Annotated in this window: 97 protein-coding genes, 2 pseudogenes, 4 riboswitches and 1 other annotated feature (2 of these 104 running past the window's edge); of the genes and pseudogenes, 80 read left to right on the top strand and 19 right to left on the bottom strand. The window is 28.7% G+C overall.

The window, feature by feature from the left end:
- Window positions 1–76, top strand: the 3' portion of a protein-coding gene (locus tag IC758_RS17675; RefSeq protein WP_227435736.1) for a 4Fe-4S dicluster domain-containing protein. It extends 440 nt beyond the left edge of the window; only the last 76 of its 516 coding nucleotides appear in the window; its start codon lies beyond the left edge, outside the window; its stop codon occupies window positions 74–76.
- An 83-nt stretch (window positions 77–159) separates the two neighbouring features.
- On the opposite strand, the gene IC758_RS17670 is transcribed toward IC758_RS17675, so the two are convergent.
- Window positions 160–1,443, bottom strand: coding sequence for a conjugated bile salt MFS transporter (locus IC758_RS17670; RefSeq protein ID WP_227435738.1), 1,284 nt, complete (start codon window positions 1,441–1,443; stop codon window positions 160–162).
- 193 nt (window positions 1,444–1,636) lie between these two features.
- Between IC758_RS17670 and IC758_RS17665 the strand changes: the two genes are divergently transcribed.
- The 8 genes from IC758_RS17665 (at window position 1,637) to clpX (ending at window position 10,777) form a co-directional block, all read left to right on the top strand.
- Window positions 1,637–2,059 (top strand): DUF3783 domain-containing protein, encoded by a 423-nt coding sequence (locus tag IC758_RS17665; protein ID WP_227481839.1) that lies wholly within the window; start codon window positions 1,637–1,639, stop codon window positions 2,057–2,059.
- A 107-nt stretch (window positions 2,060–2,166) separates the two neighbouring features.
- Window positions 2,167–3,105 (top strand): phosphoglycerate dehydrogenase, encoded by a 939-nt coding sequence (locus tag IC758_RS17660; RefSeq protein WP_227435742.1) that lies wholly within the window; start codon window positions 2,167–2,169, stop codon window positions 3,103–3,105.
- 186 nt (window positions 3,106–3,291) lie between these two features.
- Complete coding sequence (gene ligA / locus IC758_RS17655) at window positions 3,292–5,316, top strand: NAD-dependent DNA ligase LigA (protein WP_227860646.1); 2,025 nt, start codon at window positions 3,292–3,294, stop codon at window positions 5,314–5,316.
- Window positions 5,317–5,473: 157 nt separating this feature from the next.
- The gene (rph, locus tag IC758_RS17650; protein WP_227481841.1) at window positions 5,474–6,823 is read left to right on the top strand and encodes a ribonuclease PH; all 1,350 of its coding nucleotides are present in this window, start codon (window positions 5,474–5,476) and stop codon (window positions 6,821–6,823) included.
- Window positions 6,823–7,293, top strand: a complete 471-nt coding sequence (locus IC758_RS17645) for a metallophosphoesterase family protein (RefSeq protein WP_227435747.1) — start codon at window positions 6,823–6,825, stop codon at window positions 7,291–7,293. Before rph ends, IC758_RS17645 begins: the two co-directional genes overlap by 1 nt.
- Window positions 7,294–7,486: 193 nt before the next feature.
- Window positions 7,487–8,773 carry a trigger factor gene (gene tig / locus IC758_RS17640; RefSeq protein WP_227481842.1) on the top strand — a complete coding sequence of 429 codons (1,287 nt, stop codon included), beginning with the start codon at window positions 7,487–7,489 and terminating at the stop codon, window positions 8,771–8,773.
- A gap of 150 nt (window positions 8,774–8,923) precedes the next feature.
- Entirely contained in the window at window positions 8,924–9,508 is a 585-nt protein-coding gene (gene clpP / locus IC758_RS17635) for an ATP-dependent Clp endopeptidase proteolytic subunit ClpP (protein ID WP_227435751.1), read from the top strand.
- An 18-nt stretch (window positions 9,509–9,526) separates the two neighbouring features.
- Window positions 9,527–10,777: an ATP-dependent Clp protease ATP-binding subunit ClpX gene (gene clpX, locus IC758_RS17630; protein ID WP_227435752.1), complete on the top strand. Its 1,251-nt coding sequence runs from the start codon at window positions 9,527–9,529 to the stop codon at window positions 10,775–10,777.
- 60 nt (window positions 10,778–10,837) lie between these two features.
- Here clpX and IC758_RS17625 read toward each other — a convergent pair whose 3' ends face one another.
- Together IC758_RS17625 and IC758_RS17620 are read right to left on the bottom strand one after the other, a co-directional pair.
- Window positions 10,838–11,368: a chromate transporter gene (locus tag IC758_RS17625; RefSeq protein ID WP_227435754.1), complete on the bottom strand. Its 531-nt coding sequence runs from the start codon at window positions 11,366–11,368 to the stop codon at window positions 10,838–10,840.
- The gene (locus tag IC758_RS17620; RefSeq protein ID WP_227435756.1) at window positions 11,356–11,868 is read right to left on the bottom strand and encodes a chromate transporter; all 513 of its coding nucleotides are present in this window, start codon (window positions 11,866–11,868) and stop codon (window positions 11,356–11,358) included. The genes IC758_RS17625 and IC758_RS17620 overlap by 13 nt, the downstream gene beginning before the upstream one ends.
- 171 nt (window positions 11,869–12,039) lie before the next feature.
- Between IC758_RS17620 and lon the strand changes: the two genes are divergently transcribed.
- Both lon and yihA read left to right on the top strand, forming a co-directional pair.
- The gene (gene lon / locus IC758_RS17615) at window positions 12,040–14,403 is read left to right on the top strand and encodes an endopeptidase La (RefSeq protein ID WP_227435758.1); all 2,364 of its coding nucleotides are present in this window, start codon (window positions 12,040–12,042) and stop codon (window positions 14,401–14,403) included.
- Complete coding sequence (gene yihA / locus IC758_RS17610) at window positions 14,393–15,004, top strand: ribosome biogenesis GTP-binding protein YihA/YsxC (protein ID WP_227435760.1); 612 nt, start codon at window positions 14,393–14,395, stop codon at window positions 15,002–15,004. The genes lon and yihA overlap by 11 nt, the downstream gene beginning before the upstream one ends.
- A gap of 196 nt (window positions 15,005–15,200) precedes the next feature.
- On the opposite strand, the gene IC758_RS17605 is transcribed toward yihA, so the two are convergent.
- A complete protein-coding gene (locus IC758_RS17605; protein WP_227860645.1) occupies window positions 15,201–16,571 on the bottom strand; it encodes an MFS transporter in 1,371 nt (456 codons plus the stop codon).
- Window positions 16,572–16,757: 186 nt separating this feature from the next.
- Window positions 16,758–16,873: riboswitch (FMN riboswitch) on the bottom strand.
- A 276-nt stretch (window positions 16,874–17,149) separates the two neighbouring features.
- Between IC758_RS17605 and IC758_RS17600 the strand changes: the two genes are divergently transcribed.
- The 15 genes from IC758_RS17600 to IC758_RS17530 all read left to right on the top strand — a co-directional run bounded on the left by IC758_RS17600 (window position 17,150) and on the right by IC758_RS17530 (window position 31,455).
- The gene (locus IC758_RS17600; protein ID WP_227481844.1) at window positions 17,150–18,229 is read left to right on the top strand and encodes an ATP-binding protein; all 1,080 of its coding nucleotides are present in this window, start codon (window positions 17,150–17,152) and stop codon (window positions 18,227–18,229) included.
- 169 nt (window positions 18,230–18,398) lie between these two features.
- Window positions 18,399–19,286: an AraC family transcriptional regulator gene (locus tag IC758_RS17595; protein WP_227481845.1), complete on the top strand. Its 888-nt coding sequence runs from the start codon at window positions 18,399–18,401 to the stop codon at window positions 19,284–19,286.
- Window positions 19,283–19,699 carry an SRPBCC family protein gene (locus IC758_RS17590; RefSeq protein WP_227860644.1) on the top strand — a complete coding sequence of 139 codons (417 nt, stop codon included), beginning with the start codon at window positions 19,283–19,285 and terminating at the stop codon, window positions 19,697–19,699. The genes IC758_RS17595 and IC758_RS17590 overlap by 4 nt, the downstream gene beginning before the upstream one ends.
- Before the next feature lie 421 nt (window positions 19,700–20,120).
- Window positions 20,121–20,801 carry a DUF881 domain-containing protein gene (locus IC758_RS17585; protein WP_227836297.1) on the top strand — a complete coding sequence of 227 codons (681 nt, stop codon included), beginning with the start codon at window positions 20,121–20,123 and terminating at the stop codon, window positions 20,799–20,801.
- A 28-nt stretch (window positions 20,802–20,829) separates the two neighbouring features.
- Window positions 20,830–22,173 carry a GspE/PulE family protein gene (locus tag IC758_RS17580; protein WP_227860643.1) on the top strand — a complete coding sequence of 448 codons (1,344 nt, stop codon included), beginning with the start codon at window positions 20,830–20,832 and terminating at the stop codon, window positions 22,171–22,173.
- A gap of 151 nt (window positions 22,174–22,324) precedes the next feature.
- Window positions 22,325–23,410, top strand: a complete 1,086-nt coding sequence (locus IC758_RS17575) for a type II secretion system F family protein (RefSeq protein ID WP_227831915.1) — start codon at window positions 22,325–22,327, stop codon at window positions 23,408–23,410.
- Between the two features lie 52 nt (window positions 23,411–23,462).
- Complete coding sequence (locus IC758_RS17570; protein WP_227435800.1) at window positions 23,463–23,813, top strand: type II secretion system protein; 351 nt, start codon at window positions 23,463–23,465, stop codon at window positions 23,811–23,813.
- Window positions 23,814–24,074: 261 nt separating this feature from the next.
- Window positions 24,075–24,947 (top strand): pilus assembly protein PilM, encoded by an 873-nt coding sequence (locus tag IC758_RS17565; RefSeq protein WP_227435807.1) that lies wholly within the window; start codon window positions 24,075–24,077, stop codon window positions 24,945–24,947.
- Window positions 24,948–25,391, top strand: coding sequence for a hypothetical protein (locus IC758_RS17560; protein ID WP_227824498.1), 444 nt, complete (start codon window positions 24,948–24,950; stop codon window positions 25,389–25,391).
- Window positions 25,392–25,405: 14 nt separating this feature from the next.
- A complete protein-coding gene (locus tag IC758_RS17555; RefSeq protein ID WP_227481851.1) occupies window positions 25,406–25,990 on the top strand; it encodes a hypothetical protein in 585 nt (194 codons plus the stop codon).
- 252 nt (window positions 25,991–26,242) lie between these two features.
- A complete protein-coding gene (locus IC758_RS17550) occupies window positions 26,243–27,283 on the top strand; it encodes a YecA family protein (RefSeq protein WP_227435821.1) in 1,041 nt (346 codons plus the stop codon).
- Between the two features lie 80 nt (window positions 27,284–27,363).
- The gene (locus IC758_RS17545) at window positions 27,364–27,729 is read left to right on the top strand and encodes a hypothetical protein (protein WP_227435824.1); all 366 of its coding nucleotides are present in this window, start codon (window positions 27,364–27,366) and stop codon (window positions 27,727–27,729) included.
- Between the two features lie 4 nt (window positions 27,730–27,733).
- Complete coding sequence (locus tag IC758_RS17540; protein ID WP_227435827.1) at window positions 27,734–28,051, top strand: hypothetical protein; 318 nt, start codon at window positions 27,734–27,736, stop codon at window positions 28,049–28,051.
- A gap of 47 nt (window positions 28,052–28,098) precedes the next feature.
- Window positions 28,099–29,703, top strand: coding sequence for an NAD(P)/FAD-dependent oxidoreductase (locus IC758_RS17535; RefSeq protein ID WP_227860642.1), 1,605 nt, complete (start codon window positions 28,099–28,101; stop codon window positions 29,701–29,703).
- A gap of 123 nt (window positions 29,704–29,826) precedes the next feature.
- Complete coding sequence (locus IC758_RS17530; RefSeq protein WP_227435832.1) at window positions 29,827–31,455, top strand: Na/Pi cotransporter family protein; 1,629 nt, start codon at window positions 29,827–29,829, stop codon at window positions 31,453–31,455.
- Between the two features lie 214 nt (window positions 31,456–31,669).
- Here the strand turns inward: IC758_RS17530 and IC758_RS17525 are convergent, their stop codons facing one another.
- Window positions 31,670–34,714 carry a serine hydrolase gene (locus IC758_RS17525; RefSeq protein WP_227860641.1) on the bottom strand — a complete coding sequence of 1,015 codons (3,045 nt, stop codon included), beginning with the start codon at window positions 34,712–34,714 and terminating at the stop codon, window positions 31,670–31,672.
- Between the two features lie 330 nt (window positions 34,715–35,044).
- Between IC758_RS17525 and IC758_RS17520 the strand changes: the two genes are divergently transcribed.
- From IC758_RS17520 to IC758_RS17485, 8 genes are all read left to right on the top strand, one after another.
- Window positions 35,045–36,394: a glucose-6-phosphate isomerase gene (locus tag IC758_RS17520; protein ID WP_227433670.1), complete on the top strand. Its 1,350-nt coding sequence runs from the start codon at window positions 35,045–35,047 to the stop codon at window positions 36,392–36,394.
- 154 nt (window positions 36,395–36,548) lie between these two features.
- Complete coding sequence (gene htrA, locus IC758_RS17515; RefSeq protein WP_227481856.1) at window positions 36,549–37,628, top strand: serine protease HtrA; 1,080 nt, start codon at window positions 36,549–36,551, stop codon at window positions 37,626–37,628.
- Between the two features lie 345 nt (window positions 37,629–37,973).
- Window positions 37,974–38,882 (top strand): trans-4-hydroxy-L-proline dehydratase activase, encoded by a 909-nt coding sequence (locus tag IC758_RS17510; protein WP_227835074.1) that lies wholly within the window; start codon window positions 37,974–37,976, stop codon window positions 38,880–38,882.
- A 4-nt stretch (window positions 38,883–38,886) separates the two neighbouring features.
- A complete protein-coding gene (gene hypD / locus IC758_RS17505) occupies window positions 38,887–41,256 on the top strand; it encodes a trans-4-hydroxy-L-proline dehydratase (protein ID WP_227433673.1) in 2,370 nt (789 codons plus the stop codon).
- A gap of 303 nt (window positions 41,257–41,559) precedes the next feature.
- Window positions 41,560–42,363, top strand: coding sequence for a pyrroline-5-carboxylate reductase (proC, locus tag IC758_RS17500; RefSeq protein ID WP_227433674.1), 804 nt, complete (start codon window positions 41,560–41,562; stop codon window positions 42,361–42,363).
- Between the two features lie 593 nt (window positions 42,364–42,956).
- Window positions 42,957–43,718, top strand: coding sequence for a LytR/AlgR family response regulator transcription factor (locus tag IC758_RS17495; RefSeq protein WP_227835075.1), 762 nt, complete (start codon window positions 42,957–42,959; stop codon window positions 43,716–43,718).
- A gap of 402 nt (window positions 43,719–44,120) precedes the next feature.
- Entirely contained in the window at window positions 44,121–45,503 is a 1,383-nt protein-coding gene (locus tag IC758_RS17490; RefSeq protein WP_227835076.1) for an ADP-ribosyltransferase, read from the top strand.
- Window positions 45,504–45,551: 48 nt separating this feature from the next.
- A complete protein-coding gene (locus tag IC758_RS17485; protein WP_227835077.1) occupies window positions 45,552–48,197 on the top strand; it encodes a binary toxin-like calcium binding domain-containing protein in 2,646 nt (881 codons plus the stop codon).
- 147 nt (window positions 48,198–48,344) lie between these two features.
- On the opposite strand, the gene IC758_RS17480 is transcribed toward IC758_RS17485, so the two are convergent.
- The 3 genes from IC758_RS17480 to IC758_RS17470 all read right to left on the bottom strand — a co-directional run bounded on the left by IC758_RS17480 (window position 48,345) and on the right by IC758_RS17470 (window position 51,498).
- Window positions 48,345–48,857 carry a nitroreductase family protein gene (locus IC758_RS17480; RefSeq protein ID WP_227860640.1) on the bottom strand — a complete coding sequence of 171 codons (513 nt, stop codon included), beginning with the start codon at window positions 48,855–48,857 and terminating at the stop codon, window positions 48,345–48,347.
- 458 nt (window positions 48,858–49,315) lie between these two features.
- Entirely contained in the window at window positions 49,316–51,262 is a 1,947-nt protein-coding gene (gene feoB / locus IC758_RS17475) for a ferrous iron transport protein B (RefSeq protein WP_227860639.1), read from the bottom strand.
- Between the two features lie 17 nt (window positions 51,263–51,279).
- Window positions 51,280–51,498: a FeoA family protein gene (locus IC758_RS17470; protein ID WP_227433680.1), complete on the bottom strand. Its 219-nt coding sequence runs from the start codon at window positions 51,496–51,498 to the stop codon at window positions 51,280–51,282.
- Window positions 51,499–51,704: 206 nt separating this feature from the next.
- Here IC758_RS17470 and IC758_RS17465 point away from each other — a divergent pair, with 206 nt between their 5' ends.
- From IC758_RS17465 to rgaR, 17 genes are all read left to right on the top strand, one after another.
- Window positions 51,705–52,214 (top strand): Gx transporter family protein, encoded by a 510-nt coding sequence (locus tag IC758_RS17465; protein ID WP_227433681.1) that lies wholly within the window; start codon window positions 51,705–51,707, stop codon window positions 52,212–52,214.
- Window positions 52,215–52,291: 77 nt separating this feature from the next.
- Window positions 52,292–52,453 carry an aspartyl-phosphate phosphatase Spo0E family protein gene (locus tag IC758_RS17460; RefSeq protein WP_009891746.1) on the top strand — a complete coding sequence of 54 codons (162 nt, stop codon included), beginning with the start codon at window positions 52,292–52,294 and terminating at the stop codon, window positions 52,451–52,453.
- A 174-nt stretch (window positions 52,454–52,627) separates the two neighbouring features.
- Entirely contained in the window at window positions 52,628–53,293 is a 666-nt protein-coding gene (locus IC758_RS17455) for an MgtC/SapB family protein (RefSeq protein ID WP_227860638.1), read from the top strand.
- 66 nt (window positions 53,294–53,359) lie between these two features.
- Window positions 53,360–55,144 (top strand): oligoendopeptidase F, encoded by a 1,785-nt coding sequence (gene pepF / locus IC758_RS17450; protein WP_227433683.1) that lies wholly within the window; start codon window positions 53,360–53,362, stop codon window positions 55,142–55,144.
- A gap of 256 nt (window positions 55,145–55,400) precedes the next feature.
- Entirely contained in the window at window positions 55,401–56,234 is an 834-nt protein-coding gene (locus tag IC758_RS17445; protein ID WP_227433684.1) for a phosphate ABC transporter substrate-binding protein, read from the top strand.
- Between the two features lie 254 nt (window positions 56,235–56,488).
- Window positions 56,489–56,572: riboswitch (cyclic di-GMP riboswitch) on the top strand.
- 577 nt (window positions 56,573–57,149) lie between these two features.
- A complete protein-coding gene (locus tag IC758_RS17440) occupies window positions 57,150–57,827 on the top strand; it encodes a response regulator transcription factor (RefSeq protein WP_227433685.1) in 678 nt (225 codons plus the stop codon).
- Between the two features lie 78 nt (window positions 57,828–57,905).
- Complete coding sequence (locus tag IC758_RS17435) at window positions 57,906–59,921, top strand: sensor histidine kinase (protein WP_227860637.1); 2,016 nt, start codon at window positions 57,906–57,908, stop codon at window positions 59,919–59,921.
- 49 nt (window positions 59,922–59,970) lie between these two features.
- Window positions 59,971–60,651: a response regulator transcription factor gene (locus IC758_RS17430; RefSeq protein ID WP_227433687.1), complete on the top strand. Its 681-nt coding sequence runs from the start codon at window positions 59,971–59,973 to the stop codon at window positions 60,649–60,651.
- Window positions 60,652–60,990: 339 nt separating this feature from the next.
- Window positions 60,991–61,908, top strand: a complete 918-nt coding sequence (pstC, locus tag IC758_RS17425; RefSeq protein WP_227433688.1) for a phosphate ABC transporter permease subunit PstC — start codon at window positions 60,991–60,993, stop codon at window positions 61,906–61,908.
- Window position 61,909: 1 nt separating this feature from the next.
- On the top strand, window positions 61,910–62,734 hold the full coding sequence (pstA, locus tag IC758_RS17420; RefSeq protein WP_227433689.1) for a phosphate ABC transporter permease PstA: 825 nt from the start codon (window positions 61,910–61,912) through the stop codon (window positions 62,732–62,734).
- 18 nt (window positions 62,735–62,752) lie between these two features.
- Window positions 62,753–63,517: a phosphate ABC transporter ATP-binding protein PstB gene (gene pstB, locus IC758_RS17415; protein ID WP_227851298.1), complete on the top strand. Its 765-nt coding sequence runs from the start codon at window positions 62,753–62,755 to the stop codon at window positions 63,515–63,517.
- Between the two features lie 27 nt (window positions 63,518–63,544).
- Window positions 63,545–64,198 (top strand): phosphate signaling complex protein PhoU, encoded by a 654-nt coding sequence (phoU, locus tag IC758_RS17410; protein ID WP_227433691.1) that lies wholly within the window; start codon window positions 63,545–63,547, stop codon window positions 64,196–64,198.
- Window positions 64,199–64,354: 156 nt separating this feature from the next.
- Window positions 64,355–65,227, top strand: coding sequence for an FUSC family protein (locus IC758_RS17405; protein ID WP_227433692.1), 873 nt, complete (start codon window positions 64,355–64,357; stop codon window positions 65,225–65,227).
- 83 nt (window positions 65,228–65,310) lie between these two features.
- Complete coding sequence (locus IC758_RS17400; RefSeq protein WP_227433693.1) at window positions 65,311–66,747, top strand: [Fe-Fe] hydrogenase large subunit C-terminal domain-containing protein; 1,437 nt, start codon at window positions 65,311–65,313, stop codon at window positions 66,745–66,747.
- Window positions 66,748–66,794: 47 nt separating this feature from the next.
- Window positions 66,795–67,622: a polysaccharide deacetylase family protein gene (locus IC758_RS17395; RefSeq protein WP_227433694.1), complete on the top strand. Its 828-nt coding sequence runs from the start codon at window positions 66,795–66,797 to the stop codon at window positions 67,620–67,622.
- 320 nt (window positions 67,623–67,942) lie between these two features.
- Window positions 67,943–68,207 (top strand) — a binding site (T-box leader).
- Window positions 68,208–68,283: 76 nt separating this feature from the next.
- Window positions 68,284–70,950: a valine--tRNA ligase gene (locus tag IC758_RS17390; RefSeq protein ID WP_227824486.1), complete on the top strand. Its 2,667-nt coding sequence runs from the start codon at window positions 68,284–68,286 to the stop codon at window positions 70,948–70,950.
- A 419-nt stretch (window positions 70,951–71,369) separates the two neighbouring features.
- Entirely contained in the window at window positions 71,370–72,080 is a 711-nt protein-coding gene (gene rgaR / locus IC758_RS17385; protein WP_227433696.1) for a two-component system response regulator RgaR, read from the top strand.
- 256 nt (window positions 72,081–72,336) lie between these two features.
- Here rgaR and IC758_RS17380 read toward each other — a convergent pair whose 3' ends face one another.
- Both IC758_RS17380 and IC758_RS17375 read right to left on the bottom strand, forming a co-directional pair.
- The gene (locus IC758_RS17380; protein WP_227481865.1) at window positions 72,337–72,660 is read right to left on the bottom strand and encodes an AzlD domain-containing protein; all 324 of its coding nucleotides are present in this window, start codon (window positions 72,658–72,660) and stop codon (window positions 72,337–72,339) included.
- Window positions 72,653–73,366, bottom strand: coding sequence for an AzlC family ABC transporter permease (locus IC758_RS17375; protein WP_227481866.1), 714 nt, complete (start codon window positions 73,364–73,366; stop codon window positions 72,653–72,655). The genes IC758_RS17380 and IC758_RS17375 overlap by 8 nt, the downstream gene beginning before the upstream one ends.
- Window positions 73,367–74,104: 738 nt before the next feature.
- On the opposite strand from IC758_RS17375, the gene IC758_RS17370 reads away from it, so the two are divergent.
- Together IC758_RS17370 and IC758_RS17365 are read left to right on the top strand one after the other, a co-directional pair.
- Entirely contained in the window at window positions 74,105–75,127 is a 1,023-nt protein-coding gene (locus tag IC758_RS17370; protein WP_227831780.1) for a S8 family peptidase, read from the top strand.
- Between the two features lie 129 nt (window positions 75,128–75,256).
- Window positions 75,257–76,555 (top strand): bifunctional folylpolyglutamate synthase/dihydrofolate synthase, encoded by a 1,299-nt coding sequence (locus tag IC758_RS17365; RefSeq protein WP_227481868.1) that lies wholly within the window; start codon window positions 75,257–75,259, stop codon window positions 76,553–76,555.
- A 140-nt stretch (window positions 76,556–76,695) separates the two neighbouring features.
- Here the strand turns inward: IC758_RS17365 and IC758_RS17360 are convergent, their stop codons facing one another.
- A complete protein-coding gene (locus tag IC758_RS17360; protein ID WP_227433701.1) occupies window positions 76,696–76,941 on the bottom strand; it encodes a TIGR03905 family TSCPD domain-containing protein in 246 nt (81 codons plus the stop codon).
- 148 nt (window positions 76,942–77,089) lie between these two features.
- Here IC758_RS17360 and IC758_RS17355 point away from each other — a divergent pair, with 148 nt between their 5' ends.
- Window positions 77,090–77,956, top strand: a complete 867-nt coding sequence (locus tag IC758_RS17355) for a YncE family protein (RefSeq protein ID WP_227433702.1) — start codon at window positions 77,090–77,092, stop codon at window positions 77,954–77,956.
- Between the two features lie 3 nt (window positions 77,957–77,959).
- On the opposite strand, the gene IC758_RS17350 is transcribed toward IC758_RS17355, so the two are convergent.
- Together IC758_RS17350 and IC758_RS17345 are read right to left on the bottom strand one after the other, a co-directional pair.
- On the bottom strand, window positions 77,960–78,496 hold the full coding sequence (locus IC758_RS17350; RefSeq protein ID WP_009891708.1) for a DUF4364 family protein: 537 nt from the start codon (window positions 78,494–78,496) through the stop codon (window positions 77,960–77,962).
- A gap of 190 nt (window positions 78,497–78,686) precedes the next feature.
- A complete protein-coding gene (locus tag IC758_RS17345; RefSeq protein WP_003422115.1) occupies window positions 78,687–78,890 on the bottom strand; it encodes an alpha/beta-type small acid-soluble spore protein in 204 nt (67 codons plus the stop codon).
- A 290-nt stretch (window positions 78,891–79,180) separates the two neighbouring features.
- Between IC758_RS17345 and IC758_RS17340 the strand changes: the two genes are divergently transcribed.
- From IC758_RS17340 to IC758_RS17240, 22 genes and pseudogenes are all read left to right on the top strand, one after another.
- Window positions 79,181–79,945, top strand: a complete 765-nt coding sequence (locus IC758_RS17340; protein ID WP_227481869.1) for a polysaccharide deacetylase family protein — start codon at window positions 79,181–79,183, stop codon at window positions 79,943–79,945.
- Window positions 79,946–80,335: 390 nt separating this feature from the next.
- On the top strand, window positions 80,336–81,649 hold the full coding sequence (gene prdC, locus IC758_RS17335) for a proline reductase-associated electron transfer protein PrdC (RefSeq protein ID WP_227433704.1): 1,314 nt from the start codon (window positions 80,336–80,338) through the stop codon (window positions 81,647–81,649).
- A 474-nt stretch (window positions 81,650–82,123) separates the two neighbouring features.
- A riboswitch (cyclic di-GMP riboswitch) is annotated at window positions 82,124–82,209 on the top strand.
- 589 nt (window positions 82,210–82,798) lie between these two features.
- Window positions 82,799–84,925 carry a Cys-Gln thioester bond-forming surface protein gene (locus IC758_RS17330; protein WP_227860636.1) on the top strand — a complete coding sequence of 709 codons (2,127 nt, stop codon included), beginning with the start codon at window positions 82,799–82,801 and terminating at the stop codon, window positions 84,923–84,925.
- A gap of 355 nt (window positions 84,926–85,280) precedes the next feature.
- A complete protein-coding gene (gene prdR / locus IC758_RS17325; RefSeq protein ID WP_227433706.1) occupies window positions 85,281–87,041 on the top strand; it encodes a sigma-54 dependent transcriptional regulator PrdR in 1,761 nt (586 codons plus the stop codon).
- A gap of 442 nt (window positions 87,042–87,483) precedes the next feature.
- A pseudogene (locus IC758_RS21275) lies at window positions 87,484–87,745 on the top strand (D-proline reductase (dithiol) proprotein PrdA); the annotation flags it as partial.
- Between the two features lie 310 nt (window positions 87,746–88,055).
- Window positions 88,056–89,936: a D-proline reductase (dithiol) proprotein PrdA gene (gene prdA, locus IC758_RS17315; protein ID WP_227433708.1), complete on the top strand. Its 1,881-nt coding sequence runs from the start codon at window positions 88,056–88,058 to the stop codon at window positions 89,934–89,936.
- Window positions 89,937–90,017: 81 nt separating this feature from the next.
- Window positions 90,018–90,311, top strand: coding sequence for a CBO2463/CBO2479 domain-containing protein (locus IC758_RS17310; protein ID WP_227433709.1), 294 nt, complete (start codon window positions 90,018–90,020; stop codon window positions 90,309–90,311).
- Window positions 90,312–90,351: 40 nt separating this feature from the next.
- Complete coding sequence (prdB, locus tag IC758_RS17305; protein WP_079739805.1) at window positions 90,352–91,077, top strand: D-proline reductase (dithiol) protein PrdB; 726 nt, start codon at window positions 90,352–90,354, stop codon at window positions 91,075–91,077.
- Window positions 91,078–91,156: 79 nt separating this feature from the next.
- The gene (gene prdD, locus IC758_RS21080) at window positions 91,157–91,915 is read left to right on the top strand and encodes a proline reductase cluster protein PrdD (RefSeq protein ID WP_255287823.1); all 759 of its coding nucleotides are present in this window, start codon (window positions 91,157–91,159) and stop codon (window positions 91,913–91,915) included.
- Between the two features lie 14 nt (window positions 91,916–91,929).
- The gene (locus tag IC758_RS21075) at window positions 91,930–92,397 is read left to right on the top strand and encodes a glycine/sarcosine/betaine reductase component B subunit (RefSeq protein WP_003422094.1); all 468 of its coding nucleotides are present in this window, start codon (window positions 91,930–91,932) and stop codon (window positions 92,395–92,397) included.
- 26 nt (window positions 92,398–92,423) lie between these two features.
- Window positions 92,424–92,897, top strand: a complete 474-nt coding sequence (locus IC758_RS17295; RefSeq protein WP_255606343.1) for a glycine/sarcosine/betaine reductase component B subunit — start codon at window positions 92,424–92,426, stop codon at window positions 92,895–92,897.
- Between the two features lie 19 nt (window positions 92,898–92,916).
- Entirely contained in the window at window positions 92,917–93,924 is a 1,008-nt protein-coding gene (locus IC758_RS17290; protein ID WP_021386243.1) for a proline racemase, read from the top strand.
- Window positions 93,925–94,042: 118 nt separating this feature from the next.
- A complete protein-coding gene (locus tag IC758_RS17285; protein ID WP_227433711.1) occupies window positions 94,043–94,924 on the top strand; it encodes a TSUP family transporter in 882 nt (293 codons plus the stop codon).
- Window positions 94,925–95,568: 644 nt separating this feature from the next.
- The gene (locus IC758_RS17280) at window positions 95,569–96,204 is read left to right on the top strand and encodes a single-stranded DNA-binding protein (RefSeq protein WP_227433712.1); all 636 of its coding nucleotides are present in this window, start codon (window positions 95,569–95,571) and stop codon (window positions 96,202–96,204) included.
- Window positions 96,205–96,387: 183 nt separating this feature from the next.
- The gene (locus tag IC758_RS17275) at window positions 96,388–96,957 is read left to right on the top strand and encodes a class I SAM-dependent methyltransferase (protein WP_227433713.1); all 570 of its coding nucleotides are present in this window, start codon (window positions 96,388–96,390) and stop codon (window positions 96,955–96,957) included.
- A gap of 77 nt (window positions 96,958–97,034) precedes the next feature.
- Entirely contained in the window at window positions 97,035–97,172 is a 138-nt protein-coding gene (locus IC758_RS17270; protein WP_167639843.1) for a hypothetical protein, read from the top strand.
- Window positions 97,169–98,944 (top strand): sigma-54 interaction domain-containing protein, encoded by a 1,776-nt coding sequence (locus tag IC758_RS17265; RefSeq protein WP_227433714.1) that lies wholly within the window; start codon window positions 97,169–97,171, stop codon window positions 98,942–98,944. The genes IC758_RS17270 and IC758_RS17265 overlap by 4 nt, the downstream gene beginning before the upstream one ends.
- A 409-nt stretch (window positions 98,945–99,353) precedes the next feature.
- Entirely contained in the window at window positions 99,354–100,661 is a 1,308-nt protein-coding gene (locus IC758_RS17260) for a serine dehydratase subunit alpha family protein (protein WP_227433715.1), read from the top strand.
- 315 nt (window positions 100,662–100,976) lie between these two features.
- A complete protein-coding gene (gene hpt / locus IC758_RS17255) occupies window positions 100,977–101,516 on the top strand; it encodes a hypoxanthine phosphoribosyltransferase (RefSeq protein ID WP_227433716.1) in 540 nt (179 codons plus the stop codon).
- A 257-nt stretch (window positions 101,517–101,773) separates the two neighbouring features.
- Entirely contained in the window at window positions 101,774–102,307 is a 534-nt protein-coding gene (locus IC758_RS17250; protein ID WP_227433717.1) for a sigma-70 family RNA polymerase sigma factor, read from the top strand.
- 56 nt (window positions 102,308–102,363) lie between these two features.
- Complete coding sequence (locus IC758_RS17245) at window positions 102,364–103,581, top strand: DUF4179 domain-containing protein (RefSeq protein WP_227433718.1); 1,218 nt, start codon at window positions 102,364–102,366, stop codon at window positions 103,579–103,581.
- A 148-nt stretch (window positions 103,582–103,729) separates the two neighbouring features.
- Window positions 103,730–104,641 (top strand): annotated as a pseudogene (locus IC758_RS17240) (exosporium protein); the annotation flags it as partial.
- Window positions 104,642–104,824: 183 nt separating this feature from the next.
- On the opposite strand, the gene dapB (IC758_RS17235) reads toward IC758_RS17240, so the two are convergent.
- Complete coding sequence (gene dapB, locus IC758_RS17235) at window positions 104,825–105,580, bottom strand: 4-hydroxy-tetrahydrodipicolinate reductase (protein ID WP_227860635.1); 756 nt, start codon at window positions 105,578–105,580, stop codon at window positions 104,825–104,827.
- A gap of 336 nt (window positions 105,581–105,916) precedes the next feature.
- Between dapB (IC758_RS17235) and IC758_RS17230 the strand changes: the two genes are divergently transcribed.
- Window positions 105,917–106,906 (top strand): SPFH domain-containing protein, encoded by a 990-nt coding sequence (locus IC758_RS17230; protein ID WP_227433721.1) that lies wholly within the window; start codon window positions 105,917–105,919, stop codon window positions 106,904–106,906.
- 265 nt (window positions 106,907–107,171) lie between these two features.
- Here the strand turns inward: IC758_RS17230 and dapD are convergent, their stop codons facing one another.
- From dapD to dapA (IC758_RS17205), 5 genes are all read right to left on the bottom strand, one after another.
- Window positions 107,172–107,888 carry a 2,3,4,5-tetrahydropyridine-2,6-dicarboxylate N-acetyltransferase gene (gene dapD / locus IC758_RS17225; RefSeq protein WP_227433722.1) on the bottom strand — a complete coding sequence of 239 codons (717 nt, stop codon included), beginning with the start codon at window positions 107,886–107,888 and terminating at the stop codon, window positions 107,172–107,174.
- Between the two features lie 195 nt (window positions 107,889–108,083).
- Window positions 108,084–108,833: a 4-hydroxy-tetrahydrodipicolinate reductase gene (gene dapB, locus IC758_RS17220; RefSeq protein ID WP_227433723.1), complete on the bottom strand. Its 750-nt coding sequence runs from the start codon at window positions 108,831–108,833 to the stop codon at window positions 108,084–108,086.
- Between the two features lie 67 nt (window positions 108,834–108,900).
- A complete protein-coding gene (gene dapA / locus IC758_RS17215) occupies window positions 108,901–109,788 on the bottom strand; it encodes a 4-hydroxy-tetrahydrodipicolinate synthase (protein ID WP_227433724.1) in 888 nt (295 codons plus the stop codon).
- Between the two features lie 115 nt (window positions 109,789–109,903).
- Window positions 109,904–110,905 (bottom strand): aspartate-semialdehyde dehydrogenase, encoded by a 1,002-nt coding sequence (locus IC758_RS17210; RefSeq protein WP_227433725.1) that lies wholly within the window; start codon window positions 110,903–110,905, stop codon window positions 109,904–109,906.
- A 173-nt stretch (window positions 110,906–111,078) separates the two neighbouring features.
- A riboswitch (Lysine riboswitch) is annotated at window positions 111,079–111,253 on the bottom strand.
- Window positions 111,254–111,330: 77 nt separating this feature from the next.
- Entirely contained in the window at window positions 111,331–112,212 is an 882-nt protein-coding gene (dapA, locus tag IC758_RS17205; protein WP_227481879.1) for a 4-hydroxy-tetrahydrodipicolinate synthase, read from the bottom strand.
- A 323-nt stretch (window positions 112,213–112,535) separates the two neighbouring features.
- On the opposite strand from dapA (IC758_RS17205), the gene IC758_RS17200 reads away from it, so the two are divergent.
- The 3 genes from IC758_RS17200 to IC758_RS17190 form a co-directional block, all read left to right on the top strand.
- Window positions 112,536–113,729 carry an L-serine ammonia-lyase gene (locus tag IC758_RS17200; protein ID WP_227433727.1) on the top strand — a complete coding sequence of 398 codons (1,194 nt, stop codon included), beginning with the start codon at window positions 112,536–112,538 and terminating at the stop codon, window positions 113,727–113,729.
- Window positions 113,730–113,935: 206 nt separating this feature from the next.
- Window positions 113,936–115,054: an N-acetyldiaminopimelate deacetylase gene (locus tag IC758_RS17195; protein ID WP_227835087.1), complete on the top strand. Its 1,119-nt coding sequence runs from the start codon at window positions 113,936–113,938 to the stop codon at window positions 115,052–115,054.
- 256 nt (window positions 115,055–115,310) lie between these two features.
- Window positions 115,311–115,343: the beginning of a small, acid-soluble spore protein, alpha/beta type gene (locus IC758_RS17190; RefSeq protein ID WP_227433989.1), read on the top strand. It continues 201 nt past the right edge of the window; the window shows 33 of its 234 coding nt (coding positions 1–33); its start codon is at window positions 115,311–115,313; its stop codon lies beyond the right edge, outside the window.

The following is a 115,343-nucleotide window of genomic DNA, read 5'->3' as shown; positions in this document are numbered from 1 at the left end:
AAAAGCATTTACTATAGTTAAAGATGAGGATATAGATAATACTGTTAAAAATAAAAGAAAGTTAGCTATATTATAATATAATTAATAAAAAGATGGAGTTCTAGTTGTTATTAGAGTCTCCATCTTTTTTGTATAATTTTTATAGGGATTAAGAATTAATTATTGTGCCAATTTATCTAACCTTTTCTTATTTAACTTTGTCATTCCCATAGAAGCTGTGATAAGTAAAGCATAGGCAACTATAACTGATAAAATTATAATAGACCAAGAGAATTTATAGCCAAAATTATCAACGAGTAATCCAAATAATGTTGAACCAAGTGCAAATCCAATTGCAAAAATTAACTGAACAATTCCAAAAATACTGCCAAACTCCTTTTGACCAAAAAAAGCACCAGTTAAATAAGCAGGTCCTATCATATAAGCAAATACAGAAAGACCCTTTAAAATAGCAAATACAAATGCAAGATTAGAAGATTTATCGACAAATAGTAATGATAAAGTAGCTATAAGTACAAATATAAAAGATATAATCAGTGGTTTTATTTGACCAAATTTATCAAACAATAATCCTCCAAATAAATTACCAATAAGAGCAAATAATGCAAAAGTGGAACCTACTGTTCCTATTAAAATTGGATTTATATAATTTCTAAGGTAGGTCGGATATTGTACAGATAATGATGAAACATATATACCTACAAAAGCAAATCCAATTGTCATAATCCAAAAATATTTATTCTTTTTAGCCTCTTTTAACGTATAACCCCATACTGAAGGGGATATTTTATTAGGTGTTTCATCATTTTTTATTTTAGAGTTTATTTTCTCATTAGTATCTTTAGGCATTTTAAGCATAAATAATGTCACAGGTATACCAACTATTAGTGCTACAATTCCAAATGTTAGATAAGAACGGCTATATCCTTGAGATGCTAATGAACGAACTACAAGTTGTTGTAGAAATATACTACCAATAGAGCCACCAGCAAAAGCAAAGCCCATAGCTTTTCCTTTACTTTTTTCATCAAACCAAGCACTTATTAAAATTGGTATTCCTATCGCAGATATAATTGTAGCTCCAATTTGTACAATGCATGATACTGTATAAAATTGCCATAGTTCAGTACATATAGAAAATGTAGCAAAACCAATGCTAGAAATTATACAGCCTAATAAATATAATATCTTAACATTGACCTTGGAAAATAATTTACCTATAAATGGTGAAGCAATTGCTGAAGCAATAGTACCAAAAGTAAATATTAGAGAAAAAGATGCTAATCTAAAACCTTCTCCTTCTACAACATAACTTATAAACTGAGGCTGTATACTTGCTACAATACTAAATGGTATAGCTTGTATCAACATGCAACCAAGTACTATAATCCAAGCAGATGAAAAGTTTTTAATGCTAAAATTTTTGTTTAGTAGTGTCTTCATGGTATGATATCTCTCCTTTAGATTATAATTTGTAAATATTAATCTAATTATTCTAAATTTATATATTAGTTTTGGATAGATGAATTAGTTGTATGTAATTTGGGGTATTAATATAAAAATTATCTGTAAAAATTGATTATTTTAAATAGATAGGGTAAATTAAAATATATAGATAAATGAAAGGATGGATAAAATGTCATTTGAAAAAATAAATAATAATAATCTAGATAAAATACACAGCAGGAAATGTATTATGTTTGTAAATTTTAATCAAAAAGAATTATCATTAATTAAAAATGTTAGTAATTTTGCTGGAATAAGAGACCATATCATTTTAAGTGATAAAAATGGTGAAAACATAGTAAGAGATATTTTGGATGGGAATATATCAAGTGAATGTGATAATGGAATTAAAAGTAAGTCTGTAATATTTAATAATATTTCCAGCACACAAGTAAATGCATTTTTAGAAGGATTGAAAAAAGTAAGAATAAATAGACCTTTTACAGCAATGGTAACAGAGACATCTATTGATTGGACATTAAATAATTTAATAGAAAATTTAGTTCAAGAACGCAATGCTATGTCTTCAGGAAAAACAATTGAGCATAAGTAAATTAGTTTTTAGAACCATCTTCTAATAAATTTAACTAATATGTGTTAAGTATCATATTATACTGTAAGATATAAAAATCTTAATATAAGTGGATGGAGGAAAGTAAAATGAAAGTATTATTTACAATAAATTATGGAGAAGAAAAATTTAAAAAAATAAATGAATTAGGATATGATGTTATACATTATTCTGAAGATAGTATAGAAAATAATGAAGATGTAAACACTGCAGATGTGCTAGTTACATATAATCCTTTTGACAGACTAGATATTTCCAAAATGGAAAATTTAAAATATATACAAACAACAAGTGTAGGTATAGACCAAATACCAAAAGAAGATGTGTTAAAAAGAGATATCAAAATAGCTAACAATAGAGGCGGGTATAGTATACCTATTGGTGAAAGCATTGTTATGTATATTTTAGAAATTTATAAAAATAGTGCAAAATTTTTTAAACAACAGAAAAATAAAGAATGGAAAATGGATTTTTCTGTATCAGAATTATATGGTCAAAGGGTTGGATTTCTTGGAACAGGAACTATATCATCAGAAGCAGCTAAAAGGTTAAAGGCCTTTGGTGTAGAAATATGGGGAGTCAATACTGATGGAAGTAATAAAAAATACTTTGACAAGTGTTTTTCTACTGAAGATATGGATGTTGTATTTAAGGAATGTGACATAATAGTCGTAGCAATGCCTTCTACAAAGAGTACAGACGGAATAGTAAATAAAGATATGTTTAATCTTATGAAAGAAGGTTCTGTATTTATTAATGTAGGTAGAGGAAACACCATTAATCAGAAAGATTTAGAAGATTGTGTAGAGAAGTTTAGAGGTGTAGCGTTAGATGTATTTGAAAGTGAGCCTTTAAGTAAAGATAATAAACTATGGGAGCTTGAAAATGTTATAGTAACTCCTCATAACTCTTGGGTGTCTGATAAAAATAAAGAGAGAACATTTAATATGGTCTATAATAATTTAAAACATTATATAATAGAAAATAAACCTGTAGATAATGTTGTAGATATATCAAAAGGTTATTAAATATATAAAAATTCTAATGAAAATAAAAAACTCTTATTGGTATTGTTAGAGATACTATAAGAGTTTTTTTTGTAATAAATTTAAAGTCAAAAAAGTGATATACTAAAAAATATATAAATAGGAAATAATTAATTATAGGGAAATTTTAAAATGATTCAATTTAAAAAATATGAAGAGGTGCTAAGAGTGAGCGTTAAAAATGAAATTAATAAACTTATAGAACAAATAAACTATCATAATGAAAGGTATTATAACCAAGATAGCCCAGAAATATCGGACTACGAATATGACAAGCTAATGAAAGAACTAATATCTTTGGAAGAACAAAATCCAGAACTAAAGAGAGTTGATTCTCCAACAAATAGAGTAGGAGGTAAGCCATTAGATAAATTTAATCAAATTGTACATAAAACTCCTATGCTAAGTTTATCAAATGCTTTTTCAGAACAAGATTTGAGAGATTTTGATAAGAGAGTTCAAGATTATGTGGGAGACAATGTTGAATACGTTGTTGAATTTAAAATAGATGGGCTTTCAGTAGGTCTTACCTATGATAATGGAGCGTTTGAAAAAGGAGCAACTAGAGGTGATGGGATTGTGGGAGAAGATATTTCTCAAAATTTAATGACGGTCAAAAGCATACCTCTTAAAATAGATGAAAAAAAAGAGTTAATAGTTAGAGGAGAAGTCTATATATCAAAAGATAACTTTAGAAAAGTGAATGAACAACAAGAAGAACAGGAACAACCACTATTTGCTAATCCAAGAAATCTTGCAGCAGGTTCATTAAGACAATTAGACTCAAAATTAACTGCAAAGAGACCACTAGATATATTTGTATTCAATATGGAAAATATAGAAGATTATGACTTAAAAAGTCACAGCGAATCCTTAGAATATTTAGAAAAGCTAGGCTTTTCAGTAAGTCAAAATTATAAAGTTTGTAAAAATATAGATGAAGTTATCGAACATATTGAACATTGGACAGAAAATAGAGGTAATTTAGAATACGAGATAGATGGAATGGTAATAAAAGTAAATAATATAAAACAAAGGGAAGAGATGGGATATACGGCAAAGAGCCCAAGATGGGCAATTGCATATAAATTTCCAGCAGAAAAGAAAAAAACTAAAATAGTAGATATAATAGTAGAAGTTGGAAGAACTGGTACAATAACACCATCAGCAGTACTTGGACCAATTAGACTTGCTGGTACTACTGTAAGTAGAGCAACACTTCATAATGAAGACTATATAAAAGAGAAGGACATAAAAATAAATGATACAGTATTGGTTCAAAAAGCAGGAGATATAATACCTCAAGTTTTAGAAGTTATAAAAGAAGCTCGTACTGGGGAGGAAGTAGATTTTAAAATGCCAGAAAAATGCCCTGTTTGTTCAGAACCAACAGTAAGATTAGAAGGAGAAGCTGCTGTAAAGTGTATAAATATGTCTTGTCCAGCTCAAATAAGAAGGGGAATTATACATTTTGTATCAAGAGACGCGATGAATATAGATGGTTTAGGAGAATCTATAATTACATTGTTGCTAAATGAAAAAATAATTCAAGATGTGTCTGATTTATATTATATAAAACAGGAAGATGTAGTTGATTTAGAAAGAATGGGTGAAAAATCTGCTGATAATTTAATAAATTCAATAGAAAAGTCAAAAGAAAATGATTTATGGAGACTTATAAATGGTTTAGGAATTAAATTTATAGGCGTTAAGGCAGCTAAGATACTTGCTTCAAAATTTAAAGATTTAGATGATGTGATTTCTGCAACAATTGAGCAATTAGAAGATTTAGAGGAATTTGGGAGTATAATGGCAAATAGTGTTGTTGAGTTTTTTAAGGAAGATAAAAATATAAATGTCATAGAAAAACTAAAAAGTGTAGGAGTAAATACAAAATCATTAGAAAATACAGGTGAAACAGTAGAAAGAATATTTGAAGGAATGAAAATAGTATTGACTGGTACACTTCCTACATTAAAAAGAAATGATGCAAAAGATATGATAGAAAAAAGAGGTGGAAAAGCTACATCTAGTGTAAGTAAATCGACAACTTTTGTTTTAGCTGGAGAAGAAGCTGGCTCTAAACTTACAAAAGCAAATGATTTAGGAATTAAAGTTATAGATGAAGAGAGATTTTTAGAATTATTAACTTTATTATCGAAAGATGAAGTAAAAGCTGTATTAGAGGGCTAAAAAGTCACTTAATTTAGTAGAAAACTACTATAATTAATGATAGAATAGTTCAGTAAGCTATCGAATTATGAAAAATGACATTATATGAGATTAATAAAATTAAAACTTATAAAAATAAATTTATAAAATATATAAGGATTAGGAAAGGATATAAAAAATGACCAGAAGTTATGATAGAACTAATGAACAGATAAGACCTGTAAAGATTACTAGAAATTATACAAAGTACGCAGAAGGTTCTGTTCTTATAGAAATGGGAGAGACAAAGGTTATATGTACTGCATCAGTGGAAGAAAAAGTACCTCCTTTTTTGAGAAATAGTGGTACTGGGTGGATAAATGCTGAATATTCAATGTTACCAAGGGCAACTCAACAGAGAAAAATAAGGGACGCATCTAGAGGAAAAATCGACGGAAGAACTCAAGAGATACAAAGGTTAATAGGAAGAGCGATAAGGTCTGTTATAGACTTAAATAAATTAGGAGAAAGAACTATTTGGGTAGATTGTGATGTGATTCAAGCTGATGGTGGAACTAGAACTGCATCTATAACTGGGGCGTTTGTAGCAGTTGCAGAAGCAATCTATAAATTATATAAAGCAAAAACATTAAAAGAAATGCCAATAACAAATTTTGTATCTGCAATTAGTGTCGGAATAGTAAATGAAACTCATATGCTAGATTTATGTTACGAAGAAGATTCTAAAGCACAAGTAGATATGAATATAATAATGACTGATAAGTGTGAGTTTGTAGAAGTACAGGGGACTGGTGAAGAGAAACCTTTTTCAAGAAAAGATTTAAATTTATTGTTAGAGTTAGGAGAAAAAGGGAATAAAGAACTAATAAGGCATCAAAGGGATGTTTTAGGTGAAATAGCAGATGATATATTAGGTATGGATTATGGCAATGAAGTTGTTATTGCTACTAATAATGCTCATAAGTTAGAAGAAATAGGTGCAATCTTAAAGGACTTTGAATATACTGTATATTCTCTAAAAGATGTTGATTTAGCAGGTATAGAAATAATAGAGGATGGAAAAACCTTTGAGCATAATGCATTGATAAAAGCTAGAACAATAGCTAGAAAAACTAAACTTATAGCTATAGCAGATGATTCTGGTTTAGAGGTAGATGCATTAGGCAAAAAACCAGGTGTTTATTCAGCTAGATATGCAGGAGAGCATGCTACAGATGAAGAAAATAGAGAAAAGCTATTAAAAGCCATGCAAAATGTGCCAATGAGTAAAAGAAATGCAAGATTTGTCTCTGCAATAGCAGTAGTTTTTCCAGATGGAAAAGAATTTGTAGTAAGAGGAATTTGTGAAGGAATGATAGGCTTTGAAGAAAAGGGCAAAAATGGCTTTGGATATGATAGCTTGTTTATAGTAAAGGGATATAATAAAACTTTTGGTGAAATACCTAGTGTTATAAAAAATTCAATCAGCCACAGAGCAAATGGACTAAAGATTATGAAACAAGAGTTTATGAAAAGGGTAGTGAAGTAATGAGAATAGGCATAATAAGTGATACACATATGATGATTAAAAATATGGAAAAGACAATACCATATTTAGAAGAATGTGACTTAATAATTCATGCAGGAGACAACTTTACAGACTCAAGATATCTTCATAATATGACTAAAGTGGGAATTATTGCAGTTAAAGGAAATTGTGATTTTGATGCTATAGAAGAAGAACTTGTCTTTGAAGTAGCAAATAAGACTATATTTTTATGCCATGGTGATAAGTATGGTGTAAAATATGGAACACAAATGTTAGAAAATAAAGCTACTGAAGTTAATGCCGACATAGTTATATTCGGTCATACTCATACTCCATTTAGAGAAATTAAAAATGGTGTGCTTTACATAAATCCTGGAAGTACTTCACTTCCAAGAGGAGTATCGTATAAGAGTTTTGTAATTATGGAGATAGAAGAAGATGATATAAATATAGAGGAAATACGCATATAAAGGTGTATTTATCTAAAAAAATAGCAAAAAACACTCAAAAAATTAAATTTTATCAAATAAGTACAACGATATTAATGGAACACTTGTAAATAAAAAAACTTATGTGATATAATTAAGTGGTTGAATTATAAATAGAATGAATTATGATACCATTATCGGGTATTACATAAATATCACTAGGAGGATTAGAAGGATGAAAGCAGAACTAATTAAAAAAGAGGGTAATAAAGTTACTTTAAAAATAACAGTAGATAACAATAAATTTGAAGCAGCAGTAAATAAGGCTTATAATAAAAGCAAAAGCAAATATAATATACCTGGATTCAGAAAAGGTAAAGCTCCAAGAATTGTTATAGAAACTCAATATGGAAAAGGTATCTTCTATAATGATGCTATAGAAGTGTTATTCCCAGAAGTTTATCCAGAAGCTATCAAGGAATTAGATATAGATCCAATAGACAATCCAGATTTAGATATAGAAGAAATAAGCAAAGACAATGGATTAGTTATGGTTCTTAATGTTGAAGTTAAACCAGAGTTTGAATTAGGAAACTATAAGGGTATAGAAGTAGCTAAGGTTGAGAATACTGTAAGTGATGAAAATGTTGAAGCTAAATTACAAGAAATGGTTGAAAAAAATGCTAGATTAGTAAGTGTTGAAGACAAAGCTTTAGAAGATGGAGATACAGCTATAATAGACTTTGAAGGTTTTGATAATGGTGTAGCTTTTGATGGTGGTAAAGGTGAAAATTATAACTTAGTTATAGGTTCAAACACATTTATACCAGGATTTGAAGAGCAATTAGTAGGTAAAAAAGCTGGTGAAGAAGTTGAAGTTAATGTTACTTTCCCAGAAGAATACCACTCAGAAGATTTAGCTGGAAAGCCAGTTGTATTTAATGTAAAAGTAAATGATGTAAAAGTAAAAGAATTATCTGTATTAGATGATGAATTTGCTAAAGATACTAGTGAATTTGATACTTTAGATGAATTAAAAGCAGATGTAAGAGCTAAATTAGAAGAAGAAGCTAAAAATAAAGCAGATGCAGAAATTAGAAATTCAGTAGTAGAAAAAGTTGCTGAAAATACAGAAATAGAAATACCAGAAGTTATGGTAGAACATCAAATAGATAATATGTTAAACGAACTTAATTACCAATTACAATATCAAGGATTTGGATTACAACAATTACTAGAGATGACTGGTAGAACTATGGAAGAATTAAGAGAAGAAAGAAAAGAAGATGCTAAAAAATTAGTTAAATCTTCTCTAGTATTGGAAGCAATAACTAAAGCTGAAGGAATTGAAGCAACAGAAGATGAATTTAAAGCTGAATTAGAAAAAATGGCTTCTGCTTACAATATGGAAGTAGAAAAAATAGAAACTACTTTAAGAGATGCTGATAAGGAAGATATAAAAGGACAAATAAAAATAAGAAAGACAATAGACTTATTAGTTGAAAGTGCAACAATAGCTTAATAAAATAACCGCTATAACTAATACAGTTGACGTTATAGAATGTTTAGTATATAATGTTGTGCAAATATAATTTAGTTAAATGCGTAAAATAATTTACAGTAGCTTAAAAAAGCTACTGTAAATTATATAGAATAAAGGGGGTATGAAACCATGGCATTAGTACCTGTAGTTGTTGAACAAACAGGAAGAGGAGAAAGATCTTATGACATCTTCTCTAGACTATTAAAGGACAGAATAATCTTCTTAGGAGATCAAGTTAATGATGCCACAGCAGGGCTTATAGTAGCACAGCTATTATTCTTAGAAGCTGAAGACCCAGACAAAGATATACATTTATATATAAATTCTCCAGGAGGAAGTATAACTTCTGGAATGGCTATATATGATACTATGCAATACATCAAACCAGATGTAAGTACTATATGTATAGGTATGGCTGCTTCTATGGGAGCATTCTTGTTGGCAGCAGGAGCAAAAGGAAAAAGACTAGCACTACCAAATAGTGAGATAATGATACATCAACCACTAGGTGGAGCTCAAGGTCAAGCAACAGATATAGAAATTCACGCAAAGAGAATTTTAAAAATAAAAGAAACTTTAAATGAAATATTATCTGAAAGAACTGGTCAGCCATTAGAGAAAATCAAAATGGATACTGAACGTGATAACTTCATGAGTGCATCAGAAGCTAAGGAATATGGCTTAATAGATGAAGTATTTACAAAGAGACCGTAGATAGAGAGAGGTGTTAATATGTCTAAATACGAAGAGAAACGACAATTAAAGTGTTCATTCTGCGGTAAAAATCAAGATCAAGTAAGAAGATTAATTGCAGGTCCAAATGTATACATTTGTGATGAGTGTGTTGAACTTTGTGACGAAATTATTCAAGAAGAAATAGAAGATACTATAGATGAAGATACTACATCTTTACCAAAACCAAAAGAAATGATGAATATCTTAAATGATTATGTAATAGGTCAAGAAAAAGCTAAAAAAGCTTTATCAGTTGCAGTTTACAATCATTACAAGAGAATATATAGTAAAAAGTCTAGTAGCAAGGATATAGAAATCCAAAAGAGTAATATACTTTTATTAGGGCCTACAGGTTCTGGTAAGACATTATTAGCACAGACTTTAGCTAGAACTTTAAATGTACCTTTTGCAATGGCAGATGCTACATCACTAACTGAGGCTGGATATGTTGGAGAAGATGTTGAAAATATACTTTTAAAACTTATTCAAGCTGCTGATTTTGATATAGAAAAAGCTGAAAGAGGTATAATATATATAGATGAGATAGATAAGATTGCAAGAAAATCTGAAAATCCATCTATAACTAGAGATGTTAGTGGAGAGGGTGTTCAACAAGCTCTTTTAAAAATATTAGAAGGTACTGTTGCAAATGTCCCACCACAAGGAGGAAGAAAACATCCTCATCAAGAATTTTTAAAGATAGATACTACAAATGTATTATTTATATTAGGTGGAGCTTTTGATGGGCTAGAAAAGATAATCCAAAAACGTGGTGGAGATAAGACACTAGGATTTGGAGCTAAGATAGAAAGTAAAAAAGAATTAGATTTAGGGAAGTTATATGAAAAAGTACTTCCAGAGGATTTATTAAAGTATGGTATAATACCTGAATTTATAGGAAGAATACCAGTTTTAGCTACTTTAGAATTGCTGGATGAAGATGCACTAATGCAAATACTACAACAACCTAAAAATGCTCTAGTAAAACAATATAAGAAATTATTAGAGTTAGATGATGTTGAACTAGAATTTGAAGATGATGCTCTTCGTGCAATAGCTAAAAAGGCTATAGAAAGAAATACAGGAGCTAGAGGACTTAGAAGTATAGTTGAAAGTGTAATGATGGAAACTATGTTTGAAGTACCATCTAGAGATAATATAAAGAAGGTTATAGTAACAGAGAAATCTGTGAACGAAGACTCAGTAAATCCTATCATAGTACTTAAGGATCAAGAGGAAAGTGCATAAGATGATGAAAAGGAGCTTTAAAAGGCTCCTTTTTTTATGCTAATATGAAATTAGGTATTATTATGATAAAAATGTGAGTAGAATACCTATAATACCAAAGACGAATACAATTGCAATAGAGCCAATTTTTCCCTTATATAGAAGATAGAATGATGCTGCAAATGCGATTATTCCATATAAGTCCCAATTAACTTCTTTTGCAGATGAAAAAGCGGCTGACAGTATAAAACCTAGAGTAATTGGTCTAAGTACCATTAATAAATTCTCTACCTTTTTATTATTTTTGAACTTAGCAAATAACTTTGATATAATGGTTAAACCTACTAATGCAAATACTGTAACACCGATAGTTGCAGATAAAGAACCAAAAAAACCAGCAGTCTTAAATCCAACAAATGTAGCACTATTTATTGCTACAGGACCTGGCGTAGATTGTGATATAGCAAGTAAATCTAAGAACTCTTGATTAGTTATAAGGTGGTATTTAGATATAAATTCTTGTTGAATAAATGGTAGCATAGCATAACCACCACCAAAACTAAAGGCTCCTATTTTAAGGAATATTAAGAAGAGTAGTGTTATTTCTGACATAGACTATATACACCTCCTCCAATTATTAAATAAATAGGACTTATATTGAATACACCAACAGATAAAACTGCTATAATTAATAGTAGTATGTTAGTTTTAGACTTTGGCAGTTTCTTAAACATGCTTGTAAAAGAATACAATATAAGAGCTATTACTACAGGCGCAACTCCTTTAAAAAATCCATCTAGAATTTTAGATGAGGAATTTTTAAAGTATAAATATGACAATACTAAGACTATACAAAATGACGGTAGAGCAGAGCCTAGGGTACATATAAGAACTCCTGGTATACCATAAAGCTTATATCCTAATAATACAGATATATTAATTGCTAGTACTCCAGGATAACTTTGAGCTATGGATAGATAATCGATAAATTCTTCCTGCTCTAAAAGTTTTTGTTTGTTTACAAGTTCATCTTGTATAAGAGGAACCATAGCGTATCCACCACCAAATGTAAACGCACCAATTTTTAAAAAGGTTAAAAACAATTTCAACATAATAGAAACCTCCAAATGATAAATAACATCTAAGTATACTAACATTAATATTATATCATAATAAAATAATAATATAATATGCCAAGAAGTTATTGTTAATGTTGAAAATTAACATGTGCAAATATATAATATAAAATGCAAAATAATTAAACTAGAAAAGGAGTAATGTTGATGGAACAAAATTATACTAAAATAGATCATGAATTACCATTAATCCCTTTGAGGGGATTAGCAATATTTCCATATATGATATTAAATTTTGATATAGGAAGAGAAATATCTCTTAAAGCTTTAGACCAAGCTATGATGGATGAAGAACTTATATTTTTAACATCTCAAAAAGAAGCAGATGTTGATGAACCAGGTGAAGAGGATTTTTATCATGTAGGAACAATTTGTAAAGTTAAACAAATGATAAAATTACCAGGAGATACAGTTCGCGTTTTGGTTGAGGGTGTATCAAGAGGTAGAGTTAAAAAAATAGAGCAAGAAGAAGGATACTTTAGAGCAGTAATAGAAGAAATTGTTTTTGATAGTGATAATTTAGATAGTGAAACAGAAGTTGAAATTGAAGCATTTGTAAGAAATGTATTTGATGCTTTTGAAGAGTATATAAATATTGGAAATAGAGTATCACCAGAAATATTGATATCTTTAGCTGATATAGAAGATGTAGATAGATTTATAGATACAATAGCTGCAAATATTTATCTAAAATCAAGTCAGAAACAAGAAATATTAGAAGAATTTGATATTAAGAAAAGACTTGAACTTATATATTCTATATTACTAGAAGAGATAGATATATTAAAAATAGAAAAAAAGATAACTTTAAGAGTTAAAAAACAAATGAATAAAGTTCAAAAAGAATACTATCTTAGAGAGCAATTAAAAGCTATACAAAAGGAATTAGGTGAGGAAGAAGATATAAATTCTGAAGCAGATGAGTATAGAGAAAAGCTTAAAAAAATAAAAGCACCTAAAACTACTAAAGAGAAAATAGAAAAAGAAATTGATAAATTTTCAAAGATATCTTCAATGTCTCCAGATGTATCTGTAAGTAGAAATTATTTGGATACTATATTCTCATTACCATGGAATAAAGAAACAAAGGATAAACTAGATATAGTTAAAGCACAAGCTATACTAGATGAGGACCATTACGGGCTGGAGAAGGTTAAAGAAAGAATATTAGAGTATTTAGCCATAAGAACTCTTGCTAAATCACTTAAAGGTCCTATAATATGTCTAGTTGGACCTCCAGGGACAGGGAAAACATCTATAGTCAAATCAATAGCAAGAGCATTAAATAGAAAATTTGTAAGAATATCTTTAGGTGGCGTTAGAGATGAAGCCGAAATAAGAGGACACAGAAGGACTTATGTAGGTTCTATTCCAGGAAGAATAATTAATGGAGTCAAAGAAGCTCAGACTAAAAATCCTGTGTTTTTATTTGATGAGATAGATAAAATGGCAGCAGATTATAAAGGTGACCCAGCTTCAGCTATGCTGGAAGTATTGGACCCAGAGCAAAATAAGGATTTTGTGGACCACTATTTAGAAATACCTTTTGATTTATCAAAGATACTATTTGTTACAACAGCAAACAGTTTAAGCAATATTCCAAGACCATTATTGGATAGAATGGAAGTAATAGAAGTATCTGGATATATAGAAGAAGAAAAGTTAAATATAGCAAAACAATACTTACTTCCAAAACAAATTAAAGAGCATGCTTTAAAAGAGAATTTTGTAAAAATGGATGATGAAACTTTAAGAAGCATAATAAATCATTATACAAGAGAAGCTGGAGTAAGAACATTAGAAAGAACTATTGGTAAAGTTTGTAGAAAAATTGCCAAAAAATATGTTGAGGACCCAACACTTGAAGAAGTTGTTGTAAATAAGTCTGACTTAGAAAAATATCTTGGAAAAGATATGTTTAAATACCAACTTGCAGAGCTTAATCCTCAAATAGGGCTTGTAAATGGACTTGCATGGACAGCAGTTGGTGGAGTTACCCTTGAAGTAGAGGTAAATGTGCTTAAAGGAAAGGGTGAAATTGTATTAACTGGAAAACTAGGAGATGTTATGAAAGAATCTGCTAAGACAGGTATTTCTTATATAAGATCAATAGTGGACAAGTTTGATATAGACCCTGATTTTTATAAAACTAATGATATTCATATACACATCCCAGAAGGTGCTGTTCCAAAAGATGGACCATCAGCTGGTATAACTATGGCACTTGCAGTGATTTCAGCACTTACTAAGAGACCTGTACCAGGTAATATAGCTATGACAGGAGAAATAACTTTAAGAGGTAGAGTGTTAGCTGTAGGAGGAGTTAAGGAAAAACTATTAGCAGCTCATAGAGCTGGCATAACAAAAGTTCTAATTCCTAAAGAGTGTGAAGCTGATTTAGATGAGATACCAGAAAATGTAAAAGAAAAGATGGAGTTTGTACTTGTAGAGCATATGGATGAAGTATTAGAACAAGCTTTATTAAAGAGTGGTGAAAAAAATGAAAATTAGAAGTTCAGAGATAACTATGAGTGCTGTGAATAAATCACAGTATCCAGCAGAAGGTATCCCAGAGATAGCTCTGGCTGGTAGGTCAAATGTTGGAAAATCATCAATAATAAATACATTACTTAATAGAAGAAACTTTGCTAGAACTAGTCAAACACCAGGAAAAACTAGAACTATAAATTTTTATCTTATAAATAACGAATTTTATTTTGTAGACCTTCCAGGATATGGGTATGCTAAAATAGCCAAATCTGAAAAAGAAAAATGGGGAGGTATAATGGAACGATATCTAGAAAGTAGACAAGAATTATGTTCTATATTCCTACTTGTAGATATTAGACATGAACCTACAGCAGACGATAAACTTATGTACGAATGGATAAAACATTTTGGATATAACTGTGTAGTTATTGCAACTAAGGCAGACAAAATATCTAGAGGACAATATCAAAAGCATATAAGTATTATAAGAAAGAAATTGCAAATGGAGAGTAGTGAAAAAGTAATTCCTGTTTCTTCGCTAAAAAAGACTGGTGTTGAAGAACTTTGGGAAGAAATTGTAAGTCAATACAATCAACATGGATATGAAATAACAGTAGATTAATTTTAAGTGTTTATATATATTAAAATCAAATAAAGGATGCCTCAAAATGTTTTTAAGGGAAATTTTGTGGCATCCTTGTTGTTTATAAGCAATAAATATCGGTAATTATTGTTAGAAATTAATAAAATTAATAAAATTAGTGTAAATTAGTTTGTTTAAAGATTTACTGACTTATATAATTAGTAATGAATTTTGACTAAGAAGTAGATTTTTCTGTCTTTCTCATAAAGCAAACGGTAAGTATGAGTCCTATAAAGCATACTGATGCTGCAATCCAGTAAGATTGATTACTAGCCGCAACATAAGCTAGTGTATGACTTGTAGACTTTTGATGATATGTAAGTCTTTGTGCAAAGAAACTACTGAAAAAGGCTGTTCCAAGAGCAAATGACAAATTACGAACAGTTGCAAGAAAACTTCCCCCATATCCTTGTTTTTGAGGAGGAACGTCTGCCAAGATACTACTATTGTTTGGTGAACTAAAAGAACCTAATCCAAAGCCAAAAATAATTAAGCATAGAATCAAAAGATATAATGGAGAATCAGCTTTTAAAAGTGCCATTCCAACCAGAGCAATAGTCATAAATGAAAAAGATACAGTCAGAATATTTTTTGCACCATGTTTGTCAGAAAGAGAACCGGAAATAGGTGCTATAAGTACCATAATAAGTGGATGAACAGTCATGACAGAACCAGCCATCATAGGAGATAAATTTTTTAGTTGTTCTAGATAAAAAGGAAGTAGAAAAGATACTGCCATTTGAGGAAAATAACAAGCTATTCCAATAATATTGCCTATAGTGAAATTTCTATTTTTAAACAAAGGTAAATCAATAAAACTTTGTTCAAATTTTACTTCTCTTAATACCAACATAAAAAATGCTATAATTGCTACTATTCCTAGATACCATTTTGTATTTCCTTCTCCATTCATTGCAAGTAAGATAAGTGTGGTACAAGATGAAAATAATAGAAGTCCTGGAATATCGAAACTTTTGTTTTGTTCATCTAAAATAGGTTTTGGTAGAAATTTTATTCCAAGAAAGACTGCTATAATACCAATAGGTATATTGATTATGAAGATAGAAGGCCATCCAAAGTGTTCTAAAAGTATTCCACCAATTACAGGACCACTCATATTCCCTATACCAACTACTGCTCCAGTAATTCCTATAGCCTTTCCCTTCTCATTTGCTGGAAATGCATTAGAAACTATACCAAGTCCAGTTGCCATTAAAATACTTGCTCCAATTGCTTGAAATATTCTTGATAAAATCAATGTTGTTAGGTTATTAGATATACTACATAGAAAGGAACCTATTGTAAATACAAAAAATCCTAACGTATATAGATAATTTGAACCCACCTTATCGCCAAGTTTCCCAAAAAACAACATAGTAGCTGTTACAACCAACATATAAGCTGTAACTACCCATTGGATTTGCGACATATTAATTTTAAAGTCGGCAGCAATTGTAGGATTTGCGATATTTAGTATACTTCCATCAAGAGTAGACATAAATACACCAATACAGATGATAATTAATACTATCCATTTTTGTTTCACTGATAACACCCCAATCTTTTACATAGTAGATTTTGTTTTATAAGTACAGTATAGTTACAAAATAAACAACAAAAAAGCACCTATGTTTTAGGTACCTTAGAATATGTTTATTTTCATGAATAAATGCGGTAGTTGAAGGATTTGTATAGATTACTCATGTAAAATTACATAAAGGTACTCGTATACTATTTTCTTCTACCATCCAGATTTTACTGTCGGCTTTGGAATTTGACCAAATTCTGCCATAAGGCTCGCGGGCTTTTACCGCCGATAGGGAATTTCACCCATTTCTGAAGAAAAACAGATGTATTTTTTAATTTTATTTTAACATAAAATAACAATCGAGACAATTAGATTTAAGCAATACAGACAGCTACACCACAATATAGAAGGTTTTATTATACTTTTGGACAAAACCTAAATTAGAGTATAATAATAGATTGAAATTAAGTAAAATAAGTTATTGTCATTGCTGAATGATAAGTTTTATATTTAGTAAAAGCATAAAGCTGTAACAAAACTCGTATAATATTAATATCTTAATTAAGAGGTATGGTAAATTATGAGGAGGCGCTAATATGGAAGGAAAGATAAAAAAGGCATTTCCAGGTGGAAACACATCACAAGGCTCATATTCTTTTTTTGACTATATAATTCCGGAAAATGTAAAAAGAGTTTTTTGTTTAAAGGGTGGACCTGGAGTAGGAAAATCCTCACTAATGAAAAAAATTTATAAAGAGTTTTTGCATAGAGGATATGATATTGAATTATATCATTGCCCTTCTGACCCAAGTTCGTTGGATGGTGTAGTTATAAAGAAACTAGGCGTGGTACTTATGGATGCAACTGCTCCACATACTGTAGACCCTAAACTCCCAGGTGCTTTGGACGAGATAATTAATTTAGGAGATTACTGGAATACAGAGGAGTTAGAAAAAAATAGACAAGAAATTTCAAACTATGATAAAGATATTAGTAATGCTTTTAAAAGAGCATTTAAATTTTTAAAATCAGCAGAGCCAATTTTTAGAGATATCGAGGAAAAATATTCTGACTGTATGGACTATGGAAAAGTAAATTTAGTTACAGAAGAATTTATAAAAAGATTATTTGATGGAGTAGATAGTACAGGAAAGTTAAAGAAAGAAAAGCATTTATTTGGCTCAGGGATAACTCCTGTAGGATGCTTAGATTATACAGAACATATTTTAAAGGATGTAGGGAAGGTTTATTATTTATCAGGGGAAATAGGCTCTGGGAAAACTACACTTTTGAGTAAAGTGTACAAAAAAGCAATTGAGAAAGGTTTGAATGTAGAAGTTTATCACTATCCGCTTATTCCTGAAAAAATTGAAACTATATTATTAACTGATTTAGATATAGGAATAACTATAAGCAGTACTTTTAAAGATGAAGATACAATTGATTTGAATCAATTTTTAAATAGAGAAAAATTACTTAAATACGAAGAAGATATTAAATTTGATGAGAAAGTTTTAGATGACTTAATTTGTTGGTCAATTTTAAATCTTAAGAGAGCTAAATCAAAACATGATATTATAGAAAGTTACTATAGTCCGAATATGAGATTTGATGAAGTAGGAAAATTGAGAGATGAATTAGTTAAGAGAATCTCAAAATATGAGGAAAATATATAAAGTATGTCTGTTTAAAATTAATATTAACTAGTATATATAATCAACAGCAAACTGCTATGGCTTTGAAGCTATGGCAGTTTGCTGTTTTTTGCTATAATTTAAACAGATAAATCTTTGCACAAAAAGACAAGAAAATTTAGAAAATTTATTATAAAATATGGGGGTACATATGAAATGGCTAGATGGATTACAACAATCTATTGATTATATTGAAGAAAATATTTTAGAAAAGTTAGATTATGAATATTTAGCAAGGTATACAAATATGTCAGTGTTTTATTATCAACGAATGTTTAGTGTATTAGTAGGTATATCTGTTGGTGAATATATTAGGAATAGACGATTAACACTAGCTGGGCTTGAATTAACTACTTCAAATAGTAAAATCATAGACATAGCTTTTAAATATGGTTACGAAACAGCAGAAAGCTTTACTAAAGCCTTTGTTAGATTTCATGGAATAACGCCATCTATTGCTAGAAAAGGAAATTCAAGCCTAAAATCATTTAGCAAGATAACATTAAAAATATCTTTAGATGGAGGAAATATTTTAGATTACAAAATTGTCGATGAGGGAGAATTTTCAGTAATTGCTTTAAAAAAACAATTTTCGAAAGATGAAGATGTATTTAGAAAACAAATACCAAGGTTTTGGCAAGACTTGTTTAAGAGTAGTTTGTATAGAGAACTAATTTCTTATGTAAAAGAAAACACTATTACAAAAGGTGGGATTTTAGGAATAGATGAAATGGCAGTTTCACAAAACAAACAATTATTTAATTATTATGCAGCTGTTGAGACAGATGAAAAACCTAAAAATGATAAATTTACCTTATTTAAAATACCTTCTCATAAGTGGGCTATTTTTAAGTGTACAGGTGCCATGCCAAATTCTATTCAAAACTTATGGGTAAAAATATATAGTGAGTTTTTCCAATGCTCTAGCTATGAACCAGTTGCTGATTTCAATTTTGAACTTTACCTTGAAGGAGATAGTAATAAAGATGATTATGTTAGTGAAATTTGGGTTCCAATAAAAAATAGGAGGAGTTTATGAAAAAATGTAGAGTATCTGAGATAACAGCTTATTTTAATGCAGATGTGGAAACAGTTTGGAATATAGTTACAGACAATCGTGATTATAAATGGAGAAGTGATATAAGTAAAATTGAAGTATTCGATGATGGAAGTACTTTTATTGAGTACAATAAGGATGGAAACAGTACAAAATTTACTGTTACAGAAAAAACTAAAAATAAGCTTTATAAATTTAACATGGAAAATAAATTTTTCTATGGTAATTGGCAAGGTGAATTTTTTGAAGAGAATGAAAAAACTAAAATAGTGTTTATAGAAAATATATATGTTAAAAATCCTATTATAAAAGTTTTATCTTATCTCTTTATGAATTTAAAAAAAATACAAATACAATATGTTAAAGACTTAAAAAGAAAATTAAATGAGATGTAAAATATTAATACTTTGTATACATATAGATTTATTATAATTAAATTATATTGGAGAAATATTTTAATTTATAAATAAAAAGGAAATGAACTAGTAAAAACTCATTTCCTTTTTCTATTTTAGATTTTAATAGATTTATATTTACAATTACATTTTCTAAAGCATTAATTTTATTATATTTAAAAATTGGAAATAGAAAAAACTATTTTTAAGGCGACTTAAGTTATTTTTTTCTTCTACAGCAAAATCCAATGTACCCATATATTCGATGTTAGTAGGGTAGGGGCATAAGTATAATGTATGATATTATATACTAAAGATGAATTTTAACATATAACTTTGATATAATAAGCATATGTAAATGTTTAATATTTAATTAAAGAAAATTATCATATAAAAATAAATTTGTAAGGAGTAATACAGTATGAAAAAACAATATGTGTTTATAATACTAGCAAGTACTATTTTAGGTATGCTTGTTGGAACCATATTTAGAGATTATAGCAATGAAGAAACAGTTTATACAAGTAAGGATAAGTCAATAAGAAAAGAAATAAGAATAACAAGAAAATCTATAAAAGAATTGGCAAAAGAGAAAGACAAATTAGATAAAGAAATTAATTCAATGAAGAAAAATCAAAAGAATTCTAATGAAATCTCTAACATAGAAAGTCTTAGGGAGAGTCTTTCATATTCAGATGTAAATGGTAGCGGAATAGTATTAAGTATAGATGCCATAGATGAAAAAACAGGAAACATTGCCAATAGCATAGACTACAATAAAATCCTTGTGAAAGTCATAAATGAATTAAAAGCAAATGGAGGAAAATACATAGAAATAAATGGTCAAAGAATTAATCAGTACTCAGAAGTTGTACTTGCAGGTAGCCATATAAATATAAATGGAGTTCCAGTGGCACAACCCTATGAAATAAAATGTATTGGTGATAAAGATAAACTATCTAGTTACGTAGATAAAGGTAGTAAATATTTAGATAGTATACAAAGTACTTATCCAATGAAAGTTAGTATAAAAGCTGAAGAAAATATCTCTATGAAAAAACTGAAAATACCTAATAAATTAAAGTATATAAAGGGTGATTAAGATTATATTAGAGGAAAGCAGTTTACCAATGTTAATACCAGAAAAGCTCGCAAAAAAGTATAATGTATTTCCAGTAGAATTTCAAGATGATAATCTAGTAGTAGAAATAGAAGATGAAGATATATATGCACTACAAGACTTGAGATTAGCAACGGGGAAAGAAATTATATTAAAAAAAGAAAGAAGAGAACTTATAAGTGAGAAGATAGAAAAATATTACAATAATTTTGAACTTGATGAAAATTATGCAAAAAGATTATTTGAAAATCTTATAGAGAAAGCTATAAAAGAGAACGCAAGTGATATACATATAGAACCATTTAAAGAACATTTGATAGTTAGAATGAGAGTTGATGGAGAGTTAAAAGAAATATCAAAGTTTTTAATAGATGTTTATCCAGCATTAGCTACAGTTGTTAAATTAAAAGCTTCAATGGACATAACAGAAAAAAGACTTCCTCAAGATGGAAGAGTAGACATAAAATTAGATGATAGCTTAATTGACATTAGAGTTTCATCAATCCCAACTGTATATGGTGAAAAAATTGTTTTGAGAATACTTAATAGAGATACTTTTTTAAAAGATAAATCAGAACTTGGATTTTCAGAAGAAGCGATAAACTCTATAAATCGTATAATAAGTAAAAGAGCTGGAATATTATTAGTAACAGGGCCTACAGGGAGTGGAAAGACTACTACAGTATATTCCTTATTAAATGATTTAAGAGGGATAAACAAAAATATAATGACTATAGAAAATCCAGTAGAATACAAGATGGATGGAATAAGTCAAATACAAGTAAATTCAAAAGTAGGATTGAGTTTTGATGTAGGTCTTAAAGCTATATTAAGACAAGACCCAGATATAATAATGGTTGGAGAAATAAGAGATGCAGAAACAGCTAAGATAGCAGTAAGAGCCGCTATAACAGGCCATTTAGTTATAAGCACTTTGCATACTAATGATGCAGTATCTTCTATAGCTAGACTATTGGAAATGCAAATCCCACCATATCTTTTAAATGCATCTCTTATAGGTGTAATATCTCAAAAGCTAGTTAGAAAGGTTTGTAATCATTGTAGCCATGAGATTATGATAAAAGATGATTTTAGTGGGGATGTAAATACTAAAGTAGCTGTGGGCTGTGAAAAATGCAATGACAAAGGTTATTTTGGTAGAACAGCAATTTATGAAATTCTAGAAATCAATGATGATATAAAAACATGTATAAGGGATATGAAGGATTCTAGTATTGTTAAAGAAGTAGCACAAAAAAATGGAATGATAACATTTGAAGATAGCTGTCAAAGGCTAATAAATGAAAAAATAACAACATTAGAAGAATGTTTAGTAGTAAACGAAATAATTTAATTAAACAGTGTAATCAAACTTCATACAATCGATTTTAATAAAAATTCTCGATTGTAAATCGTATCTAGATAAAATAAAATTAACATATTAAATTAGAAAATATCGAGATTATTTAATTGTAATTAATATAATTTGGAAGGAATTATAATACATGAAATTATCTAAAAATATATTTTATAATTTAGACAAGATTCATTTACTCTTAAACAAGATTCGTGATAAAGAGCTTAGAATAATTTGCAAAGAAATAGGTATTTTACTAGAATCTGGATGTGAAATTACAAAGATATTTCAAGTTATTGAAGGACAATCTAGTAAAAAGGTAAAAAGTTTGTTTAATACAGTATCAAATCATATTCAAAATGGGAATTCCATAGCAGAATCATTTCAAATCACAGGAACATTTTCTAAATTTTTTATAAGTATGATAAAAGCGGGTGAAACCAGCGGAAACTTAGATATAATAATGAGCGATTTATCTAATTATTACGATAAAGAATATAAATTAAAAACAAAAATAATAACTATTTTAATCTATCCAATAATACTTATCATATTATCTGTAATATCAATAGTATTTATCTTTATATTTGTGATACCAAATTTTCAGGTGGTTTTTGCCAGTAATGGAATTGAACCACCTTTCATAACTAAGGTTTTAATAGGAATTTCTATAATAGTTACAAATCATCTAGGTTATTTAATATTTAGTCTTATATTGATTTCAATAGTAACTATTTATTTTTTTATAATGAATAATAAACTAAAGAAATTAATTAATTTATTTAAGTTCAAAATACCTTTTTTAAAAGGAGTTAATCAATTAATAGCTACAACTAGATTTTCAAGGGCATTATCTATTTTACTTAGTAGTGGGATACAAATAGTGGATGCAATAGAGATGTCAGCAAGTGTCATAGATAATGAATTCATTTATGAAAGACTAAAGATTTCTAATAATTATATAAAAAAAGGAAATAGTATAGGTAAGTCTTTGAATCTAGCAAATATATTTCCTAAGTTATTTGTTTCAATGGCAAATACAGGTGAAGAAAGTGGAAAACTCGATAAGAGTCTAGATGTAATAAACAGATTTTATGAAAATGAATTAAATAATAAAATAGAGCAGATAATGAAATTTGTAGAGCCTGTAATAATTGTATTCATGGGATTGATTGTTGGAGTTTTTGTTTTATCAATGGTTATTCCAATGTTTGATGCAATTACTAGTTTCTAATATAAAAATAAATTTTACTAAATAAAACTTTTAAAAAGGAGCGAAAATTTAATTGATAAATAAAAAACGAAAAGGATTTACACTTGTTGAGATGATTGTAGTAGTAACAATTTTAGGCGTTATATCTAGTATAGCATTAGTTAAATATGGTAAGGTCCAAGAAAGTGCTAAGATAAATGCTGATTATACAAACGCAGCTAATATAGTAACCGCAGCGAGTATGGCTATTAATGATGATGAAAATATAGTTGAATCTCTAAGTGTAGAATCACTTAAAGAAAAAGGTTATCTAAGTACAGTTCCAGTTCCTCAAAGTACATCAGGTAAGTTTGAACTTGTTATAAGTGATAATGGTACAGATATAAGTGTAAATGTAAACTCAAAACAATTTTATCCGAGATAATATTTGTTTTTATACGTTTTTAGTGTCAAATTATAAAGATATTTTTAGTATTAAATTATAATGAATTGTAGATATATTAAGTTTAATTCAAAACATAATTAAATGATTTAAATAGGTATTGATTATTTAAAGTTAATATATGCATAAATAAAAGATTAAGTATTTATATAATTAAAATATGGCTATATAAATACTGTATAGGCTTTGTAAAAATCAAATATACTGTGTAAAATTTAAAAGCTATTATCACCTAAGGAGGAGATGGTTATAATTAAAAAATTTTTAACTTTAGAAATAAATGACGATTATATAAGGGTTGTACTTTTAAGAAAAAACTATAAAAAAATATTTATAGATAAATCTATTATAAAAGAAGTTAGCTTTAATATTAAAAGTGATATTGATGAGATTGAAAAAACTGGATATGTAGAAAATGTAGTAAAATTAGTAAAAGATGAAATAAATAATATAAAAAAATCATACAAAAATTTGTACTTTAATATTCAAACTCAAGACATAGTTATTAGAAATATTGAGATATTGAATACTAAGAAAAAAAGAGACATATTAAACATGATAGAATTTGAGATAACACAATATATTCCAATAAATATAAATAACTATTCAATAAAATATAAAATTATAAACTCTAGTAAGGATAAGTTAAATATACAAGTAATTCTTTTTCCTAAAAATATTATCAAAGTAATTAAAATCATTTCAGAAAGTCTAAATATGAACCCAAAAGCGATAAACATAAATTTTGATATACTACAAAAACTTATAAGTTTAAATTTAATAGATAATTTTATAGAAGATGGAGTGTTTATAGAATGCAAAAAAAATCAATTTATTATAAACATAACAAAAAATAAAAAAATAGAAGAAACATATCTATTATCAAAAGAAATAAAATCCTATGACTCAGTAAAAAAATTAATAAGTAGATTTAAATATGTTTATTATTATGGTATAGAAAATTGTTTTATAGAGGAGTATTTTAAAGATACAGAAAAAATTGCTGAAGTAAATCCATTGAGATTAAAAAATAAAGTAAGGGTGGAAAATAATTTTGATAAGGGTTTAAGAGATACTAGTATAACTTATATAAGCAGTATAGGGATGATTATTTAAATGAAAGCTTATAAAACAATAAATTTTTTAAATGGATTTAAAGAAACTAAGCGATATAATAAAATCTATAAAATAACGATAATATCAATTTTAATATGTGTTTCATTAAAAATGTTTATGTATATGAAATCTATAAATGAATTAGAAAATTATATAAGTCACAATAAACCCATAAATGAATCTAAATATACTGTACCAAATCTGGAAAAAACAAAAGAAAAGTTTTCTAGAATAAAGCTTGATGAAATTAAAAAAATATATGAAATAGTTGGAACAGATAACATTACTAAAATATCTATAGATAAAAACAAAATGGAGATGGAAGGAGTATGTGATAATCTAGATATTTTAGATAATTTAAGAAAAATAAATTACATAAAATATTACTATATAGACAGCATTATAAGAGATGGAGAATGTTATAAATTTAGAATAAAAAGTTAGAAAGGTGATTAATTTTGAAATTAAATAAGAGAGAAAAAAATCTGATGAAAATATTGCTAATATTAATTATTGTATTAGTAGTTAATGTAATGTCCAGACCTCTAGAAGAGAACCTAACTAATTTGAAGAAAGAAAAACAAAATATAGTGAATGAAATAAAACGACAAGATAATTACAAAATTAAAGGTAATGGGTACAAAGATGATAGATATGTAAAAAATGTTGAATTAGATAGTAATACAAAATTAAAAAATAATTTTAATAACTCATTTTTAGATAAAAAAACAAATAAAGATATAGTATTATTAGTAGAAAATGAATTGAGAGATATTGTAAATGTGGAATACATCAATCAAGAAAGTAGCTTAGACAACTACAGTAAAAAACAAACTAATTTAGAAGTAAAAGTTAATGGAGAACTTGAAAATGTGTTGAAACTTGAAGGTGTAATGAAGAACTTAAGGTTACATAATAAAATTGAAAAAATAGAAATTAATAAATTAAAAACAAGTAATCTTGAGGCCAAAAACATTTCAAACGAATATAAACAAGAAAAAAACAATCTTGTAGAATGTAAAATGACAATTAGAGTCACATAACAAAAAAGAATAGATAAAGTAAAAAACTATTATCAGTTCATAAAACTTTATAGAAGAATTAGTTTTACGATAATCCATTTCTGTAAGAGGGATTGTTAGTGATTTTATCGAAATCCTAATTAAAGTGAATATATTATACCAAAATATAAGTAAATTTGAGATAATATTTGCTTATACTATAGATTGATTGATAAAAAAATGGTATAATAACAAATTGTACTTTAATTTAATAATAAGGGAGTGGAAGTCATATTGTTAGGGAGAAATGAGCTATGCCCTTGTGGAAGTGGCAAAAAATACAAGAAATGTTGTTTAAATAAAGATATTGTTTCAGAAAGAGCAAGCAGAAAAACTGAACTTTCACAAAAGCAATATACAGATTTATATTCAAAATTATATGATTATTCAAGACAGGATAGATTCAAAGATGAATGTGAAAAAGCTAAAGAAATGTTTTATATAATGCAAAATGATACTGTAAATGAAAAGTTCGAAAGATTTTTTAATACGTATTTAATACAAGACCACATAATGGAAAATAAAAAGGTCATGACGGTTGGATTTCTTGAAGAGAATGGTGCAAACCTAAGTCAATCAGAAATTTCAATATTAAAAAGTTTGTTTGAATCCTATGTAAGCATTTACGAAGTAAAAGAAATTTCTACAGGAAAAATAGTTTTAAGAGATTGTTTAAGTGGGAAAGAACTTTACACAGAAGATGTAAAACTTCTAAGAAGCTTTAAAATCGGAAGCTGTATGATAGCTAGAATAATTGATGTTGAAGGAACTAATATATTAATAGATGTAACTATAAGTATATCAAATGAAGTTAAAGATATAATTTTAAATGATGTTATGAATTTATTTAATCAATATAAAGACCTATATAAAGATATGAAGACGTTCTTAATTTATCATACACATGTATTATATAAATATATACAACAGCTTTTAGACCCAAGTATAGCCGAATATTTAAAAAGAGAAAGAGATAAAAATGATAATAAAAAAGTTAATTTAGAAGGTGAATTAGCTGAAGTAGAATGTAAAGTTTTAGATACTCTTAAAGAAAATGTGGAAAAAGAAAATATAGATGCATGTATAGAGTTCTGGAATGAATATAAGAAAAGTCATGAAAATATAAAAGGAGCTGAAAGTGGTTGGGCAGCTGCTGTTGAGTACTATGTTAAGAAAGAAGCAGGACAACCTATAACTCAAGTGCAAATATCAAAAAAATATGATATAAGCTCTAGTACATTAGGAAAAAGATACAAAGATTTAAAAATATCTTAATTAATTATAAAAAGCTTTAAGTCATAGATAAAGAATCTATAGTATAATATATGTATAATGTGTAGAAAGAGGTATTAATAATGAGTCTTAGTTTAGGAAATGCAATTGCTGTATCAACAAACTTTATAAAATCTAACCCAGCAGTACCTGTATACGACGGAGAAGAAATATATGCAGTTATTTATCATATAGAAATAGGATATAATAATGGTGTATCACCTGATACTAAACAATATATAATAATAGACTATAAAGAGTTCGATTTATCTATGGATAGAAAAAATGAACTAGTAGAAGTTGCTAAGGAGTACTGCAAATCTAAAAATATTGTAGAAAATGAAAATCTTGAAATAAATCTTTTGGATAATGAAGAAGCAGAAAACTTCTTAGAAAAGGTATTTAATAACATGAAAGTTATAAGAGGCCTTATAACTAAAAGAGGATAAGTTAATGGAGTTTATTGGTATAGAAAATATAACACCATATGAAAACATATATGAATTTAGTGTATATAAATACGATGATGAAATCACTTTAGGTAGTGAAGATTTATATATATGTGAATTAAGGGTTATATTAATTAAAGTTAATTCTTTATACGTTGAAAGATTGAATAAATCAGTTGAAGCAATGGTTTTAGTAAAAAATCTAAAAAAAGATTTGGATAAAGAACTTATTGTAGACAAAATAAAGAAATTTGTGCTAGACGAAATTTGGGTAGAAAATCTAGTAAAAGAGAATATAGAAGTTATATTTGTAGAAAGCTAGGAGTAACCCTAGCTTTTTTATATTATAATCTAAGAGAGGAAAACAATATGTTAAGGGTATCTAATATAAAACTTGGAATCGATAAAGAAATATCTTTATTAAAAGATATTGTACTTAAGAAATTAAGAATAAAAGAAAAAAACTTAATAAAATATAGTATATATAAAGAATCTATAGATGCTAGAAAAAAAGGGAAGATGGAATTTGTTTATTCTGTAGATGTAGAAGTTAGAGATGAAAGTAAAATACTAAACTCAAAAATAAAAGATGTAACAAAAATAAAAGATATAAAATATGTGAATGTAGCTATGGGTCATAAAAAATTGAATAATAGACCTTTAGTAATTGGAAGTGGACCAGCTGGTCTATTTGCAGGGCTTATTTTGGCTCAAATGGGTTATGAACCAATTATACTTGAAAGAGGTCTTGATGTTGATAGTAGAACCAAGGATATAAGTAATTTTTGGACGACTAGAAAGTTTAAAAATAATTCAAATGTTCAATTTGGAGAAGGTGGAGCAGGAACTTTTTCAGATGGGAAACTCACAACTAGAATAAAAGATATACGATGTAGAAAAGTGCTAGAAGAATTAGTTCAGTTTGGAGCACCAGATGAAATATTATATTCACATAAGCCACATGTTGGTACAGATATATTAAAAAGTGTAGTTAAAAATATAAGAAATGAAATAATAAATCTAGGTGGACAAGTTAAATTTGATTCAAAAGTTACAGATATAGTTGTATTAAATAATTCTATACAATCTGTAATTGTAAATGATAGTGAAAAAATAGATACAGATGCAGTCATATTAGCTGTTGGGCATAGTGCAAGAGATACTTATGAGATGTTGCATTCAAGAGGTGTAAAAATAATTCAGAAACCATTTGCAATAGGAGCTAGAATTGAACATCCTCAAGACTTGATAAATAAAGCACAGTATAAGGAATTTTATAATCACCCTCGACTAGGAGCTGCTGATTATAGACTTATAGAACATGTCTCAAATGGAAGAACAGCATATACTTTTTGTATGTGTCCAGGAGGCAGTGTCATAGCATCTGCATCAAATGATTTTGAAATAGTTACAAATGGAATGAGTGAACATGCAAGAGATAAAACAAATGCTAATAGTGCATTTCTAGTAAATGTACTTCCAGAAGATTTTGATAGTGATAATCCACTAGCAGGGGTTCATTTTCAGCAAAAATATGAGAAATTAGCTTTTGAATTAGGTGGTAAAAATTACAATGCGCCAGTTCAACTTGTTGGAGATTTTATTAATAATAAGACTTCTGAAAATTTAGGAAGTGTTGAACCATCATACAAACCTGGATACAAGCTTACAAATTTGAATGAATGTTTGCCTAGTTTTGTGGTAGAAACTATGAGAGAAGCATTTATATCTCTTGATAAAAAATTAAATGGATTTGCAATGCATGATGCAGTTTTAACAGGTGTAGAAACTAGGTCATCATCACCAATAAGAATAGTAAGAGATGAAAACAGTTTGGAGTCAATAAGTATTAAAAATTTATATCCTTGTGGTGAAGGTGCTGGATATGCAGGTGGAATAGTCACAGCAGCAGTAGATGGTATAAAATGTTCAGAAAAAATAATACAAAAATATGCTAATAACACAAAAATTTAACAGAAACTTAATGAATTTTTAATATTTAACATGAATTTAACATTACTACTCCTATAATTTGATAAAATACAATAGGTTATAAAATTTTTAAATATAGTAATCTCTTTACAAGGAGGAAATAATTTGAACATTATAATAAGTCTAATGGGTGGATTAGGGCTGTTCTTATATGGTATGAACCTTATGGGAGAAGGTCTGCAAAAATCTGCTGGGACAAAATTAAAAAAGATAATAAAATTACTTACTAGTAATCTATTTATGGGAGTTTTAGTAGGTACAGGAGTTACAGCAGTAATACAAAGTTCAAGTGCTACTACTGTAATGGTTGTTGGTTTCGTAAATGCAGGCATAATGACTTTAAAACAAGCAATAGGGGTTATAATGGGTGCTAATATAGGTACTACTGTTACAGCCCAATTAGTATCTTTTGATTTAGCTGGAATGGCTCCAGTAGCATTAGGTATAGGTATTATACTTTATTTATTTGGAAATAAACCTAGAATAAAAAATATAGCCGAGATACTTATAGGTTTTGGGATATTATTTACAGGTATGGATTTTATGAAAATGGCAGTTGAACCATTAAAGGACTATCAAGGGTTCACGGATTTACTTGTTACATTTGGTAATTATCCGCTACTTGGACTATTATTAGGATTTGGTATTACAGCAATAATACAGAGTTCAAGTGCATCTATGGGTATGTTGGTTGCATTAGCAGCAGAAGGTTTAATACCACTAGCAGCAGCATTACCAATTCTTTATGGTCAAAACATTGGTACATGTGTAACTTCATTGCTATCAAGTATTGGTGCTAATAAAAATGCACGAAGAGCAGCTATGATGCATTTAATCTTCAATGTTTTGGGAACAGTAATATTCTTATTGTTGTTGAATAAACCAATTGTAAATTTAGTTACAAGTTGGGACCCAAGTAATGTTGCAAGACAAATAGCTAATACACACACATTGTTTAATATTATATCCGTCTTAATACTTCTACCATTTACAAAGGTTATCATAAAACTAGCCATTAAGCTTGTTCCTGATAAAGCTGGTGATGCAGATGAAGATGAAGCTAAGACTATTAAATATATAGATGATAGAATGATAGAAACTCCTTCCATAGCTCTTGCCAATACGATAAAAGAAGCACTTCGTATGGGAGAAAAAGCTAAGGAAAGCTTAAATGCATCTATGGAAGCGTTAGTAGAACATTCAACTGAAAAAATAGATAAGACATACAGACGTGAAAAACTAATAAATGATTTACAAAAAGCTATCTTAAATTACTTGCTTAAACTTTCAAAGGCGCCTTTAGATGATAATTCTAGAGAAGTTGTAGACACCTTATTTAATACAGTTAATGATATAGAAAGAATTGGTGACCATGCTAAAAATATAGCTGAATTATCTCAAGTTGCAATAGATTCAAATATTTCTTTCTCTGAAGAAGGACAAGCTGAACTTGATATTATGTACAATAAAGTTGTTTCAGCTTATACTTATGCTTTAGAGTCAATGAGAACTGATGATGTGGATTTAGCTTGTAAGGTTATAAAAATTGAAGAGCAAGTTGATATAATGGAGAAATCTTGTAGAGCTAATCATATGTATAGATTGAATAACAATTTATGTAGTATAGAAAATGGAGTTATTTATTTAGATGTAATAAGTAATCTAGAAAGAATATCTGACCACGCTGTTAATATAGCACAACAAGTTATAGCTAAGAGATTGGGAACTGATTAAAAATGGTAATTTAAAATAAAGTAAGAATTAAAATAGATAATGAACAAAAAAGAAGGAGTTGTCTTAAAATTGATTTTTTCTAATCAAATTTTAAGTTCAACTCCTTTAAAATTTAGGCTAATTATTCTTAATGAATCATCATAAAGAATAATTGTTTCAATGTCTAATGGCGATACCATTTGTTTATAACACTGTATATTTTATAATCAAAATGTTAAGCTATTTCTTTAATTTGTTTAAATGAATTTTCATTTCCATTTCCACCAATTTGTGTTACTGATTTAAATCTCATAGTTTTAAATAGTTCTTTTTGACTATAGTCTAGTAAATTTCCTACTAGTATTACAGGAGATTTAGTTTTTCCAGCTAAAACCCCAACAGATAAACCATCTATTAAATCATCTTGTTTATTGATTCCATTTTTAGCTACATATAGGTTATTTATATTAGAATCTTTGTAAAACTCTTTTATTACTTTTGCATTTGTTTCATTTCTAGTACTACCTGATATTCTTTGTGGATTTTTAAGTTTGTTTTCTATATTTTTAGAAACTGTATATTCTCCACCTATTATATAAGATTTATCTATTTTTTTATCTTTGAATAAATCATTTATTTCAGTTATATTACTATTTTCATTAGTAAGTATTATAGGCATATCATTTTGAGCTGATGCTGCACCAATACTTACTGCATCTGCTAATCCTTTTTCACCATTAACTACTGATATTTTTGATACATTACTAATTCCTTTTAATTCTTTAGCAAGATTTAGAGAAGTCTCATATCTATCATTTCCTGAAATTCTAGATACAGACATATTATCTGACTTTATAGTATCTAAAGATTTTTCGTTTACAGAAGCTTCACCACCGATTACATATACATTTTTAACTTTTAATCTCTTTAATTCAGCTAAAGTCTTCTCATTTATTTGAGAACTTCCAGTTAACAATATAGGAGCATCTTTTTTATATGCAAATGGTGTTGCAGCCAAAGCATCTGCAATTGCAGAATCATTTATTAAAACAGTATTTTCAGCATTTTCCCAACCTGCTTGGCTTATCTTAATAGAAGTTTCATATCTATCAGTTCCTGTTAATGCATTTGCATTTACTTCATCTTGGTATGTAACTTCAAATTTGGCATTTGGACTTCCTAAGAAAGCTATTACGCCTCCTTTTGGCAATCTAACTCTATTATTCTTTGTCACTAAAGAGTAATTTACAGGAGTTCCTTTATCATCATAAACTGCAAAAGATGAATTTTGAGGAAGATTAACTTCTATTTTTTTATTTGCTATATCATCGCCAATTTTGTACCATTTTGCATACCCTTTTGAATCTATTTGATATGTAAAAGATTTTTCTGATGATAAATTAGTTAGGGAATCTTCACTTACATATGTTTGTGTTGCAAATTTTAGGTATTCTGTACCATTTTCTTTATACAGTTTGATATCACTCAAATCACGACCCATTACACCAGGTATTTCTATAAAAGCATTTGAATTATTCTCATCTATTATTTTAGTATTAGCTAAAAAACCTGGAGTTTTATCAGAAACACCAAGCATTGCTTTAACAGAGCCAAACATATAGTATTGAGAAGTATATTTTTCATCTACTAGATAGTAACCTTTTTCACCTCTTTTTTCCCATGCTTCTTTGACACTATTTGATATATTATTGTCATCTACCTTTTGAGCTACATAGTATAAACTTGCTGTCTGACCTAATCCAGGAACATCATCATAAGAGCTCATATTTAAATATGTGATATTATTTTTTTCTTTTACAAATTTTAGGCAACTATTACCTTTTTCAGATACGAATCTATCTTGACCTATGTATACATATTTATCTTTAGGTCCATTTTCTATGTATGGAGAAGATACTGTTAGAGTACCATTATCATTAACATCAACTTTTAGCATATTTGAAGAAGCATAAAGTCCACTATTTTCTTTTAAGTAACTTGGCATTTTGACTTGTTGTGGCTTACTAAATGTTTTATCAGGTTTTATTTCTTTAATTTTACCTTTTTCTTTTAATGCAGATAGTAAAATTTCTTGTCCGATTACTTCGTTAAGTTGACTACTTCCACCAGAAGAAACAACTGCAACTGCCATATTTTCATCTGGAAGCACTGTAAGATTACTATGGAATAATAAAGAATCTCCACCTTTTGTAAGTGCTTTTAGATTATATTGATTAAATGGATAAGTGTTGACACAATCCCATCCTAAACCATATCCAAGGATAGAGTCTTCTCCCTCAGGCCATAGACCATTTAAATATTCTTTATTTTCCATAGCTTTTACTGAAGCAGGAGAAAGAATTCCATTTGATTTTTTCATAAATGTTTGTGCAAATGTACATAGATTTTCTGCACTTGAATATAAACCACCTGCACCTATAGTATTAAGGTTATCTTGTGGAACTGCATCTTCCCAATAAGGTACATAGGCTTTTGCAAGTTTTGAACTATCAAAGCTATTTTCTGGAGTTTTTGTGTTTTGTAAGTTAAGTGGATTGTTTATGTATTTATCAAGAAAATTAGTAAATGACATACCAGATACTCTTTCTACTAAAATTTCAGCTAAAGTAAATCCATCATTACAATAAACAGAAAAAGCTCCTGGCTTAGCTTTTAATCTTTGTTTCTTTAATTCTTCTAAGAAATTATCATGATTATAAGAATCATTGTCTCCCAATAAAAGGGCATTTTTAAAACTACTTCCCATTAGCCCTGATGAGTGATTTAATAACATTCTTGGAGTGATTTCTTTATATCTATCATCAGCCATTTTAAATTCAGGTATATATTTTACAACAGGAGTATCTAAATTTACTTTTCCCTGTTCAACCAATTTCATAACAGCTGTAGTAGTAAATACTTTACTGATAGATGCAATATTGTACATATTATCCTTAGTTAAATTTTTATTATCTTGTTTGCTGTATACTCCACCATTTCCAGAAATCTCAATTTTACCATTATCAATTAGAGCATATTGAGCGCTTACAGCTCCGTATTTAGATAGTAAAGTTTGAATTTTCTCTTTAGCAAGAGCTCTAGTTTTTGTGTAAGACTCCGAACCTTTACTATAATCATTTAACTCTATATCAGAGCTTTGATACTTATCGGAGATATTGTTTGTGTCATTATCAGCAAAAGCAATACTTGGAGTAGCTGTAAATAACATACTAAGTACCAATGTGCTAGATAATAACTTAAATAATCTTTGCTTAAACATATTAAATTACCTCTTTTCCCTTTTAATAATTACAATTAGCATAACATTCTTAATTATTTTAATCAACAGATTATTGTTAAGAAAAATACATTTATAATAAGTTACATTTTATATATATGAGAGAAATAAAAAGATAACATTTTGCTATTGGACTATTCATTTATTTAATTAAAATTTTATAATTGACAAATAGTTGTAATATTTAGAAGAATCGATTTCCTAATAATGCTTGAGGATATATGCATTATTTTGTGGCAAACTTTTTAAAAAAACACCTAGATTTTATGTTATAATCTCTGTAAAACGCATATGCTGAAAAGAGGGATTTAAATGGGAAAAATAAATTTTGATTATAGTAAAGCTACGGAATTTTTTTGCCAAAAAGAAATAGATGTCATGCAGCCGTATGTAGATGTGGCACATGATATGTTACATAATAAAACTGGTTTAGGAAATACTTTTTTAGGATGGATAGACCTTCCTAAAAATTATGATAAGGAAGAGTTTGCTAGAATAAAAAAATCTGCTGAGAAGATAAAATCTGATTCTGAGGTTCTTCTAGTAATCGGTATAGGAGGCTCTTATTTGGGTTCAAGAGCTGCGATAGACATGGTAAGTCATTCTTTTAGAAATGGGCTTAAAAAAGAGCAAAGAAATGCTCCTGAAGTATATTTTGTAGGTCATAACATAAGCTCAACATATATTATGGATTTACTAGATGTAATTGAAGGTAAAGATGTTTCTGTAAATGTAATATCTAAATCAGGTACTACTACAGAGCCAGCTCTTGCTTTTAGAATATTTAAAAATTATTTAGAAAAAAAATATGGAAAAGAAGAAGCTAGAAAGAGAATATATGCAACAACAGATTCAAGTAAAGGGGCGCTTAGACAATTAGCTACAGAAGAAGGATATGAGACTTTTGTAATACCAGATGATGTAGGTGGCCGTTTTTCTGTATTGACAGCTGTTGGATTACTTCCTATTGCAGCTGCAGGACTTGATATTGATGCCATAATGAATGGTGCAAATGATGCTCGTGAAGCATTTCAAAATTCTGACTTAAAAAATAATGACAGTTATAAATATGCTGTAGCTAGAACAATTTTACATAGAAAAGGAAAAGATGTAGAGTTATTGGTTAACTATGAACCTCAACTACATTATATGAGTGAGTGGTGGAAACAACTTTATGGAGAAAGTGAAGGAAAAGAAAATAAAGGATTATTTCCTGCTTCTGTAGATTTTTCAACAGACTTACATTCTATGGGACAATATATTCAAGATGGAAAAAGACTTTTATTTGAAACAGTACTTAATGTTGAAAGTTCTAAGAGAAATATAACTATAAATTCAGAAGAAGTAGATTTAGATGGTTTAAATTATTTAGCAGGCAAAACTGTAGATTTTGTAAATCATAAAGCTTTTGAAGGTACTCTATTAGCACATACTGATGGAAAAGTGCCTAACTTGGTAATAAATATACCTAAGTTAGATGAGTATAATTTTGGATATTTAGTGTATTTCTTTGAAAAAGCTTGTGGAATAAGTGGATATTTACTAGGAGTTAATCCATTTGACCAACCAGGAGTAGAAGCATACAAGAAAAATATGTTTGCTTTACTAGGAAAACCAGGTTATGAAAAAGAAAAAGAAGAATTAGAAAAAAGACTTAAATAATTTTAGATAGTTAAGGTTTAATTAAGATTAGAATAATATAATGAAATCATCGAAAGAGAGTTTACTCAAAATAGATGATTTCATTTTTTTATGGAAAATTGGGAAAAATATATTTTGATAATTTATATTATATTTAGATAGGGAGTGGTATGAGATGTCAAGAAGAAAGAAAGGTATAAGTTTAGTAATATTAGTCGCTATAATAAGTTCAATACTTAGTAGTTTGCTAACAATAATTTTAGTTAAAGATAATTTAGGAAGTAAATCTACAGGAAGTTCTACGCCCATAGTTGTAAATGATGATGGAAAGAGCCAAAACATTTACCAAGCAGTTGCAGAAAAGGCAACACCATCTGTTGTAGGTATTACGACAACTAGCGTCGATACTAGTAATATGTTTGCAATACCAACTGAAACACAAGGAGTAGGAACTGGGATTATAGTAGATTCAAATGGATATATACTTACTAATTCTCATGTTATATCAGATGGCCAAGCAACTAGTGTTAATGTTTTATTTAATGATGGTTCAACAACATCAGGTAAAGTGGTATGGTTTGACCAACAACTTGATTTGGCCATAGTTAAAGTTGATAAAACTGGATTAACACCAGCTGAATTTGCAGATAGTGATAAAGTAAAAGTTGGAGATATATCAATAGCAATAGGTAACCCACTTGGACTAGACTTCCAAAAGACAGTTACTCAAGGTATAATAAGTGGATTAGATAGAACTATACAAACAGAAAAAACTAATATGACAGGGTTATTACAAACTGATGCAAGTATAAATGCAGGAAATAGTGGAGGGCCATTGTTAAATCAAAAAGGTCAAGTAATTGGTATAAATACAGCAAAAGCTTCTCAAGCAGAAGGGTTAGGATTTGCGATACCAATCAATACAGCTAAAAGTATAGTTGAAGAAGTAATAAAAACTGGAAAATATGAAAAAGTAACTTTAGGTATAAAAGGAACAGATGTATCAAATTATGAAGCAGCTACAGGTACAAAATTAAGTACTGACAAAGGAGTATATGTTGCAGAAGTAATATCTGGTTCATCAGCAGAAAAAGCAGGAGTAAAAGTAGGGGATATTATAACTAAAGTAGGAGATGCAGATATAACTGGTATGAATGACCTTAATAAAAAGTTATATACTTTCTCAAAAGGTGCTAGCACAAAAATTACATTAAATAGAGGCGGAAAAGCAGTAACAATAAATGTAAAATTCTAAATGTTACTAGAGAAACAGAGACTACATGGTAAAGTGTAGTCTCTGTTTTTATTTAATTTTTATAGTATATATATCTAAATTAATTAAAATAACATATTGTTTATAGAGATTATCTATATTTACTTATAAAAATAAAATTAATAAATATTTAAATTTAATTTATAAAATCAATATAAATATCATAATAAAATAAAAATTTTTAATATTACTAAAAAAATATAGACAAAATAATAACGAATATAGTATTATGTAATTGTAGAAATGCTTTTCATAGAAATAACCTATGAAGATGAATTACATAAAGATGAAAAAAAGGAATGGATATTCTTTAGGGGTGAAAAAATTATGAATCCATTAGTTATAAATTTACAAAAATGTAGTATACATGATGGTCCAGGGATAAGAAGTACAGTTTTTTTTAAAGGATGCCCACTTGAATGTGTTTGGTGTCATAATCCAGAAAGTCAAACATATACAAAACAAGTTTTGTATAATGAAGAGAGATGTTCAAGATGTGAAGCATGTATAAATATATGTCCTCACAAAGCAATTTACAAAGGTAAAACAAAAATATGTCTAGACCAAGAAAAATGTGAGTTTTGTGAAACTTGTTTAGATTATTGTATAAACAATGCTAGAGAAATAGTAGGTCAAGAGTATTCTGTTAAAGAACTGGTTAAAGAGATAGAAAAAGATAGAATTTTCTATGAAGAATCAGGTGGAGGAGTAACTTTATCAGGTGGAGAAGTAATGGCTCAAGATATGGATTTTATTTGTGGAGTAATAAACATGTGTAAATCAAAGGGAATTCATGTGGCAATTGATACTTGTGGATATGCAAAGTCAGAAAATTACGAAAGAGTTGCTGAATGTGCAGATTTGTTCTTATACGATATTAAACTTATTGATGAGGAAAAACATATAAAATTTACAGGAAAATCAAATGATTTAATACTTAAAAATGTTAAACTTTTGAGTGAATCAGGAGCTAATATAAATATAAGAATACCATTAATTGTAGGCGTAAATGTAGATGATGAAAATTTAGAGGTTAAAAAAATGATAGAGTTTTTAAAGCCTTTGAATATAAAAGATGTAAGTCTTCTTCCATATCATAATATTGGTAAACATAAGTATGATAAAATTTATAAAAAGTATGAAGGAGAAGAGTTACAAAGACCTACTGAAGAAAAATTAGAAGAAATAAAAAGGCTGTTTGAAGCAAGTAATTTCAATACTAAGATTGGGGGGTAATAAAATGTTAAGAGGAACTTTTGAAAGAACTAAAAAATTAAGAGAAGAAAGTGTTAATGCAGAACCACACATATCTATTGAAAGAGCAGTACTTATGACAGAAGCTTATAAAAAATATGAAGGAAGTGTAGAAATTCCTGTACTTCGTGCTTTATCATTTAAACATTACATTGAAAACAGAACTCTTAGTATAAATGATGGAGAATTAATAGTAGGCGAAAAAGGAGATTCACCTAATGGAGCACCAACATATCCAGAAATTTGTTGTCATACAATGGAAGATTTAGAAGTAATGCATAATAGAGACATAATAAATTTTAGTGTGTCTGAAGAATCTAGAAAAATACATCAAGAGGAAATAATACCTTTCTGGAAGAAGAGACAAACCAGAGATAAGATAATAAATGCTATGACACCTGAATGGTTAGCAGCATATGAAGCAGGTATGTTTACAGAGTTTATGGAACAAAGAGCTCCAGGACACACAGTTTGTGGAGATACAATATATAAAAAAGGATTTTTAGATTTAAAGAAAGATATAGAAGCAAGACTAAAAGAATTAGATTTCCTTAATGACTTAGATGCATATAATAAAAAAGCTGATTTAGAAGCTATGGCAATAGCTTGTGATGCAATGGTTATATTAGGAAAGAGATATGCTGAAAAGGCAAGAAAAATGGCAGAAGAAGAAACTGATGAAGCTAAGAAAAAAGACTTATTGTTAATTGCTGAAACTTGTGATGTTGTACCAGCTCATAAACCAGAAACTTATCATCAAGCTATACAAATGTACTGGTTTGTTCATATAGGGGTTACTACTGAGCTTAATATATGGGATGCATTTACTCCAGGAAGACTAGACCAACATCTAAATCCTTTTTATGAAAGAGATGTAGAAAATGGAATATTAGATAGAGATAGAGCACAAGAATTACTTGAATGTTTATGGGTTAAATTTAACAATCAACCAGCACCACCAAAAGTTGGTATAACACTGAAAGAGAGTAGCACATATACAGACTTTGCAAATATAAATACTGGTGGAATAAATCCAGATGGTCAAGATGGTGTTAATGAAGTTAGTTATATAATACTTGATGTTATGGATGAAATGAAATTAATACAACCTAGTTCAAATGTTCAAATAAGTAAAAAGACTCCTCAAAAATTCTTAAAGAGAGCTTGTGAAATATCAAGAAAAGGATGGGGTCAACCAGCATTTTATAATACTGAAGCAATAGTTCAGGAGCTTATGGAAGCTGGTAAAACTATAGAAGATGCAAGACTTGGAGGAACTAGTGGTTGTGTTGAAACTGGATGTTTTGGTAAAGAAGCATATGTTTTAACTGGATATATGAATATTCCAAAAATACTTGAATTAACACTAAATAACGGTTATGACCCAATTGCGAAAAAGCAAATAGGTATTGAAACTGGAGACCCTAGAGATTTTAAATCTTATGAAGAATTATTTGACGCATTTAAAAAGCAGTTACATTATATGATTGATATAAAAATACAAGGAAATGCTGTAATAGAAAATATATGTGCAAAACATATGCCTTGCCCACTTATGTCTACAATAGTTGATGATTGTATAGCAAAAGGTAAAGACTATCAAAGAGGTGGAGCAAGATATAACACTAGATATATACAAGGTGTTGGTATAGGAACTATAACAGATAGTTTAACAGCAATAAAATATAATGTATTTGACAAGAAAAAATTTGATATGGATACATTACTTAAGGCACTTGATTCTAACTTTGAAGGATATGAAGCTATACTTAATATAGTTTCAAATAAAACTCCTAAGTATGGAAATGATGATGATTATGCTGATGGAATAATGGAAGAAATATTTAATGCATATTACAATGAAGTAACTGGTAGACCAACTGTTTGTGGTGGAGAATATAGAGTAGATATGTTGCCAACTACTTGCCATGTATACTTTGGAGAAATTATGGGAGCAAGTGCAAATGGTAGACTTTGTGCAAAGCCAGTTTCAGAAGGAATCTCTCCAGAAAAAGGTGGAGATACTAATGGACCTACAGCAGTTATAAAATCTTGTGCTAAGATGGACCATATAAAAACTGGTGGAACATTGTTAAATCAAAGATTTGCACCATCAGTAGTACAAGGTGAAAAAGGATTAGACAACATGGCTAATCTAGTAAGAGCATACTTTAATATGGATGGACATCATATACAATTCAATGTATTTGATAAAAATGTATTATTAGAGGCTCAAAAGAATCCTCAAGATTACAAAGACTTAATAGTTAGAGTTGCAGGATATAGTGACCATTTCAACAATTTAAGTAGAACATTACAAGATGAAATAATAGGTAGAACTGAGCAAACATTCTAGGATTGTTTGTAAATAAAACTTCTTACTATATAAAAATGTAACTGGTATAATAGTATATATTACCAGATACCATTTTAAAAAATTTTAGATTAATTCTGAGCTAACTTTCTGGATAGGAAGTTAGCTCGTTGAGTTTAATGAAAAAATCGTTAAATTTATATTTAATAAACTATATAAAGAAGTAATTTATAATAATCATAATAAAATTATATTTTATAATAACTAAGATAATTTTAAGCAGTTAAAATATTATAAATTTAGCTACTTTAAAATAAAAACTAATAGAAAAAGAGGAGATTTGATATGAAAACTTTAGGATTTATTGGTTCAGGAAATATGGGAAGTGCAATGATAGGTGGTATAGTAAAATCAGGATTAGTAAAAGCAGAAGATATAACTGTATCAGACTTAAGTCAAGTTGCTTTAGATAAAGTAAAAGAACAATTTGGAATAAATACTACAACTGATTCAAAGGTGGCTGTTGCAAATTCAGATGTAGTGATAGTAGCACTTAAGCCTAATATATGTGAAAAAGCTTTAGCTCCACTTAAAGAATTAATAGATGCAAGTAAAATAATAGTATCAATAGCAGCAGGAAAAACTATAGAAACTCTTGAAAGCATTATAGGTTCAGATAAAAAGATAGTAAGAGTAATGCCAAATACTCCAGCACTTGTTGGAGAAGGTATGTCAGCTCTTTGTAAAAATTCAAATGTTACTGATGAAGAATTGAATATGATTAAAGCTCTATTTGAATCATTCGGAGAAGCAGAAATAGTAGCAGAATATTTAATGGATACAGTTACAGGTATTAGCGGCTCTTCTCCTGCATATGTATTTATGTTTATAGAAGCTATTGCAGACGCAGCAGTACTAGCTGGTATGCCAAGACAGCAAGCTTATAAATTTGCATCTCAAGCTGTTATGGGCTCAGCTAAGATGGTTCTTGAAACTGGAAAACATCCAGGAGAATTAAAAGATATGGTTTGTTCTCCAGCAGGAACTACTATAGAAGCAGTTAAAGTGTTAGAAGAAGAAGGATTTAGATCAGCAGTTATAAAATCTATTGTCGCTTGCATAGATAAATCTAAAGATATGAGCAAATAATTGACTTTGGATATATATTTTTTGTCGTACCAACTTGAAGCAATAGGAATTCGGCTAGACGAAAATGAAAATGTTAGTCTAAATTAGCAAGAAGAATACAGCTTTCTAAAAAATTTCTAACTTTAAAATAAAAAGGGGTTGTCTCAGAATTGATTTTTTCTAATCAAATTTTAAGTTCAATTCCTTTTTTGTATTTTTATATGTTATTTTTTATTCCTTTTTTTAATTAATATCCTAAAATTTAATATTGAGGAAATTTGGGTACAAGTTCTCTCTTCTCCCTATACAGGATTTAAATCTCCCTCATCTTAAAAAAATAAAAATTTATATAGAATACATTTAGTCTATTAATTTTCTATATTTTCACAATTAAATATTTAATCTGATTTTTTCTATTAAAATACAATTTTACTATTGGAGATTGCCATTTTAAGAGCTATACTAAATTTAACTATCTTTTATAATATTCTTTATTTAAATTTAATTTTTTAACTACTTAAATTTAATTTCTTAATTATTTGAATATATTTTTTATATTAAATTCATTTTTCAGTTTATTTATTTTTGAAGTTTTAATATAGGGAGGCCTTAAAATGGATATATTATTGTTTGATAATGATGCTAGTTTTGGAATAAAATTAAAAGATAAGATAAACAATGTATTGTTAAAAGAGGGATTTGACAATGATATTGTAAAAACATATCGTAATGCAGAATTATTATTAAGAGATCTTGATGAAACAAATAAAGTAAGATTATTTTTTATTGGAATTAACTTCAAATATAATATTGATAACGACATATGTGATGGATTGTGGGTAGCACAACAAATCAGAGAACGTGATTATATAAGTCCTATTGTATTTCTTTCAAACTATGTAGAAATAGGTATTAGCCTTTTTAACTACAGACTTGAGGCTATGGATTTTATATTAAAAAATAGTATGGACTCAGCTGAAGGAAAAATAAAAGAATGCATTAAAACTGCTCATAAAAGATATTTTAGAGAAGTAGATTATCAAGAAAATTTTTTTACCATTTATAAAGATTTTGAACTTTGGAGAGTTTCATTTAATGATATAATTTACTTTGAAACATGTACTACACCTCATAAAATAAAAATTGTAACTATAAAAGAAGAAATTGAGATTTATAGAAGTTTAAAAGACATAGAAAACTTAGATATATGTTTATTTCGCATACATAAATCATTTGTGGTTAACAAACAACATATAATTTCTTTAAATATAAAAGAAAAGTGGTTAAAAATGAGTAATGGAGATAAATGTCCTATATCTGATAAATCTTTACAAGATGTAAAAAGACAACTTAAAATAAAAAAAGTACTAACTTAGAGATTTCGAAATAAAAGGAGATGTCTCAAAATGAACTTTTTAGTTCATGAGGCACTCTTTTTTGTATGAAATCAAATATATTTTTATCATTTCAACAATAAAAAAGAGGCTTATCTCTATTTTGAGATAGCCCCTTTTATTTTTGTAATAAAAATTAAAAGCTTTATGTTTATTAAATACAAAATTGTTTATTGTATTTAGTATAATATTTATTCCTAAAAAGTTGTTTATATTACATGAAAATGTTTATTTTATGCAAAAATAAGTATTTTTTATAGAATATAAACAACTTAAAGATAGTAGTAACACTAATTATGAAATCTAAGTAAATTTTCATATTTAAATTATATAATTTAAATATAGTTTAAAAACTATTTAAACTAATGCGAGGGGTGATTTTAAATGAAAAAAATTAGAAATTATATTTCTAGAGTATTAGTATTATGTCTTATTCTAACAAGTGTATTGTTTAGTGGTGGTACCTATGCTGAAAATTTATCTGGATATTCAACTCAAAAAGTGGCTACCACTAATTATAAAGCACCAATAGAAAGACCTGAAGATTTCCTAAAAGATAGAGAAAAAGCTAAGGAATGGGAAAGAACAGAGGCTGAGAGAGTAGAAAAGGGACTTGAAAAAGTAGAGAAAGCAGCCTTAACAGAATATAAAAAAGACCCAATAGAGATAAGTAAATATTCCAAAGAGAGAAATTATTTTTATGATTACGAAATAAAAGATAATCCTTTTGAAAAAGAATATAAAGACCTTAAAGGTGCAATATCAAAAAATAAACTAGATAAACCTATGTATGTTTATTATTTTGAATCTGCTGATAGATTTGCTTTCAATGGAGAACTTAGAAAGAATACAGAGAGTGAAATAAGTCTGGAGAAATTTAATGAATTTAAAGAAACAGTTCAAGATAGATTATTTAAACAAGATGGATTCAAAGATATATCTTTATACGAACCAAGTAAAGAAGATAGCAAACCCACTCCTTTATTTGTACATTTAAAACTACCAAAAGGCGCTGGAATGTTACCATATCAACAAAGCAATGAGTCTGTAAGTACACTAATAGAACAAGGGTATAGTGTAAAGGTTGATAAAACAGTTCGCGTAGTAATAAGTGGAAAACAGTACATAAAAGTTGAAGCATCTTTAGTAAGTACTCTTGACTTCAAAGATGAAGTAGGAAAAGGAGATGCTTGGGGAAAAGAAAATTATAGTGATTGGAGTAATAAATTAACTACTGATCAACTTGCTGATGTAAACGACTATATGCGTGGAGGATATACTGCAATTAATAGTTACTTAATATCAAATGGACCAGTAAATAACCCTGACACAGCATTAGACGCTAAAGTAAGTAATATTGAAAATGCATTGAAAAGCAAACCTATGCCATCTAATTTAACTGTATATAGACGAGCTGGTGCTCCTGAATTTGGATTAGAACTTTCATCACCTGGATATAATTTTAATTTAGAAGCAAATGTAAATGCTTTTAAAGAAAAATGGGAGGGACAAACATTAACATATCCAAACTTTGTTAGTACTAGTATAGGTAGTGTAAATATGAGTGCATTTGCAGCTAGAAAAATAGTATTACGCATCAATATACCAAAAGGTTCTCCTGGTGCTTATTTATCAGCAGTTCCTGGTTACGGTGGAGAATATGAAGTTCTTTTAAATCGTGGTAGTAAATTTAAGGTTAATAAAGTTGAAACTTATAAAGATAAATCTACTACAAAAGTAATTGTTGATGCAACATTAGTAAATTAATTTTTAATGGGTAATTCAAATATGTTTTTAATATAAGGGGGAGAAAAAATGAAAGTACAAATGAGAAACAAGAAGTTACTTAGTTTTTTAACACTTACAGCCATAGTTAGTCAAGCCTTAGCATATCCTGTATATGCACAAACTACTGTAAAACCTCAGCCTAATCAAAAAAGAGAGGTCGCAAGTGAAGAAACACTTCCAAGTAATGGACTAATGGGGTATTATTTTGCAGATGAACATTTCAAAGATTTGGAACTAATGGCTCCAATAAAAAATGGTAATTTAAAGTTTGAAGAAAAGAAAGTAGATAAACTTTTAGATAAGGATAAATCAGATGTAAAATCTATACGTTGGACAGGAAGAATAATTCCCTCTGAAGATGGTGAATATACATTGTCAACTGATAGAGATGATGTATTAATGCAAGTAGATGCTAAGGGAGATGTAGCAAACACACTTAAGGTTAATATGAAAAAAGGTAAGGAATATAAAGTTAGAATAGAATTACAAGATAAAAATATAGGGTCAATAGATAATCTATCATCACCTAAACTTTATTGGGAATCAAATGGTAATAAAACAGTTATACCTGAAGAAAACCTATTCTTAAGAGATTATTCTAAGATAGAAAAAAATGACCCATTTATTCCAAAAAATAATTTCTTTGATCCAAATTTAATGGCTGATTGGGAAGATGAGGACTTAGATACTGATAATGATAATATTCCAGATGCATATGAGAAAAATGGATATACTATTAAAGATTTAATTGCTGTTAAATGGGAAGACAGTTTTGCAGAGCAAGGATATAAAAAATATGTATCAAATTACTTAGAGCCAAATACTGCTGGAGACCCATATACAGATTATGAAAAATCTGCTGGTACATTTGATAGAGCAATAAGTAAAGAAGCAAGAGATCCATTAGTTGCTGCTTATCCAATAGTTGGAGTAGGTATGGAAAAATTAATATTATCTACAAATGATCATGTTTCTACTGACCAAGGTAAATCTGTTTCTAGATCTACTACAAACAGTAAAACTGATGCAAATACAGTTGGTGTATCTGTTACTGCTGGATATCAAAATGGATTTACAGGTAGTGTAACAGCAAATTATTCTCATACAACAGATACTTCGACTGCTGTACAAGATAGTAAAGGTGAATCTTGGAATACTGGATTACAAATAAGTAAAAGTGAATCAGCATATATAAATGCAAATGTGAGATATTATAACACAGGTACTGCACCTATGTATAAAGTAACACCAACAACAAACTTAGTGTTAGATGGAGATACATTATCAACTATTAAAGCACAAGAAAATCAAATTGGTAATAACTTGTCTCCTAATGCAACATACCCTAAAAAAGGTGTATCTCCTTTAGCACTTAATACAATGGATCAATTTAGCTCTAGATTAATACCAATAAATTATGAACAGCTTAAAAAATTAGATGCTGGAAAAGATATTAAACTAGAAACTACACAAGTAAGTGGAAATTTTGGCGTAAAAAATAGTCATGGACAAATTGTCACAGAAGGAAATAGTTGGTCAGATTATATCAGTCAAGTTGATAGCATTTCTGCATCTCTTATATTAGATACAGGAGATGGAACTTATGAAAGACGTGTTGCTGCTAAAGATTCATATGATCCTGAAGATAAAACTCCACAACTTACAGTTGGACAAGCAATTGAAAAAGCTTTTGGAGCTACTAAAAAAGATGGATTATTATATTTTAATAGAACACCAATTGATGAAAGTTGTGTTGAGCTTATATTTGATGATTACACAGCTGATACAATTAAAGAAAGATTAAAATCATTAGATGATAAAAAGATATATAATGTTAAACTTGAAAGAGGTATGAATATCCTTATAAAAACACCAACTTACTTTACTAATTTTGATGACTATAATAATTACCCTAATGCATTAAGTAATGTTGATACTAAGAATCAAGATGGCTTACAATATGCAGCAAATAAATTAAACGGAGAGACAAAAATCACAATACCTATGTCTAAATTAAAACCATATAAACGTTATGTTTTTAGTGGGTATTCAAAAGATCCTTCACTTTCTAATTCAATAACTGTGAAGGTAAAAGCAAAAGAACAACAAACAGATTATTTGGTACCAGAAAAAAATTATGAAAAATTTAGTTATGAATTTGAAACAACTGGAAAAGATTCTTCTGATGTAGAAATAACATTAACTGGAGGTGGTTCAGTATTTGTAGATAATTTATCTATTACAGAATTAAATAGTATTCCTGAAATACTTAAAGAACCAGAAGTTGAAGTTCCAACTGATCAAGAAATAATAAATGCACATAAAGAGTATGATGGAGTTATTGATACTAATATGGTCACTGGAAATGTTTTCATTAATGGACTTTATTTCAGACCTACTGATACTAATAAAGAAGCTCTTAATTATATTAATAGATATCATGTATATGCAACTCTTGAAGATTATTCTGGAAATGGAACTTATAAAGATATTGGTACTAGAGATAAAGAAATGCGTAATTATGGAGGTAATGAAAATCAACCTAAAACTAATTATATAAACTTTAGAGCTTATGATACAAATTTAGCAAATGTATTAACACATAAGCCAATGAAAATATATGCTGTAACTCCTGATAATAGAGAAATATTAGTTTATGACTTTAATAAATAAGTAGTTTTAGTTTAGTAAAATATAATCCCCAACATACAATATATATTTACCTTATAAAGTGTGATAATTAAAAAGCACCTTTATAAGGTATATTTTTAATTTTATTTTTGAGGTTTCTTAGAGAATGCATATAGATTTGTGTAAATATTATCTATTTTTATATACATTTTTATGTATTTTATTTTTATCAAACCTATCTATAAATTCATTCTTTTCTTTACTGTATCCTATAGAGATAAGGGCATAAGGTACCAGTTTTACTGGTAAGTCTAAAACTTGTCTAACTTTATTTACCACTTTATTTTTAGGAAAAACTCCTGCCCAGCAAGCAGCTAAACCTTGATTAGTAGCTTCTAATAATAAATTTTGTGTACAAGCGCCTAAGTCCTGCATCCATTTACCAGGTTTTAAGAATTTCTCTCTATTTCCAAGTACTACTATACATAGTGGTGCAAATTCTATATGCTTTGCTCTATGTTGTGATTTTGATAGTTCTTTTAGTAGTTTTTTATCATCTACTACAATAAATTCCCACGGTTGAGCGTTTTTTGATGAAGGTGCTTGCATAGCTGATTTTAATATTTCAGTTATTTTATCTTCTTCTACATTTTTATCTATATATGTTCTTATTGAACGTCTATTTTTTATAACTTCTAACATATAGACTCTCCTTTTAATAAAATTGTTTATACTTATATAATATCATTATTTTAAACTTCATTTATAAATTATATAAAAAATAAATTAGTTTCTAGCAAGTAAAGAATAAATTATAAACTTGAATAAGAAATAATGACAAAAGAAGATATTATAAATTTAAAATTATAGGTGAAAATAATTAGAAGAATGAAAATATAAATTAAGAAATAATGTATATTTTAGTTTATATATTAAGTTATTTTAAAAATGAAATAGAATTTAATATATTGAAAGCCTTTGTACTATCAATAAATATTGTGTATTTTGAACTTGAGATTTATTTTTTTATACAAAAAAGGGTGTAGCACTATTTTCTAGTGCGACAGCCCCTTAATTGTTCTAAATTTTTTTTAATAGTAACTATTATCTAGGAGATAGCTTCACAATATATTTATTTTTAAATATAAGATATCTATATGTTAATGTGTACTACTTTTTTTGTTATTATCTTCATCTTCTGAGCAAGAATTAGTACATGGACATCCAGAACAACCAGAACATCCACTACAGCCACTTCCATTTTTGGTAGATTTAAATTTATTAAACAAAATTAAAAATGCAAGAACTATGATTATTCCGCCGATTAAAGCCTCCATTATTGAATTTCCCATAAATAATACTCCGCCAATACTTTTAACTATAAAAGCCATTATCCATGCTAATATAAACTGATATGCAAATGATGTAAACATCATTTTATTTCCATATTCTTTTTTCATAGTTGCAAGAGCAGCTATACATGGAGTATATAGAGCTGTAAATATTAAGAATGTATATGCAGTAACACCATTAAATATTGTTGGTAATACAACAGTCAAATTACCATATAGTATATTCAAAGAGTTTACCACGATTTCTTTTGCTCCAAGACCACTTAAGATAGCAACTGAAGTTCTCCAGTCATCAAAACCAAGAGGTTTAAATATAGGAGATATAATATGACCTATAGTAGCTAAAAAGCTTACATTTATATCTTCTGTAAATCCAAATACATTAAATGAAGAAAGTCCCCAAATAACAACTGACATTGCAAACATTACAGTAACTACTCTTATTAAAAAACCTTTTGATTTATTCCAAGTATTTTTAATAAGTGCGTCTATAGTAGGTATTCTATATTCTGGTAACTCTAATATAAATGGTTCAGCCTCTGTCTTAAAAGCTGTTTTATTTAAAACTAGTGCAACCACAATTGCCATAATGATACCGACCAAGTATAATGATGTAGTTACTAAAGCAGCATTGTGTGGGAAAAATATAGCTACAAATAATGCATATATAGGTAGCTTTGCTCCACAAGTCATAAGTGGTGCAATAAGAGCTGTAACTCTTCTGTCTTTTTCACTTTCTAGTGTTCTAGTTGCCATTATAGCAGGAGAAGAACATCCCATACCCATAACTATGGGTATAAAAGCTTTACCAGATAGACCAACCTTTCTCATAACTTTATCCATCAAAAATGCTGTTCTTGACATATATCCACTATCTTCAAATAGAGATATACCAAAGAATAATGTAAATATTAAAGGGAAGAATGGTAAAGTACCACCAACACCTCCAATTATTCCATCAACAATAAGTGATTTAAACCATGGGCTAGAGTTAGCTAACATATCACTAACGGGTGTAGAGATATAAGCTTCTATAAGGCCTGCAAAGCCCTCTTGAAGTGGGCCTCCAACCCAATCAAAGGTGAACTTAAATAAAAGAAACAATACACCAATAAATATTGGATAGGCTAATATAGGATTTAAAACTATATTGTCTATTTTATCACTGATAGATTTTGTGTGTGTATATGTAGTCTTTGTACATCTTGATAAGATAGATTCTAACTTCTTATACGTTTCTGTTTCGCTTCCAAAGTCTGTTCGATATTTAAATGATTTTTTAGTAGCATCTTTAATTTCTGATTCTATTTTTTCTACGCCATCTTTCTTTTTTGCGATGATTGGAACAACAATTACTCCAAGTTCTTCACTTAATTTTTTATCATCTATATTAACACCCTTAGATTCTGCAATATCTAACATGTTAAGCAGTATAACGATAGGTTTATTAAATTGCATAAGTTGAGTTGTTAAGTAGAGATTTCTTGATAAGTTAGAAGCATCTACTACATTCACTATTACATCAACATCTTCATTTTCTAAATATGACTTAGAAACCTTTTCTTCATTTGAGAAAGTATCCATTGCATATATACCAGGTAAATCTACAACCTTTATTTCTTTCCCAATAAATCCTTCTTTTTTCTCAATAGTAACACCAGGCCAGTTACCAACATACTGATTTGAGCCTGTAAGTAGGTTGAAAACAGTAGTCTTACCAACATTCGGGTTTCCTAATAATGCTACATTAATCACAGGTAGCTCCTCCTCTATTATTGTAAAGAAATATTTTTAGCATCAGATTTTCTAATAGCTAAGTCAAATCCTCTAAATCTAATTATAATTGGGTCTCCAAATGGAGCAACTTTTTTAACTTCTATTTCAGTACTATTTATACATCCAAGTGCAAGTAATCTTTTAGATAATTTAATATCTCCATCTATATTATTAATAAGTCCTTTTTCTCCTATTTTCAAATCGTAAACAGTCATTATTAACACCTCCTAATGAAATTCATTATCATTAAAATTGTAACAAGTATGATACAAAAAGTCAAGGATTATAGGGGGAATTACAAGTTCAAATTGATGATATTTACTTTAAATATATTATAGAATATTTTAGTCTAAATTAGGTGTTTTTATATATTTTGTATTATAATGTAATATGATATATAAAATTTGGAGGAATTAACTTAATGAAAACTAGAAAAATGACATTTTTAGGTCTTATGATAGGATACAGTTTAGCCTTATATGTACTAGAGACATATATACCAAACCCTCTTATAATTATATTTCCAGGAGCAAAATTGGGTTTGAGTAATATTATAACTTTAATTTCATTAATGTTGTTAGGTGTCAGAGATACTGTTATAATTGTTACTATCAGGGTAATTTTGTCATCAATATTTGCAGGTCCTCTATCTTATCTTTTATTTAGCATAGGAGGAGCTTATTTGAGCCTTTTATTTATGTATTTAGCAAGTAAAATAAAGGGATTATCAATGATAGGAATAAGTATTTTAGGGGCAATAGGGCATAATATAGGTCAATTAATAGTTGCAAGTTTAATAATAGAAAATATACTTGCTATAGGATACTTGCCATTTATGTTAATGGCATCATTAGTAACGGGTATGTTTGTAGGATTAGTATCTAGGTATACGGTGCCCAAATTAAAGCATTTTTATAGTAAGTTTTATTGACATAATATTGACAAAATATAATATTGTTTGATAAAATGTATATAAAAATATACAAATTTGTAATAGTGGTGATTATTATGGCGAACAATGAATTAGAAGCGTTAAAAAATGAAATTGAAGCAGTTAGGGAAGAGATAAATACATACATAGAATATCCAGAAATATTTCAAGAAGAGCTCGTAGAATCAAGTAAGAAAATAGATATATTAATAAATAAATACATGTACTTAAGCAAATAGCCCACAGTTGTGGGTTTTTTTGTATTAAAAATTAACAGATATTACTATTTATCATATACTAATAATAATATTAAGGTATAAGATGTTATTTTTGATATAGAAATTATCTGTATGATATGATGTAGAAGTTATTTATATGATATAAATTATAATTGGGTCAGGAGGTTTTATATTATGGGTGATATAGGAACTAAGGAGATAGCAATAAGATTATTATTAGCATTAGTTATAGGAGGAATAATAGGACTAGAGAGAGAAAAGATAAGGCAATTTGCAGGATTTAGAACACATATATTAATAGCAATAGGTTCTTGTATTACCTCAATAACTTCAATCCAGTTATTGTCTGACTATAGTTTATATACAAATGCTGACCCAGCAAGAATGCCTGCTCAAGTGTTGTCTGGAATTGGTTTTTTAGGTGCAGGAGCAATTCTAAAGAACAAAGGTGGAGTGAAGGGGCTTACTACAGCCGCTGGTATGTGGGCAACTGCATGTATTGGTATAGCAGTTGGTTATGGTTATTATGAACTAGCAATTTTAGGATGGTTGTTTGTAATGATAGCATTATTTGTGCTTAGGATACTAAATACGTTTCTATTTAGTCAAGAAAAAAATGTATTGATATTAAAAATAAATAATTTAGATTCAATACATTTTTTATATGATAAATTTGAAAAAAATCAACTTATTGTAAGGAATATGGAAATAGAATGTCGTAGTGAAGAATATTGGAAAGTAAACTTTTTTATATCTTATGATAAGAGAATACACTTACATGATGTTATGAAAGAAATAAATATGATAGAAGGAGTAATAAATGTAGATTATTTGGACTAAAATATATACAATATATTTTGTAAAGTAAATAAAATATAAAAATGAATTAAAATAGAGGTGTATAATATGGGAACTGATAGAAGTACGATAGAAGAAAAATACAAATGGAAAATAGATAAGATGTACTCTACTAAAGAAGATATTGAAAAAGACATAAGTAAAGTAAAAAATCTTATTCAAGAAGTAAAAGAATACAAAGGTAAATTTTCTGAGAGTAAGGAAAATTTATACAAAGTATTAAGTATCTCTGAAAATGCATCTAGAATCATCCAGAATCTATATGTATATACTCATATGAAACAACATGAAGATACTAGAATCAATGATAATCAAGGAAGAGCCACTAAGACAGAAATGTTATCAACTGATTTAGGAGTGGCTACTTCTTATATAGTTCCAGAGATACTGTCCATAGAAGAAGACAGATTAAATGAATATTTGAAGGATGAGAAGTTATCATTTTATACAAAATATATAAAAGATATATTGAGAGATAAGCCTCATACTTTGAGTGAAAAAGAAGAAGAGATACTTGCAGCTACATCTGAATTATCAACAGTTCCAGAAAATGTATATGATATGTTAGCATATGCAGATATGGAATTTCCTGAGATAGAGGATGAAAAAGGTAATAAGGTTAAACTTTCTCATTCAAACTATTCTCTATTTATAAAAAGTAAAAATGGAAGAGTTAGAAAAGAAGCTTTTGAAGGAGAATTTTCTACTTATGGAAAATATAAAAACACATTTGCTTCAACACTTTATGGTGGAATAAAGTCAGAGATATTTTATGCAAAAACTAGAAAATATAATTCAGCAATAGAAGCATCGCTATTTTCAGATGATGTAAGCTTAGAGGTTTATAATAATCTTATATCAGCAATAGATGAAAGTATTCCTACTTTGAATAAGTATGTTGAACTTAAAAAGAAGTTCTTGGGATTAAATGAAATACACATGTATGACTTATATGTTCCTCTAACTGATAAATTTGATATGGATATACCTTATGAAAAAGCACAGAGCATTATATTAGAGGCACTTAAGCCTTTAGGAGAAGAATACTTAAAAGTTATAAAAAATGCATTTGAAGAAGGTTGGATTGATGTATATGATAATGAAGGTAAAAAAGGAGGAGCTTACTCTTGGGGAAGCTATGATTCACATCCTTATATATTAATGAGTTATAAAAATGACCTTAACTCTCTATTTACATTAATTCATGAATTAGGTCATTCTGTCCATAGCCATTATTCGAGAACAAGTCAGCCATTTTTATATTCAGATTATAAAATATTTGTTGCAGAAGTTGCATCTACATTAAATGAATTACTTCTTATAAATTATTTATTAGAAAATTCTAAGTCTAAAGATGAAACTATATATCTATTAAATTATTATTTAGAGCAATTTAGGACTACTGTTTATAGACAAACTATGTTTGCTGAATTTGAAAAAATTGTACATGAAAGAGTAGAAAGTGGAGAGCCACTTACTGCTGATGAATTTACTGATATATACTATAAATTAAATGAGAAGTATTATGGAAAATCTGCAATAGTAGATGAGCAAATAGGGATAGAGTGGGCAAGAATTCCACATTTTTATTCAAATTTCTATGTGTATAAGTATGCTACAGGATTTTCTGCTGCAAGTGCATTAAGTCAACAGATACTTTCAGAAGGTAGTAAAGCTGTAGATAGATATATAAACTTCTTAAAAAGTGGAGGGTCAGAGTATCCTTTAGAACAATTGAAATCTGCTGGTGTAGATATGACGAAAAAACAATCTATAGAAGAAGCTTTAAATGTGTTTGCTAGTTTGGTTAATAAATTAGAAAAAGAATTATAAAATATGATAAATTAATAGCTTAGATAAAAAATTATAAGAATATTATATGATGTATTATACTAGTGTTGATTGGAAAACACTTAAAAAAATTAATCTAATTTTAAATATACTATATAAAATTAAATTTTTACATGTATTTAACAATATTTACATTTACTTAACCTCGCTCTAATATTCACTTAACAAAAAATATGTATTATTAAAATATAGCAAATATGAAAACAAAAAAATTAAAATATAAGCGGGGGTAAGTAAAATGTTCAAAAAGAAAATAGGAGTTCTTTTAGCTAGTACAATGTTGGTTGGAGTCTTAGCAGTAGGATGTGGTTCTGACTCTGGAGGTTCAGGAGATTCAAATAAAGTTTCTGTTTCAGGTTCAACTTCAATAGGGCCTCTTATGGAAACTATTGGAGAGAAGTTTCAGGAAAAAAATCAAGGTGTTAGTGTAGAAGTACAACAAATTGGTTCTTCTGGAGGTATAAAAAATGCAATAGAAGGAACGTCTGAAATAGGTATGAGTTCAAGAGATTTAAAAGATGAAGAAAAAAGTGCTGGATTAAAGGAAACTAAGATAGCAATAGACGGTATAGCATTAATAACTAATAAAGACAACCCAGTAAAAAATCTTACAATGGACCAAATAAAAGGTATATACACAGGAAAGATAACTAACTGGAAAGAAGTTAACGGAAATGATGAACCAATAGTAATAGTATCAAGAGAAGAAGGTTCAGGAACTAGAGATGGATTCCAAGAAATTGTAGGATTCAAGTCAGAAGAATTGACTAAAGATGCACAAATAAGTGATGGTTCAGGAAATATAAAAACTACAGTTGAAGGAAATAAAAATGCTATAGGATATATATCATTTGGATATGTTGATGAGAAAGTAAATAGTTTAAAAGTAAATGATGTTGATGCAACTGATGCCAATGTAATAGCTAATAAATATCCAATATCAAGACCATTTATATTAGTTAATAAAGAAGATAAATTATCAGAAAAAGGTAAGGCTTTGATAGACTATATATTGAGTGATGAAGGACAAGCACTTGTTTCAGAAAAAGGATTCATTAAAGTTAATCAATAAGATAAAGCTAATTATTAAGATAAAAACTTAACATAAAAAAATATATGATACCCTGCAAAGTCAGCTTATAAAAATGCTACTATAACTTGCAGGGTATTGTCTATTATTGATGATAGAAATATAAACATTTTTAAATAAAAAATATATATAGTTAGTACATTATATTTAAAAAATATGTAAATATTGACAAGATAATATTACAATGTTAGAATAGAAATGAAATTTATCAGAACAATTTAAACAAGTTTAATGAAAATATTTTAGAAACTGAGAAGTATATCTTATTATTGGGCATCTAGAGGTATATGGAGTTAGTGGTGCAACCGGCTATGAATATAATTTTATATTACATAGCCTTTTTTTTGTTTTAAATTTAACATAGTTGATATGAAATTTGAAAATTATAAGCTTTAATAACTTTACTTATATATATAAATGGCTATATTTAGCCAAAGTAGCCCTTTGTTGGAAAAGGGAAATTTTTTAAAAAATATAATGCAATTATAACGAAGATATAATAATTTTATAATCAATTAAAATACATAATATAATTTTTTTATAACAATGTACTTACCAAAATAATACAATTTATTTTATATTATAACCATATAAATCGTATAAATCAATACTCAAACTGGCTAATGGACAAGTTTCTATAAATATCGTATATATATGAGATATAATGATTTTAAGTTCCATTTTCCAACAATCGGAGACTTTGATTAGTATTTAATAATGAATGCTTAATATTTAAGACAATGTTCAAGAATTATTCAAAAATACTTAAGTTTTATAGTCTAGTTTGTAAAGATATTATAAAATAATAATATTAGTTAGATAAGAGGTAAAACATTATAATTTGTAATACTTATAACTTTAGATTATGATTAAAATATTTTTGAATGGAGTGGTGTAATGTATAACTTATTAGTTGTAGATGATGATGTTGATATTTTAAACATAAATCAAATTTATTTTTCTAACATAGGTTTTAACGTATACACAGCAGAGACTGCTAAACGTGCAATGAAGATAGTAGAAAGTATAGTTTTAGACTGTATAATACTAGATATTGCACTACCAGATTCAGATGGATATAAAATATGTAATGCTATAAAAGAAAAGGTTAACATACCTATAATATTTTTATCTAATTACGAACATGAAGAGGAAAGAGTGCAAGGTTTTTTATCTGGAGGAGATGATTATATAACAAAGCCATATAGCTTAAAAGAACTTGAACTTAGAATCTATGCTCGGATGAGGCAATATAAAAACATTACATCAGTTCCTAATGTGTTAAAGTTTTCATCCCTAGTAATAAATGTAAATTCAAGAAAAGTAACCTTTGATGAAAAGGGTATTGACTTAACCACCATGGAGTTTGAAATACTATTATTTTTAGCTGAAAATAAAGAACAAGTATTTTCAAAAATAGAGATATATAATCAAGTTTGGAAAATGCCTGATGTTGGAGATCAACATACTGTACAAGTTCATATTGCACAGATGAGGAAAAAAATTAATTCTTTAAGCAGAGAGCATCAATATATTCAAACCGTGTGGGGTAAAGGATATAAGTTTGTACCATAAGCAAGATAATCTAAGCAATAAATAGTTCTTATTTTATCATTTAATATTACTACAAAAGAAAGAGATGTGGTTAATGCAATGAAAAAGTCTAATGTACTAAAAGGAACTCTCATTGTATTGATAGTCTCTCTGTTGGCAATAATAGGATTAAATTTTCTTTATAAATATGATAATAAATATACATATAAGTCTATTAGAGCAAGTAATGGAATTTTAACTATAGATGAGGATACTTTTTCTAAAAATAAACTTGTTTTTCTAATAGATGATTGGGAATTTTATAACCATAAGATATTTAAGCCAAAAGATTTTAGAGAGAAACATATAAAACCAGAATACATTTTCATAGGACAATATCCAGATTTTTCCATGAGAAAAGAAAAACAATCGCCATATGGAAATGCAACTTATCGCATGAGGATAAAAAATGAAGGTAAAGACAAAGTACTAAGCCTAGAACTTCCAGAAATCTTTTGTTCAAGTGAAGTTTGGATAAATGGTGAAATAGTCTCTAAGTTAGGAGATATAGGTACAGAAAGATATAGACCTAAAATTAAAAACACAGTAGTAAGTTTTGTTGCAAAGAAAGATACAGAAATTATAATCAATGTGTCCAATTTCTCACATTATTATAGCGGTTTGTATTATCCACCTGCATTAGGAAAAACAAAAGATGTAAGTAATATGATATTTTATAGATTAGTTTTTTATAGTGTTATTTGTTTTACAACTATTGCAATAGCTATATTTTCTCTAGCTGTTTGGGTACTTTCAAAACAAAGCAAGCTATATTTATACTTTGGATGTATGTGTATTTTTTTTGCTATACACGTGTCATATCCTTTTATACATTTAATGGGGCTTCCTTTAGTGAACTTTACATATGCAGTTGAAGATTCATCATACTTTATAGCAGTTTTATGTATTATTTGTATAAATGGAAATATATCCAAAATTGAAAGAAATAAAGTATATAGATTTTTAATTTTACCATTAGGAATTACTATGTGTATCATATCCATTGTGATACCAGTTATTCTTCTTCCATATGATATATACTTTGTTAATATCTATGGAAAATTAATAGACATATATAAATATGTTGTATTTATTTATATATTGATGTCTTCAATAGTTTCAATTTATAAAAAAACATACTTTGAGCAATTAAGCTCCTATATTTTAGTTTCAGCAAACATAGTGTTTGGTGTCAGTATATTATTTGATGTAGTGACTAGTAATAGGTTTGAACCTATATTTACAGGATGGCAAACAGAATACTGTGGTTTTTTAATAGTTATTTTATTTTCTATTATGATGATAAATAGAAATAGAATAATAATAAAAGAAAATGAAAAACTCACACAAAATCTTGAGCATGAAGTTGAAGTAAGAACTAATGAACTTACAACACTATTAAATGAACGTAAAAAATTCTTGGCAGATGTAGCACATGATTTAAAGGCACCTGTTTCAGCTATACAGGCATTTATAGATTTAATAAAGGTGGGGAATATTCATGTAGATGAGGAGACAAGAACCTATCTTTATGCAATAAACCAAAAATCAAATGAAGTTCAAAATAGAGTACGTAGTTTACAAGAATTTACATTACAAGATAAAAAAATTGGTCTTAGTGAAAAAATATGTCTGAATGATTTTATTAAAGAGGTATATGAAAATAATTTACCAGATACACAAGCATGTGGTGTAAATTTTGAAGTTTATATATTAGATAAAAAAATATATGCAAAAGTAAATAAAGAAAGATTGGCTAGAGCATTTGAAAATTTAATTTATAATGCTTTGAGCTTTACTTCATTTGATGGGAAAATAATTTTGTCAGTGAATAAAGAAGATGGATTTGCAATTATTAAAATTTCTGATAATGGTAAAGGTATACCAGCAGAAAATATACCAAAGATATTTGACCGATTCTTTACAGAAAGGGACAATAGTACTTCAAAAGGTCAAGGGTTAGGATTATATATTGTTAAATCCATTATAAGAGAGCATGATGGAGAGATTTTTGTAGATTCAGAGTTGGGAAAAGGAACTGTTTTTACAATAAAATTAAGTTTATGTTTTTTATAATAAATAGTTATTTAATATAAAAGAATAATGATATTTAGGAGTGATTATAATGCAAACTAAGATATTAATAATAGATGGAGACAAGAATAATTGCCAGGAATTAAAAAATTTCTTGGAGCAAAAAGGAATAAATGTAGATTTGGCGTATAACTGTGAAGAAGCTATTGGAAAAATATTTAGCAATAAATACGATTTGATATTTTTAGAAATAATCTTAACTGATGGTGATGGATGGACTTTATGTAAAAAGATTAGAAATGTAACTACGTGTCCGATTGTTTATATGACTTATATAAATGAAGACCAAAGTATTTTAAATGCTTTAAATTCTGGTGGTGATGATTATTTAATCAAACCTTTAAATTTGGAAATACTATATGCAAAGGTAAAAGCAATTTTAAGAAGAGTAAATTCATATATAAATAACAATGAAAGCAATACAAGATTAGAAGAATACAATAGAACAAGTGGAGTAATAAAATTAGAAGATAAAATAATAAAATTAACTCCAACAGAAAATAAGTTGTTGAACTATTTTATAGAGAATCCAGAAAAGACCTTAACTACCAAAGAGATATATGAACATGTATGGTTAAATGATTATCTAGAGGATAATTATAGTGTAGTAGTTGCAGTGAACGGACTGAGAAAGAAAATAGAGAAAGATTACAAAAATCCTCAAAAAATCATAACAATAAGAGGAGCAGGGTATTACTTTAATAAGGAATAATAAATATATAGATTATAAAAGGTTAAATCTAGTTAACAAATTTTAATAGCAGATATAAATAATAAATTACGTGTAGTACGTATTATTACTTATATCTGCTATTTTATTGTTGCCAAATATAGTTAAATTGTAAAGTAAATGTCAAATATAGTCCAAAAAGTAAAATTAATGTTAAAAAAGTGAATATAATTTTACACTTGTTTAACTTAAACCTAATATAGATTTAACTTAAAAAAAGTAGAATAAAAATATAGAAAATTTAATAATGACGAACTTATAAAAATTTAAATTTTAAATACAGAACGAAAATAAATAGGTATATTTTAATGGGAGGATATTATGATAGTAAAATCTAGGTTAGTAGGTTTAGAAAAAAATGACAATAATGGAAATAAGACTAAATATATAGTCGAAAAAGTAGCAAAAAATATATTTCTATTAAGTGCTTTAGTAGCAGTCGCAAGTTTACTTTTGATAATAGGATTTGTATTTTATAAAGGGTTAAGACCTTTTATATTTGAGGGATACTCATTTATAGATTTTTTAACAGGTGCGGATTGGGTTCCTTCAGCTAATAAGTTTGGAATATCATCTATGATAGCAGCATCAATAGTTGCTACAATTGGTGCACTTATAATAGGAGTACCAATTGGAATATTAACATCTATATTTATAGCAGAAGTAGCACCTAAAAGATTAGCAAAAATAATGTCACCAGCAGTTGAACTTCTGGCAGGTATACCTTCAGTACTATATGGGGTGTTTGGCCTTGCAGTAATAGTTCCAATGATACAAAGTATATTTAATCTTCCAAAAGGACAGAGTTTATTAGCAATAATAATAGTATTAGCAGTAATGATGCTTCCAACAATAATATCTGTATCAGAAACAGCTATAAGAGCAGTACCAAAAGCATATAAAGAGGGTTCATTAGCACTTGGTGCATCAAAAATAGAAACAATATTTAAAGTTGTATTACCAGCTGCAAAGTCTGGAGTATTAGCAGCAGTAGTACTAGGCGTAGGAAGAGCTTTAGGAGAGACAATGGCAGTAATACTTGTTGCAGGAAATTCACCAGTTATGCCAACTTCTATAACAGATAGTGTAAGACCACTTACAACTAATATAGCACTTGAAATGGGATATGCATTTGGGACACATCAAGAAATGTTATTTGCAACTGGAGTAGTATTGTTTACATTTATATTAATTTTAAACTTAGTTTTAAATAAACTTTCAAATAAGGCGGTAAATTAAGATGAGAAAGTTCAGAGAGAATATATTGAAATTATTAGTATATCTATCAGCATTATTTACAATAGTATCACTAGTAGTTATAGTAGGATTTATATTTATAAAGGGAATCGGAAATATGAATTTTAACTTCTTATTTAGTAATTATTCAGCATCAGGTGATGGTGGTATATTCCCAATGATAATTACAACATTATATACTGTATTGGTTTCTATAATTGTAGCAACACCAATAGGAATCTTAGCAGCTATATATTTACAAGAATATGCTAAAAAAGGAAAAGCAGTTACAGCTATAAGGTTTGCCACTGAAAGTTTATCAGGAATACCATCTATAGTTTATGGATTATTTGGAGGAATTTTCTTTGTAGTTACTTTAAAAATGGGATATTCAATAGTTGCAGGGTCACTTACAGTTGCAATAATAATATTACCAGTAATAATTCGTACAACAGAAGAAGCTTTAAAGACAGTTCCTCAATCATATAGGGAATCATCTCTAGCATTAGGAGCTACTAAATTTCAAACTTTATATAAAGTAGTACTTCCAAGTGCAGTACCAGGAATTTTGTCAGGAGTAATATTGTCAGTTGGTCGTATAATTGGAGAATCAGCTGCTATACTACTTACAGCAGGTACTGTAGCTAAGATGCCAGGAGGAATATTTGATAGTGCAAGAACACTAACTGTACACTCATACTTACTAACTAAAGAGAGTGGAGACATAGCAACAGCAGCTAGTATAGGTATTGTTTTAATAGTAATTGTATTAGTATTAAATATGTTAGCAAGATTTGTTGCTAAGAAGTTAAATAAGGCTAATTATTAAATTTAAGAGGTGTGAATGATGGAATTAATCAATAAAATAAAAATGAGTGTAAAAGATTTGGATTTATTTTATGGTGACAAACAAGCTCTAAATAAAATAAATATGGATATAAAAGAAAATAAAGTTACTGCCTTAATAGGTCCATCTGGATGTGGAAAATCTACTTTTATAAGAACATTAAATAGAATGAATGACCTAATAGAAAATGTAACAATTACAGGGACTATTTCCGTTGATGGAGAAGATATCTATACTTCAGATGATGTTATAAACCTTCGTACAAAAGTAGGAATGGTATTTCAAAAACCCAATCCATTTCCTATGAGTATATATGATAATGTTGCATATGGACCTCGTACGCATGGGTTAAGAGATAAAAAGCAACTAGACAAGATAGTAGAAGAAAGTTTGAAGGGAGCAGCTATTTGGGAGGAAGTTAAAGATAGGCTTAAATCATCTGCATTAGGATTATCTGGAGGACAACAACAACGTATATGTATAGCGAGAGCAATTGCTATGAGACCAGAAGTTATACTTATGGATGAACCTACATCTGCTTTAGACCCAATTTCAACATTAAAAGTAGAAGAACTTATAGAAGATTTGAAAAATGACTATACAATAGTCATAGTTACACATAATATGCAACAAGCTGCTCGTATATCAGATGAAACAGCTTTTTTCCTAAATGGAGAGGTTATAGAATTTAGTGATACAAAAACTATGTTTACTACTCCTGTGGATAAAAGAACAGAAGACTATATAACAGGTAGATTCGGTTAAAATATATAACTATAAAGGAGTTAGACAATGGTCAATAATAGTTTAGATATAAGTATTGATACTTTAAAAGAGCAGACAGTACTTATGATGGAAAAATGTGAAGAGGCAATAGAAAAGTCTGTAACTTGTATGATAGAAAAAGATTTAGAAGGTGCAAGAAAAGTAGTGGATGATGATGAAGAAATAAATAAATTGAGAGAAGAAATAAGAGATAAAAGTATAGAATTAATAGTGCTAAAACAGCCAATGGCGAGAGACTTAAGATTTATTTATTCTTTGGGAAACATATCAATAGAATTAGAACGAATTGGAGATTATGCAGCAAATATAGCTAGAGAAATGTTGAAAATAGGTGGAGAAGCTTATATAAAAGAGTTGATAGATATACCTAAAATGGCAAAGGAATGTAAGAATATGATGTCTCAAACTAGAGAGGCTTTAATATCATTTGATGCAAGTATAGCTTATAATGTTGGAAGTAAAGATGACATTGTAGATGATTTATATGAGCAAGTACAAATTGATTGTTTAAAAATAATGCATGAAAATTCAAATACAATAGATCAAGGTGTAAAACTTTTACTTATAGGAAGATACCTTGAACGAATTGGAGACCATATAACAAATGTATGTGAAAAAATAATCTTTGCAATTGAAGGTAAAATGGTAGAGATAGGATAAAAAACTGCTTTATAGCAGTTTTTTTATTGTCTAAATTAAAAAGCAATTGTTAAAAAAATGCGATTAATGGGTAAATTTAAAAAATTGTGATATACTAGGAACATATTAAATATGAGGATGCGTATTTTATATAAGGTGCTTTTAGGAGGTGGAAATTTGAAACTTCAAAAGATGGGTATGAGGACTATAAAGACAGGAATTAGTGTAACTTTATGTATGCTTCTTGGTAATTATTTAGTTGAGAATATGTTTTATTCTCTAGTAGCATGTATAATTTCTGTTCAGGACACAGTGAAAGGTTCTTTAAAGACAGGAATCAATAGAGTAGAAGGTACTATTTTGGGTGGTATAATAGGATTTTTATTTGCTATCACCAAAGCAGGAGACCCATTTTTATGTGGTCTTGGTGTAATGTGTTCAATATATCTATGTAATCTGTTTAAAATAAAGTCAGTAGTTGTTGCCTGTGTCACTTTTCTAGCCATACATCTAGGTGTAGGAAACAATGACCCCGTATACTATTCTTTACACAGGGTATTAGATACATCTGTAGGAGTTTTATTTGGTGTACTCGTTAATTATTATGTTGCTAGACCAAACTACCTAAATAGTGTTATAGATGAGTTTAAAAAAATAGAAGAACTTTCAATGTTGCTTATTGAAGAAAAAATACTTAGAAAAGAAAATCTAGATGTAGAAAAATTTGAAGAAGAAGTAGAAAAATTGGAAGAAATATATTCAAAACTTATCGACGAGCTAGACTATAGTTTAAGTGAAACCAATATAGAAAAAATAGAAAATGCCTTAAGGATATGTAGAGAAATCCACTTTCACATGCAATCTATAGAGTTACTAGAAAATAAACTCTATTTAAAAGAGCATACATATAAATACCTTAAGAAAACATATGGTGTGGATGAACTGGATTGGAATGTAGATGAAGAAAAAAGTCCAGTGTTTAACTATCATTTAATGAAAATAATGCTTGAAATAGAATTATTGAAAAAATTAAATAAGTCATATCAATAATAGTCAATAAATAATAAATAAAAAATAGTATCTTTGTAAATATTAAACATATATAAGTTTAATTTACGGAGGTACTATTTTTTATGAATACTATAAATGATAATTCTAAAATATTAGAAAGATACAAAATGAAGCTTTTTGGAGAACTTGTAAAGGCAGTATGGAATGAGGATACAGAAGATATTGAAAACTTGCCTGAAAAAATTTTAAGTGAAGAGTTAAACGAAAATTTAGATAGTCATTTTGATAATCAATTTGACAAAGATACTATGGTGAATTTAATCAGGGTAACTATGGGATTGGATGTAACAGGAGATACAGATAAAAACCTAAAAGATGCATTGCACGAAGCTGTAAATTTGGATGAAGTAAAAAGACCAATAATATCTATAATATCAGATGCTTGTAAATATTGTGATGAAAATAATAAAGAAGATGAGTCATGCAATATAAGAAATAAGCATATTAATTGTAATGAGGAAGATACATGTAGTGCCTGTGGTGATTGTGTGTCAAGATGTAAATTAGGTGCGATATCAGATAAGATTGAATTCATACCAATGATAAAGCTATTAAAAGATATAAAGAGTCCCGTATATGCAATAGTCGCACCAGCTTTTGTAGGTCAATTTGGAAAAGATGTAAGTCCTGGTAAGTTAAGAACTGCATTAAAAAAGATAGGATTTGAAGATATGATAGAAGTTGCTTTAGCAGCAGATATGCTTACTGCAAAAGAAGCATATGACTATTATGAGCATATGAAAAAGGACGAAGAAGGATGCTTTATAACTAGTTGCTGTTGCCCTATTTGGGTTAGCTTAATACAAAATAGTTTTCCTCAAATATTAGATAAGGTATCACCATCTGTGTCACCTATGATTGCTTGTGGTAGAGCTGTAAAGATTTTAAATCCAGAGGCTAAAGTTGTATTTATAGGCCCTTGTATGGCAAAGAAGAAAGAAGCAATGTTGGAAGATATAAAGGATGCAGTTGATTTTGTACTTACGTTTAAAGAATTACAGGAAATATTTGATGCATTAGAACTAAATCCAGCAGTAATGGATGAAAGTAATAGAGTAGAAGCATCTCTTTCAGGTAGAGTTTATGCTAGAACAGGGGGTGTAAGTAAAGCAGTCAAATTATCAGTTAGAAGAATTGATAAAAACATAAAGTTTAAAGAAAAAGCATTTGAAGGAACAAAAGAATGTATGGATGGTCTGAAGAAAGTTTTAAATAAAGAGATAGAGGCTACTTTCATAGAAGGAATGGGCTGCGTAGGAGGTTGTGTGGGAGGTCCTAAGCGTATTTTAAGTGTAGAAGAAGGTACTAAGAATGTTGATGAATACAGTGAAAGTACAAATATGGAAACACCATTTGATAATTTAAATGTTCTACAATTTTTAACTTCTATGGGAATAAAGAGAGTAGAATCATTGGGAGAAAAAGAAGAAGAACAAGTAAAGAAAATATTTAGCAGAGACATAAAAAGTAATAAGAAGGACAATAAATATAAAAAATAATTTTTTTAGTTTGAGTTTATGTTTTTATAAAAAGGGAGATATGGGGGATGAAAATTAAAGATAATAAAACTGTTTTTCATGTAATTATACGTGTATTTCTTGTAGCTGTTTTAATTTTAACTGGGACATTATTAGAAGAAAAAATTAACAATGTTCCAGTTGAAAATCTCAATACAAAAGATAAAACTACATTAGAATTACTTTCTCAAAATAACACTTTAGGAGAAATTATATATAAAACATCTCAAGAAGAGAGGAAAGGACCAGGAGCTACATCTGAAAAAGTTGCATACATAACAATAGATGATGGACCATCAAAATATACAAATGCATTGCTCGATATTTTAAAAGAAAATGATGTCAAAGCGACATTTTTCATGCTTAATCAAAATATGAAAAACCACAAAGAAGAGGTGAAGAGAGTCTTAGAAGAACAAAATTCGATAGGATTTCATAGTGTAAGTCATGATATACATAAGTTGTATAAGAGTCCAGAAGTAACAGTTGGAGAATTTGACACATGTAATAAAACGCTACAGGATATAACTGGTCAAAGCTCAAAGTTAATAAGACTACCATATGGAAGTAAGCCATATATGCCAGAAGGTTCATACGATAAGCTTATGGCAAATAATTACCTAATTTGGGATTGGAATTTAGATACACAAGACTGGAAATCGTCCACAAGTCAAATAGTTAGTAATATTTTATATTATGGAAGAAAAAGAGATGAATTAGTAGTATTAATTCATGAAAAAGAACAAAGTGTAAATGCTTTAAATAATATGATAAGAATTTTAAAAGAGAGAGGATATACTATATTGCCAATTACAGAGAATGTTATGCCTAAAAACTTCTGGCAAGAAAACCTATAGTGAACTTTAAAAAATATAAAATAAAGCATTTATAAAATATAATACATAACTTAATTACATTTGAAATATTATAGTTAAAATGTCATATAGGAAAATAACATATAAAGTGAAACTAACATAAAATTGATAAAATAGTAGTAAAAATGTCAATAAAGTAATAGAATAATTATTGACTATGTAAAACAAAATAATTTAAAAAAATAGTATAGATTATAATAATTAGCATAGAATATAAAAAATGATAATTGGGAAAATTCAGAAAAAATAAAATAAAAATAATTGACAAAGAGAATAATATTTGTATATAATAATATATAATATTAAAGACTAAGAAGAAGAGGAGTAAGTAAATACTACTAAAAGAGAGGAAAATTCACTGGCTGTAAGATTTTCTAAGTATAAGGTTTGCTGAATGTAGCTTTGGAGTTTCTAAACTGAACTATTAGTAAGTTTAGACGGTTAGAATCGTTAAATTCTTTGAGAGTCAAAGTTATTAAGATTGTCATTAACTATTAATTTAATTATGTGTTGATGAATTTTTAATCTTTGGAATTAAGGTGGTAACGCGAGCTTTTCGTCCTTTTAAAAGAGGATGAAAGGCTCTTTTTTATTCCCAAAAATATTTAAAAAATTTATTTATAAAAATATAGGAGGCAATACAATGGAAAATACGAACTTATCAAAAACTTATAACCCTAAAGATTTTGAGGCTAGGCTATATAAAAAATGGATGGATGAAGGGTATTTTAAATCTAAACCAAACCCAGATAAAAAACCATTTACAATAATGATGCCGCCTCCAAATATAACAGGTCAATTGCACATGGGACATGCTCTTGACCATACTCTTCAAGATATACTTATTAGATGGAAACGTATGGATGGATATGAAGCTTTTTGGCTTCCAGGAACTGACCATGCTTCTATAGCAACTGAAGTTAAAGTTGTTGAAAGAATAAAAAAAGAAGAAGGTAAGACTAAATACGAAATAGGAAGAGAAGAATTTTTGAAGAGAGCTTGGGCATGGAGAGACGAATTTGGAGGAAAAATAGTTAATCAGCTTAAACAATTAGGAGATTCTTGTGATTGGGATAAAGAAAGATTTACTATGGATGAAGGTTGTAATGAAGCAGTTATAGAGTTCTTTGTAAACCTATATGAAAAAGGACATATATATAGAGGGAATAGAATAATAAACTGGTGTCCAGACTGTAAAACTACTTTATCAGATGCAGAAGTTGAGCATGAAGAGCAGGATGGAAACTTTTATCATATAAAATATCCATTAAAAGATAGTGAAGACTTCTTGGAAATAGCTACTACTAGACCTGAAACAATGATAGGGGATACTGGTATAGCTGTGAATCCAGACGATGATAGATACAAACACTTAATAGGAAAAACAGCAATACTTCCATTAGTAGGAAGAGAACTTCCAATAGTTGCAGATAGTTATGTAGATTTAGAGTTTGGAACTGGTGCTGTTAAGATGACTCCAGCTCATGACCCTAACGATTTTGAAGTAGGTTTAAGACATAATCTTGAGCAATTAAATACAATGAATGAAGATGGAACTATGAACGAAGTTTGTGGAAAATATGAAGGTATGGATAGATTTGAGTGTAGAAAAGCCATCATAGCAGACTTAAAAGAACAAGGGTATCTAATCAAGATAAAAGAGCATAATCACAATGTAGGAACTTGTTATAGATGCCATACAGTAATTGAGCCTAGATTATCAGAGCAATGGTTTGTTAAGATGGAAGAACTTGCAAAACCAGCTATAGATATTCTTAAAAAAGGAGAATTAGAATTTGTTCCAGATAAATTTGATAAAACTTATTTACAATGGTTAGAAAATATAAGAGATTGGTGTATATCAAGACAATTATGGTGGGGTCATCAAATACCAGCTTACTATTGTCAAGAGTGTGGAGAAATAGTAGTTGCTAAAAAGATGCCAGATAAATGTCCTAAATGTGGAAGCACTCATTTTAAACAAGATGAAGACGCACTAGATACTTGGTTTAGTTCTGCATTATGGCCTTTCTCTACCCTAGGATGGCCAAATAAGACAGATGCATTAGATTATTATTATCCAACAAGTGTACTTGTTACAGGATACGATATAATATTCTTCTGGGTAGTTAGAATGGCATTTGCAGGTATGTTCTGTATGAATGAAAAACCATTTGACCATGTACTAGTTCATGGCTTAGTAAGAGACTCTCAAGGTAGAAAAATGAGTAAATCTTTAGGAAATGGTATCGACCCATTAGAAATAATCGAGCAATATGGAGCTGATGCACTAAGATTTACATTAACAACTGGAAATTCCCCAGGAAATGATATGAGATTCTATATGGAAAGAGTAGAATTTGCTAGAAACTTTGCTAATAAATTGTGGAATGCATCAAGATTTGTATTTATGAATATTGATGAGGAGATAATTAAGAATATAAATAGAGAAAATGTAAAAGATAATTTAACTCTAGCTGACAAATGGATAATATCAAGAGCCAATAATATTGTAAAAGAAGCTACTAATAATATGGATAAATTTGATTTAGGGATAGCATTACAAAAGATATATGATTTTACTTGGTCAGAATACTGTGACTGGTATATTGAAATGGTAAAACCTAGATTATATGGAGACGATACAGATGCTAAGTCTGCTGCTTTATATACATTAACTTATGTACTTGAAAAAATATTAAAATTACTACATCCATATATGCCATTTATAACAGAGGAAATATACACTCATCTTCCTACTGTTGAAGGTTGTATAATAGTATCTGAATGGCCAAAATATAATGAAGAAGATAATATGGTTGATGAAGAAGAAATGATGAGTTTATTAATGGAAGGTATAAGAAGTATAAGAAATGTGAGAGCAGAAATGAATGTACCACCTTCTAAGAAGGCTAAATTAATAATAGTACCAAGTGAAGATAAGATAGAAACTATTGAACTTGGTAAGGATTATTTTATAACTTTAGCATCTGCTTCAACTGTTGAGATAGCAAAAGACAAATCAAATGTACCAGAAGATGCAGTTGGTGTAGTTATTGATGGTGTTGAAATATTCATACCTCTTAATGAATTAGTTGACTTTGAAAAAGAAATTGAAAGGCTATCTAAAGAAATGAAAAAGTTAGAGGGAGAGATAAAGAGAGTTAATGGAAAACTTGCAAATCAAGGATTCTTAGCAAAAGCTCCTGAAAGCTTAATAGAAGAAGAAAAAGCTAAAAAAGAAAAATTTGAAGAAATGATTAAATCTGTTGAGGAAAGATTAGCAAATTTAAAAACTAAAGTAAAATAAATGTGTGGGATAAAAACATACAAAGAGTACTAAATATGTATTCTTTGTATGTTTTTCTTTCTATGTAGATAAATATGATGTTATAATTTTTTAGAGATATGTGATATTTTTATCTTATTATGACTGTATTAATTTTATATTTTTGAACTTTATAATCAATAAAAAATTGATATATTATAATATTTAATATAGGATAATAAATACATGTTGCGTTTGTTTTCCTATATTTTTTATGTTGTATAGTTAAAAAAAAAGATAAATATGTCAAAAAATAAGTTTATATATCAAAAATAATTGTTATGAGTAATTTAATCGACAATTTAAATTTATATCAAAATTTAAATATAAAGCTAGTTAGATACAGTTTGTAAATTGAAATAAAGTAAACTAAATGATATTTTAGATTTGGAGGTGATATTATGTTTAGGGTAGTTATATGTGATGACGAGAAAATACAAAGAAGCATACTAAAAGAGTTTGCAGAAAAACTGTTGTCTGAAAGGTGTCTAAATTATCAAATATTGGAATTTTCCTGTGGAGAAGATTTACTCTCCAAATACCCAGAAAAAATTGACATTATATTTTTGGATATCCAAATGAAAGATATTAATGGAATCGAGGTGGCTAAAAAAATAAGAAAATTTGATGAAAAGGTAGAGATTATATTTACGACAGCTTTTTCAGAGTATGCCCCACAAGGTTATGAAGTTCGTGCTTATAGGTATTTAGTAAAACCTATAGAGTATAGTAATTTCGCAATGGGTGTAAATCTTTGTATTGACAACCTTCAAAGAAAGAAGGAGCGTTATATAGTTTTGTACAATAAAAAAGGATTTAACAGAATACTGATAGATTCTATTTTGTATGTTGAAACTGTAAAGAGAGATTTAGTTGTACATACATCAGGTAGAGATTATAAAGCTAATATGAGTATGAAACAAGCGGAAAAGTTATTGTGTGAAAATGGCTTTTTTAGATGTCATACAAGTTTCATTGTTAACTTGAGAAGAATAGAAGATATTGGAGACAATATGATTACTATTAATGAAAAATTTATACCTATTAGTAAGTACAGACTTAAAGATTTAAAAGCAACTTTAACAAGCTTGTTATGTGATATAATGTATTAATTTTGAAAAAGGTAAAGAAATATAGTAAAAAATATTTAATGTCATCACAAAGCTATTGATTCAAAGCTGTCTTAATGTAGAAGAAATTTTCTATATTAAGACAGTTTCTATTATGTAAAGTGGTAATTTAGTAGTTATCAATATTGTTTTATATGTAAGGTATCCCAATTATAATCTGCATTAATTTAATTTTTAAATATTAACCTCAATATAGTATATTTTATATTTTGTACTATATCATATGTTGTATATAGTATTATAATATAATTCCAAATAAAAATATGGATATTGCACCTACAGCTATTGATACTGCAATAGATTTAAATTTATAAGCTACTAATAGTACTATTATGCTTGAAATAATCTTAGGATTAGTAAATGAAAGGTATAGATTATCTCCATTAAAGAAAATATCTTTTGCTATTAGTGAACTAAGTATAGCAATAGGTATAAATTTCATGATATCTTTAATAGATTCAGGCATATCATTTTTTGAGAATATTATCATAGGTAAAATTCTTGGAATATAAGTAACAATTGCCATGCCTAAGATAACTATAATTATGTAGTTATTATTCATAGTTGCCTTCCTTTCTATGTGTTAATTTTTGAATATAAAAACCAAATAAAGCAGATAAAATAGATGCTATTATAATAACTAAACTATTCTTAAAGAAAGTATATAAAACTACTGATAATAATATAGAAAGTATAGAAACAAGTACATATATTTTATTTTTAATTTGATTAACTATTAGAGTAATGAACATAGCTGTCAGCAGAAAGCCAGCAACAGAATCGCTTATATGAACAATCTCTCCAAGAAATGCACCCACGAAGCAACTTACAGCCCATACTATTATACAAAGGTTATTTAAGTATAAAGCATGTGTATCAGTCCAATTTCCATAAGTATATTTTTCTAAGTTTATAGCAAATGTTTCATCTGTAACACCATGACAAAAATACATTAAAAATTTCATGTTCTTATTTTTTATGTGCATATGTAAGTTAGAGCTCATTAGGAAGTTGCGAAGATTCAATATAAATGTAGTTAAAATTATTGAAGTAATACTTCCGTTTGAAGCGAGCATAGAAGCAGCTACAAATTGTGAGCTACCAGCAAATACTATAAATGACATAAACAATATATAGAAGGCTGGTAGACCTGATTTTTGAAGCATAATACCACAAATAAGTCCTAAGGGAATATATCCTAGAAATATTGGGATTGATGCTAGAAAGCTTTCCTTTAAGATTTCTCTTTTTGACATGTCTTTTTTCAAATACAATCACCCCTTAAAAATAATGAATATTTATAAAATTCTATAAATAATTGTTTCATTTTATTATAGCTATTTTAGCTAGTTATATCAATGATTAAGATGGTAGCCTGTAAGTATCAAAAATTCACTTATAGTCTGTAGAACTTATGGTAATGATTTTATAAATAGTTTAATTCTATTAAAAGATTTCCTTTTATGCAATTTATTTATTGAAATATGATATAATGTATAGATATATGGTATTATTTAACATGCAAGAGAAATTTTATTTGATTGGATTTTTTAGATACTAACAAAATATAGTTTTTTAATATTACTTACGGATATTAATTTTTAGAATAGTGCTTAAATGGGTTGTACAACATATAAAGATAATTATTCCCCTAGATAAATAGAATTAAGATATATAACATTTAAATTACAAAATATGAAATATAATTAATTGTGAATAATAAATAATAAAATATACAAGGGGATTGTCTAATAAAAAAGACAGTCCCCTTTTTACAAATAATTCTAAAATGTGATATAAATCTAAAAATTTTATCGTAATATTTAACAATTTAATGACAATAATTGATATAATTAAGATGAATTAAGTATATAGTGTACTTATTTTACGTTTTTAGCAACAAATATAGCATTTAAAAGATAAATTGTGCCACATAAATTAAAGTTTAAGATGAACTATTAATGTAGATATATTAAAAACTTTTAGTAATGGAGAATATATGTGATATGAATAATAAAGTTAAGGTTGCAGTATTAGATACAGGAATAGATAAAGAACATGATTACTTAAAAGATAACTTAGTTGGAGGAATTGCTTTTGAATGTATGCATGACTATATCTTTATATCAGACAAATTTGATGATGAGGATGGTCATGGAACTGCTTGTGCATCAATAATAAAAAAGGAGTATGAAGATGTAGAACTATTTGTGATAAAAGTTTTAGGTAAAGATAGTATTGCAAATATAAAGGTTCTTGAAGAGGCATTAAAATACCTTTTGGATACTAATATAAGACTGATTAACTTAAGTTTATCAGTTATAGGTGTAGAAAGTGTTAAAGGTTTATTTGAAGTTTGCTATGAATTGTTTAGAAAAGGAAAGATAATAGTATGTTCCTTAGCCAATAACTTTGACTTGAGTTATCCAGCTATGTTTAACAATGTTATAGGTGTAAGGGCTTCTACTTTAGATATAGAGAATTCTTTTTGGTACAATAAAAAATATGATGTTCAATGTGTTATGGATAGTAATTCATATATAAGTTGTGATATAAATAATTCTTTCAGATTGCCACCAAAATGTAATAGTTATGTAGCTGCAAAATTTACTGGGAAAATAGCTAAAATATTGTCAGAAGAACCAAACATAACAGTATCTGCGTTAAATAAAAAACTTGAGTCTCTAGCAACCAAAAATTGTTGGAGTAGTCGTGATTTAGATAAGTATAGTAGGATTCCAGATTTTAAAGTGGATTTATATGATAAGGAAAATGCTCTGCTTATGGAAGTTGCGGATGTTATTAGAGAGTGTTTAAATACTGAAGCTGAGAATGAAAAATTATTTCAATGTAGTCTTTTTAATAAAGAGATAGGATTAGTTTATGATAATTGTTTTAATCTATTAGAAAAATTAGAGAAAAGATTTGATTTGAAATTTAATTATATGGATATATCAAAATATGACTTAGTTTCAATATATACATTAACTGAATTAGTAGAAAGATATAAAAATACAAAAAATAAATAAAAATTTATTAACTAAATTTAATGTAGAAGGTGTTAGATTATATGTATTCTTTGTCAGTAGATTAAAAGTTAAAAATATACTATAATTAGATAACATAAAATAAAATGCCAATACAGGGGGAATTAGATAATGAAATATGAAGAAGCATTAGAATATATATCACAAACCAATAAGTTTGGTATAAGATTAGGGTTAGAGAATATTGGAAAATTATTAGAACTGTTGGAAAATCCACAAGAAACTTTAAATATAATACATGTAGCTGGAACTAATGGAAAAGGTTCAGTGTGTTCTTTTATTTCTAATATATTAAGAGAAAGTGGATATAAGGTCGGCTTATACACATCTCCATATCTAGAAACTTTTACTGAGCGTATAAGAGTAAATGGAGAGAATATACCACAAGAAGATGTTGCTAGAATAATTGGTTTAATAAAAGAAAAGATAGAAGTCATGGTAAGTCAAGGTTATGCATATCCAACTGAATTTGAAGTGGTTACTGCAATGGCATTTTATTACTATTCCGAGCAGAAAGTAGATTTTGTAGCTTTAGAAGTTGGATTAGGTGGAAGATATGATGCTACAAATATAATAACAAAATCACTTGTAAGTGTAATAACATCTATAAGTTTAGACCATACAGGAATACTTGGAGATACAATAGAAAAAATAGCATATGAAAAAGCTGGTATAATAAAGGAAAATGGAATAGTACTTGTATATGACCAGACTGATGAAGCAAAGGATGTTATAAAATCAGTTTGCAAAGAAAAAAATGCAAAATACATAGAAGTTAATTTTGATGATATAAATATAAAAAAATCAAACATAAACTCTCAAATATATGACTGTAATATAATGGGAGAAACTTATAAGAATCTTGAAATAATGTTGATAGGTGAACATCAAATAAATAATTCTATATTGGCAATGAGTGTACTAAAATATCTAAAAGATATAAAAAAATTAGATAATATAAGTGAAGAATCTATAAGAAAAGGTCTTATAACTACTAAATGGCCAGGAAGAATAGAAAAGATAAAAGAAAGTCCAATATTTATAATAGATGGAGCACATAACGAAGATGGAGCAAAATCTTTAGCAAAAGCACTTGATAAACATTTTAAAGACAAAAAACTAACTTTATTAATAGGCATGTTGGAAGATAAAGATATTGATGGTGTCTTGGACATACTAATGCCTAAATTTAGCAAAGTAGTGACAACAACTCCTAATAATCCAAGAGCTATAAATTCAGATATATTAAAAGAAAAAATATTAAAATATGTAAGTGATGTAACATCAAAGCATGAAATAGAAGATGCAGTTAATTATACATTGGAAACATCAAACAAAGATGATATTATAATAAGTGCAGGTTCTTTATATATGATAGGCACAGTTAGAACTTTGGTAAAGAAATTATAATCTTATAAAATAAATACATAGATATAAATATATGGATATAAATAAAAGATATATAAAGAGGAGTTGGCTAAAATAATAGACAACTCCTTTTTTAATGAAATCAGTTTTTAGATTAGCGTATCACTATATATTAGTAATATCTATATAGATTGACGAATAGCTTTAGATAATTGGTCTGGGCAAGAAGTACCCTTACCTCCACAATCAATACCATTTAATTTATCAGCAATTTCAAGAGCATTTTGACCAATTATTAAACTCTTAAGCCCTAATAAATTTCCATTACATCCGCCTATAAACTCAGCATCAACAATCACATTATTTTCATCAACTTCAAAAAACATCTCTCTACAACAAACACCACTTGGGTTAAAAGTAACCTTCATAAAAAAGACCTCCATTAATTATTATTTCATTGTGTCAACATCAATAATAATACCAAATATATGTATAATAATGCAACTATAAAGCATAATACAAGCTAATAAAATAATATATTATTGTAGTATATGTATTGTAGAGAGGAGGGGTTATGTGAAAATCTATATTTCTAACTACCTATCAAAGAGCATTAGTATAGTTGATTATTCTACACTTGAACTAGAAAAAGAAATAGTATTAGAGGATAATATATATCCACATCATTTTTGCATAGAAAAGGAAAAAAATTTGATATACATACCTAGTTCGAGCAATGGAATACTATATGTTTTAGACTTAAGTAATGATAAAATAATTGATACTGTTTCTATAGGAGGAAGTCTTAGTCAAGTTATGCTTAGTGATAATGAGCTATTTGTAGCAAATGAAGATTCAAATAGCATATATGTGTTGGATAAAAATACATTAAATCCAATAGGAATCATTGGTGTTGATAATATGCCACATGGATTTGATTTTGACAGAGAGAGTAAAAAGTTATATGTACCATGTATAAATTCGATAGTATGTATAGACACAATAAATAAAAGTATACAAAAGAAAATCAATATGGACTTTAGAGCATGGCATATAGCACTTGATAAACAAAAGAAAGAAATGTATATATCAACACTTGATGGAAAGCTTGTAATAGTTGATGAAGTAAGTATGGATATAAAAAAGGTATTATATGAATTCTTATTGCCAGTAGAAATAAGGTTTAATTATAGTGGGAAAAAAGTTTATGTTGCTGACTTGGGTTATAATAATGTAAGAATTTTGGATTATACAACAAGTAAATATATTGGAAATATTGAAATAGATGGAATTCCTCAGGGATTAGAAATATCTAAAGATGAAAAGTTATTATTTGTATCAGATACTCAAGAAAACTCAGTTAAAGTATATGAAACTGCAAATAATAAATTAATAAAAGTAATCAAGGTAGGAAAAGAGCCTACAACTATAGTTTGTTTGTAGGCCTTAATGTATGTCTCTTATAAGTAAGTCGATAACTTCAGCATACATATAAGATGCATTGTTTTTCCAATTGTTACAAATAAGTTTTGCTTGTTTCTCTGATGAAACATTTAGATTTAAATCTATTAAGTTAGATTGATTTTCTATGACTCTAAGATTGACAATAAATTCATTATCACTTTGTTTTACGAAGCTAGATTTTACTTGAGTATCTGCTAGTAAATTTTCTTTATTAGAATCTATATACTTGTCTATTTTTTCAGTAACACTAGTAGGTATTCGATTAAAAAAGTATTCTAGACTTTCTACACCTCTTTGAGTAAGAGCATAATATTCTCTGTCAGAGTCTTTATATGTAGTCAAAAACTTAGATTCCATAAGCTGAGATAAAAGCTGTTGTAATGAAAAGTAATTCATCATTTCAGTCTCTAATACTACTTGAGTTATTTGAGAATTAGTTAAATCCATTTTAATTTTTTCCAATATATACAAAATTAAAAGTTTGTGATAAGCTAATTCTTCAGATGAGTTTTCAAACATAAATATCATCCTCCGTCAAACTATTTCTATATATAATATATTAAACTAATTTATACAAAATTAAAAGAATAATTTGTATAGTATCATTAATCTTTAACAAATTAGATAAAATTAATTTTATAAATGAAGACAAGAAAACAGGGCTACCAATCGGCAGCCCTGTTGATACCCAGGTGTCAAAATTTACTATCTATTTTCCAGCCATTTGTCTTTCAGCCATTTCAACTAATTTCTTAGTCATGTATCCACCAACATATCCATTTTCTCTAGCTGTTAAGTTACCTTTGTCTATGTTTTCATAGTTAGATAAACCTATTTCGTTAGCTATTTCTAATTTCATTTGATTTAAAGCTGCTTTTGCTTCTGGCACTACTGTTCTGTTTGAATTTGACATAGTAAATTTCCTCCTTAAATAATTAGTTTATGATGTCTAACAACACTTTTATTTATGTGATGTTAATACTAATTTCTCCAAAATAAAAATAATATATACAGAAAAATAAAGGTAAAAATGTAAAAAATATAAAAAAATTAAAAAAAGTAGTATTTTAAAGGATTTAATTGGCCTAATATAGAGTTTATTTTTTTATTTGTTGTCCTATAAATTAAATATTACAGTACTTTTTTGAGCTAAAAAAAAATAAATTTTAAATATAGAAGAATTTATTTAAAAGGGGGAACAGTATGAAAAGAGAAGTTAAGAGAACTAAAGCTTTAATATATAGTGTTTTATTTTTTTCATTATTATTGGTACTAATATTTGCTCTTGTTTATGGAATAAAATATGTGTGCTCTAAATCTGATAACTCAAAAATGCCTATATATAGAGTTGATACAAATGAGAAAAAGATAGCTCTGAGTTTTGATGTTGCTTGGGGAACTGATAACATGGATGATATTCTTAAAATTTTGGATAAACATAACATAAAAGCTACTTTTTTTCTAGTTGGTAGTTGGGTGGATGATAACAAAGAAATTGTTAAAGCTATAGATGAAAAAGGACATGAGATTGGAAATCATTCAAATACACATGCTAATTTAAAAGAGATATCAAAAGAGGATATAAAAGAAGAAATAGAAACTACATCGGAAAAAATATTTAGCATAACAGGTAAAAAGACTAATCTATTTAGACCACCTTTTGGAGACGTAAACAATAAAGCTATGGACATTTGTGGGGATTTAGGTTATAAAGTAATTAAGTGGGATGTAGATTCGATAGATTGGAAAGAGCTTGGCCCAAATCATGTAATTGAAAAAGTAATAAAAGAAGCTCAGCCTGGTTCAATAGTTTTATTTCATGCTAATATAAATGATGTAGATAACTATTTGGACACCATAATAAATAGACTTAAAAAAGATGGATATAGCTTAGTAAAAATATCTGATTTATTATATAAAGACAATTACATAGTTGATTCTAATGGAGTACAAAAACTAAAAAATTAATAATTAATAAATGTATATTTTTAGCAGTGTTGTGGGAAATTATATAGTATATGTTAGAAAAGTGTCGATAAAAAGACGGTGTCTGTTTTTTGACACTTTTTTATGTATGTATGTAATATCAATAATTATAGATTAAATCAGTAAAAAAAACGTCTAATAATTGACTTTTTTTTATTGGGTTTAAATGATTAAATTGAATTATAAACGCTGTAAGATAGTATTTTCAAAGGGTATAACTTTGTTTAAAAGTTGGCATAGAAATTGCTTTGATAATAAGCGATATGTTCTATAGAAATAAACAATATGTTAAAGTCTTGTAATAGAAAAACAAGATTAATATTATTTGAACAGCTTATAAAAAAAATTAATATATTTAAGGGGGCGTACTAGTTGAACAAACTATATTCTATTTTATTAAAACAACACGTTGGTGGTCCAGATAAGCCAGTAGTAAGTGTTGGAGATGTAGTAAAAAAAGGAACTCTAATCGCAGAACCAGCTGGATTAGGAGCAAATATTTATGCCAGTGTTAGTGGAAAAATAAGTGAAATAAATGACCAAGCTATAGTAATTGAAGCTGATGAAGCACAAGATGATACTTTTGAACCATTAAAAGGAGAAAGTATACTTGACTTAATTAAAGAAGCTGGAGTTGTAGGAATGGGTGGAGCAGGATTCCCTACTCATATAAAATTAAACATAGATTTAAAAGGTGGAACAATATTAGCAAATGCAGCTGAATGTGAACCTTTACTAGCTCATAACATAAAAGAAATAGAAGAAAATCCAGAAATAGTTTACAAAGGTATAAAATATGCTATGGAAGTTACTAATGCTGGAAAAGGTATGCTAGCAATAAAAAGCAAACATCCAGAAGCAATAGCAGCATTCAAAAAAGTAATAAAACCAGGAGACAATATAGAAGTTGCTGAACTAGTTGATATGTACCCAATGGGAGAAGAGAGAGCTATAGTAAGAGATGTTCTAGGAAAATTACTTGAGCCAACTCAATTACCTTCAGAAGCTAATGCAGTAGTAATAAACGTGGAAACATTAACTAGAATAGTAGAAGCTGTTGAGCAAAAAAGACCAGTTATATCTAAAAATATAACTGTAGTTGGTCAATTAAACAGTGGAAAAGAATCTATAGTATTTGAAGATGTGCCAATCGGAACTACTGTTGGAGAATTAATTGAAAGAGCTGGTGGAATAAAAGGTGAATATGGTGAAATAATCCTAGGAGGACCTTTCACAGGAAAAGCTACTACTTTAGATACTCCAATAACTAAAACTAGTGGTGGTATAATAGTTACTATGCCATTTGTTAATGAAAAAAGAAAAATGGGTCTTTTAGTCTGTGCATGTGGACCTAACGAAGAAAGAATGAGAGATATAGCAGCTAAAATGGGCGTTACTGATATAGTATCAGTTCAAAAATGTAAACAAGCTCAAGAAATAAAAGGTGCATTAAAATGTGAAAATCCAGGACACTGTCCAGGACAAGCTCAAAAATGTATAGAATTTAAAAAAGCTGGAGCAGAAGTTATATTAATAGGTAACTGTACTGACTGTAGTAATACAGTAATGGGTTCTGCACCAAAATTAAAATTAGGTGTATATCATATAACTGACCATGTAATGAGAACAGTTAATCACCCATTAATAAGAAGAATAAAAGGTGACGTAAGATTAAAAATAAAATAATTAATTAATGTAAAATCATATATTAATTAATGTAAAATCATATAATAAAAACATCTTTAGAAGTGAGTCTTAAAAATTACTTCTGAGGATGTTTTTTTATGTAATATATAAGTTAAATTTATAAAATATATAAATGAAATGGAAAAAATAGACAAAAATTAATCTATATTGTATAATAATGACAATAGCTATTAAAATTATATCAGACAAAAATAGTAAAGCTCAAGTATGTGATTTGTGTTGACATATATAAATTAAATTTAGTTAACTATCCAATAGAGTAAAAGTTTTTGTGTTATTTAAAGATACTCCATGGTATCTTTTTTAGTATAGAAACGAATTTTTGTCTTATTTTTGTCTTATATTAGAAAAATTATTTTGAAATATTAGTTTGTATTTTAATACATTCATAAAAAGTGCACTTAAAGAGTTAAAGCATTGAACAAAATATTAAAAAAATAAAAATTACAAAAACCTATTTATAGAAACTTTGAAGTATATCTTAAATTTGGGCACTTAAGGGATATATGGAGTTAGTAGTGCAACCTGCTATAAATATAAATAGGAGTAACTTTTAATTATCAAAAATATATAAACAGATATAATAAAGTACATAAATCATAGTAAATATAAATAAATATAAAATATATTTTTGAAATAGCTCCCTACATTCATAAAGAGTGTAGAGTGGCAGAACATCTGCCCAAAACTCCTTTAATTGCTGGAAGTTCCTAAAGCTAACTAAACCACAACATAATCATGAAATAAGGATAGATGTGATAGAGTGTCTATTTGATAGATACTTGATGGTTACGAAAGTAGAAAAAATTAGTTAGATAGCATAAGGTTAAATCCTAAGTGCCTTAAAAATGGATAATCAGCAGGTAAGCTTCGAAAAGAAGAAACTTCAACGACTAGAGAGGAATCTCGTACCTACAAGTGTGGGGAAATGGGGAGTACCTAATTATTAGGTAATGATATAGTCTGTGCTTAATAGAAATATTAAGAAGTTCATTAGAGAACTGGTTAGGATTAACGACCCTAATTGAACACGCTGAAGATGTATTGTGGAATCAAATCTATACAAGAATATAATATTTTGAATTATATTAGATAGATACAATATATATTTTTAGTATCAGGAGAATTTTGAAAGTAAAAATTAAAAAATCAAGCATAATTAGTTTAGCCATCGCTTTTAGTATGGTATTTGCTACATTTACGCCAATAGTATCTTACGCTGCTGAAATGAAGGGCAAAGATGTAGTTCTTGATGGTGAGAAGCCATCAGAGGGACAAACTCCAGAGGGAGAACAACCATCAGAGGGACAAACTCCAGAAGGAGAACAACCATCAGAGGGACAAACTCCAGAGGGAGAACAACCATCAGAGGGACAAACTCCAGAAGGAGAACAACCATCAGAGGGACAAACTCCAGAAGGAGAACAACCATCAGAGGGACAAACTCCAGAGGGAGAGCAACCATCAGAGGGGCAAACTCCAGAGGGAGAACAACCATCAGAGGGGCAAACTCCAGAGGGAGAGCAACCATCAGAGGGGCAAACTCCAGAGGGAGAACAACCATCGGATGAACAAACTCCAGAAGAAGAACTAGTAGTAGAAGAAATGAACTTAAAGCAAAATATTGAGAAAATTCTTGATATGACTTTATCTCAGATAACTAAAATTGTATATAATTTCTGGGAAGATGAAGAATCTGTAAAAACAGATGAACAATCAGAAATTAGACAAGTACTTACTTCAAAAGATCAAAATTTACATCTATGGTATGATAAAAAAGCAAAAGTAAAAAATACATGTTTACTAAAAGAAGATGGTTCAAATAGACCTTATTATGATATAAGATTTGATGATATTACAAAGACGTTAACTTTTGATTATATAGTAGAGGGTCTTAGAGGCGCAAGTACTAAAGATAACAAATATATAATAGATGGAGAAGATGGCGAACAAACTGCATTTTGTTATAATAATCATCTAAAAGCTCCAACCAGTGATGGTAAGAGTCCATATTTACCAGCAGAAGATTTTAATGGTCAAGAAAATAAAAATGAAGATGCAATTAAATCTATAATCTATGCAGGTTCTGAATTTGATGGATTTGGATATAAACAACAGTTCAATTTAGGTGGAGAAGAAAATGAAGGTGCAGTTTATTCAGCAACTCAAAGTGCAATATGGATTATGCTTGGACAAGTGGATGAACAAGCAAAACTTAAACAATATCAAGGAAGTATAAACTTTTATGATATACTTATAGAAAGTGCAAAGACTGAAGAAGAAAAAGTTGAATATCAAAAAGGTAAAGAACAAGCAATAAATATAAAAGCTTATTTAGAAGCATTGTTAGATGCAGGTCATAAACAACTAAAACCAGATGATACAGGAAAACCTAGCCTAAGCAATGGTTCAACTGATATTAAATTTGATAAAAATGAAGATGGAACTTATGAAACAGAAGCTATAGCTTTAGTGGGTTATAGTGGTGTAGTTAAGTTAAGATTGCCAAAGGGAGTAACTGCCTATGACGAAGAGGGCAATATAATAGGTACAGGTGAAGTAGAAGTTTCAACACAACATAAATTTAAACTTAAAAGTGTTGAAAAGCCAGATTCAAAGGCTAATATCTCTGCAGTATCTTATGATTATATTTTCCCTAAAGCTATTCAATATTATAAGTCAGTTTTTGATTTTGGAGAGAAAGACCATTCATCTTTATTACCAGCTAGTAAGCAAAATTTATTGAGTTATACAATAGAACAAAAGAATGGTGAAGAAGTTAACTTTAATATAGGTTTACCAACAGATGGAGGTTCAGATGTAAATCCACCAGTGCCACCAACAGATGATACTGTAAATCCACCAGTACCACCATCAGGAGGAGGAGACTCAAATGGACATAAGCCATCACCACCAACAGATGACACAGTGATAAATCCACCAGTGCCACCAGCAGATGATACTGTGATAAACCCACCAGTACCACCAACAGATGATACTGTGATAAACCCACCAGTGCCACCAACAGATGATACTGTGGTAAATCCACCAGTACCACCATCAGGTGATACTGTGGTAGATACATCAGTACCACCAACAGATGATACTGTAATAAATCCACCAGTACCACCAACAGATGATATTGTGGTAAAATCACCAAAAACAGGTGACGAAACTCAAATAATGTCATATGTATTTATTGGCATAATTGCAATTTGTGGATTAGGGTATCATTGTAAAAGAGCAAAAAATTAATCTAGATTATTACTTATTAAGTTTAAAAATACATTGTCTCAAATTGATTTAAAAATCGTTTTGAGACATTTTTTTTGCGTAAGTATAACTTATTTTAAAGTGTACACTAACTGTTTTATGAATAGAAAAATGGTTTGAAGGTGAAAATAGTATTGAAAAAGTAATGTACTAAGTATATAATTCATTTGATTTTATTTGTATGAATTATAAGTCAATTTTAGTGATTATACAAATTTAGATATTAATCTCTTAAGAAATTTTAATATTAATTATTCAATAAATTATTATTATAATATGCTAGAATAAATATATATAAATAAGTTTTGATGAGGTACTACTATAAAGGGGGGACTTTATGTTTTCGATACCAGAAGTAAAAAAAGTAGAAGAAGTAATGGATACAAAATTTACAACTATAGACGAAGACACAAAAATAGAAAGTGCAATAAAAGAAATGATAAGAAGTAATACAAAAACTCTAATGGTAATAGATTCATCTAGTGAATTAAAAGGAATTATATCTATGACTGATATACATAATCTTTATGAGATGCATAAAAAATATGAAGGCCAACCAGTAAAACTTATAATGAAAAAAGATGTTATATATGTCAGTGAAGGCTTAACCTTAGATGAGTGTAGAGATATAATGATATTAAAAAATATAGGTATTCTTCCTGTGCTTAGAGATAATAAAATCATTGGTGTCTTGAAACAAGAGCATATTAGAGATTATTTATACATGCATTTAGAAGATTATGGATTAACTTTAAAATACATTATAGGTCAGATTAAAGAAGGAATTTGTGCTATAAATAATGAAGGTGTTGTAATTTTATGGAATAATTTTATGGAAGAAAGGTATGATATAAAGTCTGAAGACATAGTGGGTCGACCGATGAACGAGTTTTTGGAAAATACTATTTCAGAAAAAGTACTAAATAGTAAAGTCGGTATGAGTGATTTATATTTTACTGACAAAAAAGAAAACATGTATGCATTAGTTCATGCAAATCCTATATTTTATAAAGAAGAATTCATTGGTGTTGTATGTACTGAAGTAGACGTTACAGAAGCTAAGATATTAGCTCTTGAACTTGAAAAAGTAAATGATACATTAAAATATTTAAAAGATGAAGTAAAAAATTTATCTAAAGGTAGCTTTGACAAGATTTTAGGTAAAAGTTATAAATTGGAAAAATCGAAAGCGATTGCAAAACAAGTAGCTAGAACCAACAGTAGTATATTCATTTGGGGCGAAAGTGGTACAGGTAAAGAAGTATTTGCTAGAGCTATTCATGATTATAGTGAGAGAAAAGGTCAATTTATACCTGTTAACTGTAGTGCTATACCAAATGAATTATTTGAGAGCGAATTTTTTGGTTATGAATCAGGTGCATTCACTGGAGCAAGTAAAAAAGGTAGAATAGGTATATTTGAACTTGCGAAGGATGGAACAGTATTTTTGGATGAAATCGCAGATTTACCTCTTAGTATGCAAGCTAAATTGCTTAGAGTATTGCAAGAAAAAGAAATAAGGCGAGTTGGTGGAGATACTACAATAAAAATAAATCCTAGAATAATATCAGCTACTAATAAAGATTTAGAAAAAATGGTAAAAGCAGAAAAATTTAGAGAAGATTTATATTATAGATTAAATGTTGTAGAAATAAAAATACCACCTCTTAGAGAGAGAAAAGAAGATATAGGATTATTAGTGCATAGTTTCTTGGAAGAAATATGCAAACAAAACAATAAGCCTGTTCTTACAATAAGTAAAGATGTAATTGATATATTTCAAAATTATAGATGGAAAGGGAATATAAGGGAATTAAAAAACACAATTGAAAATATTGTTGTCCTATCCCAAAATCCTAGAATAGAAGTAGATGATGTACCAAGCTATATGATGGATTCTAGAAATAACAATACAGAGGAAGAAGAATATCCTCTAGATTTGACGAAAGCTACTCAAAAGATTGAAGTAAAAAATATAACAAAGGCACTTAAAATGTCTAATGGAAATAAAGCTAAAGCTGCTAAAATATTAAACATACCAAGAACTACGTTATATTATAAGATAGATCAGTATAAAATAGATGTGTCTAAAATATGACACATGACTAAATTTTGACAAAATAATAATCTTTAATTTGAAACCAAGCAAAATCAATGTTTGGAGTAGTATGATATATGTGACTGTGTTAAAAAAAATAAAAAAGTGTTGATTAATTGACACTTTTTTTGTTTTGAGAAAATGTTTCCAAACATAAAAAACAGGGTGTTGTAAATAAATAGTTATATAATATTTGGCTAAAAATAGCGATAGAGGAAGGTTGTATTATAGAAAATATCTTTTTGTTAATAAGTTGGCATAGGAATTGCTTATATATAAAGTGACTTCAAATGAGAAAAAAATAGTATTAATTATGACGATTTATGTAAGTTGAAAAGTTTTAACACTTAGGGCTGTTAGTAGGGAACAGTAAATATGTTAATTATTAAGAGTGTTAGGGCATCAATATAAATTAAAAATCAAATGAAGGAGGCATTTTATTATGTCAATAACTTTAGAAACAGCTCAAGCCCATGCAAATGATCCAGCAGTATGCTGCTGTAGATTTGAAGAAGGAACAATAATAGCACCAGAAAACTTAGAAGACCCAGCAATATTTGGAGATTTAGAAGATTCAGGATTATTAGTTATTCCAGAAAATCATTTAACAGTTGGTCAAGTATTAGGAGCTAAATTAACAAAAACTTTAGACGCATTATCTCCAATGACTACAGATAATGTAGAAGGATATAAAGTAGCAAAAACAGATGCTGAAGAATCTGCTAAAGAAGTAGAAGCTCCAGTAGCTCAAGTAACGCCAGCTCAAGGTGCTACAGTTCAAGCTACAACAGGTCAAGTAATAAAAATACACATAAAAGAAGGTAAAGATATAAACTTAGAAATACCTTTGAAAATAGCTGCTCAAATGGGAGTAGTACCACAAAAATAATAGTTGAAATATAACTATTAAAGCCGGTTTTAATTTACTTGATTCCTCAGTTAAGGGGTTACCTGTTGAGGAATCGAGATTTAAAATAATAAATAAGAAAATAATGTAAGGAGGTATTTTATACTATGTCAATAACTTTAGAAACAGCTCAAGCCCATGCAAATGACCCAGCAGTATGTTGTTGTAGATTTGAAGCGGGAACAATAATAGCACCAGAAAACTTAGAAGATCCAGCAATATTTGCAGACTTAGAGGATTCTGGATTATTAACAATACCAGAAAATGGATTAACTATAGGTCAAGTACTAGGAGCTAAGTTAAAAGAAACTTTAGATGCTCTATCTCCAATGACTACAGAAAATGTAGAAGGATACAAAGCAGGAGAAGCTAAAGAAGTAGTAGTAGAAGAAGCAGTAGTAGAAGAAGCTCCAGCAGCTTTAGAAGCAGTAGTGCCAGTAAGCACAGGAGTTTTAGGTGAAACAGTTAAAATACACATAGGTGAAGGTAAAGATATAAGCTTAGAAATACCTTTATCAGTAGCTGGTCAAGCGGGAGTTGTTGCTCCAGTAGCAAACGTTGTTGCTCCAGTAGCAGGTGCAGTAGCAGAAGTAGCTCCAAAAGCTGAAGAAAAGAAATTATTAAGAAGCTTAACTAAAAAACACTTTAAAATAGACAAAGTTGAATTTGCTGATGAAACTAAAATAGAAGGAACTACTTTATACATCAGAAATGCAGCAGAAATATGTAAGGAAGCTAATGACACTCAAGAATTAGTTGTTGATGTTAAATTAGAAATAATAACTCCTGATAAGTATGAAACTTACAGTGAGGCTGTATTAGATATACAACCAATCGCTACTAAAGAAGAAGGCGAATTAGGTTCAGGTATAACAAGAGTTATAGATGGAGCTATAATGGTATTAACTGGTACAGATGAAGATGGAGTTCAAATAGGTGAATTCGGTTCTTCAGAAGGTGAATTAAACACTACTATAATGTGGGGTAGACCAGGTGCTGCTGACAAAGGTGAAATATTCATCAAAGGTCAAGTAACAATAAAAGCTGGAACTAACATGGAAAGACCAGGACCTTTAGCTGCTCACCGTGCTTTTGATTATATAACTCAAGAGATAAGAGAAGCTTTAAAGAAAGTTGACAACTCTTTAGTAGTAGACGAAGAAGTAATCGAGCAATATAGAAGAGAAGGTAAAAAGAAAGTTGTTGTTATAAAAGAAATAATGGGACAAGGTGCAATGCATGATAACTTAATATTACCAGTTGAACCAGTTGGTACATTAGGAGCTCAACCAAACGTTGACTTAGGAAACATGCCAGTTGTATTATCTCCACTTGAAGTATTAGATGGTGGTATCCATGCATTAACTTGTATAGGACCTGCATCAAAAGAAATGTCAAGACATTACTGGAGAGAGCCATTAGTAATAAGAGCTATGCAAGATGAAGAAATAGATTTAGTAGGTGTTGTATTTGTTGGTTCTCCACAAGTAAATGCTGAGAAATTCTATGTATCTAAGAGATTAGGTATGTTAGTTGAAGCTATGGAAGTTGATGGAGCTGTAGTAACTACTGAAGGTTTCGGAAACAACCATATAGATTTCGCATCTCACATAGAGCAAATAGGTATGAGAGGTATACCAGTAGTTGGTGTAACTTATTCAGCAGTTCAAGGTGCTCTAGTTGTTGGTAATAAATACATGACTCACATGGTAGACAATAACAAGTCTAAGCAAGGTATAGAAAATGAAATATTATCAAACAATACATTAGCTCCAGAAGAGGCTATAAGAATCATGGCTATGCTTAAAAATGCTATTGCAGGTGTAGAAGTTAAAGCTCCTGAAAGAAAATGGAATCCAAATGTTAAGTTAAATAACATAGAGGCTATAGAAAAAGCTACAGGAGAAAAAATAGTATTAGAAGATAATGAGCAATCTTTACCAATGAGTAAGAAGAGAAGAGAAATATACGAAAAAGACGAAAACTAAAATTTAGATAATAACTAAGATTTAGATAACAATATAAATTTAGATCCAAGTTTAAAATAAGTATAGAGAGGTAAAATTATAATGGATAGATTAAAATATATCTCATCAGAGACTTTTTATGAGGGTGTTATAGTCGAAATCATGGGTGGTGGAGTAACTATAGACCTAAAAGGTAGACTTGGACAATTTAAAATACCTAATAGAATGCTTATAACTGACTACGAACTTAAGATAGGTCAAGAGGTTGGATTCATGCTAAGCTATCCTGAGGTATTAAGTCCAGAACCTAATCATGAGTATGTAGAAAATATTAGGAGAGAAAAAGAAAAGCAAGCAGAAATGCAAGCTAAAAAGAAGCAAGAAGAAGAAAAATAATAATAATTAATCGTTTGAAAATAGAAGGGAGAGGAAATATATGAGCCTTACAACAGTACAAGGACTTCAATCTGAAATATTTGTTCCAATAACACCTCCTCCAGTTTGGACTCCTGTAACTAAAGAATTAAAAGATATGACTATAGCTTTAGCTACAGCAGCTGGTGTTCACTTAAAATCTGACAAGAGATTCAATCTAGCAGGAGATACTACTTTTAGAGCTGTACCTAACACAGCTACAGTTGATGAAATGATGGTATCACATGGTGGATACGATAATGGAGATGTAAATAAAGATATAAACTGTATGTTCCCTATAGATAGATTACATGAATTAGCTGCAGAAGGATTTATAAAAGCAGTAGCTCCTATGCACTATGCATTCATGGGTGGTGGAGGAAACCAACATGTCTTCACTGAAGAAACTGGTCCTGCTATCGCTGCTAAACTTAAAGAAGAGGGAGTAGACGGTGTAGTCATGACAGCTGGCTGAGGTACTTGCCATAGAACTGCCGTGATCGTGCAGAGAGCAATAGAGGAAGCTGGAATACCTACAATAATAATCGCAGCTCTTCCTCCAGTAGTTAGACAAAACGGAACTCCTAGAGCAGTTGCTCCATTAGTTCCAATGGGTGCTAATGCTGGTGAACCACATAACATAGAAATGCAAACACATATATTAAGAGATACATTAGAGCAATTAGTTGCTATACCATCTGCTGGTAAGATAGTTCCATTACCATACGAATATAAAGCTCACGTTTAAAATGTAATTTATATTTGAAAATACAAAACCCTTCTCCTACATAATTAGGAGAGGGGTTTTAAGAACAAAGGTGGCTATTATGGAAGAAAAAATAATGAGAAGACTTGTTATAAAACCGTTTCATATGAATGAAGTTAATTTCGGTTCAAAAACTTCTATAAAGAAAGATGTACTTACAATTGATTTATCAAGTATAGATGAAATAAAAGCAAGAGAAGATTTAATAACAGATATAAAAGTAGATATTATAAAACCTGGAGACTATGACAGGGAAATTAATACTATTATGGACATTATACCAATATCAACCAAAGTTTTAGGCAGATTGGGAGAGGGAATTACACATACTTTAACTGGTGTATATGTAATGCTAACTGGTGCAGACGAAGATGGAAATCAAATGCATGAATTTGGTTCCTCAGAAGGAATTTTGAGTGAACAAATGGTGTTTGGTAGATATGGGACTCCATCAGTTGAAGACTATATAATCCATGTGGATGTAACTCTTAAGGGAGGTTTACCTTTTGAAAGAACACTTCCACTTGCAGCATTTAAAGCATGTGATGATTTTATACAAGAAATAAGAACGTCTTTGAAAATGGAAGACGGAAGAAATGCTACTCAAGTTCGTGAATATTTTGACAAAATTCGACCAAATGCAAAAAAGGTTGTCATAGTAAAACAAATAGCAGGTCAAGGGGCTATGTATGACAATCAGTTATTCTCAAAGGAACCTAGTGGTTTTGAAGGAGGAACATCAATTATAGATATGGGAAATGTACCTATGATTATATCTCCTAATGAATATAGAGATGGTGCCCTTAGAGCTATGACTTAAGAGAGGTGGATATTATGGGAATAGGACCTTCAACAAAAGAAACATCTCTTCATCACTTTAGAGACCCACTTTTGGATATAGTTGAAAGTGATAAGGATGTAGATTTACTTGGAGTAATAGTAGTAGGAACTCCAGATGGAAATGAAAATAAAACTTTTGTAGGACAGAGAACAGCTGCTTGGCTGGAAGCTATGAGAGTAGATGGAGCTATAGTCTCTTCAGATGGTTGGGGAAACTCACATGTTGACTATGCTAATACATTTGAAGAAATAGGAAAAAGAGATATACCTGTAGTTGGAGTAACATTTAATGGTACTCAAGCTAAGTTTGTTGTAAGCAATCAATATATGGATACCATAGTTGATATGAACAAATCAAAAGAAGGTATTGAGACAGAAGTTGTTGGAGAAAACAACACAAATGAGATTGATGCTAAAAAAGCTTTGGCATTTTTAAAATTAAAAATGAGAAAGCATGGATAAAAAATTTAAGTAAGGGGATGAGTTTTGTGGGAATTTCTACATCAATGAAAAACACATCACTTCAGATTTTTAGAGACCCATTACTTGATTTAATAGACAATGATCCTGACGTAGATTTGCTAGGAGTAGTTGTAGTTGGTACATCAGAGCACAATGAATGGAAATCCTTTTTATCAGCCAGGCTTGGAAGATGGGTTGAAGCATTGCGACCTGATGGAGTGATTATAACCTTAGATATGGCAGGAAACCAGCATATTGATTTTACAAATGCTATATCAGAGTTTGTAAAATCAGACATACCTACAGTAGGTCTTACTATTATGGGAGCAGATGGTCTAGTAGTTACCAATCAGTATTTAGATAAAGCTACCATAATTGATTATAAAAAGACAACAGGCTACATAGAAACAGAAGTAGTTGGAGACAATCACTTGGATGAAGTTGATGTAAAAAAAGCATTAGCTTTTCTAAAACTAAAAATGCGTAAAAACGCAAAATAAACCTAAGGGGGAATTTGATATGAAATTTAGCAGAAGTATACAAGCTATAGACTCTCATACAGCAGGAGAAGCAACTAGAATAGTTGTAGGTGGAATACCTAACATAAAAGGAAATTCTATGCCTGAGAAAAAAGAATATTTAGAAAAAAATCTAGATTATTTAAGAACTGCTATAATGTTAGAGCCAAGAGGACATAATGATATGTTTGGTTCTGTAATGACTCAACCTTGTTGCCCAGATGCTGACTTTGGAATAATCTTCATGGATGGTGGCGGATACCTTAACATGTGTGGCCATGGTACAATAGGAGCTATGACAGCAGCTATAGAAACAGGTGTAGTTCCAGCAGTAGAGCCTATAACTCATGTAGTTATGGAAGCTCCAGCAGGAATAATAAGAGGGGACGTTACAGTTGTAGATGGAAAAGCTAAAGAAGTATCATTCTTAAACGTACCAGCTTTCTTATATAAAGAAGGTGTTGAAGTTGACTTACCAGGTGTTGGAACAGTTAAATTTGATATATCATTTGGTGGAAGCTTCTTTGCTATAATACATGCAAGTCAATTAGGTTTAAAAATAGAACCTCAAAATGCTGGTAAATTAACTGAACTAGCTATGAAACTTAGAGATATAATAAACGAAAAAATAGAAATACAACATCCAACTTTAGCTCATATAAAAACTGTAGATTTAGTTGAAATATATGATGAGCCAACTCATCCAGAAGCTACTTACAAAAACGTAGTTATATTTGGTCAAGGTCAAGTTGACAGATCTCCATGTGGAACTGGAACAAGTGCTAAATTAGCTACTTTACATGCTAAAGGTGAATTAAAAGTAGGAGAAAAATTCGTATATGAAAGTATATTAGGAACTTTATTCAAAGGTGAAATAGTTGAAGAAACTAAAGTTGCAGATTTCAATGCTGTAGTACCTAAAATAAGTGGTTCTGCTTATATAACTGGATTTAATCACTTTGTAATAGATGAAGAAGATCCACTTAAACATGGATTTATTCTTAAATAGAAACAAATAAATTGGGAAATTAAAATAGAATAGTAACCTCTTGCTGGTTACTATTCTATAGCTTTTAGGCTATAAGATTCAGAATATATAAAAAAATAAAAAAACAGGAGGATGGATTATGGTAGCAATCTTAAAGGCATTATACGTAGTATTCGCAGCAATCTTTGCAGTTGTATTTGGTAAAGACGTAGCTAAAGCAAACAAAGAGGGGAAACTAGAAGAACAAAGTACTCCAAAAGTTGCTGTAACAGGATTTATAACAGATTTTTTTGATACATTAGGAATAGGCTCATTTGCTCCAACAATAGCAATGTCAAAAGCTTTAAAATTAAACATACCAGATAAGAAAATGCCTGGTACGTTAAACGTAGCACATACTATTCCAGTTGTTACTGAAGCATTTATATTTACATCAATCATACCAGTTGATGGTGTAACTCTAGTATCTATGGTTGTAGCAGCAGCAGTTGGTTCATATATAGGTGCAGGAATAATAGCTAAAATGGACGAAAGAAAGATACAAATGGTTATGGGTGTGACTCTAGCATTAACAGCAATATTAATGTTATTAGGTCATCCTTGGGTTAATGTATTACCAGGTGGAGGAAATGAATTAGGTCTTACTGGTGTTAAGTTAGTAATAGGTGTAGTAGGTAACTTTATACTAGGTGCTTTAATGACAGCTGGTATAGGACTATATGCTCCAGGTATGGCAATGGTTTACTTCTTAGGAATGTCTGCAAAAGTTGCGTTCCCAATAGTTATGGGTTCTTGTGCATTATTAATGCCAGTTGCAAGTATGAAATTCATAAAAGAAGATGCATATACTAAAAAAGCATCAGTTATAATAGCTATCTGTGGTTTAATAGGGGTTTTCGTAGCAGCATATATAGTAAAAACTTTACCAATGGATATATTAAAAGCATTAGTAATAATAGTTATAGCTTACACTTCTGCTACAATGATAATGGCTGCAAATAAAAATAAAAAGACTGCTTAGTATTTATTAAATATTACAGCTAACAATAAAAATTATAAACTGCTTTGGAACGTTAATATTAATGTTCTAAGGCAGTTTTTTATTTATTAGATATAATTATATAAAGCAATTAGTGTGCCAATTATACAACATATATATAAGTTTAGTAAATTAAGTATAAATATAGCTATATTTTCTAAAGTTAAGGTGTAAACTGAAGTTAAATATTTAAATTTAATACTAGATATAAGAAAAAAAGTTAATATATTGATGTATATTAACAAAAATATTAGTATAATAAGTCGAATATAACTTATAATTGAAGAAAATTGAGTTTATAATGACTTGATAGTTATCTGAATCATTTGAATTAATTTGAAATATTGATATTGCTTATGTGTATAAATTAGCCTTGAGTTATATATGACTTAAAAGTAGATAAGGAGTAATTTAATAATTAATTTTGATTAAAATAAATAATATATTGTATGAATCCATAATAGTTTTACAAACTTTAAATCAAAAGATTAAATGAAATTTATAAATAAATAAAAAGTTTTAAACAGCAATCAAAGATTTGTAATAAAATACATCACTCACAAATATATTTATTATATAAGCTGATACCAGAAATATAAGAATTAACAATTGTGGAGGGATAAAATATGATAGCTGTTAAAGATGAGAATAACGTAGTAAACTTAAGAGGGGAGTTAGACAATAAGCTAGAATTTAGTCATGAGATATTTGGAGAGAAATTTTATAATGTGAAAATAAAGATAAACAGACTAAGTGATTCCTTTGATACACTTCCTATGACTGTGTCAGAGAGACTTCTTCAAGATATTGATATCAATAAACAAAATTTAGTCAATGTTGTAGGTCAATTGAGATCATATAATAAAACCTTAAATAATAAAAATAGATTAGTGCTTACAGTATTTGTTAGAGAAATAAAGGCTATAGAAGAGGAAAATAAAGACCCAAACAGCATATTTCTAGATGGGTATGTATGTAAAGAGCCTGTGTATAGGAAAACTCCTTTAGGAAGGGAAATAACTGATTTATTGGTAGCTATAAACAGACCTTATAATAAATCTGATTATATACCATCAATAGTCTGGGGGAGAAATGCAAAGTTTGCAAAAAACTTAAAAGTTGGTGATAGAATACAGCTTTGGGGTAGAGTTCAAAGTAGAGAGTATGAGAAAAAAATAGATGAGGATAATGTAGTGAAAAAAATGGCATATGAAGTATCTATATCAAAAATAAAAAAATTAGATGAAAATAATAATGATTAAATATTAAAAATATATTGTTTTTTCATTAAAAAAACTAATAAATTTGCTATAATAATATATTAAAAATAAATAAAGATTGTTTAAAAAAATACTAATGAAATATCTCTTGAATAGTTGCTCGCCATTTATTATAATGTAATCTGTACATAATTTATAATTGAGAAAATGAAGAGGTGAAGCATTGTGAAAAGCATATTATATCAGATAAATAGACAGCCAGTTAAAGCTAAATATACATCTGATGAATTAGAATGTTTTTTGGATACAATTGAGTATAATGTAGGGGATAAAATATTGCTTGTTGGCCATATAGGAAACCTAGGCAAGAGATTAAGAGGTCTTGGTACTTCTGTGACTATACTAGAGAATAGTAACTATGAAGATGTATGTTATTCTTTAGTATATAATGAAAATTGCAATGTAGTTAAAGGTAAGTTAGAGTTTTTGCCGTTTGATGATAATCAGTTCAACAAGATAATAATAGTAGACCAATTTAATGTTATTACAGATTGTGAAAAAGCTTCATCTGAAATACAAAGAGTTTTAAAAGGTAATGGAGAGGTTATATTAGAAGATTTAAACTTAAAAAATTTAAAAGTTAAACTAAACTATCTTAAGCATAAATTTTGTGGTTCTGTAGCAAAGATTCACTATCCACATGAAGTATTTAATATATTTTCAAGATTAAATTTTGATGGTATGATTAAAGAGTCAAATAAATTAAAATATATTTATGTGGGAAAAAGAAGATAAATGAGTTAAAATATAAATATGGATATAATATAAAAGACTAGGTTAAGCCTAGTCTTTTGTTATAAGGAGATGTAGATATGGAAATAAATTATGAGTTAATAATAATTGTTATGCTCTTTGTAATCCTAATGTCAATTCAATTTACTTTAAATAAGATATATTTAATCCTTAAGGAAATAAGACAAATACTTATGTTAAGAAAAAATAAGGAATGATAACTATGATAGATTTAGAATATATAAAATCTGATATTCAGAACATAGCTGAAGCTATAGTTTCAGTACTCAATATAGATGTAACTATAGTAAATAGAGACTTATTTAGGATTGCGGGGACAGGTATATATGTAGATAAAATAGGTGAAAAAGTAGATAAATATACAGCTTTTAAAAAGTCACTTACAGAACAAATTACAATACTAATTGATGACCCAAAGAGCAGTGATATATGTAGAGAATGTTATAAAAATAATGTCTGTGTGGAGTTTGCAGAAGTATGTTGCCCAATTATATGTGATGGAGAGTCTCATGGTGTTATAGGTCTTATAGCATTTACGAAAGAACAAGCACAGATTATAGAAAATAATAAAAGTGGACTTATAAACTTTTTATGTAAGATGGCAGACTTGATATCCAATAAACTAAAAGCTCAAATTAAAACGTACGAACTAGAATTAGAAAAGAAAAAATTAGAGACTTTATTAAACAATATGGATAAAGCTGTTGTGTCCATTGATGTAGATGGTAAGATTGATAAATATAATTCAAAGTTTAAAGAGCTTTTCAATCTAAAGGACAATATAACTGGGAAAGATATATTCACTGAGCTAGATTTTATAAAGAAACCTTCTATAAATAACTTTAAGAAGGACAAATCATGTAGCTTTTTTTATAGGAGATACGGATATGATTCAAAAGGGATATATAACATCAATAAAATAGTATTAAAAAATGAACTAAAAGGATATGTTATTGACTTTATAGATAAAAGAGATGCTATAAAAAACTACAATAAGATGAATAAAGATTATAAGATAAAACTGGAAAATATAATTGGAGAGAGTATGGCTATAAGAAATTCAAAAAAAGAAGCCTTAATGGCTTCTAAATCTACTTCAACAGTACTTATTACTGGTGAAAGTGGAACAGGTAAAGAGCTATTTGCAAGAGCTATACACAACCATAGTAATAGGGTAGATAATCCTTTTATAGCTGTAAACTGTGCAGCGATACCAGATAATTTATTAGAGAGTGAATTATTTGGATATGAAGAAGGTGCTTTTACAGGGGCTAAAAAAGGTGGAAAACTTGGTATGTTTGAAATAGCCCATAAAGGAAGCATATTTTTAGATGAAATAGGAGATATGAGTTTGCATTTACAGTCAAAGTTGTTGAGGGTATTACAAGAAAAAGAGCTCAACAAGATTGGTAGTAAATCTAATGTTCTTATAGATGTAAGAATTATTGCTGCGACAAATAAAGATTTAGAAAAAATGGTTCAGAATGAAACTTTTAGAGAAGATTTATATTATAGATTAAATGTCATACCAATAAAGCTCCCAAGTTTAAGAGAAAGAAAAGATGATATACCACTTATAATAAAGCATATGATTAGAGAATACTCAAAAAAACTAGATAAAAATGTTATCGATATAGATACTAGGGTTGTCGATGCTATGATTGAATATAGGTGGCCAGGGAATATAAGAGAATTGCAGAATATTATTGAATACAGTGTGAATATGTCTTCATCTCCAATAATTACGATGAATGTAATTCCTCAGAAGATTAAAAATACATCAATAGAAGAATTAGAAGTTAGAAGTGATAAGATAATTCCATTAGAAGAACTTGAGAAAATTGAGATAATAAAAGCTTTAAATAAATACAAAGATTATAAAAGAGATAAAGAATTAACAGCCAAGGCACTTGGAATATCAAGAGCCACATTATATAGAAAAATTGAAAAATACAATATAATTTCTTAGTGATATAAAGTAATATAAGAATACAATAAAAAGTGATATAAAATTTAACTGTAAACAAATAACAATAGTCTATAAAGAGTAGTGGATGCTTAAATCCTGAGAATCTAAAAAATAGTAACTATTAAAATAATAATCGTCTCAAAATGATATAGAATCTCATTTTGAGATTTTTTTTTGTCTTTTTGCGAAATTGTCATCTATTTAGCGAGTAAAAAAAATATAAAATCTATATCTGAGTAAAAAAAAATATAATTAAAAGCAGTTATTTCAATGGATATACAATATCAAAGTGAAAAAATTGAAAAAAATAAAAAATGTGGCATGTATTTTGCTATAAATATAGATAAGAAATTATTTAATAAAATTATTTAAGTACTAAAATTAAACTTAATTGGGAGGTTTATATATAATGAGAGATATAAGAAAAGAATTAGTGGAAATGTTAAAAGCAGAGGTTAAACCAGCAGTAGGATGTACTGAACCAGTAGCTTTAGCTCTAGCATGTGCAAAGGCAAAAGAATTACTAGGAGAAGAAATAGTAGAAAATCACATGTTAGTTAGCCCTAGTATCTATAAAAATGGTATGTGTGTAGGTATACCAGGAACTGAAAGATTAGGATTAAAAATAGCAGCAGCTCTAGGGATAATAGGAGGACATTCTGAAAACGGATTAAGTGTATTAGAAACTTTAACAAAGGAAGAAGTTAAAATAGCAGAAGATTATATGGACAATACTCCTTTATCAATAACACCTGCTGATACAAGAGAGAAAGTTTTTATAGAAGTTGCATTAAAAGGAGCAAATCATAATGCTAAAGTTAGAATAAGAACTAAACATGATAACTTTACATTTTTAGAAAAAGATGGAGAAGTATTATTGGATAATGAACCAAAAGTATCAGTTTCAAATGCTTCAGCAGAAAAAGTTGAGAGCTTAATGGATACTGTAACTATACAAGAATTAATAAAGAATGTAGAAGGCATTGATTTTAAAGATATAGAGTTTTTACTAGATGGAGTAAAAATGAATGAAGAAATGGCTGAATATGGATTGAAACAAAAGACTGGAATTGGTGTTGGATACGGAATCAAAAAGTCTATGGAAGAAGGTCTTTTAGGTAATGATGTTATAAACTATGCAATGATGTTAACTGCTGGAGCTTCAGATGCAAGAATGGCAGGAGTAAAAATGCCTGTTATGAGTTCAAATGGTAGTGGAAATCACGGATTAACAGCAATTCTTCCAATTGTTGCTTACAACAAAAAATTCCCACAATCTGATGAAAGACTAGCAAAAGCTTTAGCTATATCTCATTTAGTAACTGGTTATATTAAGAATTATACAGGTAGATTATCTGCTGTATGTGGCTGTGGAGTTGCAGCATCTACTGGAGCAACTGCTGGTATATCTTGGCTTATGGATGGAAGCGAAAAACAAATAGAAGGTGCAATAGAAAATATGATAGCTGACTTAAGTGGAATGATATGCGACGGAGCAAAAGCTGGTTGTGCATTAAAATTATCATCTGCTGCATCTGCTGCAATACAAAGTGCTATAATAGCTAAGCAAGACTGTTTTGTACCACCATTAAATGGTATAGTTGGTTCAAGTGTTGAGCAAAGTATACAAAACTTAGGAAGAGTAAGTGATAAAGGTATGTCTATAACAGATGAGATAATATTAAATGTAATGAATGACATGAATAAAGTTGATTAATATATTACAATATTTCTTATATTGCAATATATAGTAAAGCTGATATAAATAAATTTAATTAGTACCCTCTAATAAATTATGATTATGTATAAATGGGAAAAACTTGCTAGTGCAAGTTTTTTCTTTTTTGTCTAAAATATATAGTATATGATTTAGTAGAGATATATGATTTACTTAAAATAGATAATATCTTGTTAATAATTGTTGAATATACTTAAAAACTCAATAATATTGGCTAATATTGAATAAGAGTATTGAAAAAGTGAGCAATCTCTTATAAAATTAAGAAGGATTATTACAATTGGAGGTCTTTTTATGGATATAGAAACAAAAAAATGGGAAGTATTGTATTCAGAAGAAAAAATTAATGATAAATTAAAAGAATTAGGAGCAATTATAGAGAAGGACTACAAAGATAAAAATCTTATGATTGTGTCTCTATTAAAAGGAAGTTTTATATTTTGTGCAGATTTAGTTAGAAATATAAACTTACCTCTTAGAGTCAACTTTATGACTACTTCTAGTTATGGAAACAGTGAAGAAAGCACTGGAACAGTTAAGGTTGTTTCAGATGTAACTACTGATATAAAAGGATATGATGTATTGGTTGTAGACGATATTACTGACTCTGCCTTAACTATGGATTTTGTTTTAAAGCATCTAAAAGCTAAAAATCCTGCTAGTTTAAAATGTTGTGTACTTTTAGACAAGCCAAGCAGAAGAAAGGTTGATTTAGTACCAGATTATTGTGGGTTTGAGATAGAAGACAAATTCGTAGTAGGATATGGATTTGATTTTGGGGATTACTATAGGAATGTTCCTTATATATTTAATGTAACTGATGAAGATAGATAAGCAATTATTTAATTTTATAGGTATCTCGATATGATTTTGATAAATTATATTGAGGTACCTTTTTATTTTTAGGTCTGATTTGGAATTATCTTCTATTTATATCAAGCTATAAGTCCAACATAGTAAAATTGTTTTGATAGTTTTATCCAAGTTTTAATTCTGTGTTTGGAAATATAAAAAATTTTAAAAATTTGATAGGAAATACGATTTTTAATTGTATTAGTAGTTGTAGAAGCTTTTACAAAGGAGGAGTTAACTTGGAGGATAAATTGATAATTAAAAATATAATAAAGAAAAAAGAAAAGGGTATGGAAATGCTTATAGATGAGTATGGGAATTTTATAGCATCTATAGTTAGAAGGACTCTTATGAATGCTAAAATTTATGAGGAAGAATGTATTGATGATGTGCTTTTGGCAATTTGGAATAACATAGAAAAATTTGATAATGAAAAAAACTCTTTTAAAAACTGGATAGGTTCTATTTCTAAATACAGAGCGATTAATTATAGGAAAAAGTATATAAGTAGTAACACTTATTTAAATATAGAACATGAAGAAATACCATATATAGATAAAGAGTTGAGTATGAGAGAAATTGAAGAGGAAATAAATGACCTTATAGGCACATTAAATGATAAAGATGCAGAAATTTTTAGAAGATATTATTTAGAAGATATATCACTAAAGGATATAGCTATACAAAATGAAACCACTGTTGAAAACTTACATAATAGATTATCAAGAGGAAGAAAGAAGTTGAGGCTGCATTTAAATAAAAAGAAAGTTTAGAGATAAGATAATTAAGAATTTAAATATAGAAAATATAGAATAAAAGGAGAATTTTTATGAAAGATAAATTTGATTTATTTAATGAAACAAATATAGATATAGAAAAATACGATGATGTTGTATTAAGTAATAAAGAAAAAGATGAAATGAAGAAGAGAATGAAATCTAAGGTTCAATATAGTAAAAAGAATAATTTTAAGAGATATGCTTTAGTAGGAGGATTATCAGTGGTTATTTTAGGTTCAACTGCATTTACTAATGAAACTACCTTAGCATATATGCAACATCTTGGAAAGCAGATAGAATATTTCTTTAATAAGGATACTGAGGAACTTAAACCTTATAAAAATATTGTAGATGATATTGCTACAGATAAAGGAATAGATATAAAGTTAAATGAGATTATGCTTGGCGATGGAGAATTATTTTTAAATATAAGTGTTGATGATAGCAAACTTGATAAAGATGCTTTGGGATTAAAGAAACAAGAAGGATTTTTAGGAATTGATGATATCAAAATAAAGGTTGGAGATATGAATTTTGTTTCAATAACAGGTCCTTCCACATCAGAAAAAAATAAAGATGGTACCACTAATATGGTTATGACTTGTAAGCTTGATAATCTGGATAAAGATGGAGATGGAAAAGGCGATATTGAAAATTTTGATTTACTAAAAAATGTGGATTTAAATAAAGACTATGATATAAATATAAGTATAAATAAAGTTGAGTATGAATTAAATAAAGATATAAAAACATCAAAAGAGATAGAGATAGGAAATATGGGAGGAGTAGAGGGTGAACACCTAAATGGCTATCTTAGCGGGAATTGGACATTTAATACAAGTATAAATGGTTCAAATATAGTCAAAGATACAAGAGTTTATAATGTAGATAAAAATGTAAAATTAAAAAATAAAAATATTGATGTAGATTTAGTCTTAAAAGAAGTAAGAGTCTCTCCTACGAAAATCAGAGTGATTTATGGATTTAAAACTAACAAATATAATTTCAATAAAGGTGATGATACACCAAAGATACTTGAGTTTGCACTTAAAGATGGAAGAGGAAAAGATTTAGAATTACTTAGTGGAGCAGGAGGTTATGACTTAAGTTACTCTAAGGGTAATTATATTGAATCTTCTTTAGAGTATGAAATTAAGAAAGATGTTAAAAACCTAAAAATAACGCCAACAATAGAAGATTGGAGTAAAGAAATTAATAATATAATAGAATTTAAAAATCAAAGTATAGATGTTGATATAAGTAAATAGATGTATTATCACATAATAAATTGTCTGTTCATATAATTATATAGAGCAATGTTAGATACTTGTATAATATTGCTCTAATTTTAAAATAGAGAGGATTTATTATATGGATGATTACAAAGACAATTTAGGTCCAAGTTTATATCAAGATGTAGGGCCAACGGGACCAACAGGACCAACAGGTCCGACAGGTCCTAAGGGAGCAACAGGGGCAACAGGAGCAAATGGAATAACAGGCCCAACAGGAAATACAGGAGCAACAGGAGCAAATGGAATAACAGGCCCAACAGGAAACACAGGAGCAACAGGAGCAAATGGAGCAACAGGAGAAACAGGACCTAGAGGGGCAACAGGGGCAACAGGAGCAAATGGAATAACAGGTCCAACAGGAAATACAGGAGCAACAGGAGCAACAGGAGCAACAGGAGCAACAGGAGCAGATGGAGCAACAGGTCCAACAGGAGCAACAGGAGCAACAGGAGCAGATGGAGCAGTAGGTCCAACAGGGGCAATAGGAGCAACAGGTCCAACAGGAGCAGCAGGGGCAATAGGTCCAACAGGGGCAACAGGGGCAAATGGAGCAACAGGGGCAACAGGAAATACAGGAGCAACAGGAGCAGATGGAGCAACAGGTCCAACAGGAGCAACAGGAGCAACAGGAGTGTTGGCGTCAAATAATGCACAGTTTGTAGTGTCTTCTACAACCTTAACAAATAACTCATTAGTTACATTTAACTCATCATTTATAAATGGAACTAATATAACTTTACCAACAAGTAGTACTATAAATCTTGCAGTGGGAGGTATATACAATGTATCTTTTGGTGTGCGTGCGACACTTTCACTTGCAGGATATATGTCAATCACTACTAACTTTAATGGAACTGCTCAAAGTAACTTTATTGCAAAAGCAGTAAATACACTTACATCATCAGATGTAAGTGTAGGGTTAGATTTCTTAGTCGATGCCAGAGCAGCAGCTGTTACTTTAAGCTTTACTTTTAATTCAACTACATCAGGGACTTCAGCGGCTGGATTTGTCTCAGTATATAGAATACAATAATTTGCCATAGGGGAAAAAATATAAAATAGCAAATATAGTAATGTATAACAGTAGGTAAAATATTAACTGAAAAGTGCTGTTAACAAGAAAGAAAATGATGTAGAGGTTATAATTTTTTAGAAAGTATATTAAAAAATCTCAATCTATTTATAAATAGATTGAGATTTATTATGTATAAAAAAATTATCCTAATATATCTGACATTTTATAAAGCCCAGACTTTCTACCAACTAAAAATTTAGCGGCAACTATAGAACCATCTGCAAAGACTTCATCAGATTGAGAATGGTGACTTAATGTAAGAACTTCATTATCACCTGCAAATATAACATCATGGTCACTGATTATATTACCACCTCTTATAGAGTGTATTCCAATTTCATTTGATTTCCTTTTACAATCTCTACCATATCTTCCATATCTATTTTCACTTTCAGGTAAGACCTCTTTAATTGCATTGGCTATCATATTAGCAGTACCACTAGGAGCATCTTCCTTTCTGTTATGATGCTTTTCTATGATTTCAATATCAAAGCTTTCTAACATTTTTGATGCATCTTTAACTAATTTTATTAAAATATTTACACCTAGAGATGTATTTGAGGATAATAATATAGGAATATTTTTTGATGCTTTTTCTATTTTATTTAATTCATCCTCATCATATCCAGTAGTAGCTAATACTACAGGGGTATTGTTTTTTAGTGCGTATGATAAGATTGGGTTCAAAGTTTCATGATGTGAGAAATCTATTATAACATCAGCTTTTTCAGTTACATCAGTCATTGTCTTAAAAAGTTTCGTATCACCATGATAAGTATTTTCATCAGCAGACCTAGCTACACCACAAACTAACTCTAATTCACTATCTTTTTTTACACATTCTGCTAACACTCTTCCCATCGTTCCATTATAACCGCTAATTATAACTTTTAACATAAAATCCTCCTATGAAATTAATAAAAATTTGTTATATTTCTATAAGTTTATTTTATCACTAATATAATTTATATAAAATAATATTAGTCATAATAAACTTATAATTTGCTGGATATTAAAAAATTTTATTTATATTTAACATATATTAAATATAAGTTTGTATATCTTAAAATTTACTTAAAAATCAATATTAATATATTAAAATCAATAAAGATACATCTTTAAAAATATATAAATTTAGAGTATTAATTTTAAACCCAACAATTTGAGCATTAAAAGTGATATTATTAAATTAGAAGTATCTTAACTTAATATAATAAGATGGGAGAGGTGGCTATGTTAAATGAAGAAAAAACTTATCAAGAAAAGGATGCTAAAGCATTTAATGGAGTAGTAGCTTTGATAATGATTATCTTGTTTTTAGTAGTTTCAATAGGTGTTATGGTTTTTGGAATAATAAAACTTGACAATGGATTCACTGGAATAGGTTCGTTTATGTTAGTTTTAAGTATTTTATTTATAGTGATAGATTTTATACTGTGCTTTGGACTAAAAATGATTAACCCAAAAGAAGCTATAGTTCTAGTTTTATTTGGGAACTACTATGGAACTATAAAAAAAGAAGGATACTATTGGGTAAATCCATTTTGTTCAGCAGTAAATCCAACATCATCAGGAATTAATGTATCAAAATCTTCATCTACTGAAAAAGTAGATATATCCTCTAATCCAAGAGGAAAGAAAGTATCTTTAAAAACAATGACTCTTAATAATGAAAAACAAAAAGTTAATGACTTATTAGGAAATCCTATTATAATAGGTGTTGTTGTAATTTGGAAAGTTATAGATGCAACTAAAGCTGTATTTAATGTTGATAATTATAATACTTTTTTATCAATTCAATGTGATTCAACTATTCGTAATGTTTCAAGACTTTATCCATATGATGTGTCTGAAGATGGTGATGAAAAATCTCTTCGTGGTAGTAGTCAAGAGATAGCAGATAAATTACAAAAAGAATTACAATCTAGGGTAGATATTGCAGGAATTGAAGTATGTGAAGTAAGAATTACTCACCTTTCTTATGCACCAGAGATTGCAGCGGCTATGTTACAACGCCAACAAGCAGAAGCTATAATAGCAGCACGTAAAAAGATTGTTGAGGGGGCTGTAAGTATGGTAGAGATGGCATTAACTAATTTAAGTGAGAATAATGTCGTGACTTTAGATGAGGAACATAAAGCAGCTATGGTGAGCAATTTATTGGTTGTTCTTTGTGGTAATAAAGATGCACAACCAGTAGTAAATAGTGGCTCAATTTATTAGTATAAAAGTAATATCATTAAATTAAGAGTATTTAATTAATATGTAATAAAGTCAAGAGTGCTTAGCTTGTATATAAGAAAATCAGTAAATTAAGGATATTTTAATTAGAGTGTAAGAAAATCAATAAATTAAAAATGTTTAAATTGCATGCAAGTAAATTAAGGGGATGTAACAAAGATAAATTAAATAGCTATAAAAAAGAGGGTGTCTCTAATGAATTAAATTCATATAGAGACACCTTTTAATCAATAATATTATTTTATAATTAGTCTAAGCTTCTAAGGTCTTCCATAAGTTTAGTCTTGTCAGCCGTTTTTTCGTCTTTCATTTTTATAACTTTAGCAGGAGAACCAGCAACAACAGCACCAGCTTCTACATCAGTAGTTACAACAGCACCAGCTGCAACAACAGCACCTTTACCGATTCTAACACCTTCAAGAACAACTGCATTAGCTCCTATTAAAACATCATCTTCAACTATAACAGGAGTAGCAGAAGGTGGCTCTAAAACACCAGCAACAACAGCACCAGCGCCTAAATGAACATTTTTACCAAGAGTACCTCTAGCACCAATAACAGCATTCATATCTACCATAGAACCTTCACCGATAACAGCTCCTATATTTATAACAGCTCCCATCATTACAACAGCATTTTTTTCTATAGTAACCATATCTCTTATTATTGCACCTGGTTCGATTCTTGCATGTTCACTTAAAGTATTTTTTAGAGGAATAGCAGAATTTCTTCTATCATATTCCACATGAGTATCTATTATATCGTTACCATGTTTATCTAATACTTCCATTATATCTTCATAGTCACCTACAAATACATAAGAACCATTGTTTCCAAATACTTTAAATTTATCAGTTGATTGGAAATGTAAAGAGTTAGTATTTACATATACTTTAACAGGTGTTTTCTTTTTAACTTCTTTTATATATCTTGCTATTTCATAAGCATCGTTTAAATTTACCATTTGTTAATTCTCCTTGTATTTCATTATATTTCTTTTATTATATACTCAGATATACTAATTTATCAACTTTAGTATATACTTACTATTATTTATTTTTTAATAGCATTATTATTTTAGCATAATATTGAGTAAATTTATTTGTTATATCATATATTTTTACTTGTTTATATTTTTTACTTGTGATATAGATTTTTACTATCCTAACATACTATCCATGTTATAAAATCCTGGTTTTTGTTTAACCAAGTATTTAGCAGCAGCTATAGAACCACTTGCAAAAATACCACGAGATTGAGCTTGATGACTTATTGTAAGGACTTCATTATCTCCAGCAAATAGAGCATCATGTTCACCAACGATATTTCCACCTCTTATAGCGTGGATACCAACCTCATTTGGTTGTCTTTTTGCACTACGCCCATATCTACCATAATTATTTTCAACGTTTGGTAAAACCTCTTTTATAGCGTTAGCAATCATAACAGCTGTACCACTTGGGGCATCTACTTTTCTGTTGTGATGTTTTTCTATTATTTCTATATCGAATCCTTCTAATAATTTAGCTGCATCTTTAACCAATTTCACTAATACATTTACACCAAGAGACATATTATATGATTGGAATACAGGAATAACTTTAGCCGCTTCATGTATTCTATTAATTTCTTCATCATTATATCCAGTAGTAGCAATTACTAAAGGAGTTTTAGTTTTTAAAACATAAGATAAAATATTATCTAAATTAGAGTGATGAGAAAAATCTATAACTACATCAGCTTCTTCAACTATAGTATTCATATCTTCATAAATTTTAAGATTGCCTTCACAGCTATCCATACCTCTAGCTGCAACACAAACTAATTCTAGTTCACTATCATCTCTTATAGTATCGGCTAAAATCTTGCCCATTTTTCCATCATAACCAGTTGCTATAACTTTTAACATAATTTCCTCCTATGATTAAGGGCTAACTTTTGACCAAACTTAGTCTTTTATCATGCATTAATTTGTACTATGCATTAACTTTTAGTCCAAAGTTAACTAATTCTTTCTTTAATACCTCTAAGTTTGCTGGGTCCATTTCTGCTAGAGGAAGTCTTAAATCTCCAACATTGAATCCTAATAAATTCATTGCAGTCTTAACTGGTATAGGATTTACTTCTATAAATAAAGCAGCGATTAAAGCATCCATACCAAGTTGTAATTTTCTAGAACCTTCTATATCGCCTTCAAAGAATTTAGCTACTAAATCGTGTGTTTCTTGAGGGCAAACATTAGCAAGTACTGATATAACTCCTTGACCTCCTAAAGACAATAAAGGAAGTATAGTATCATCATTACCAGAGTAGATAGCAAAGTCGTCTGGAACTAAGCTAGCTATTTCTGCAACTTGTCCTAAGTCCCCACTAGCTTCCTTTACAGCAACTATATTATCTATCTTAGCAAGTTCAACTATGAGACTAGGGCTTATATTAACACAAGTTCTTCCAGGTACATTGTAAAGTATAATTGGAAGTTTAACACTGTTAGCGATTGTTTCAAAATGACGTTTAAGTCCAGCTTTATTGGCTTTATTGTAATAAGGAGTTATTATTAATAGAGCATCTACTCCTAATTTTTCAGCTTCTTGACTTAAATTAACTGAGTGCATAGTATCATTAGAACCACTTCCTGCGATAACAGGAACTCTTTTATTAACTTTTTCAACAACATACTTAATAGTAGCAAGTTGTTCTTCATCAGTCATAGTATTAGCTTCGCCAGTAGTACCACAAGCTACTATAGCATCAGTACCGTTAGCGATTTGGTATTCAACTAATTCACCTAATTTGTCAAAATCAACTTTGCTATCCTTTGTAAATGGAGTAACTAGAGCAACAGCAGAACCTTTAAATATCATAAAAAATCAATCCCCTCTTTTTTAGTTTTGTGTTTTATATTACAGTTACTTCTAATGCTTATCTTTACTTATTATTAATATTTTACAAAATCATATATTTATACAAATTTGTATACTATACTAAATCATATGATATAGCCATTTCAGCTATTTGGATTGCATTAGTTGCAGCACCTTTTCTTATATTGTCAGCAACAACCCAAAGGTTTACACCATTATCAACACTAAAGTCTCTTCTAATTCTTCCAACAAACACTTCATCTCTATCATCAAATTCTACAGCAGTTGGATATTCATTTTTAGCAGGATTATCAACTACTACAACTCCTGGAGCTTCTTCAAGTGTTTTTACTAAGTCTTCTAATTCAAATGGATTATTAAACTCAATGTTTATAGATTCACTATGACCATTTTTTACTGGAACTCTTACAGTAGTTGCAGTTATTTTTAAGTCGTAGTTATCAAGTATTTTCATAGTTTCGTTTACCATTTTCATTTCTTCCTTAGTATATCCATTTTCAGTAAATGAATCTATATGAGGAAGACAGTTATAAGAAATTTGATGTGGATAGAATCCAGTAGGATTACCAGTCATTCCTTTTTCTAAATCTTCAACCCCTTTAACACCAGAACCAGATACAGCTTGGTAAGTAGAGTAAACAACTCTCTTAATTTTGTATTTGTCATCAAGAGGTTTAAGAGGAACCATAGCTTGTATAGTAGAGCAGTTTGGATTAGCTATTATACCTTTATGTTTTTTTATAGCTTCTGGATTTACCTCAGGAACAACCAAAGGAACATCTGGATTCATTCTCCATTGACTAGAGTTATCTACTACCAAGATTCCATTTGATGCAGCTATTGGAGCATATTTTTCACTAATGCTTCCTCCAGCAGAGAATAACGCTATTTGTATTCCTCTATCAGTAAATGAAGTTTCTTTTAATTCTTCTACTATATATTCTTTACCACAAAACATTACTTTAGAACCAGCAGATTTAGAAGAAGAGAATAAAAATAGATTTTCTATTGGAAAATTTCTTTCTTCTAATACTTTTAAAAATGTTCTACCTACCATTCCAGTAGCACCAACTATTGCCACATTTACTTTTTTCATATTAAATTCACCCCAATTTTTAATTATTAAAACATTATTTGATTTTAGCTATACAAGTAAGATATGTTAATATTTTTATATGTCTAAAAACTTTAATATTATATTAACAACTTTAATTATATACAAAAAACGTACAAAGGTATACTTTGTACGTCTAGTTTATCACTCAAAGTAAACCCTGTAGCTCATCACCTATACAAATAAGTGACAGTATTACACATCTTATGTGTAATCCCAGAAAATATTATTGCAAGAAATATTTTCTTCGGCTATAAATCCTTTTTCCAATCATTAACGCTTGCCAGCTCCTATTGGATACTCTTATTTACAGCTACCTCTACCCTAGGTTAATAGGATATTAAAATTTGATTATTCTAATAATAATACATATTTTAGAAAAAATCAACTTATTTATAGAAATATTGCTAAAATTTAAATCCAAAATTTGTCAATTCTTGTTTTAAGACATTAAGATTAGCTTCTTCCATTTCAGCTAAAGGAAGTCTTAAATCTCCAACATTAAAACCTAAAATATTCATAGCAGTTTTAACTGGAACTGGATTTACTTCTATAAATAAGGCGTCAATTAAAGTATCCATATCAAGTTGTAATTTTTTAGAGCCTTCAATGTCACCTTCAAAGAATTTAGTTACTAAATCATGGGTTTCTTTAGGGCATATATTAGCAAGTACAGAGATAACACCACTTCCACCTAATGATAATAGAGGTAGTATAGTATCATCATTACCGGAGTATATAGCGAAGTCTTTAGGCACTAATTTAGCTATTTCTGCAACCTGAGCTAAATCTCCACTAGCTTCCTTCACAGCAACTATATTATCTATTTTAGCAAGCTCAGCCACAACAGATGGCTTTATATTTACCTTAGTTCTTCCTGGTACATTATATAAAATAATTGGTAATTTAACGCTTTTTGCTATTGTTTCAAAGTGAAGTTTAAGACCTTTTTCATTAGTCTTATTATAGTAAGGAGTTATGATTAAAAGACCATCCACTCCCAATTTTTCAGCTTCTTGGCTCATATGAACAGACAACATAGTATTGTTTGAACCAGTACCTGCTATAACTGGTATTCTCTTGTTGACTTTTTCAACTGTATATTTTATTACAGCAAAAATCTCAGATTCACTCATAGTAGTAGCTTCACCTGTTGTTCCACAAACAACTAGTGCATCTGTGTCATTTTCAATATGGTATTCGATTAATTCACCTAATTTTTCAAAGTTGACATTGTTATCCTCCGTAAATGGGGTAACTAAAGCAACAGCAGAACCTTTAAATAACATATAATCAAATCTCCTTTTTTATTTAAATTTAATTTTTTAAGTACAATAATAATTATAGTACAAATTAATTAATTTTAATAGGTATAGTTAATATCTTAACTGTATAAAGTAAGATATTTATATTATATTAATATTAAAAAAATTTAAAATAAATGTTTTATTCTCAAAATATGCATATTAATTTAATAAAATATACCAAAATGGAAATAAAAAATAAATTTTATGCGAATTTAATAACTAATAATTAATATATTTAGGTTATAATAAATATGTGCGTAAAAATAAATAATAAGCATTAACATAGAAAATTTAGGAGGAATAATATGGATACTTTAAAGGAACTTTTTAAAATAGGAAGTGGACCTTCAAGTTCTCATACTATGGGGCCACAAAGAGCAGCGGAAAGATTTAAAAATGAAAATCCAGATGCAGAAAGTTTTAGAGCAATATTATATGGTAGTTTAGCTGCTACAGGAAAAGGTCACTTAACAGATTATATAATTGAAAAAACTATAGCTCCAAAGAAAGTTGAAATCGTTTGGGAGGAAGATATAATAAAAGATTTTCATCCAAATGGAATGAAGTTTGAAGCTTTAGATAAAGATGGAAATGTGACAGCTGAATGGACTGTATATTCTGTTGGTGGAGGAACTATAGCAGAAGAAGGTCAAAGAAACAGTAAAAGCAATAGTATATATCACTTAGACACTATGGATGAAATAGTGAAATGGTGTAAAGAAAATAATAAAACTTTAGTTGATTTTGTGTTAGAATGTGAACCATCTGATATAAAAGACTATATAAAAACTATAAAAGATGCTATGAGAAAATCTATTGATGATGGACTAAGCACAGATGAAGTAATACCAGGTAAATTATTATTAAAAAGAAGAGCAAATAATTTTTATAAAGCGTATCAAGAAGATAAAAGTTTTTCAACACTTGTATATGCATATGCACTAGCAGCTTCAGAGCAAAATGCTTCTGGTAATATAATAGTTACAGCACCGACTTGTGGTTCTGCTGGGGTAATACCAGGAATATTCTTTGCAATGCAAGATTTTTATAAATACGATGATGAAAAAATAATTGAAGCATTACTTGTAGCTGGAATAATTGGAAATATAATAAAAACTAATGCATCAATATCTGGTGCAGAAGTAGGATGTCAAGGTGAGGTTGGAGCAGCTTGTTCGATGGCAGCAGCGGCAGTAGCGTATTTAAAGGGTGGTACTATAGACCATATTGAATATGCAGCAGAGATAGCACTTGAACATCATCTAGGAATGACTTGTGACCCTGTATATGGATATGTTCAAATTCCATGTATAGAAAGAAATGCAATGGCAGCTCAAAGAGCTTATGATGCAGCTAAGTATGCATTATTAACTGATGGCTCACATTCTGTCTCCTTGGACCAAGTCGTTGAAACAATGAAAGAAACTGGTATCGATATGATGGATAAATACAAAGAAACTGCAAAAGGTGGACTTGCTAAACACTTCTTCTCTTGCTAAAATTAAAAATTTTTCAATAATAATTCCCCTGTTTTGATTTATGAAACAGGGGAATTATTATTAATGGTGAATTATTTAATAATGCAAAATATTTTTATATTCAATTTAGTTTTTTATTTTTAAATATGAAAGTATATTATATAATATTTTAATTATAAGAGATATAGAAATATTTTTATAATAAATTATAATTTGGAGGAGATTACATGAGAGAGGCATCGTATTTACAAGAACAACTTTACAAGCATAGGAATGCATTAAATCCTATTGCAGAAATTGGAAGAAAAGAGTATAAGACTTCAAAATATATAAGGGATTATCTTGATAAAATAGGAGTTGAATATGAAGTTTATTTAGAAACAGGAATAGTAGGTGTGATAGAAGGTAAAAGGCCAAGAAAAGATATAGCTTTTAGAGCTGATATAGATGGTCTTCGTAGTGAAGAAGGTGTAAAACATTTATGTGGCCATGATGGACATGCTACTATATTGCTTGGATTAATTGAGTATTTAAATGATAATAAAGAAGATTTAAATGATAATGTTGTATTTATATTCCAACCAGCAGAAGAAGGGCCAGGTGGAGCAAAAGCATTGATAGATGCAGGTGTGCTTAAAAAATACAATGTGGATGAGATATATGGGCTTCATATATACCCAGAATTACCAGAAGGTTATGTAGGTACAAGAGAAGGATACTTCATGGCTCAAATAGGAGATATTGATATAGAAATAGTATCTAAAAGTGGACATGGAGCTATGCCACAGAATGGAATTGATGGTATAGTGATAGCTTCAAACTTTATAAGTTCACTTCAAACTATAGTATCAAGAAATATAAGTCCAATAGACAATGCAGTGTTGACTATAGGTAGAATTGAAGGAGGGGCTAGAAGAAATATAATAGCTGAAAATATAAAGATGGAAGGCACTATTAGATGTTTTAATCCAGAAGTGTATGAGAGAATGAAACTTAGAGTTAAAGAACTAGCTAGAGGCTTTGAATTGTCTTATAACTGTAAGGTAAATATAAATATTATGGATGATTATATAGCTGTTAAAAACGATAAGGACTTGTATAAAGAGTTTGTAGAAGCTGTTGGAAAGGATACGGCTATAGAATTAGACCCACTTATGATATCAGAAGATTTCTCTTATTATCAAAAAGAAGTTCCAGGACTGTTCTTTATGTTGGGCTCAAGAAATGAAAAAAAAGGATTTGTAAATGGACTTCATAATATAAACTTTAACTTTGATGAAAAAATATGTGTGAATGCACTAAATGTCTATGCAAAACTATTAAAATATAAAAAAGCAATAGATTAAAATATATTCAGTTTTGCAATGAATAAGTTGTAGATAGCTTAGAGAAAAAGGCCAATTTTTTTGGTAAGACTGTAAATAACATATATTAAAATTATAAATAACACATACTTAGAAAGAATAATTTTAAAAAGTTATAAGTTTAAAATACTTATATTTAAAAACATATGAATTGATAAATACCCCTTACTTATTTGTATAAATTTCTTTTAATTGACAAAAATACAAATAAGAAGGGGTGATTTTTTTGAAAGAAAATATGAAAAGAGAAAAGAAGATAACTAATGGCAAG

This window comes from Clostridioides sp. ES-W-0016-02 (genome assembly GCF_020641035.1).
In the GTDB taxonomy this organism is placed as follows: domain Bacteria; phylum Bacillota; class Clostridia; order Peptostreptococcales; family Peptostreptococcaceae; genus Clostridioides.
The sequence above is the reverse complement of the archived record's forward strand: the minus strand, read 5'-3'. Positions and strand labels throughout refer to the sequence as shown.

What these genes read in the sequence shown, in the direction of transcription:
- dapB (WP_227860635.1), bottom strand. Translation starts at nt 105,580, where the DNA reads ATGTTAAAAGTTATAATTAGCGGTTATAATGGAACGATGGGAAGAGTG.
- dapB (WP_227433723.1), bottom strand. Translation starts at nt 108,833, where the DNA reads ATGTTAAAAGTTATAGCAACTGGTTATGATGGAAAAATGGGCAAGATT.
- IC758_RS17380 (WP_227481865.1), bottom strand. Translation starts at nt 72,660, where the DNA reads ATGAATAATAACTACATAATTATAGTTATCTTAGGCATGGCAATTGTT.
- pstA (WP_227433689.1), top strand. Translation starts at nt 61,910, where the DNA reads ATGAGAAAGTTCAGAGAGAATATATTGAAATTATTAGTATATCTATCA.
- htrA (WP_227481856.1), top strand. Translation starts at nt 36,549, where the DNA reads ATGTCAAGAAGAAAGAAAGGTATAAGTTTAGTAATATTAGTCGCTATA.
- IC758_RS17585 (WP_227836297.1), top strand. Translation starts at nt 20,121, where the DNA reads ATGAAAAAACAATATGTGTTTATAATACTAGCAAGTACTATTTTAGGT.
- IC758_RS17560 (WP_227824498.1), top strand. Translation starts at nt 24,948, where the DNA reads ATGAAAGCTTATAAAACAATAAATTTTTTAAATGGATTTAAAGAAACT.
- IC758_RS17390 (WP_227824486.1), top strand. Translation starts at nt 68,284, where the DNA reads ATGGAAAATACGAACTTATCAAAAACTTATAACCCTAAAGATTTTGAG.
- rgaR (WP_227433696.1), top strand. Translation starts at nt 71,370, where the DNA reads ATGTTTAGGGTAGTTATATGTGATGACGAGAAAATACAAAGAAGCATA.
- IC758_RS17290 (WP_021386243.1), top strand. Translation starts at nt 92,917, where the DNA reads ATGAAATTTAGCAGAAGTATACAAGCTATAGACTCTCATACAGCAGGA.
- IC758_RS17200 (WP_227433727.1), top strand. Translation starts at nt 112,536, where the DNA reads ATGGATACTTTAAAGGAACTTTTTAAAATAGGAAGTGGACCTTCAAGT.
- IC758_RS17520 (WP_227433670.1), top strand. Translation starts at nt 35,045, where the DNA reads ATGGGAAAAATAAATTTTGATTATAGTAAAGCTACGGAATTTTTTTGC.
- IC758_RS17365 (WP_227481868.1), top strand. Translation starts at nt 75,257, where the DNA reads ATGAAATATGAAGAAGCATTAGAATATATATCACAAACCAATAAGTTT.
- IC758_RS17645 (WP_227435747.1), top strand. Translation starts at nt 6,823, where the DNA reads ATGAGAATAGGCATAATAAGTGATACACATATGATGATTAAAAATATG.
- IC758_RS17345 (WP_003422115.1), bottom strand. Translation starts at nt 78,890, where the DNA reads ATGTCAAATTCAAACAGAACAGTAGTGCCAGAAGCAAAAGCAGCTTTA.
- pstC (WP_227433688.1), top strand. Translation starts at nt 60,991, where the DNA reads ATGATAGTAAAATCTAGGTTAGTAGGTTTAGAAAAAAATGACAATAAT.
- rph (WP_227481841.1), top strand. Translation starts at nt 5,474, where the DNA reads ATGACCAGAAGTTATGATAGAACTAATGAACAGATAAGACCTGTAAAG.
- IC758_RS17575 (WP_227831915.1), top strand. Translation starts at nt 22,325, where the DNA reads ATGAAATTATCTAAAAATATATTTTATAATTTAGACAAGATTCATTTA.
- IC758_RS17360 (WP_227433701.1), bottom strand. Translation starts at nt 76,941, where the DNA reads ATGAAGGTTACTTTTAACCCAAGTGGTGTTTGTTGTAGAGAGATGTTT.
- hypD (WP_227433673.1), top strand. Translation starts at nt 38,887, where the DNA reads ATGTTAAGAGGAACTTTTGAAAGAACTAAAAAATTAAGAGAAGAAAGT.
- dapD (WP_227433722.1), bottom strand. Translation starts at nt 107,888, where the DNA reads ATGGTAAATTTAAACGATGCTTATGAAATAGCAAGATATATAAAAGAA.
- IC758_RS17595 (WP_227481845.1), top strand. Translation starts at nt 18,399, where the DNA reads ATGAAATGGCTAGATGGATTACAACAATCTATTGATTATATTGAAGAA.
- IC758_RS17440 (WP_227433685.1), top strand. Translation starts at nt 57,150, where the DNA reads ATGTATAACTTATTAGTTGTAGATGATGATGTTGATATTTTAAACATA.
- dapA (WP_227481879.1), bottom strand. Translation starts at nt 112,212, where the DNA reads ATGTTATTTAAAGGTTCTGCTGTTGCTTTAGTTACCCCATTTACGGAG.
- phoU (WP_227433691.1), top strand. Translation starts at nt 63,545, where the DNA reads ATGGTCAATAATAGTTTAGATATAAGTATTGATACTTTAAAAGAGCAG.
- clpP (WP_227435751.1), top strand. Translation starts at nt 8,924, where the DNA reads ATGGCATTAGTACCTGTAGTTGTTGAACAAACAGGAAGAGGAGAAAGA.
- prdD (WP_255287823.1), top strand. Translation starts at nt 91,157, where the DNA reads ATGGAAGAAAAAATAATGAGAAGACTTGTTATAAAACCGTTTCATATG.
- IC758_RS17210 (WP_227433725.1), bottom strand. Translation starts at nt 110,905, where the DNA reads ATGAAAAAAGTAAATGTGGCAATAGTTGGTGCTACTGGAATGGTAGGT.
- IC758_RS17195 (WP_227835087.1), top strand. Translation starts at nt 113,936, where the DNA reads ATGAGAGAGGCATCGTATTTACAAGAACAACTTTACAAGCATAGGAAT.
- IC758_RS17270 (WP_167639843.1), top strand. Translation starts at nt 97,035, where the DNA reads ATGGAAATAAATTATGAGTTAATAATAATTGTTATGCTCTTTGTAATC.
- pepF (WP_227433683.1), top strand. Translation starts at nt 53,360, where the DNA reads ATGGGAACTGATAGAAGTACGATAGAAGAAAAATACAAATGGAAAATA.
- yihA (WP_227435760.1), top strand. Translation starts at nt 14,393, where the DNA reads ATGAAAATTAGAAGTTCAGAGATAACTATGAGTGCTGTGAATAAATCA.
- IC758_RS17260 (WP_227433715.1), top strand. Translation starts at nt 99,354, where the DNA reads ATGAGAGATATAAGAAAAGAATTAGTGGAAATGTTAAAAGCAGAGGTT.
- dapA (WP_227433724.1), bottom strand. Translation starts at nt 109,788, where the DNA reads ATGATATTTAAAGGTTCTGCTGTTGCTCTAGTTACTCCATTTACAAAG.
- IC758_RS17230 (WP_227433721.1), top strand. Translation starts at nt 105,917, where the DNA reads ATGTTAAATGAAGAAAAAACTTATCAAGAAAAGGATGCTAAAGCATTT.
- IC758_RS17455 (WP_227860638.1), top strand. Translation starts at nt 52,628, where the DNA reads ATGGGTGATATAGGAACTAAGGAGATAGCAATAAGATTATTATTAGCA.
- IC758_RS17400 (WP_227433693.1), top strand. Translation starts at nt 65,311, where the DNA reads ATGAATACTATAAATGATAATTCTAAAATATTAGAAAGATACAAAATG.
- IC758_RS17470 (WP_227433680.1), bottom strand. Translation starts at nt 51,498, where the DNA reads ATGACTGTTTACGATTTGAAAATAGGAGAAAAAGGACTTATTAATAAT.
- IC758_RS17660 (WP_227435742.1), top strand. Translation starts at nt 2,167, where the DNA reads ATGAAAGTATTATTTACAATAAATTATGGAGAAGAAAAATTTAAAAAA.
- IC758_RS17670 (WP_227435738.1), bottom strand. Translation starts at nt 1,443, where the DNA reads ATGAAGACACTACTAAACAAAAATTTTAGCATTAAAAACTTTTCATCT.
- IC758_RS17265 (WP_227433714.1), top strand. Translation starts at nt 97,169, where the DNA reads ATGATAACTATGATAGATTTAGAATATATAAAATCTGATATTCAGAAC.
- lon (WP_227435758.1), top strand. Translation starts at nt 12,040, where the DNA reads ATGGAACAAAATTATACTAAAATAGATCATGAATTACCATTAATCCCT.
- IC758_RS17395 (WP_227433694.1), top strand. Translation starts at nt 66,795, where the DNA reads ATGAAAATTAAAGATAATAAAACTGTTTTTCATGTAATTATACGTGTA.
- IC758_RS17565 (WP_227435807.1), top strand. Translation starts at nt 24,075, where the DNA reads ATGGTTATAATTAAAAAATTTTTAACTTTAGAAATAAATGACGATTAT.
- prdA (WP_227433708.1), top strand. Translation starts at nt 88,056, where the DNA reads ATGTCAATAACTTTAGAAACAGCTCAAGCCCATGCAAATGACCCAGCA.
- IC758_RS17340 (WP_227481869.1), top strand. Translation starts at nt 79,181, where the DNA reads ATGAAAAGAGAAGTTAAGAGAACTAAAGCTTTAATATATAGTGTTTTA.
- IC758_RS17280 (WP_227433712.1), top strand. Translation starts at nt 95,569, where the DNA reads ATGATAGCTGTTAAAGATGAGAATAACGTAGTAAACTTAAGAGGGGAG.
- IC758_RS17545 (WP_227435824.1), top strand. Translation starts at nt 27,364, where the DNA reads ATGAGTCTTAGTTTAGGAAATGCAATTGCTGTATCAACAAACTTTATA.
- IC758_RS17590 (WP_227860644.1), top strand. Translation starts at nt 19,283, where the DNA reads ATGAAAAAATGTAGAGTATCTGAGATAACAGCTTATTTTAATGCAGAT.
- prdR (WP_227433706.1), top strand. Translation starts at nt 85,281, where the DNA reads ATGTTTTCGATACCAGAAGTAAAAAAAGTAGAAGAAGTAATGGATACA.
- IC758_RS17580 (WP_227860643.1), top strand. Translation starts at nt 20,830, where the DNA reads ATGTTAATACCAGAAAAGCTCGCAAAAAAGTATAATGTATTTCCAGTA.
- hpt (WP_227433716.1), top strand. Translation starts at nt 100,977, where the DNA reads ATGGATATAGAAACAAAAAAATGGGAAGTATTGTATTCAGAAGAAAAA.
- IC758_RS17430 (WP_227433687.1), top strand. Translation starts at nt 59,971, where the DNA reads ATGCAAACTAAGATATTAATAATAGATGGAGACAAGAATAATTGCCAG.
- IC758_RS17435 (WP_227860637.1), top strand. Translation starts at nt 57,906, where the DNA reads ATGAAAAAGTCTAATGTACTAAAAGGAACTCTCATTGTATTGATAGTC.
- IC758_RS21075 (WP_003422094.1), top strand. Translation starts at nt 91,930, where the DNA reads ATGGGAATAGGACCTTCAACAAAAGAAACATCTCTTCATCACTTTAGA.
- IC758_RS17350 (WP_009891708.1), bottom strand. Translation starts at nt 78,496, where the DNA reads ATGTTTGAAAACTCATCTGAAGAATTAGCTTATCACAAACTTTTAATT.
- IC758_RS17370 (WP_227831780.1), top strand. Translation starts at nt 74,105, where the DNA reads ATGAATAATAAAGTTAAGGTTGCAGTATTAGATACAGGAATAGATAAA.
- IC758_RS17600 (WP_227481844.1), top strand. Translation starts at nt 17,150, where the DNA reads ATGGAAGGAAAGATAAAAAAGGCATTTCCAGGTGGAAACACATCACAA.
- IC758_RS17495 (WP_227835075.1), top strand. Translation starts at nt 42,957, where the DNA reads ATGGATATATTATTGTTTGATAATGATGCTAGTTTTGGAATAAAATTA.
- IC758_RS17285 (WP_227433711.1), top strand. Translation starts at nt 94,043, where the DNA reads ATGGTAGCAATCTTAAAGGCATTATACGTAGTATTCGCAGCAATCTTT.
- IC758_RS17540 (WP_227435827.1), top strand. Translation starts at nt 27,734, where the DNA reads ATGGAGTTTATTGGTATAGAAAATATAACACCATATGAAAACATATAT.
- IC758_RS17490 (WP_227835076.1), top strand. Translation starts at nt 44,121, where the DNA reads ATGAAAAAAATTAGAAATTATATTTCTAGAGTATTAGTATTATGTCTT.
- IC758_RS17310 (WP_227433709.1), top strand. Translation starts at nt 90,018, where the DNA reads ATGGATAGATTAAAATATATCTCATCAGAGACTTTTTATGAGGGTGTT.
- IC758_RS17625 (WP_227435754.1), bottom strand. Translation starts at nt 11,368, where the DNA reads ATGTCAGAAATAACACTACTCTTCTTAATATTCCTTAAAATAGGAGCC.
- tig (WP_227481842.1), top strand. Translation starts at nt 7,487, where the DNA reads ATGAAAGCAGAACTAATTAAAAAAGAGGGTAATAAAGTTACTTTAAAA.
- IC758_RS17245 (WP_227433718.1), top strand. Translation starts at nt 102,364, where the DNA reads ATGAAAGATAAATTTGATTTATTTAATGAAACAAATATAGATATAGAA.
- IC758_RS17525 (WP_227860641.1), bottom strand. Translation starts at nt 34,714, where the DNA reads ATGTTTAAGCAAAGATTATTTAAGTTATTATCTAGCACATTGGTACTT.
- IC758_RS17510 (WP_227835074.1), top strand. Translation starts at nt 37,974, where the DNA reads ATGAATCCATTAGTTATAAATTTACAAAAATGTAGTATACATGATGGT.
- IC758_RS17620 (WP_227435756.1), bottom strand. Translation starts at nt 11,868, where the DNA reads ATGTTGAAATTGTTTTTAACCTTTTTAAAAATTGGTGCGTTTACATTT.
- IC758_RS17535 (WP_227860642.1), top strand. Translation starts at nt 28,099, where the DNA reads ATGTTAAGGGTATCTAATATAAAACTTGGAATCGATAAAGAAATATCT.
- IC758_RS17665 (WP_227481839.1), top strand. Translation starts at nt 1,637, where the DNA reads ATGTCATTTGAAAAAATAAATAATAATAATCTAGATAAAATACACAGC.
- proC (WP_227433674.1), top strand. Translation starts at nt 41,560, where the DNA reads ATGAAAACTTTAGGATTTATTGGTTCAGGAAATATGGGAAGTGCAATG.
- IC758_RS17465 (WP_227433681.1), top strand. Translation starts at nt 51,705, where the DNA reads ATGAAAACTAGAAAAATGACATTTTTAGGTCTTATGATAGGATACAGT.
- IC758_RS17445 (WP_227433684.1), top strand. Translation starts at nt 55,401, where the DNA reads ATGTTCAAAAAGAAAATAGGAGTTCTTTTAGCTAGTACAATGTTGGTT.
- pstB (WP_227851298.1), top strand. Translation starts at nt 62,753, where the DNA reads ATGGAATTAATCAATAAAATAAAAATGAGTGTAAAAGATTTGGATTTA.
- IC758_RS17480 (WP_227860640.1), bottom strand. Translation starts at nt 48,857, where the DNA reads ATGTTAGAAGTTATAAAAAATAGACGTTCAATAAGAACATATATAGAT.
- IC758_RS17485 (WP_227835077.1), top strand. Translation starts at nt 45,552, where the DNA reads ATGAAAGTACAAATGAGAAACAAGAAGTTACTTAGTTTTTTAACACTT.
- IC758_RS17460 (WP_009891746.1), top strand. Translation starts at nt 52,292, where the DNA reads ATGGCGAACAATGAATTAGAAGCGTTAAAAAATGAAATTGAAGCAGTT.
- clpX (WP_227435752.1), top strand. Translation starts at nt 9,527, where the DNA reads ATGTCTAAATACGAAGAGAAACGACAATTAAAGTGTTCATTCTGCGGT.